The organism is Brevundimonas sp. UBA2503 (genome assembly GCF_002341485.1).
GTDB classification, from domain to species: Bacteria; Pseudomonadota; Alphaproteobacteria; order Caulobacterales; family Caulobacteraceae; genus Brevundimonas; species Brevundimonas halotolerans.
In genome coordinates this window covers 25,663-136,178 of the sequence record NZ_DDOD01000011.1, presented here as the reverse complement: position 1 = coordinate 136,178, position 110,516 = coordinate 25,663, and the positions used below count along the sequence as shown (strand labels likewise).

At 67.1% G+C, this 110,516-nt stretch carries 117 protein-coding genes and 1 pseudogene (1 of these 118 running past the window's edge); 60 read left to right on the top strand and 58 right to left on the bottom strand.

Going from position 1 to position 110,516, the window contains the following annotated elements; all coding sequences use genetic code 11:
* A protein-coding gene (locus B4K74_RS06170; protein WP_123288411.1) for a DUF2177 family protein crosses the window boundary here: on the bottom strand, positions 1–244 show its 5' portion. It extends 173 nt beyond the left edge of the window; the window shows 244 of its 417 coding nt (coding positions 1–244); it begins with the start codon at positions 242–244; its stop codon lies off the left edge, out of view.
* Between the two features lie 16 nt (positions 245–260).
* A complete protein-coding gene (locus B4K74_RS06165) occupies positions 261–1,304 on the bottom strand; it encodes an SAM-dependent methyltransferase (protein WP_286692202.1) in 1,044 nt (347 codons plus the stop codon).
* A gap of 174 nt (positions 1,305–1,478) precedes the next feature.
* Between B4K74_RS06165 and B4K74_RS06160 the strand changes: the two genes are divergently transcribed.
* The 5 genes from B4K74_RS06160 to B4K74_RS06140 all read left to right on the top strand — a co-directional run bounded on the left by B4K74_RS06160 (position 1,479) and on the right by B4K74_RS06140 (position 5,983).
* A complete protein-coding gene (locus B4K74_RS06160) occupies positions 1,479–2,849 on the top strand; it encodes an NAD(P)/FAD-dependent oxidoreductase (protein WP_286692201.1) in 1,371 nt (456 codons plus the stop codon).
* Positions 2,846–3,631: a DUF1365 domain-containing protein gene (locus tag B4K74_RS06155; RefSeq protein WP_286692200.1), complete on the top strand. Its 786-nt coding sequence runs from the start codon at positions 2,846–2,848 to the stop codon at positions 3,629–3,631. Before B4K74_RS06160 ends, B4K74_RS06155 begins: the two co-directional genes overlap by 4 nt.
* 90 nt (positions 3,632–3,721) lie before the next feature.
* Positions 3,722–4,426, top strand: a complete 705-nt coding sequence (locus B4K74_RS06150; protein ID WP_286692199.1) for a CoA transferase subunit A — start codon at positions 3,722–3,724, stop codon at positions 4,424–4,426.
* Entirely contained in the window at positions 4,426–5,085 is a 660-nt protein-coding gene (locus B4K74_RS06145) for a 3-oxoacid CoA-transferase subunit B (protein ID WP_286692198.1), read from the top strand. Before B4K74_RS06150 ends, B4K74_RS06145 begins: the two co-directional genes overlap by 1 nt.
* Before the next feature lie 43 nt (positions 5,086–5,128).
* Positions 5,129–5,983, top strand: a complete 855-nt coding sequence (locus B4K74_RS06140; RefSeq protein WP_286692197.1) for a toxic anion resistance protein — start codon at positions 5,129–5,131, stop codon at positions 5,981–5,983.
* Positions 5,984–6,027: 44 nt separating this feature from the next.
* Here the strand turns inward: B4K74_RS06140 and B4K74_RS06135 are convergent, their stop codons facing one another.
* The 6 genes from B4K74_RS06135 to flgK form a co-directional block, all read right to left on the bottom strand.
* Entirely contained in the window at positions 6,028–6,681 is a 654-nt protein-coding gene (locus B4K74_RS06135) for an ABC-type transport auxiliary lipoprotein family protein (protein ID WP_286692196.1), read from the bottom strand.
* Positions 6,678–7,616, bottom strand: a complete 939-nt coding sequence (locus B4K74_RS06130) for an MlaD family protein (protein ID WP_286692195.1) — start codon at positions 7,614–7,616, stop codon at positions 6,678–6,680. Before B4K74_RS06130 ends, B4K74_RS06135 begins: the two co-directional genes overlap by 4 nt.
* 14 nt (positions 7,617–7,630) lie before the next feature.
* Positions 7,631–8,404, bottom strand: a complete 774-nt coding sequence (locus tag B4K74_RS06125) for an ABC transporter ATP-binding protein (RefSeq protein WP_286692194.1) — start codon at positions 8,402–8,404, stop codon at positions 7,631–7,633.
* Positions 8,401–9,528: an ABC transporter permease gene (locus B4K74_RS06120; RefSeq protein ID WP_286692193.1), complete on the bottom strand. Its 1,128-nt coding sequence runs from the start codon at positions 9,526–9,528 to the stop codon at positions 8,401–8,403. Before B4K74_RS06120 ends, B4K74_RS06125 begins: the two co-directional genes overlap by 4 nt.
* A 130-nt stretch (positions 9,529–9,658) precedes the next feature.
* Positions 9,659–10,579: a flagellin gene (locus tag B4K74_RS06115; RefSeq protein ID WP_123288401.1), complete on the bottom strand. Its 921-nt coding sequence runs from the start codon at positions 10,577–10,579 to the stop codon at positions 9,659–9,661.
* Positions 10,579–12,696: a flagellar hook-associated protein FlgK gene (gene flgK, locus B4K74_RS06110; protein ID WP_286692192.1), complete on the bottom strand. Its 2,118-nt coding sequence runs from the start codon at positions 12,694–12,696 to the stop codon at positions 10,579–10,581. Before flgK ends, B4K74_RS06115 begins: the two co-directional genes overlap by 1 nt.
* A gap of 382 nt (positions 12,697–13,078) precedes the next feature.
* Here flgK and B4K74_RS06105 point away from each other — a divergent pair, with 382 nt between their 5' ends.
* The 5 genes from B4K74_RS06105 (at position 13,079) to mnmA (ending at position 18,575) form a co-directional block, all read left to right on the top strand.
* Positions 13,079–14,572 carry a flagellar hook-length control protein FliK gene (locus B4K74_RS06105; protein WP_286692191.1) on the top strand — a complete coding sequence of 498 codons (1,494 nt, stop codon included), beginning with the start codon at positions 13,079–13,081 and terminating at the stop codon, positions 14,570–14,572.
* A 4-nt stretch (positions 14,573–14,576) separates the two neighbouring features.
* On the top strand, positions 14,577–15,329 hold the full coding sequence (locus B4K74_RS06100) for a flagellar hook assembly protein FlgD (RefSeq protein WP_286692190.1): 753 nt from the start codon (positions 14,577–14,579) through the stop codon (positions 15,327–15,329).
* 12 nt (positions 15,330–15,341) lie between these two features.
* A complete protein-coding gene (flgE, locus tag B4K74_RS06095; RefSeq protein ID WP_286692189.1) occupies positions 15,342–16,796 on the top strand; it encodes a flagellar hook protein FlgE in 1,455 nt (484 codons plus the stop codon).
* A gap of 173 nt (positions 16,797–16,969) precedes the next feature.
* The gene (locus B4K74_RS06090; RefSeq protein ID WP_123288397.1) at positions 16,970–17,254 is read left to right on the top strand and encodes a DUF1153 domain-containing protein; all 285 of its coding nucleotides are present in this window, start codon (positions 16,970–16,972) and stop codon (positions 17,252–17,254) included.
* Between the two features lie 106 nt (positions 17,255–17,360).
* On the top strand, positions 17,361–18,575 hold the full coding sequence (gene mnmA / locus B4K74_RS06085) for a tRNA 2-thiouridine(34) synthase MnmA (protein WP_414630930.1): 1,215 nt from the start codon (positions 17,361–17,363) through the stop codon (positions 18,573–18,575).
* 28 nt (positions 18,576–18,603) lie between these two features.
* Here the strand turns inward: mnmA and B4K74_RS06080 are convergent, their stop codons facing one another.
* Positions 18,604–19,095, bottom strand: coding sequence for a winged helix-turn-helix transcriptional regulator (locus B4K74_RS06080; RefSeq protein ID WP_123288395.1), 492 nt, complete (start codon positions 19,093–19,095; stop codon positions 18,604–18,606).
* 103 nt (positions 19,096–19,198) lie between these two features.
* Between B4K74_RS06080 and B4K74_RS06075 the strand changes: the two genes are divergently transcribed.
* Positions 19,199–20,062, top strand: coding sequence for an acyl-CoA thioesterase (locus tag B4K74_RS06075; RefSeq protein ID WP_286692188.1), 864 nt, complete (start codon positions 19,199–19,201; stop codon positions 20,060–20,062).
* 83 nt (positions 20,063–20,145) lie between these two features.
* Complete coding sequence (locus tag B4K74_RS06070) at positions 20,146–21,336, top strand: thiolase family protein (protein ID WP_286692187.1); 1,191 nt, start codon at positions 20,146–20,148, stop codon at positions 21,334–21,336.
* 9 nt (positions 21,337–21,345) lie between these two features.
* Here B4K74_RS06070 and B4K74_RS06065 read toward each other — a convergent pair whose 3' ends face one another.
* Positions 21,346–21,984 carry a hypothetical protein gene (locus B4K74_RS06065; protein ID WP_286692186.1) on the bottom strand — a complete coding sequence of 213 codons (639 nt, stop codon included), beginning with the start codon at positions 21,982–21,984 and terminating at the stop codon, positions 21,346–21,348.
* A 226-nt stretch (positions 21,985–22,210) separates the two neighbouring features.
* Between B4K74_RS06065 and B4K74_RS06060 the strand changes: the two genes are divergently transcribed.
* Together B4K74_RS06060 and B4K74_RS06055 are read left to right on the top strand one after the other, a co-directional pair.
* Positions 22,211–23,077, top strand: a complete 867-nt coding sequence (locus B4K74_RS06060; RefSeq protein WP_286692185.1) for an alpha/beta hydrolase — start codon at positions 22,211–22,213, stop codon at positions 23,075–23,077.
* Positions 23,078–23,166: 89 nt separating this feature from the next.
* Positions 23,167–25,479 (top strand): M1 family metallopeptidase, encoded by a 2,313-nt coding sequence (locus B4K74_RS06055; RefSeq protein WP_286692184.1) that lies wholly within the window; start codon positions 23,167–23,169, stop codon positions 25,477–25,479.
* Positions 25,480–25,527: 48 nt separating this feature from the next.
* On the opposite strand, the gene B4K74_RS06050 is transcribed toward B4K74_RS06055, so the two are convergent.
* On the bottom strand, positions 25,528–25,767 hold the full coding sequence (locus tag B4K74_RS06050) for a helix-turn-helix domain-containing protein (RefSeq protein WP_286692183.1): 240 nt from the start codon (positions 25,765–25,767) through the stop codon (positions 25,528–25,530).
* Positions 25,768–26,268, bottom strand: coding sequence for a DUF2975 domain-containing protein (locus tag B4K74_RS06045; protein ID WP_286692182.1), 501 nt, complete (start codon positions 26,266–26,268; stop codon positions 25,768–25,770). It abuts the gene before it with no gap.
* Positions 26,269–26,354: 86 nt separating this feature from the next.
* On the opposite strand from B4K74_RS06045, the gene B4K74_RS06040 reads away from it, so the two are divergent.
* The 3 genes from B4K74_RS06040 (at position 26,355) to B4K74_RS06030 (ending at position 28,587) form a co-directional block, all read left to right on the top strand.
* A complete protein-coding gene (locus tag B4K74_RS06040; protein WP_286692181.1) occupies positions 26,355–27,284 on the top strand; it encodes an ABC transporter ATP-binding protein in 930 nt (309 codons plus the stop codon).
* Complete coding sequence (locus B4K74_RS06035) at positions 27,284–28,009, top strand: ABC transporter permease (RefSeq protein WP_286692180.1); 726 nt, start codon at positions 27,284–27,286, stop codon at positions 28,007–28,009. Before B4K74_RS06040 ends, B4K74_RS06035 begins: the two co-directional genes overlap by 1 nt.
* Positions 28,010–28,131: 122 nt before the next feature.
* On the top strand, positions 28,132–28,587 hold the full coding sequence (locus B4K74_RS06030; RefSeq protein ID WP_286692179.1) for a YkgJ family cysteine cluster protein: 456 nt from the start codon (positions 28,132–28,134) through the stop codon (positions 28,585–28,587).
* Here B4K74_RS06030 and B4K74_RS06025 read toward each other — a convergent pair.
* The 3 genes from B4K74_RS06025 to thiE form a co-directional block, all read right to left on the bottom strand.
* The gene (locus B4K74_RS06025; protein ID WP_164462030.1) at positions 28,584–29,246 is read right to left on the bottom strand and encodes a hypothetical protein; all 663 of its coding nucleotides are present in this window, start codon (positions 29,244–29,246) and stop codon (positions 28,584–28,586) included. The two genes, B4K74_RS06030 and B4K74_RS06025, sit on opposite strands and share 4 nt — an antisense overlap.
* A 54-nt stretch (positions 29,247–29,300) precedes the next feature.
* Positions 29,301–30,989, bottom strand: a complete 1,689-nt coding sequence (locus B4K74_RS06020) for a sensor histidine kinase (RefSeq protein WP_123288384.1) — start codon at positions 30,987–30,989, stop codon at positions 29,301–29,303.
* Between the two features lie 67 nt (positions 30,990–31,056).
* On the bottom strand, positions 31,057–31,707 hold the full coding sequence (gene thiE / locus B4K74_RS06015) for a thiamine phosphate synthase (RefSeq protein ID WP_123288383.1): 651 nt from the start codon (positions 31,705–31,707) through the stop codon (positions 31,057–31,059).
* 121 nt (positions 31,708–31,828) lie between these two features.
* Here thiE and B4K74_RS06010 point away from each other — a divergent pair, with 121 nt between their 5' ends.
* From B4K74_RS06010 to B4K74_RS05990, 5 genes are all read left to right on the top strand, one after another.
* Positions 31,829–32,014, top strand: coding sequence for a (2Fe-2S)-binding protein (locus B4K74_RS06010; RefSeq protein WP_123288382.1), 186 nt, complete (start codon positions 31,829–31,831; stop codon positions 32,012–32,014).
* 161 nt (positions 32,015–32,175) lie between these two features.
* The gene (bfr, locus tag B4K74_RS06005; protein WP_123288381.1) at positions 32,176–32,676 is read left to right on the top strand and encodes a bacterioferritin; all 501 of its coding nucleotides are present in this window, start codon (positions 32,176–32,178) and stop codon (positions 32,674–32,676) included.
* A gap of 54 nt (positions 32,677–32,730) precedes the next feature.
* Positions 32,731–33,234, top strand: a complete 504-nt coding sequence (locus B4K74_RS06000; protein WP_123288380.1) for a tryptophan-rich sensory protein — start codon at positions 32,731–32,733, stop codon at positions 33,232–33,234.
* Between the two features lie 99 nt (positions 33,235–33,333).
* Positions 33,334–33,900: an elongation factor P gene (gene efp, locus B4K74_RS05995; RefSeq protein WP_123288379.1), complete on the top strand. Its 567-nt coding sequence runs from the start codon at positions 33,334–33,336 to the stop codon at positions 33,898–33,900.
* Between the two features lie 93 nt (positions 33,901–33,993).
* Positions 33,994–34,800, top strand: coding sequence for an inositol monophosphatase family protein (locus B4K74_RS05990; protein WP_286692178.1), 807 nt, complete (start codon positions 33,994–33,996; stop codon positions 34,798–34,800).
* Positions 34,801–34,806: 6 nt separating this feature from the next.
* Here the strand turns inward: B4K74_RS05990 and B4K74_RS05985 are convergent, their stop codons facing one another.
* Complete coding sequence (locus B4K74_RS05985; RefSeq protein WP_286692177.1) at positions 34,807–36,669, bottom strand: ABC transporter transmembrane domain-containing protein; 1,863 nt, start codon at positions 36,667–36,669, stop codon at positions 34,807–34,809.
* Between the two features lie 135 nt (positions 36,670–36,804).
* Here B4K74_RS05985 and rpmE point away from each other — a divergent pair, with 135 nt between their 5' ends.
* Both rpmE and B4K74_RS05975 read left to right on the top strand, forming a co-directional pair.
* Complete coding sequence (gene rpmE, locus B4K74_RS05980; RefSeq protein ID WP_286692176.1) at positions 36,805–37,029, top strand: 50S ribosomal protein L31; 225 nt, start codon at positions 36,805–36,807, stop codon at positions 37,027–37,029.
* A 160-nt stretch (positions 37,030–37,189) separates the two neighbouring features.
* Positions 37,190–38,797: a L,D-transpeptidase family protein gene (locus tag B4K74_RS05975; RefSeq protein ID WP_286692175.1), complete on the top strand. Its 1,608-nt coding sequence runs from the start codon at positions 37,190–37,192 to the stop codon at positions 38,795–38,797.
* Between the two features lie 4 nt (positions 38,798–38,801).
* Here B4K74_RS05975 and B4K74_RS05970 read toward each other — a convergent pair whose 3' ends face one another.
* Both B4K74_RS05970 and B4K74_RS05965 read right to left on the bottom strand, forming a co-directional pair.
* The gene (locus B4K74_RS05970) at positions 38,802–39,353 is read right to left on the bottom strand and encodes a DUF1465 family protein (protein WP_286692174.1); all 552 of its coding nucleotides are present in this window, start codon (positions 39,351–39,353) and stop codon (positions 38,802–38,804) included.
* Between the two features lie 93 nt (positions 39,354–39,446).
* Positions 39,447–39,653, bottom strand: a complete 207-nt coding sequence (locus B4K74_RS05965) for a DUF1192 domain-containing protein (protein WP_286692173.1) — start codon at positions 39,651–39,653, stop codon at positions 39,447–39,449.
* A 74-nt stretch (positions 39,654–39,727) separates the two neighbouring features.
* Between B4K74_RS05965 and B4K74_RS05960 the strand changes: the two genes are divergently transcribed.
* Positions 39,728–40,702, top strand: coding sequence for an NAD(P)H-quinone oxidoreductase (locus B4K74_RS05960; protein ID WP_286692172.1), 975 nt, complete (start codon positions 39,728–39,730; stop codon positions 40,700–40,702).
* On the opposite strand, the gene B4K74_RS05955 is transcribed toward B4K74_RS05960, so the two are convergent.
* Positions 40,703–41,359, bottom strand: coding sequence for a beta/gamma crystallin-related protein (locus B4K74_RS05955; RefSeq protein WP_286692171.1), 657 nt, complete (start codon positions 41,357–41,359; stop codon positions 40,703–40,705). It abuts the gene before it with no gap.
* A gap of 212 nt (positions 41,360–41,571) precedes the next feature.
* On the opposite strand from B4K74_RS05955, the gene B4K74_RS05950 reads away from it, so the two are divergent.
* Positions 41,572–42,237, top strand: coding sequence for a DUF1013 domain-containing protein (locus B4K74_RS05950; RefSeq protein WP_123288372.1), 666 nt, complete (start codon positions 41,572–41,574; stop codon positions 42,235–42,237).
* Between the two features lie 73 nt (positions 42,238–42,310).
* Here B4K74_RS05950 and B4K74_RS05945 read toward each other — a convergent pair whose 3' ends face one another.
* On the bottom strand, positions 42,311–42,484 hold the full coding sequence (locus B4K74_RS05945) for a YdcH family protein (protein ID WP_286692170.1): 174 nt from the start codon (positions 42,482–42,484) through the stop codon (positions 42,311–42,313).
* 127 nt (positions 42,485–42,611) lie between these two features.
* On the opposite strand from B4K74_RS05945, the gene B4K74_RS05940 reads away from it, so the two are divergent.
* The 3 genes from B4K74_RS05940 to B4K74_RS05930 are packed head-to-tail and all read left to right on the top strand — an operon-like array spanning position 42,612 to position 43,941.
* Positions 42,612–43,211, top strand: coding sequence for a UbiX family flavin prenyltransferase (locus tag B4K74_RS05940; protein ID WP_286692169.1), 600 nt, complete (start codon positions 42,612–42,614; stop codon positions 43,209–43,211).
* On the top strand, positions 43,208–43,675 hold the full coding sequence (locus tag B4K74_RS05935) for a TIGR02444 family protein (protein WP_286692168.1): 468 nt from the start codon (positions 43,208–43,210) through the stop codon (positions 43,673–43,675). Before B4K74_RS05940 ends, B4K74_RS05935 begins: the two co-directional genes overlap by 4 nt.
* Before the next feature lie 44 nt (positions 43,676–43,719).
* Complete coding sequence (locus B4K74_RS05930; RefSeq protein ID WP_286692167.1) at positions 43,720–43,941, top strand: YdcH family protein; 222 nt, start codon at positions 43,720–43,722, stop codon at positions 43,939–43,941.
* 4 nt (positions 43,942–43,945) lie between these two features.
* Here the strand turns inward: B4K74_RS05930 and B4K74_RS05925 are convergent, their stop codons facing one another.
* Entirely contained in the window at positions 43,946–44,527 is a 582-nt protein-coding gene (locus B4K74_RS05925) for a GGDEF domain-containing protein (RefSeq protein ID WP_286692166.1), read from the bottom strand.
* Between the two features lie 171 nt (positions 44,528–44,698).
* On the opposite strand from B4K74_RS05925, the gene purE reads away from it, so the two are divergent.
* Together purE and B4K74_RS05915 are read left to right on the top strand one after the other, a co-directional pair.
* A complete protein-coding gene (gene purE, locus B4K74_RS05920) occupies positions 44,699–45,208 on the top strand; it encodes a 5-(carboxyamino)imidazole ribonucleotide mutase (RefSeq protein ID WP_286692268.1) in 510 nt (169 codons plus the stop codon).
* Positions 45,208–46,305, top strand: a complete 1,098-nt coding sequence (locus tag B4K74_RS05915) for a 5-(carboxyamino)imidazole ribonucleotide synthase (protein WP_286692165.1) — start codon at positions 45,208–45,210, stop codon at positions 46,303–46,305. Before purE ends, B4K74_RS05915 begins: the two co-directional genes overlap by 1 nt.
* On the opposite strand, the gene B4K74_RS05910 is transcribed toward B4K74_RS05915, so the two are convergent.
* Positions 46,302–46,970, bottom strand: coding sequence for a COQ9 family protein (locus B4K74_RS05910; protein ID WP_286692164.1), 669 nt, complete (start codon positions 46,968–46,970; stop codon positions 46,302–46,304). The genes B4K74_RS05915 and B4K74_RS05910 overlap by 4 nt on opposite strands.
* 207 nt (positions 46,971–47,177) lie before the next feature.
* On the opposite strand from B4K74_RS05910, the gene rpsU reads away from it, so the two are divergent.
* Positions 47,178–47,411, top strand: coding sequence for a 30S ribosomal protein S21 (gene rpsU, locus B4K74_RS05905; RefSeq protein ID WP_123288363.1), 234 nt, complete (start codon positions 47,178–47,180; stop codon positions 47,409–47,411).
* A 105-nt stretch (positions 47,412–47,516) separates the two neighbouring features.
* Here rpsU and B4K74_RS05900 read toward each other — a convergent pair whose 3' ends face one another.
* Entirely contained in the window at positions 47,517–48,929 is a 1,413-nt protein-coding gene (locus tag B4K74_RS05900) for an ABC transporter permease (protein ID WP_286692163.1), read from the bottom strand.
* Positions 48,926–49,888: an ABC transporter ATP-binding protein gene (locus tag B4K74_RS05895; protein WP_286692162.1), complete on the bottom strand. Its 963-nt coding sequence runs from the start codon at positions 49,886–49,888 to the stop codon at positions 48,926–48,928. Before B4K74_RS05895 ends, B4K74_RS05900 begins: the two co-directional genes overlap by 4 nt.
* 144 nt (positions 49,889–50,032) lie before the next feature.
* Between B4K74_RS05895 and B4K74_RS05890 the strand changes: the two genes are divergently transcribed.
* The gene (locus tag B4K74_RS05890) at positions 50,033–50,425 is read left to right on the top strand and encodes a hypothetical protein (RefSeq protein WP_164462029.1); all 393 of its coding nucleotides are present in this window, start codon (positions 50,033–50,035) and stop codon (positions 50,423–50,425) included.
* A 9-nt stretch (positions 50,426–50,434) separates the two neighbouring features.
* On the opposite strand, the gene B4K74_RS05885 is transcribed toward B4K74_RS05890, so the two are convergent.
* The 5 genes and pseudogenes from B4K74_RS05885 to B4K74_RS05870 form a co-directional block, all read right to left on the bottom strand.
* Positions 50,435–51,061 carry a M23 family metallopeptidase gene (locus B4K74_RS05885; RefSeq protein WP_286692161.1) on the bottom strand — a complete coding sequence of 209 codons (627 nt, stop codon included), beginning with the start codon at positions 51,059–51,061 and terminating at the stop codon, positions 50,435–50,437.
* A gap of 219 nt (positions 51,062–51,280) precedes the next feature.
* Entirely contained in the window at positions 51,281–53,104 is a 1,824-nt protein-coding gene (locus B4K74_RS05880) for an autotransporter domain-containing protein (RefSeq protein WP_286692160.1), read from the bottom strand.
* Positions 53,105–53,194: 90 nt separating this feature from the next.
* The gene (gene serA, locus B4K74_RS13455; protein ID WP_339784579.1) at positions 53,195–54,421 is read right to left on the bottom strand and encodes a phosphoglycerate dehydrogenase; all 1,227 of its coding nucleotides are present in this window, start codon (positions 54,419–54,421) and stop codon (positions 53,195–53,197) included.
* A gap of 135 nt (positions 54,422–54,556) precedes the next feature.
* Positions 54,557–55,087, bottom strand: a pseudogene (locus B4K74_RS13450) (HAD-IB family phosphatase); the annotation flags it as partial.
* Positions 55,088–55,126: 39 nt separating this feature from the next.
* Positions 55,127–56,491: an SDR family oxidoreductase gene (locus B4K74_RS05870; protein ID WP_286692158.1), complete on the bottom strand. Its 1,365-nt coding sequence runs from the start codon at positions 56,489–56,491 to the stop codon at positions 55,127–55,129.
* A 150-nt stretch (positions 56,492–56,641) separates the two neighbouring features.
* On the opposite strand from B4K74_RS05870, the gene B4K74_RS05865 reads away from it, so the two are divergent.
* Positions 56,642–57,544 carry an Hsp33 family molecular chaperone gene (locus tag B4K74_RS05865; protein ID WP_286692157.1) on the top strand — a complete coding sequence of 301 codons (903 nt, stop codon included), beginning with the start codon at positions 56,642–56,644 and terminating at the stop codon, positions 57,542–57,544.
* Here B4K74_RS05865 and B4K74_RS05860 read toward each other — a convergent pair.
* The 7 genes from B4K74_RS05860 to B4K74_RS05830 all read right to left on the bottom strand — a co-directional run bounded on the left by B4K74_RS05860 (position 57,514) and on the right by B4K74_RS05830 (position 64,537).
* Positions 57,514–57,939 (bottom strand): hypothetical protein, encoded by a 426-nt coding sequence (locus tag B4K74_RS05860; protein WP_286692156.1) that lies wholly within the window; start codon positions 57,937–57,939, stop codon positions 57,514–57,516. The two genes, B4K74_RS05865 and B4K74_RS05860, sit on opposite strands and share 31 nt — an antisense overlap.
* A gap of 3 nt (positions 57,940–57,942) precedes the next feature.
* The gene (gene phoB / locus B4K74_RS05855) at positions 57,943–58,632 is read right to left on the bottom strand and encodes a phosphate regulon transcriptional regulator PhoB (RefSeq protein WP_123288353.1); all 690 of its coding nucleotides are present in this window, start codon (positions 58,630–58,632) and stop codon (positions 57,943–57,945) included.
* Positions 58,633–58,649: 17 nt separating this feature from the next.
* Positions 58,650–59,390, bottom strand: a complete 741-nt coding sequence (gene phoU / locus B4K74_RS05850) for a phosphate signaling complex protein PhoU (RefSeq protein WP_286692155.1) — start codon at positions 59,388–59,390, stop codon at positions 58,650–58,652.
* Positions 59,391–59,400: 10 nt separating this feature from the next.
* The gene (pstB, locus tag B4K74_RS05845) at positions 59,401–60,288 is read right to left on the bottom strand and encodes a phosphate ABC transporter ATP-binding protein PstB (RefSeq protein WP_286692154.1); all 888 of its coding nucleotides are present in this window, start codon (positions 60,286–60,288) and stop codon (positions 59,401–59,403) included.
* A gap of 4 nt (positions 60,289–60,292) precedes the next feature.
* Entirely contained in the window at positions 60,293–61,582 is a 1,290-nt protein-coding gene (gene pstA, locus B4K74_RS05840; RefSeq protein WP_286692153.1) for a phosphate ABC transporter permease PstA, read from the bottom strand.
* Complete coding sequence (gene pstC / locus B4K74_RS05835) at positions 61,575–63,017, bottom strand: phosphate ABC transporter permease subunit PstC (RefSeq protein ID WP_286692152.1); 1,443 nt, start codon at positions 63,015–63,017, stop codon at positions 61,575–61,577. The genes pstA and pstC overlap by 8 nt, the downstream gene beginning before the upstream one ends.
* Positions 63,018–63,124: 107 nt before the next feature.
* The gene (locus tag B4K74_RS05830; RefSeq protein ID WP_286692151.1) at positions 63,125–64,537 is read right to left on the bottom strand and encodes a sensor histidine kinase; all 1,413 of its coding nucleotides are present in this window, start codon (positions 64,535–64,537) and stop codon (positions 63,125–63,127) included.
* A gap of 126 nt (positions 64,538–64,663) precedes the next feature.
* On the opposite strand from B4K74_RS05830, the gene B4K74_RS05825 reads away from it, so the two are divergent.
* On the top strand, positions 64,664–66,937 hold the full coding sequence (locus B4K74_RS05825; RefSeq protein WP_286692150.1) for an ATP-binding protein: 2,274 nt from the start codon (positions 64,664–64,666) through the stop codon (positions 66,935–66,937).
* Between the two features lies 1 nt (position 66,938).
* Here B4K74_RS05825 and purD read toward each other — a convergent pair whose 3' ends face one another.
* Positions 66,939–68,222 carry a phosphoribosylamine--glycine ligase gene (gene purD / locus B4K74_RS05820; protein ID WP_286692149.1) on the bottom strand — a complete coding sequence of 428 codons (1,284 nt, stop codon included), beginning with the start codon at positions 68,220–68,222 and terminating at the stop codon, positions 66,939–66,941.
* 82 nt (positions 68,223–68,304) lie between these two features.
* Here purD and xseA point away from each other — a divergent pair, with 82 nt between their 5' ends.
* The 4 genes from xseA (at position 68,305) to B4K74_RS05800 (ending at position 71,482) form a co-directional block, all read left to right on the top strand.
* On the top strand, positions 68,305–69,780 hold the full coding sequence (gene xseA, locus B4K74_RS05815; protein WP_286692148.1) for an exodeoxyribonuclease VII large subunit: 1,476 nt from the start codon (positions 68,305–68,307) through the stop codon (positions 69,778–69,780).
* Between the two features lie 38 nt (positions 69,781–69,818).
* Positions 69,819–70,046 (top strand): DUF2093 domain-containing protein, encoded by a 228-nt coding sequence (locus B4K74_RS05810; RefSeq protein WP_286692147.1) that lies wholly within the window; start codon positions 69,819–69,821, stop codon positions 70,044–70,046.
* Positions 70,043–70,873 carry a M23 family metallopeptidase gene (locus B4K74_RS05805; RefSeq protein WP_286692146.1) on the top strand — a complete coding sequence of 277 codons (831 nt, stop codon included), beginning with the start codon at positions 70,043–70,045 and terminating at the stop codon, positions 70,871–70,873. Before B4K74_RS05810 ends, B4K74_RS05805 begins: the two co-directional genes overlap by 4 nt.
* Positions 70,874–70,972: 99 nt before the next feature.
* The gene (locus B4K74_RS05800; protein ID WP_123287490.1) at positions 70,973–71,482 is read left to right on the top strand and encodes a response regulator; all 510 of its coding nucleotides are present in this window, start codon (positions 70,973–70,975) and stop codon (positions 71,480–71,482) included.
* Here B4K74_RS05800 and B4K74_RS05795 read toward each other — a convergent pair.
* Together B4K74_RS05795 and B4K74_RS05790 are read right to left on the bottom strand one after the other, a co-directional pair.
* Complete coding sequence (locus tag B4K74_RS05795; RefSeq protein ID WP_286692145.1) at positions 71,437–72,384, bottom strand: lysophospholipid acyltransferase family protein; 948 nt, start codon at positions 72,382–72,384, stop codon at positions 71,437–71,439. The genes B4K74_RS05800 and B4K74_RS05795 overlap by 46 nt on opposite strands.
* Positions 72,374–73,144, bottom strand: coding sequence for an SDR family NAD(P)-dependent oxidoreductase (locus B4K74_RS05790; RefSeq protein ID WP_286692144.1), 771 nt, complete (start codon positions 73,142–73,144; stop codon positions 72,374–72,376). The genes B4K74_RS05795 and B4K74_RS05790 overlap by 11 nt, the downstream gene beginning before the upstream one ends.
* 120 nt (positions 73,145–73,264) lie before the next feature.
* Between B4K74_RS05790 and B4K74_RS05785 the strand changes: the two genes are divergently transcribed.
* On the top strand, positions 73,265–74,539 hold the full coding sequence (locus B4K74_RS05785; RefSeq protein ID WP_286692143.1) for an EAL domain-containing protein: 1,275 nt from the start codon (positions 73,265–73,267) through the stop codon (positions 74,537–74,539).
* Here B4K74_RS05785 and B4K74_RS05780 read toward each other — a convergent pair.
* Together B4K74_RS05780 and B4K74_RS05775 are read right to left on the bottom strand one after the other, a co-directional pair.
* Entirely contained in the window at positions 74,536–74,754 is a 219-nt protein-coding gene (locus tag B4K74_RS05780; RefSeq protein WP_286692142.1) for a hypothetical protein, read from the bottom strand. The genes B4K74_RS05785 and B4K74_RS05780 overlap by 4 nt on opposite strands.
* 48 nt (positions 74,755–74,802) lie before the next feature.
* Positions 74,803–75,153, bottom strand: coding sequence for a glycine zipper 2TM domain-containing protein (locus B4K74_RS05775; RefSeq protein WP_286692141.1), 351 nt, complete (start codon positions 75,151–75,153; stop codon positions 74,803–74,805).
* A 142-nt stretch (positions 75,154–75,295) separates the two neighbouring features.
* Between B4K74_RS05775 and B4K74_RS05770 the strand changes: the two genes are divergently transcribed.
* The 4 genes from B4K74_RS05770 to ileS all read left to right on the top strand — a co-directional run bounded on the left by B4K74_RS05770 (position 75,296) and on the right by ileS (position 80,725).
* The gene (locus B4K74_RS05770) at positions 75,296–76,165 is read left to right on the top strand and encodes a TIGR01459 family HAD-type hydrolase (RefSeq protein WP_286692140.1); all 870 of its coding nucleotides are present in this window, start codon (positions 75,296–75,298) and stop codon (positions 76,163–76,165) included.
* A 38-nt stretch (positions 76,166–76,203) separates the two neighbouring features.
* Entirely contained in the window at positions 76,204–76,665 is a 462-nt protein-coding gene (locus B4K74_RS05765; RefSeq protein ID WP_123287505.1) for a MaoC family dehydratase, read from the top strand.
* 1 nt (position 76,666) lies between these two features.
* A complete protein-coding gene (locus B4K74_RS05760) occupies positions 76,667–77,641 on the top strand; it encodes a bifunctional riboflavin kinase/FAD synthetase (protein WP_286692139.1) in 975 nt (324 codons plus the stop codon).
* Positions 77,642–77,785: 144 nt separating this feature from the next.
* Positions 77,786–80,725, top strand: a complete 2,940-nt coding sequence (gene ileS, locus B4K74_RS05755; RefSeq protein WP_286692138.1) for an isoleucine--tRNA ligase — start codon at positions 77,786–77,788, stop codon at positions 80,723–80,725.
* A gap of 128 nt (positions 80,726–80,853) precedes the next feature.
* Here the strand turns inward: ileS and B4K74_RS05750 are convergent, their stop codons facing one another.
* From B4K74_RS05750 to B4K74_RS05735, 4 genes are read right to left on the bottom strand one after another with little or no spacing between them, the layout of a single operon-like run.
* On the bottom strand, positions 80,854–81,864 hold the full coding sequence (locus B4K74_RS05750) for a Kelch repeat-containing protein (RefSeq protein WP_286692137.1): 1,011 nt from the start codon (positions 81,862–81,864) through the stop codon (positions 80,854–80,856).
* A 3-nt stretch (positions 81,865–81,867) separates the two neighbouring features.
* The gene (gene rsmD / locus B4K74_RS05745; protein ID WP_286692136.1) at positions 81,868–82,437 is read right to left on the bottom strand and encodes a 16S rRNA (guanine(966)-N(2))-methyltransferase RsmD; all 570 of its coding nucleotides are present in this window, start codon (positions 82,435–82,437) and stop codon (positions 81,868–81,870) included.
* On the bottom strand, positions 82,434–83,126 hold the full coding sequence (locus B4K74_RS05740; RefSeq protein WP_286692135.1) for a lysophospholipid acyltransferase family protein: 693 nt from the start codon (positions 83,124–83,126) through the stop codon (positions 82,434–82,436). Before B4K74_RS05740 ends, rsmD begins: the two co-directional genes overlap by 4 nt.
* Positions 83,107–84,072: a phosphatidate cytidylyltransferase gene (locus B4K74_RS05735; protein ID WP_286692134.1), complete on the bottom strand. Its 966-nt coding sequence runs from the start codon at positions 84,070–84,072 to the stop codon at positions 83,107–83,109. Before B4K74_RS05735 ends, B4K74_RS05740 begins: the two co-directional genes overlap by 20 nt.
* 12 nt (positions 84,073–84,084) lie before the next feature.
* Between B4K74_RS05735 and B4K74_RS05730 the strand changes: the two genes are divergently transcribed.
* Positions 84,085–84,516 carry a hypothetical protein gene (locus B4K74_RS05730; protein ID WP_286692133.1) on the top strand — a complete coding sequence of 144 codons (432 nt, stop codon included), beginning with the start codon at positions 84,085–84,087 and terminating at the stop codon, positions 84,514–84,516.
* Entirely contained in the window at positions 84,513–85,184 is a 672-nt protein-coding gene (locus B4K74_RS05725) for a CDP-alcohol phosphatidyltransferase family protein (protein ID WP_286692132.1), read from the top strand. The genes B4K74_RS05730 and B4K74_RS05725 overlap by 4 nt, the downstream gene beginning before the upstream one ends.
* On the opposite strand, the gene B4K74_RS05720 is transcribed toward B4K74_RS05725, so the two are convergent.
* Complete coding sequence (locus tag B4K74_RS05720; protein WP_286692131.1) at positions 85,176–86,693, bottom strand: pseudouridine synthase; 1,518 nt, start codon at positions 86,691–86,693, stop codon at positions 85,176–85,178. The genes B4K74_RS05725 and B4K74_RS05720 overlap by 9 nt on opposite strands.
* Positions 86,694–86,705: 12 nt before the next feature.
* Here B4K74_RS05720 and tadA point away from each other — a divergent pair, with 12 nt between their 5' ends.
* Positions 86,706–87,200, top strand: a complete 495-nt coding sequence (gene tadA, locus B4K74_RS05715) for a tRNA adenosine(34) deaminase TadA (RefSeq protein ID WP_286692130.1) — start codon at positions 86,706–86,708, stop codon at positions 87,198–87,200.
* Positions 87,197–87,601: an MliC family protein gene (locus tag B4K74_RS05710; protein ID WP_286692129.1), complete on the top strand. Its 405-nt coding sequence runs from the start codon at positions 87,197–87,199 to the stop codon at positions 87,599–87,601. The genes tadA and B4K74_RS05710 overlap by 4 nt, the downstream gene beginning before the upstream one ends.
* On the opposite strand, the gene aroB is transcribed toward B4K74_RS05710, so the two are convergent.
* Both aroB and B4K74_RS05700 read right to left on the bottom strand, forming a co-directional pair.
* Entirely contained in the window at positions 87,598–88,701 is a 1,104-nt protein-coding gene (gene aroB / locus B4K74_RS05705) for a 3-dehydroquinate synthase (protein ID WP_286692128.1), read from the bottom strand. The two genes, B4K74_RS05710 and aroB, sit on opposite strands and share 4 nt — an antisense overlap.
* The gene (locus tag B4K74_RS05700; RefSeq protein ID WP_123287526.1) at positions 88,698–89,270 is read right to left on the bottom strand and encodes a shikimate kinase; all 573 of its coding nucleotides are present in this window, start codon (positions 89,268–89,270) and stop codon (positions 88,698–88,700) included. The genes aroB and B4K74_RS05700 overlap by 4 nt, the downstream gene beginning before the upstream one ends.
* Before the next feature lie 54 nt (positions 89,271–89,324).
* Between B4K74_RS05700 and B4K74_RS05695 the strand changes: the two genes are divergently transcribed.
* The 4 genes from B4K74_RS05695 (at position 89,325) to B4K74_RS05685 (ending at position 91,776) form a co-directional block, all read left to right on the top strand.
* Entirely contained in the window at positions 89,325–90,227 is a 903-nt protein-coding gene (locus tag B4K74_RS05695) for a tyrosine recombinase (RefSeq protein ID WP_286692127.1), read from the top strand.
* Between the two features lie 18 nt (positions 90,228–90,245).
* Positions 90,246–90,470 carry a DUF1902 domain-containing protein gene (locus tag B4K74_RS05690; protein ID WP_286692126.1) on the top strand — a complete coding sequence of 75 codons (225 nt, stop codon included), beginning with the start codon at positions 90,246–90,248 and terminating at the stop codon, positions 90,468–90,470.
* A gap of 80 nt (positions 90,471–90,550) precedes the next feature.
* Positions 90,551–90,742, top strand: a complete 192-nt coding sequence (locus tag B4K74_RS13490) for a type II toxin-antitoxin system HicA family toxin (RefSeq protein ID WP_123287532.1) — start codon at positions 90,551–90,553, stop codon at positions 90,740–90,742.
* Between the two features lie 83 nt (positions 90,743–90,825).
* Positions 90,826–91,776: an acetyl-CoA carboxylase carboxyltransferase subunit alpha gene (locus B4K74_RS05685; RefSeq protein WP_286692125.1), complete on the top strand. Its 951-nt coding sequence runs from the start codon at positions 90,826–90,828 to the stop codon at positions 91,774–91,776.
* On the opposite strand, the gene B4K74_RS05680 is transcribed toward B4K74_RS05685, so the two are convergent.
* The 5 genes from B4K74_RS05680 to B4K74_RS05660 all read right to left on the bottom strand — a co-directional run bounded on the left by B4K74_RS05680 (position 91,773) and on the right by B4K74_RS05660 (position 97,932).
* Positions 91,773–93,653: an ABCB family ABC transporter ATP-binding protein/permease gene (locus B4K74_RS05680; protein WP_286692124.1), complete on the bottom strand. Its 1,881-nt coding sequence runs from the start codon at positions 93,651–93,653 to the stop codon at positions 91,773–91,775. The genes B4K74_RS05685 and B4K74_RS05680 overlap by 4 nt on opposite strands.
* Positions 93,654–93,698: 45 nt before the next feature.
* On the bottom strand, positions 93,699–94,715 hold the full coding sequence (locus B4K74_RS05675) for a threonine aldolase family protein (RefSeq protein ID WP_286692123.1): 1,017 nt from the start codon (positions 94,713–94,715) through the stop codon (positions 93,699–93,701).
* Positions 94,715–95,653, bottom strand: a complete 939-nt coding sequence (locus B4K74_RS05670) for a mechanosensitive ion channel family protein (protein ID WP_286692122.1) — start codon at positions 95,651–95,653, stop codon at positions 94,715–94,717. The genes B4K74_RS05675 and B4K74_RS05670 overlap by 1 nt, the downstream gene beginning before the upstream one ends.
* A 69-nt stretch (positions 95,654–95,722) precedes the next feature.
* Entirely contained in the window at positions 95,723–97,531 is a 1,809-nt protein-coding gene (locus tag B4K74_RS05665) for an ATP-binding protein (RefSeq protein WP_286692121.1), read from the bottom strand.
* Between the two features lie 86 nt (positions 97,532–97,617).
* Positions 97,618–97,932 (bottom strand): BolA family protein, encoded by a 315-nt coding sequence (locus tag B4K74_RS05660; protein WP_123287747.1) that lies wholly within the window; start codon positions 97,930–97,932, stop codon positions 97,618–97,620.
* Positions 97,933–97,977: 45 nt separating this feature from the next.
* On the opposite strand from B4K74_RS05660, the gene B4K74_RS05655 reads away from it, so the two are divergent.
* Positions 97,978–98,634, top strand: coding sequence for a J domain-containing protein (locus B4K74_RS05655; RefSeq protein WP_286692120.1), 657 nt, complete (start codon positions 97,978–97,980; stop codon positions 98,632–98,634).
* 40 nt (positions 98,635–98,674) lie between these two features.
* On the top strand, positions 98,675–99,679 hold the full coding sequence (gene cobS / locus B4K74_RS05650) for a cobaltochelatase subunit CobS (protein WP_286692119.1): 1,005 nt from the start codon (positions 98,675–98,677) through the stop codon (positions 99,677–99,679).
* A gap of 3 nt (positions 99,680–99,682) precedes the next feature.
* Here the strand turns inward: cobS and B4K74_RS05645 are convergent, their stop codons facing one another.
* Together B4K74_RS05645 and B4K74_RS05640 are read right to left on the bottom strand one after the other, a co-directional pair.
* On the bottom strand, positions 99,683–101,287 hold the full coding sequence (locus B4K74_RS05645) for an AbgT family transporter (RefSeq protein ID WP_286692118.1): 1,605 nt from the start codon (positions 101,285–101,287) through the stop codon (positions 99,683–99,685).
* Positions 101,288–101,317: 30 nt separating this feature from the next.
* Positions 101,318–101,902, bottom strand: a complete 585-nt coding sequence (locus B4K74_RS05640) for a hypothetical protein (protein WP_286692117.1) — start codon at positions 101,900–101,902, stop codon at positions 101,318–101,320.
* Between the two features lie 138 nt (positions 101,903–102,040).
* Here B4K74_RS05640 and rpmG point away from each other — a divergent pair, with 138 nt between their 5' ends.
* Complete coding sequence (rpmG, locus tag B4K74_RS05635) at positions 102,041–102,208, top strand: 50S ribosomal protein L33 (protein ID WP_029417689.1); 168 nt, start codon at positions 102,041–102,043, stop codon at positions 102,206–102,208.
* 256 nt (positions 102,209–102,464) lie between these two features.
* Here rpmG and B4K74_RS05630 read toward each other — a convergent pair whose 3' ends face one another.
* Together B4K74_RS05630 and B4K74_RS05625 are read right to left on the bottom strand one after the other, a co-directional pair.
* Positions 102,465–103,829, bottom strand: a complete 1,365-nt coding sequence (locus B4K74_RS05630; RefSeq protein ID WP_286692116.1) for a PleD family two-component system response regulator — start codon at positions 103,827–103,829, stop codon at positions 102,465–102,467.
* Between the two features lie 4 nt (positions 103,830–103,833).
* Entirely contained in the window at positions 103,834–104,199 is a 366-nt protein-coding gene (locus tag B4K74_RS05625) for a response regulator (RefSeq protein WP_164461973.1), read from the bottom strand.
* Positions 104,200–104,319: 120 nt separating this feature from the next.
* Between B4K74_RS05625 and B4K74_RS05620 the strand changes: the two genes are divergently transcribed.
* The 5 genes from B4K74_RS05620 to B4K74_RS05600 all read left to right on the top strand — a co-directional run bounded on the left by B4K74_RS05620 (position 104,320) and on the right by B4K74_RS05600 (position 109,550).
* A complete protein-coding gene (locus B4K74_RS05620) occupies positions 104,320–105,567 on the top strand; it encodes a DNA polymerase IV (protein WP_286692115.1) in 1,248 nt (415 codons plus the stop codon).
* A 73-nt stretch (positions 105,568–105,640) separates the two neighbouring features.
* Entirely contained in the window at positions 105,641–106,099 is a 459-nt protein-coding gene (locus B4K74_RS05615) for a RidA family protein (RefSeq protein WP_123287557.1), read from the top strand.
* Positions 106,096–107,250: a GNAT family N-acetyltransferase gene (locus tag B4K74_RS05610; protein ID WP_286692114.1), complete on the top strand. Its 1,155-nt coding sequence runs from the start codon at positions 106,096–106,098 to the stop codon at positions 107,248–107,250. The genes B4K74_RS05615 and B4K74_RS05610 overlap by 4 nt, the downstream gene beginning before the upstream one ends.
* Before the next feature lie 103 nt (positions 107,251–107,353).
* The gene (locus B4K74_RS05605; RefSeq protein WP_286692113.1) at positions 107,354–108,886 is read left to right on the top strand and encodes an acyl-CoA carboxylase subunit beta; all 1,533 of its coding nucleotides are present in this window, start codon (positions 107,354–107,356) and stop codon (positions 108,884–108,886) included.
* Positions 108,887–108,896: 10 nt separating this feature from the next.
* A complete protein-coding gene (locus B4K74_RS05600) occupies positions 108,897–109,550 on the top strand; it encodes a DarT ssDNA thymidine ADP-ribosyltransferase family protein (RefSeq protein WP_286692112.1) in 654 nt (217 codons plus the stop codon).
* 16 nt (positions 109,551–109,566) lie between these two features.
* Here the strand turns inward: B4K74_RS05600 and B4K74_RS05595 are convergent, their stop codons facing one another.
* The gene (locus B4K74_RS05595) at positions 109,567–110,250 is read right to left on the bottom strand and encodes a hypothetical protein (RefSeq protein ID WP_286692111.1); all 684 of its coding nucleotides are present in this window, start codon (positions 110,248–110,250) and stop codon (positions 109,567–109,569) included.
* Positions 110,251–110,516 lie beyond the last annotated feature (266 nt).

Genomic DNA, 110,516 nt, shown 5'->3' with positions numbered 1-110,516 from the left:
CCGCGCCGTTCAGCGCCGCCCGCCCCAGTCCACCGTCCCGGAGCGCCGGCGAAATCGCGAAGAACACGATGCCGCCGATGTAGATCAGATAGAAGGCCACCGCCGCCTTCATGTCCGGCTTGTCCGCCAGGATCGGCCCCAGGATCGGCTTGTAGAGGCGGTTGGTCATGGTGGTCAGCCACACGGCATCGATCGCCGCAAACGCCAGACCCGCGCCCAGATAACCGGCCAGATATTTCAGCATGGTGCTCTCCCCTTGCTCAGCCCGCCACGGGCTTGAGGCGATAGTGGCTGACCGCCCAGGTGCGGCCTCCGTCATTTCCGAACAGGCCCGCCGTGGCCAGATAGAACCGCCGCCAGCGCCGCGTCCACAGGCGCGCATCCTCGCCATAGGTTTCCGCCATCAGCTCGGCCACGCGGTCGGCGTTCTGATCCATATTGGCCAGCCAGTGCCGCGCTGTCCGCGCATAGTGCTCGCCGTTCCAGGTCCATTCGTTTTCGACCTCGAAAAGGTCGGGGAACTGACGGATCAGGCCCCGGCTGGGCATCACCCCTCCGGTAAAGAAGTGCTGCGCGATAAAGTCCCCGTTGTCCGTGTGGTCAAAGCGGTAGGGCGCATCGCGGTGCGTAAAGATGTGGATGAACATCCGCCCGTCCGGCTTCAGCCAGCCGCGCGCCCGGGTCAGCAGGGCCTGCCAGTTGGCCATATGTTCGAACATCTCGATCGAAACGATCCGGTCCACCTGACCCACCAGATCGGCGGGGGCCTCGAAATCGTTCATGTCGCAGGTGATCACGGTCAGATTGCCGAGCCCGCGCGCGCGCGCCTGGGCCTCAATGTGACCCCGCTGGCCGTGGCTGTTCGACACCGCCACGATCCGCGCGTTCGGATAGTGCTCGGCCATCCACAGGCTGAGCGAGCCCCAGCCGCAGCCGAGCTCAAGAATTGTCTGGCCGTCCGCCAGCCCGGCGTGCTCGCAGCTTTCGGCCAGCGCCGCGACCTCGGCCTCGTCCAGCGTTTCATTGCCGGTTGGATACAGGCAGCAGGAATATTTCAGCCGCGCGCCCAGGCAGATTTCGAAGAACTCGGGGGGCAGTTCATAGTGCTGGTCATTGGCCGCATCGGTGTGCTCGGCAATCGGGCGTTCGGCCATCGACCGGGCAAAGGCGCCCTCATCGTGCGGCGCCTCGCGATCCAGCCGCTTTCGCGCTTCCGACACCAGACTGTCGATGGCCCAGCGGGTCACCGGATCGGGAAAGGGCGCATCCTGAAGCTGGCGGATGGCGGCGGTCGCTGGATTCATCAAGGGCCCCGTCGATAAAGCTTTGCTATGGCAACCAAACGCCGTCGCGGGCGTAATGGCTCCGCCGGAACGTGTCCGGTTTCCTACATTTACGACCCCAACCGGAGCCTGGATGACTCATCCGACCTGTACCCCGTCGCGTAACTGCCTCAAAGACGGCTTCAGGGAGAGAACATGAGCCCGCATCTGGTGAATTCGGACCCCGGTTCGACAGGCCCCGGTCAGAAGATCGCGGTGATCGGTTCGGGCATTGCGGGCCTGTCAGCCGCCTGGCTGCTGGCAAAGCGCCATCAGGTGACCCTCTATGAGGCCGACAGCCGCATCGGTGGCCACAGCCACACGGTCACCGTCGAGGATGCGGGCGAAACGACCGCCGTCGATACCGGCTTCATCGTCTATAATGAGACCAACTATCCCAATCTGAAGGCCTTGTTCGAGCATCTGTCGGTGCCGACGCAGCCCGCCTTCATGTCGTTTGCCGTGTCGATGGACGACGGCGCGCTCGAGTATTCCAGCCACGGCGTCAGCGCCCTGTTCGCCCAGAAGCGCAACTACGCCAGCCCCAAATTCTGGCGCATGATCGGCGACCTGCTGCGCTTTCAGAAACAGGCGCCGCGCGACCTTCCCGAACTGGAGCGCACCGGCGAGACTCTCGACGCCTACCTGACCCGGTCGGGCTATGGCCCCCTGTTCCGCGACGCCCATCTGCTGCCCCAGGCCGCCGCCATCTGGTCGTGCACCCTCAACCAGATGACCGACTATCCGGCGGCGGCGTTCGTTCGGTTCTACATGAACCACAACCTGCTCAAATATGACGTGCGACCCACGTGGCGCACGGTGACCGGCGGATCGCGCGAGTACGTCAGCCGCCTGCTGGCTGACTTTGGCGGTTCGGTCGTCACCAACGCCGGCATCCAGAGCGTCGTCCGCGGCCGCGACGGCGCGGCCCTGCGGTTTGCCGACGGGCGGTTCGAGCGCTTCGATGCCGTGGTTCTGGCCACCCATTCCGATCAGGCGCTGGCCCTGCTGGAGGCCCCGTCGGCCGAGGAGCGCCAGCTGCTGGGCGCCATCGGTTACCGGCCCAATCGCGCCGTCCTGCACCGCGACACCCGCCTGATGCCGAAACGCCGCAAGGCCTGGGCCGCCTGGACCCACGTCGGCTACTCCGCCCGCGCCGGCGAGGGCGGCGTCACCTACTGGATGAATGAGCTTCAGAGCCTCAAGGGCCCGCCGCTGTTCGTCAGTCTGAACCCGGCGCTTGAGCCCGCCGCTGACACCATCCTCGGCGAATGGGACTATGAGCACCCCGTCTTCAACGGCGCCGCCCTCGCGGCTCAGAAGGACCTGTGGAGCCTGCAAGGTCAGCGCAATGTCTGGTTCTGTGGCGCCTGGTTCGGGTCGGGCTTCCACGAGGATGGCATCCAGTCCGGTCTGGCCGTGGCCGAACAGCTGGGCGGAGTGCGCCGGCCCTGGTCGGTCGATAACGAGAGCGGACGCATCCACGTCGGACCGCATCCGGATGCCGCTCTGGAAAGGGCCGCGTGACGACACCGCCTGCCTTCGGTCTCTATGTCGGCGAGGTCACCCACCGGCGGGTGCGCCCCTTCCACCACCGGCTGGGCTACCGCGTCTATATGCTGCTGCTCGACCTCGACGCGGCCGAGGCCCGGCTGTCAGGCCTGAAATGGCTGCGGCCCGGGCGGTGGGGACTGATGCGCTGGAACGCCGGCGACTACGGCCGAAAGGGCGACACCCGCCCGCTGCGGGCCCAGATTGAGGATCAGCTTTCCGGCGCGGGCGTCGACCTGGACGGCGGACCGATCCGGCTGCTGACCATGCCGCGCATCCTCGGCTACGGCTTCAATCCGCTCAGCGTCTATTTCTGCTACCGCCCCGATGGCGCGCTGGCGGCGCTGGTCTATGAGGTCTCCAACACCTTCGGCGAGCGGCACAGCTATCTGATCGCCTGCCCCGAAGGCGAAGGGGGCGATAGTCGGCAAACCGCGCCCAAACGCTTCTTCGTCAGCCCGTTCATGGACATGGGCATGACCTATGACTTCATCGTCCGCCCGCCGGGGCAGGATATCTCGGTGACGGTGAACGTCCGGCGCCGCGATGAGCCGATCCTGACTGCGACCTTTGCCGGCCGTCACCGCCCGCTCGACGACCGCACTCTGGCCCGCGCCTTCTGGTCCCACCCGCTGCTGACGTGGAAGGTCATCGCCGCCATTCATTGGGAAGCCATCAAACTGCTGTTCAAGGGCGCCCGGTACCGCGTCCGTGGCGCTCCGCCGACCGATCCGGTAACGCACGGCACGACCCTGTGACCGCCCCCGGGGTTGCCCCTCGCGACCGGTCACACTAGAGACCGAACAGATACGCCCAATTTCATCAGGCGATGAAAATAAGAGGAAGCGATGAGGAAACTCTACCCTGACGCCAAGAGCGCTCTGGAAGGCCTGACGTTTGACGGCATGACCGTCATGGCTGGCGGCTTTGGCCTGTGCGGCATTCCCGAGCACCTGATCGCCGCCCTGCGCGATAGCGGCACCAAGGGCATGACCGTCATTTCCAACAATGCCGGCGTCGACGGCTTTGGACTCGGCCAGCTGCTGGAAACCCGCCAGATCAAGAAGATGATCAGCTCCTACGTCGGCGAGAACAAGGAGTTCGAACGTCAGTACCTGGCCGGTGAGCTGGAGCTGGAGTTCAATCCGCAGGGCACGCTGGCCGAGCGCATCCGTGCCGGCGGCGCGGGCATCCCCGCCTTCTTCGTCAAGACCGGCGTCGGCACCCTGGTCGCCGAGGGCAAGGAAGAGCGCGAGTTCAACGGCGAGCGCTACATCATGGAAAGGGGCCTGGTCGCCGACCTGTCGATCGTCAAGGCCTGGAAGGCCGACGGTCGCGGCAATCTGCAGTTCCGCAAGACCGCGCGCAACTTCAACCCGATGATGGCCACAGCCGGCAAGGTCACCGTCGTCGAGGTCGAGCACATCGTGCCGACAGGCACCTTCGACCCCGACCAGATCCACACACCCGGCATCTATGTCGACCGTATCATCCTGACCGTGCCTGAAAAGCGCATCGAACAGCGCACCGTCCGTGCCCGGGAGACCGCATAATGTCCCGTACCCGCGAACAACTCGCCGCCCGCGCCGCCCGCGAGCTTCAGGACGGCTTTTACGTCAACCTCGGCATCGGCATTCCGACGCTCGTCGCCAACTACATCCCGCACGGGATGGAGGTCACCCTGCAGTCCGAGAACGGCATGCTGGGGATGGGCCCCTTCCCCTATGAGGACGAGGTCGACGCCGACCTGATCAATGCCGGCAAGCAGACCATCACCGAGATCGCCGAGAGCAGCTATTTCAGCTCGGCCGACAGCTTTGCGATGATCCGCGGCGGCCACATCAACCTGTCGATCCTCGGCGCCATGGAGGTGGCCGAGAACGGCGACATCGCCAACTGGATGATCCCGGGCAAGCTGGTGAAGGGGATGGGCGGCGCCATGGACCTGGTGGCGGGCGTCAAGCGCGTGGTCGTGGTCATGGATCACGCCAACAAGCACGGCCAGTCCAAGGTGCTGAAAGCCTGCACCCTGCCGCTGACCGGCACGGGCGTGGTCAGCCGCATCATCACCGATCTGGCCGTGTTCGACGTCAAGCCGGACGGCACGGGGCTGGAGCTGATCGAACTGGCCGATGGCGTGACCCTGGAAGAGGTCGCGGCAAAGACCGAGGCGACCTGGACAATTTCCGAAAATCTGAAGTCACTGGCATAGTGCCTCCAATCGGCCGGAACAGGCCGAATTGGAGGGTGATGTGATGGCTGACGGTAGCGGGCGCTTTTTCGGTATTCCGGAGCCCGATCCTGATCGCGTACAGGCCATGCAGGCCGAGGTTCAGGCGGATGCCGCCGCCTATGGCGAGCGTTCACGCCAGTCTGTGCGCGACTGTCTGGACCGCGTGCTGGCCGAGGCGCGCACCGGTGACCTGACCGAGGCCAGCGCCCGTATCGACCATCTGATTGCCTGTATCGAGGGTCTGCGCCCCCGCGAGCTTGAGCCCCGGCGCGGGCTGGCGGGCCTGTTCGACAGCCGGAACGGGCGGCTGAAACGGTTTCGCTCGGCGTTTCAGGCCGCTGGCCGGACGGTCAGGGATACGCTTGCCGAGATCGAGGAGCGCCTGAAGGGGGTCGAAACCCGGGGCGCGTCGCTGAACGGAGCGCTCGATGCCCTGCGCGACGGCGTTCGCGAGATCCACGGCCACGTCCGGGTCGGGCTGGCCGCACTGACCCCGCCCCCGGTCGCTGCAGAAGGTGAGGAGACGCCCGCCGACCCGCATCAGGCCCTGCGTGGACGGATCGGCGACCTGGACACCCACCGGGCCTCGGGCGTTGCCGCCCTTCCCTGCGCGCGCGCCATCCAGAACGCCGATGCCTGGGCTGCGGACGCCGTCCGCCGCGCCGCACCGGCTCTGAACGCCTGGCAGGAAGACTGGACCGCGCGTCTGGGTCTGGATCGCAAGCGCCCGCGCAAGGTGCGCCCGGACATATCAGAGCTGGAGGCCCTGCGGGACCGGCTGCTGGCCACGCTTAACCGCATCAAGGCTGACGTCGCCCAGGCGCAGGACCGCCGCAAGGCCCAGGTTGCCCGGCTGGAAAGCCTGCGGAACGGCTAACCTGCGTCATCCTCGTCTTTACCCTAGAATGACATTGAAACGGGTCAGTCCGCGCTGGCGGCGCGGGCGGCATTGGCCTCGACCCAAGCGACGATCTGCCGGTTCAGATCCCCGGTAGCCGCATCATAGGCCGACACGATAGCGCCCAACCGGTTGTCCCTCGCAGGCTCGCTGACCGAGAAGATCTGCTCCGACACCACAGTGCGCTCTGGCATGGCCAGCAGGCGGGCCCGGGCCGAAATCACCACCGTCGGCACGGCTCCGGGCGCGGTATAGCGCGTCTCGAAGGTCGTGATGTCGACGTCGAGCCCGGCATCGGCACGGGTCAGCTCGCGCCCCCCGATCAGCCGCACCCCGGAGCGGTCCGAGGAAAACGCCATCTCCAGGCTCTGCGCATAAAGGTCCTCGGCGTCGGATACCCAGCGCGCGCCGGCCACATAGGCCGCTTCATTGCCGGTCACCGCCAGGATGCGCTGGCCCGATACGGCTTCGGGGAACTCGATCCGGCGCAGGGAGACCTGCACCGTCGCCATGCTGCGCTCGCCGACATAGCCGCTGTCCAGGGGGCCAAAGCGATACAGCTGCACAGGGTCAGGCGTCGACAGGAGGGCACAGCCGCCCATCGCCAGCGCCACGGCCACACTGGCTCCCAGACCGGTCAGGCCGCGACGCAGGGATGACATCGATGCGGGGATCATGGCTGAACCTCCAGTTCCTGGGACGGCGGTCGCGAGATGAACTCGCGGGGACTGCTGCGGACCTCATCGACGAGGCTTTCGAGCGAGCGGGTCGCGTCATCCAGCCCGCGAATGGCTTCTTCCAGCTGTGGCAGGCCACTGGCGGCAAAGTCGTTCACCGGACCCTCCAGATTGGCGATCAAGCGATTGGCGGCCTCGGCAGCCTGCACCGCCTGTTCCGCCGCATTGTTCAGATTGGCCACCGCTTCCTGACCGTCGGTCTCGACCAGCCGCCGGGCAGACACCCCCAGCGCCTGATATTCGGCCATGGCGGCATTGGCGCGGACAAGCGCCTGTTCCAGTTCGCCGAACATGCCCTTGCGGGCCTCAAGCTCGGTGCTCAGCGCCTCGATGTTGCGAACACTGACCGAAAAGGAGCGGATGTTTTCATCCGACAGCACCCGGTTGATGCGGTTCAGGGCGTCCACCGTCTGGGCCAGAACCGTGCCGGACCCGGACAGCAGTTCGGCGATCGGACTGGGCTGGCTCTGAATCACCGGCACGACATTATTCGGATACTGGGTCTTCAACAGGGCGCTGCCCTCGGTCCCGGCGGTGATCTGGATGTAGTTCAGGCCGGTGATGCCTTGCGGCTCCAGCTGGGCGCGCGACGTCACGCGCACCGGCGTGGTGGCGTCGATACGGATGCGGGCCACAACCTGGTCGCCTTTTTCCTGATCCAGACGCAGATCGGTCACCAGTCCGACCCGGATGCCGTTGAAGTGGACCTCTCCGCCTTCGGACAGGCCGCGCACCGGTCCATAGAATACGATATCATAGACGTCGTACTCCTCGTTGAACGACAGGCGTGCCAGCCAGATCGAAAAGATGATCAGGGCCACCGCCAGGGCGACCGTGGCGATCCCAACTGCTGCGTAATGGGCGTCTCTTTCCATGTCGGTGTGGCTCCTCAGCCGGTCCTGTGGGCAGCGCGCCCTCGCGGACCATGGAAATACTCATGGATCCAGGGATGATCCGAACGCTCGAGTTCGGAAACGGTCGCCTTGATCACGACGTGCTTGTCCGCCAGCACCGCGACCTTGTCGCAGATGGCATACAGGCTATCGAGATCATGCGTGATCATAAAGACGGTCAGACCCAGATCGTTCGCCAACGACCGGATCAATTCGTCGAAGGCCGCAGCCCCGATGGGGTCCAGACCTGCCGTCGGCTCGTCCAGAAACAGCAGCTCGGGATCCAGCGCCAGCGCCCGCGCCAGCCCCGCGCGCTTGCGCATGCCGCCCGACAGCTCGGCAGGCTTGAGGTGATGCGACTCGGGCCCCAGACCGACCAGGGCGATCTTCATCGCCGCGATCTCCTCGATCAGGGAGCGCGGCAATTCGGTATGTTCGACCAGCGGCGAGGCCACATTCTGCAAGACTGTCAGCGACGAGAACAGGGCACCCTGCTGAAACAGCACCCCCGTGCGCCGCTCGATGTCAGCCATGTCGGCCTTGGTCGCCTCGGCCATGTCATGGCCCAGCAGATGGACGCTGCCGCCGTCGGGCTCTTTCAGGCCAATGATGGTGTTCAGCAACACCGTCTTGCCGGTGCCCGATCCGCCGACGACGCCCAGGATTTCCCCGCGCGCGACGTCGAGGTCCAGATCCTCATGGATGACGCGCTCGCCAAACTGACTAAGCAGGCCCCGCACCTCGATAACCGTGTCCTTGTCCCCGGTCATATGTTCAGTTCCAGGAAAATCAGGGCGAACACGGCGTCGAGGAAGATGATGGCGAAGATGGCCTGCACCACGGCGGCCGTCACCCGGCGCCCGAGGGACTCGACATCGCCCGACACCGCCATGCCCTGACGACAGCCGATCGCCGCAACCACAATGGCGAACACCGGTGCCTTGATCAGGCCAACGAACAGGTGATTGCCGATGTCAGGGATGACGCTCATCCGTTGGACAAAGAAGGCCAGCCCGAGGTCCAGCTGGCTCCATGCGACCAGCGCGCCGCCGAACAGGCCCGCCAGCATGGCGATGAATGTCAGCAGGGGCAGCATGATGATCATGGCCGCCAGCCGGGGAATGACGAGCGCCTGGAACGGATTGACGCCCATGACCTGCATGGCGTCGATCTCCTGATTCATCTTCATCGCCCCGACCTCGGCCGCAAAGGACGAGGATGACCGCCCGGCCAGCAGGATGGCGGCGATGACCACCGCAAACTCACGCAGGACCGAGATGGCGATCAACTCGACCGCGAACACGTCGAAGCCGAACTGCTGCAACAGATCGGCGCCGATGAAGGCCACGACCGCACCGATGAAGAAGGCCGTGACGGCCACGATCGGAATGGCATCAAGGCCCGCGCGCTCAATCTGGCTGACCCAGGCCGGCCAGCGGATGCGCCCGGGGTGCTTCAGGGCCGAGCCTGTGGCTGTGATCAGCCGCCCGAGGAAGGCCATCGACAGAATGGCCTCGCCGCCGATGTCGTGCATGCCGCGGCCGACCTTGGCGAACCCTCGTGTAAGGGCCGAGGGGCGTTTGAGCGGGGCGGCTTCCTTACTTTCGACAGCATGGACGCGGTCATAGACACGTCCGACCTCGGGCCGTGCCGACCATGCCCCCTCGGGCAGCTCACCGTGCACGGCCTTGGACAGGATCAGCGCTCCAGTGGTGTCGAAGCGTCCGAGGTCGGTCAGGTCCAGACTCGCAACCGGCGTGCCGCCCAGCTCCTTGCGCAATCGCGGACCCAGTCGGCCTCTCAGCCGTGACAGGCCCGCAGCCGTCCAGTCGCCGACCAGACGCAGCCGAACGCCCTTGCCCTGACTGTCAATCTCGAAATCGGCGGTCGCCATGGCACCTTAACTAAATCGGATGCCGTGATTTGCCCATGCGGAAATCACCCTCGGCCCCTCCGGCGGCCTGAGCGCACCGGAACCTGTGTCAAATGCGCCGAACTGGTGCCGGTTGCCTGGAGCTTTGCCGTCAGCTCAGAAAATTCAGCAGTGAGACTTGCCGCAGCTGATTGATCACCTGGGCCGAGGCCTGAATGGCCACCTGCGACAGCTCCAGATCCGTCAGAGCCTGGGCCAGGTCGGCATCGGTCTTTTTCGACAGCATCTCGTCCAGCGAGACCTTCTGGGTGGTCTGGGCCGTCAGGATGGAGTCGACCCGGTTCTGCAGCGAACCGTTGCGCGCGCCAAAGTTGGTGACGGTCTCGCGGGCCTGATCCAGCCGGGTCAGCTGAGCCGTCAGGAAGTCACGGGTCGCATCATCCAGGCCGCCGTTCAAGGGCGTCGCTTCATGGAACAGCTGGATATCGCGGAAGATGTCAAAGCCTTCATGCCCGACCTCATTGGCCAGAAAGCCGGTCTCCATCAGCGTGCCCTCGTCGAGGCGTGACACCTGTTTCAGGGAGTCGTTGGCAAAGGCGTCCGAAGCGGCGGGCAGGTCCGCCAGATCGGCCATGGTCATGGCTGTGACAGGGGGCGTGGCGCTCTGGCTGCCGGCGAACAGATAGCGGTTTTGGTGGCGGCTGTTCAGCCCGTCCTGGGTGATCTGATAATGACCTTGCAACTCCAGCATCAGACCGTCGGTGCGACCGCTAGCAAGGGCGGCGGCGATAGCTTCGCGCGCCCCTGAAACGCCGTCCGCGATGCGGTTCAAGGCAAGCGCCTGGGTCTCCAGCCGCGATGCGACGGTCTCACCCGTGTCGATGAAGCCCTGGATACGGCTCTGGCTTGATTTCAGCGCCGTCAGGGTTTCCGAGCTCCGACCGAAGCCGGAAAGATCCGTAGCGACCTTCTGGGTCGAAACCCGCTCCTGCGCATCCTGCGCCCGGGTCTGGGCGGTCATCAGGTCAAGCAGGGCCGATTGGTAGTTGCCGAATGTGGATACGCGGTTCATCAGACCATCCCCAGCAAGGTGTCGTACAGTTCGCGCGCCGCCTGGATCAGTCGGGCCGAGGCGTTGAAGGCCTGCTGATAGGTGGTCATCAGCACCAGCTCTTCGTCAAGATTGACGCCCTCATGAGCACGCTGGCGGGCCGAGGCCTCGCCGTGCAAGGCCATGGCACTATCCCGCGCCGTCTTTGTCAGGGCCGCGCGCCCGCCGATGTCTCCGGCAAGTTCTGATGCATAGCGTGACACGGAAATCTGACCGCCCAGCGATTCCCCTGCGCTCTGGAAGGTCGCGTTGACCTGACCGGCATCGGCGAGGGCCAGGGCGCCGCGCCCGTCTCCGCTGGTCAGGCCTGTGGCGCCCACCGCTGCATTGAAGTCGAACTGGGCAAGGCCAAGCCGGGCCGGGCTCTGACGGATGTCGGTGCGCATTGTATAGCCGTCGGCCCGCGACGCCCGTACCCCGCCGCCGATTCCGAACAGTTCAGTGATCGACACGCCGGACGGAACCTGGGTCGTCCGGTCCTCAAGCACCGACAGGCGGGGTGCGGGGCTGGTATTGGCACTGAAGCTGAGGGTGCCGTCGGTTGCATTGAGAGTAAAGGCGCCGAACCGGCCTGCCCCCGTTGCCGGATTGTTCAGCGCCGCCACCAGGTCCGCAACGGTTCCACCGACCGGGATGGCCACGGTCACGTCCCGAATCTTGGCCCCGGTCTCGCCAGCAAACCGCAGGGTCAGCGTTTCACCCGCAGTGAAGCCGTGCGGGGACGTGCTGCTCAGGCCGGTCTGATACAGGGCGGGACGGTCTGTCGAGATCAGGTCGTTCAGACCAAAGAAGTGCGAGAACCCCCGCCCGATCTTCCGCGACGGGTTGGCCGGGTCGTCGGCGACCACCACCCCGTTGGTCCCCGTCGCCGACAGGCTCAGCACACCATCGACGAAGCTGGCCGTGGCCGCGCCGCCCAGCTCGGCATTCAGCGTCGCCAGAAATCCGGCCGGCGTGGTCGCGGTACCGTTGATGGTGATCGTTCCGCCGGAAAAGGCGATGTCGGCGCGGCTCTGGACCTGCCCGGAGGTATTGGTGACCGCGATCGCTGTAGTACCCGAAAAGCCGGCGACGGCGGTCTCAAGCGACTGGCCCACATTGCGCCCGGTCAGGCTTGTCGGGGCGGGAACGGACGAGTTGGCATTGTGCGCCCGGTTCAGCTCGTCCGCCACCCGGGTCAGCAGTTCCGCCAGCCGCTCGGCCGCCTGCGGGGCCTCGACGTCGCGCATGTCGACCAGGCCCTTGATCTCACCCGAGGTGATGCTCTCCAGCAGCGGGCGCTTCTCGCCGCGCGGCTCGGTCACCCAGATTTCGTTGAAGGCGGTCTCGGCGTTCACCGTGCCGGCTCGATTGTACGCCAGCGTCGCGTGCCCCTCGCCCGCCAGCAGCACTCCTGCACCCGTGCGGATCGACACACCCCCGACCGAACGCGCAGACACTCGCACATCCATCAACTCTGACAACTGACCGATCAGGGCCGCCTGGGCCGTCTCGGCGCCCGAGCCATCGCTGCCGACGGCGCTGGAGCGGGCGATCTCGATATTGAGCGCCTCGATCTGTTCCAGAAGTGTGTTGGCCTGGTCGACAGCGCTCTGGATGCGGCCATCGGCGTCCTCGCGAACCGCCTGGATCTGTCCGGCAATGCGATTGCCTTCGTCGAACAGGGCCTGGGCGCGGAACAGGGCCTCCTGCCGCCGGGGCGACGAGGCCGGGTCCTCGGCAGCGGCCGCGAACACCGAGAACGCCTGATCCACCTGCGCAAAAAAGCCGCCGTCGCCGCCTGGATCGCCGAACAGTCCCTGCATCCGGTCATACAGTTCATACCGCACCGACTGGCGCGCGGCGTCGGCCCCGGCATTGAAACTGGCCGCTTGCAGGAAGCGGTCGGTCGCCAGGCGGATGCGGGTGACCTCGACGCCCGAGCCCATACCCTGGCTGATCAGGGTCTCCTGCTCGGCGATCTTGCGCACATAGCCGGGCGTGTTGACGTTCGAAACATTGTCCGAGACGACACGCAGCTGAACCTGGGCCGCCGTCAATCCGCTGTTCGCGGTGTTCATGATGGAGGAAATGGACATCAGCGGGCCTCCTGACGGCGGTCACCCGGCAAGCTCTTCCCGCATGCCTGCGCAATTTGCCCGGCAGTTTCGGATGAGCTCAAAGCCAAGATGCTGTAATTTATAAGGTTCATTATCGGCGACCGTTCGTTCGTCCGACACCGGCGCAAGGGACGGGCCAGAGCGGACGGCCCGGACGATCGCTGCGGTCACCGGGCAATAAACGTCCATCCGCACGGCAATATTCGACCCGGCGCGGATCATTCGCAACGACATCTAGAAACACTAATGCTCTGGATTATTGTATTTTTTTGACAAACTGCCGAGTGGCCCGACCCTTGCGACCCGTCCCTCGATCCCGGTGCGTCCGGGTTCGACCTTATGGACGGAGGGGCTCAGCCCGATGCGCGCGGACAGCTTGTTCACACCCCTGCAGGGCGGGTCGGCCAGTGAGGCCGTCACCCGTTCGCCCGGGCGTGCGGGCGCCACAGCCGAGGGCATGGAAGCCTTTGCCGGACTGGTCAGCCAGGCGCAGGTCACCGAGGCAAAGGTCCGCCCGGCAACGTCGCGCCCTGAGCCAACCGCCCAAACCGACACAATGGGTGCACCCGAAGGCGAGGTCGCGGCCGACGATCGCGCTTCGGCAAAGTTGACCGGGCTCGAAGACGGCACCCGGCCGCACATCCTCCCGCACAATCCGCCCACCACAGGCAAGGAGGGCACGAGTCCTCAGATCCTGCCCCACAACCCGCCGGTCGTGGAGCTCGACGGCGGCAAGGAAGGCACGGGTCCGCAGGTTCTGCCAGGCGAGGACGGCAAGGTTCCCTCCGATGAGCACCCCCCGGTCCTGCCACACAACCCGCCTGTCTTCGGCGCCTCAGGCGGCAAGGAAGGCATGGGTCCGCAGGTCCTGCCCGGCGAAACGCCCACCCTGGGCAAGGGCAAGGGCGCGCAGGGGCCTCAGATCAACCCCGGCCCGCCGTCCGAACCGCCCGCCGTCGCCAAAGACGGGGAGGCAGAGGCGTCACCGGTTCCCAACAGCGCCACGTCACCAGGCACAGCCAGGGCCCTGTCCGACGGTCAGGCCGCAGCGCCTTTGGCCCCTGCCCTCGTCCGCCGTCTGCTGGCAACCCACGAGGCCCGAGACAGTGCCGCCGCTCGCGGGTCCGGCAGCACGAATGACCTGGGCTCACGCCTCAAGACCCGGCTGAACGGCGACGCTGCCCCGTCCGCTCTCCAGGCGACCGGGACCCCGGCTCCGACGGCGATCCAGTCGTCGCTCCAGGCCCTGACCATGGCCGCCGCAGGCCAGGCCGCTCAGACGGCGGCTGATCCCTCTCCGGCAGCTCTCCCGGCGGCCGGCGGCGAGGCTCCCACCCCTGTGCCCGGCGACGCCGCGACAGCGGACCCCTTCAAGGCAGCGCTTGCCTCTGTGGACCGAGGCCTCGGCCTGTCGACACTGTCCCGCGCGACGGTCGAGACCACCGCCCTGATCGCGGCCCAGATTCAGAACCGCCTCAACGGCCGCTCGACGCGTTTCGAAATGGCCCTGACCCCCGAAGGCCTCGGCCGTGTCGATGTCAGCATCGAGATCGACTCCGACGGGCACATGGCCGCGCGGCTGGCCTTCGACAATCCGGCAGCGGCCACCGAACTGCGCGGCCGGGCCGACGAACTGCGTCGCCAGCTGGAGCAGGCTGGCCTGCACCTCGACGGTGACGCCTTGCAGTTCACCGAGCGCGATCCCTCCTCCGCCGATCGCGGCTTCTCGGGCTTTGACCGGCGTGCCTTCGCCCGGGCGTCCGACCTGAATAACCAGGCGGACCAGCCCGCCCTCGAACCCGCCCCCTGGCAAACTCTTTCCCTGACGCGAGACCGCGTCGATCTGAAGGTCTGACCCCATGGTCGATGCCATCACCACCAATGACGCCGCCGGACGGATCGGCGCGGGCACCACCAGCCTGTTCAGCAATTTCGAGACCTTCCTCAGCCTGCTGACAGCTCAGCTGAGGAACCAGGACCCCCTGTCCCCGGTCGATTCCAACGAGTTCACCGGTCAGCTGACCCAGATGGCGGGCGTCGAGCAGCAACTTCTCACCAATGACCTGCTGACCAGCCTGCTCTCGGCCCAGCAGGGCACCGGCTTGACCACCGCCGCCACCTATATCGGCAAGGACGCGACCGCAGTCTGGTCGGCCACACGGATCGAGGATGGCCAGGCGTCGTGGAGCTATGAACTGGCCGGTGAGGCCTCCGAGGTCACCCTCCAGGTGCTGGACGGCAGAGGCAATGTCGTCTGGTCCGGCGAGGGCCCCGGAAAGTCTGACGGCGTTCATGGCTTCACCTGGAACGGCCAGACCACTGGCGGAGGCCAGGTCGCGGACGGTGGCGTCTACACCCTGAAGGTCGTGGCCAAGGATGGCGCTGGCGAAGCGGTCGACAACCAGGTCCTGATCCAGGGCCGCATCTCGGGCGTCGAGCTGTATGACGGCGAACCCTATCTGACGATCGGCAATTCGATCCTGCCGCTCAGCAGCGTCATCGCCTTGCAGCAGGCCAATGACGCCGCGACCACCCCCACTGATTCCACCGACGACGAGAGCCTGCTGGCCTCAGTCGCCTCGGCATTCAACCCCTTGAAATACCTGTCCTAAGGAGAGTATCCCATGAGCATCAACAGTGCCTTGCTGGCTGGCGTGTCGGGTCTGACGGCCAACTCAGCCGCCCTCGCCGCCATCTCCCAGAACATCGCCAATGTGAACACGGTCGGCTACAAGCGGACGACCAGCGAGTTCTCGACTGTCGTCAACAGTCAGAGCCAGGGCAGCGGCTATTCTGCTGGCGGCGTCCAGGGTTCGGCGCGTCACTTCACCAGCCAGAACGGCCAGCTGCAGCGCACCACCTCAACCACCGATCTGGGCATCGCCGGTCAAGGCTTCTTCGTCGTCACGGAGAAGCCCGAGAACCTGGAGGTCACAGACGCGCGCCTGTTCACCCGGGCCGGCGCCTTCCGGGTCGATAATCTGGGCTATCTGAAGAACACCGCCGGCCTGTATCTGCAGGGATGGCCGGTCGACGCCAATGGCGACATCGCCACCGATCCATCAGACCTGTCGCGCCTGCGGACCATCAACGTCGGCTCGGTCGGCGGCACGGCGGAAGCCACGACCCGCGTGCAGATGAACGCCAACCTGAAGTCCAGCCAGGCCATCTCGACCGAGGCGACCGACGCCGCCGCCGTCCCTCCCGGACCCACGGCCTATGATCCCCTGACCAATTCCATGGCTCTGTGGAATCCGGAAACCGGCACCGGGGTGAAGCCCGATTTCGAGGTCACGATCCCCGTCTCGGACTCGAAGGGCGGCCAGCGCACCATCGCCCTGTCCTTCCTGAAGAGCACAGTGCCGAACCAGTGGTACGCTGAAATTCGCGCTATCCCTGCGGACGATGTCGTCTCGGGTGCCGGTCTGGCCAACGGCCAGCTCAAGACCGGTCTGGTCGCCTTCACCCAGGACGGACGTCTTGACGTCGCTGCCATGGAGGCCCTGGGCGCCGATGCCCTGTTTGACGATCCCGCCAATGCCAATCTGAACTTCGGCTCTTCCAGCTCAGGCGCGCCTGCGGCCGGAGAGTTTGCCTGGGCACCCGACCTGGGCATCGACGAGCAGTCGCTGGCCTTCGACCTGACGGCGGCCGCCGGTGGCCTGACCCAGTACGACAGCGCCTCGGTCGTGCAGGCGACCATTACCAACGGCACGGCCTTCGGCAATCTCAGCGAGGTCAAGATCGACGAGCGCGGCTTCGTGACCGCCATCTTCGACAACGGCGTGACCCGCCAGATTGCCCAGGTGGCGCTGGCCACCTTCCCCAGCCCCGACAGCCTGACCGAGACAGCGGGGAATGCATATCGGGTCAGCCAGGGCTCGGGCACCTACAACCTCAAGGCCGCCGGATCGGGTGGCGCCGGCTTCATCGGCGCCTCACAGCTGGAAGCCTCGACCGTCGATCTGTCCGCCGAGTTCACAGGGCTGATCACCACCCAGCGGGCCTATTCCGCCTCATCCAAGATCATCACCACGGCCGACGAAATGCTGGCCGAGCTGATCAGCATCAAGCGCTGACGGGCATCAGGCGGAGGTCGCAAATGACGCGAAAAACAGCCCTTTCAGGCACCCGGAACGCGCCGTTTCAGCGGCGGCGCGTTAGCCGTTCCTTCACCACGACGCTTAAACGGCCTTTAGCGCCAGTTGCTTATGGTCAGGGTCAGTGATGGTGGTGAAAGAGGCATAAGCCCATGTTGCAAGAGCGACGAATGAACAAGGACGGCGAAGCCTATGTGGTTGGTCCCACAGGCACGCCGTTGACCCTGCGCGATCTGCCGCCGGTCAACACGGACCGCTGGGTGATCCGCCGCAAGGCCGAGGTCGTCGCTGCTGTGCGCGGCGGACTTCTCAGCCTCGATGACGCCCTCGCGCGCTATCGTCTGACCGCCGAAGAATTCCTGGCCTGGCAAAAAGCCATCGACAAATGGGGCATGCAGGGTCTGCGCACCACGCGAATCCAGCACTACCGCAACTAGGTCTTCCCTCCCCGAAGCCTGCCGATGGCCGCCTCTGTGACCGCAGGGGCGGCCTTCTGCATTGCTGAGCCTCGAAAAAGTCGGGCGGGCCCTCTATATGGCGCCCATGACCACGGTGATCACCCGCTCGCAGGATACCGCCTGCCCCATCCCCGCCATGGCGCCTGCCGATCTGGATGCGGCGATTGCCTCCGCGCGCGCGGCGGTCGGCCTGCCGGTCGGATCGCGCGTGGTGGCCGCCATGTCCGGCGGGGTCGACTCGACCGTGGTCGCGGCCCTGCTGCACAAGGCCGGCTATGACGTCGTCGGCGTCACGCTTCAGCTCTATGACCATGGCGCAGCGCTCAAGAAGAAGGGCGCCTGTTGCGCCGGGCAGGATATTCACGACGCCCGTCTGGCTGCCGACACCCTCGGCATCCCACACTATGTGCTCGACTATGAAAGCCGCTTCCGTGAGGCGGTGATCGATCAGTTCGCCGACAGCTATCTGGAAGGGCGCACGCCTGTGCCCTGCATCCGCTGCAACCAGACGGTCAAGTTCCGCGACCTGCTGGATGTCGCGCGTGACCTCGGCGCCGAGGCCATGGCCACCGGCCACTATGTCCGTCGCTCGGTCATCGATGGCCGGGTCCAGATGCGCAAGGCCATCGATCCGTCGCGCGACCAGTCCTATTTCCTGTTCGCCACCACCCGCGACCAGCTGGACTATCTGCGCTTTCCACTGGCCGATCTGGAAAAGCCCCAGGTGCGCGGTGTCGCGGCCGAACTGGGCCTGCGGATCGCCGCCAAGCCCGACAGCCAGGACATCTGTTTCGTCCCGTCCGGAGACTACCGCACCCTGATCGACCGCCTGCGCCCGCAAGGGCGTGAAGCGGGCGAAATCGTGCACATGGACGGCCGGGTACTAGGCACCCATGCGGGTATCACCGACTACACCATCGGCCAGCGGCGCGGGCTGAACGTCGCCGTGGGCGATCCCTTGTTCGTCGTCCGGCTTGAGCCCGAGATCCGCCGCGTGATCGTCGGTCCGCGGGAAGCCCTGCTGACCGGCGCGCTGACGCTCGAGGAAACCAACTGGCTGGGCGACGAGGCCGACTTTGCGGCCGCCGCTGCCACGGGCCGTGCCGTGCTGGCCCGCGTCCGCTCGACCCGCCCGCCCCTGCCCGCCCGGCTGTTCCGCGACGGCGACGCCATCGGCGTCAGCTTTGACGCGGGCGAAGAGGGCGTATCCCCCGGCCAGGCCTGCGCCCTCTACGACCCGGCCGACCCCGATCGTCTGCTGGGCGGCGGTTTCATCGCCTCGACGCGCGCGCTCGCCTGACCGCTCGCGGCCTGCCGGAAACTGACGATCAGGCCGCATCCTCGCGCGGCATGACATCGCCGACCGTCGGCCGGTTCTCGGCCCGGGTCAGGGCGATCTCGCGCGGTTTGACGATCTCGCTGCAGTGGTTGCAGGCGATGCGCGGATCCAGCGAATGGCCGCAGGTCTGGTGCACCATGTCGATGCCCGAGTCACAGTCGCCATAGACATGCTTGTTGCCCCAGGCGTGCAGGGTGACCAGCACCCCGTACAGATCCTTGCCCTTAGCCGTCAGCACATATTCGTTGCGCGGCGGGCGCTCGGAATAGGGGCGGACTTCCAGCACGCCGTGCTGCACCAGGGATTTCAGCCGCGCCGCCAGCACATTGCGCGCCAGCCCCAGCCGGTCCTGCCACTGCTCGAACCGGCTGACCCCTTGAAAAGCGTCGCGGATGACCAGCAGGGTCCACGGGTCACCGATCACCTCCAGCGTGGCAGCGATCGAGCAACTTTGTCTGGAGTAGTCAGCGGTGCGTCCCATGTCAGAAAGGTGACGTGGCGGCAGGCTGATTGCAAGTGGGTTGTCATTCTGGACCCTCCGCTTATGTTTGTTGGTCCGTCCTTTTTCGCAATGAACCCTTCGCATGACCTTCCCCATGCCGCGTCAGACACTTGATCAGGCCCTCACCCTGACGCCCGGCGACGGGCCGGACCGGACCGCTGATCTGACGGCGGACTTCTCCAACGCTCCGTTGGCCTGGCCTGCGGATAAGGGCGCGCCGTTCGGGGGCCTGATGGCGGCGCTCGCCGTCCGCGCCATGCGGGAAGGCCTGGACATCCAGCCACCCCTGATGACCCTGACGGTCCAGTATCTGGCCGCCGCCCGCTTTGCGCCGGTCACCTTCTCTCCGACACTTGAACGGGGCGGACGCTCGGTGGCCTATGCCTCCGTGCGTGCGGGCCAGCCCGGGCGCCCCGCTCTGACCGCCCTCGGCACCTTCGGCACCCTAGGGCATGGACCTGAGGTCCGGCCGCTCACTCCTTCGCCGACCCCGTTTGAGGATCTGGACCCGACGCCGGTCGATCCGCAGCTGGCCCCCTGGTTTACCCGCTATATCGAGCACCGGTTCGACGGAGGCGCCAAGATCGGTGGCGGCTCCCCCCTTTCGGACCCGACCCTGCGGCTGTGGATGCGGACCATCGACCATCGTCCGCTGGACGAGCTCAGCCTGTGCTTTCTGCTGGACGGTATCTTCCCGTCCTACATGACGGTTCTGCCTGTTCCGCCGGTGCCCTCGGCCAGTGTCGATCTGCGCTATGACCTGATCGAACCGGTGACGCCGGACACCTCACCCGAGGGCTGGGCGATTTTCCAATTCCGCACACGCGACGTTTCCGGCGGCTGGGCGTTGGATGACGGTATGGCCTTTGCGCCGGACGGTCGGCCTCTGGCGCTGGCCCGGCAAAGGCGCAAACTTTTCGGGCCGCGCCGCCCGGCCGAGGCCTGAGCGCAGGTGCAAACGGACTTGCGTTGCAGCGCACAAAAGCCGATCTAGCCTTCACCTTATCCGTATCCGAGGGACTGTTTTCCATGACCCAATCTAATGACCCCGTCGTCATCGTCGCCTTTGCCCGTACGCCGATGGGCGGCTTCCAGGGCGCGCTGAGCGGCGTCAAGGCGACCGATCTGGGCGCCACCGCCGTCAAGGCCGCGGTCGAGCGCGCGGGTGTCAGCGCTGACAAGATCGAGCAGATCTTCATGGGCTGCGTCCTGCCCGCCGGGCTGGGCCAGGCCCCGGCCCGTCAGGCCGCCATCGGCGCGGGCCTCGGCAAACATGTCGAGGCGACCACGGTCAACAAGATGTGCGGCTCGGGCATGCAGGCCGCCATGATGGCCCATGACGCCCTGATGGCAGGAACGGCCGATATCATCGTCGCGGGCGGCATGGAGTCGATGACCGGCGCCCCCTACGTCATGAACAAGCACCGCGGCGGCGCCCGCATCGGCCACGATGTGATCGTCGACACCATGTATATGGACGGCCTGGAAGACGCCTATACGCCCGGCAAGCTGATGGGCGCATTCGCCGAGGACACCGCCGGCCAGTACCAGTTCACCCGCGAACAGCAGGACGACTACGCCATCGAGTCCCTGCGTCGCGCCAATGCCGCCATCGAAAGCGGCGCCTTTGACGCCGAAATCACCCCCGTCGAGGTGACCAGCCGCAAGGGCACGGAAACCATCAGCACCGACGAACAGCCCGGCAAGGCCCGCCCGGAAAAGATCCCGACCCTGCGCCCGGCCTTCGCCAAGGACGGCACCATCACCGCCGCCAATGCCAGCTCGATCTCGGACGGAGCCGCCGCCCTGGTCATGACCCGCGAGAGCGTGGCCAAGGCCATGAACCTGCCGATCGTGGCCCGCGTCGTCGCCCATGCCGCCCATGCGCATGAGCCGGGCCTGTTCACCACCGCCCCCGTGCCCGCCATGCAAAAGGCCCTGAAAAAGGCCGGCTGGTCGGTCGACGACGTTGACCTCTGGGAGATCAACGAAGCCTTTGCCGTTGTGCCGATGATCGCCATGAAGGAAATGGGCATGAGCCGCGACAAGGTGAACGTCAACGGCGGCGCCTGCGCCCTGGGCCACCCCATCGGTGCCTCGGGCGCGCGCATCCTGGCGACCCTGCTGGGCGCGCTGGAAGCCCACGGCAAGACCAAGGGCGTGGCTTCGCTCTGCATCGGCGGCGGCGAAGCCGTGGCCATGGCGGTCGAGCGGGTCTGACCCCCCGCGTCAGTCGGACAGACAGACCTCGCAACTCTCGGGGCTGAACCGGGCGCTGCATTCGCGCCGGACGGCCTCTCCATGCTCGGCCAGCGCCTCTCGGTATATTCCACAGACCTCGGCGGCAAGCGGCACGGCCGGGGTCTGTGAAATCACTCGGCTGCCCTGCACGGCCGTAAAGCGGGCACCGTCTCCGTCCGCGCGCATTTCGACGGCGTCGTCGCCATTCCAGAGCTTCAGGGCCACGCCCTCTTCTGGATCGGCGACGAACAGGGCGGATTGTGACCGGCGGCTGTCCAGCGTCAGCCCGACATTGCCGGAGGGGGAGAAGGTGACATACCCCCCGCGTTCCTGACCGGTGTCGTCGTACAGCATGACACCGGCGACCTTTTCGCCGCCGCGGCCAATGCGCCGCCCGTCGATGATCGCATCGGGCAGGGCACCGCCGACCCTGACCCGCACCACGCCGTTCTCATCCACGACCGCCAGTTCGGAGACGGTCAACCTCTGCGGATCGGTGTTCATGGCAAAACCCGCTGTCAGCAGGGCCCCCAATCCCAGGATCGCAAGGCCCTGCAGTCGCGTCTGCCGCCGCAGACGTTGCAACAACGCCGCCATGTCCTGCGCGTTTTCAACGTCACCGTTCATCGTAAACCTCCCAAATACATCGAGGAGAGCATCGACACGAAATGCCGGTCGAATGAACTTAAATATCGGCAATATGATTGCAGGCATGTAATCTTCCGAGGCTCGTCCTCCATGAGTCTGCTTCGTGATGTCACTGCACCGTCGTTCCCTGCTTGCCATCACGCCCGGTCTGGTGGCCGCTGTGTCTTCCGGCAGGCTGTCGCACGCGTCCTCCCGCCCTGCCCCGATGGATGATATACACCTCTGGCCCGGCGCAGCTCCCGGCGGTGAGGGCGTCACCGTTACGCCTGAGGTGGTCGAGCGCTCGACCAATCCCGCATTTCACGACCGCATCGCAAAGCACACGCGCGATCCCCTGCTGACGGTCGTGCGGCCAGTACAGCCGAATGGCGTGTCGATGCTGCTGGTCCCCGGCGGAGGGTACCGCTGGGCCGTCGTCGACAAGGAGGGCATGGACTGCGCCCGCGTGTTCGCCGCCATGGGCTACACCTGTTACGTCCTTAGATACCGCTTACCTGCAGATGGTTGGGCGGCGGGACCGGATGCACCGCTGCAGGATGCCCAGCGCGCCCTGCGTCTGGTCCGGGCCCACGCCGCCGGCGAAGGCCACGCCCCGGATCGCACGGTCGTTCTGGGCGCCTCGGCCGGAGGGCATCTGGCCGGTCTGCTGGGCGCGCGTGCGGACGCCACCTATCCAGCCCTCGATGCAGCGGATCAGCATTTCCACCGGCCCGACGCCCTGATCCTGCTCTATCCGGTCGCCACGCTTGCCGACCCTTACGCCCACGCCGGATCGCGTCGCGAGCTGCTGGGTGAAACCCCCGCGCCCGATCAGATTTCGGCCTACAGTCTGGAGCAGATGGACTGGACAGGGGCCGCTCCGACTTTCCTGCTGCACGCGATGGACGACACGGCCGTGCCGGTCGAGAATTCCCTGATGCTGTCCGCCACCCTTCGGCAGGCCGCGGTCCCGGTCGAGGTCCATTTGTTCGAGGAAGGCGGCCATGGCTTTGGCATTCGCCTGATCGAGGGCCGACCCGCCGCCGTCTGGCCCGATCTGGTCCGGAGCTGGCTCGGCCGACGCGGACTCTGAACGGTCTGTAATGTTCTGCGGCTTGCGCCCGCCCCCCTGCCCGCTAAGGTTGCCGCGTCCTTGGGCCGGTAAATTTTGTGGGGTTTTTCATGCGTATCCGAATTCTGGTCGCGGCCTTGGCCGTGTCCACCCTTACGGCGGGGTCCGCCGTCGCCCAGGTCAGCGTCGGCGCGGTCGATCAGAGCCGCGGCACCTATGAGGACAAGTTCCGCCAGTTCGAGGGCGAGAGCTGGCCCAGCCCCAACGACTACCGTACGGCCTCGGGCGCGCCCGGCCATCGCTACTGGCAGCAGCAGGTCGACTACGTCATCGACGTGCGCCTCGACGAGGACGCCAAGGCCCTGACCGCCAGCCAGCGGATCACCTATCACAACAACTCGCCTGACACCCTGACCTACCTCTGGATCCTGCTGGACCAGCAGGACATGGCCGAAGGGTCGATGGCCACCATGGCCTCGCCCAGCTCGAGCTCGGACACCTATCAGTTCTTCGAGGCCCTGGGCTTTGAGCGCGGTCAGACCTGGGCCGGCGGCTTCCAGAACATCGTCGTCAAGGGCACCGACGGGCGCCCGCTGAACATCACCCAGGTCGATGCCCTGCTGCGCGTCGATCTGCCCCGCCCGCTGGCACCCGGCGAGCGGATCAGCTTCGACATGACCTATGCCATGCCGTTCGCCCAGACCATGGTGACCGGCGCCCGCAGCGGCTACGAATGCTTCCCGGGTTCGACCCCGGCTGGCAACTGCATCTTCCAGGCCGCCCAGTGGTTCCCGCGTCTGGCCGCCTATTCCGACTATGAAGGCTGGCACACCCTGCCCTTCCTCGGTTCGGGCGAGTTCCCGCTGGAGTTCGGCAACTATCAGGTGTCGATCACAGTTCCGGCCGACCACGTGGTGGCCGCCTCGGGCGAACTTCAGAACAGCCGCGACGTGCTGACCCGCGAGCAGCAGGCCCGCATGGAGCAGGCCCGGTCGGCCACCGACGCCCCCGTCTATGTCGTCACCCCCGACGAGGCCGTGGCCCGCGAACAGGGCCGCTCGACCGAATCCCGCACCTGGCGTTTCGAGGCCGAGAACGTCCGCGATTTCGCTTGGGCTGCCTCACGCGGTTTTGTCTGGGACGCCATGGCCGTCCGTCAGGATGAGCCGGGTGCTGAATATCCGACCGTCATGGCCATGTCCTTCTACACCAAGGAGGCGCGGCCCATGTGGGATACCTATTCCACGCGCGCCGTGGCCCACGCCATCGACGTCTATGGCTCCTTCACCTTCCCCTACCCCTATCCGACAGCCCAGTCGGTCAACGGGCCGGTGGGCGGGATGGAATACCCGATGATCACCTTCAACGGGGCCCGTCCGACGCGCGATGAGAATGGCAATGTCATCAACGGGGACGCGACCAAATACGCCCTCGTCGATGTGATCATCCACGAGATCGGCCACATCTGGTTCCCAATGATCATCAACAGCGACGAGCGCCAGTGGACCTGGATGGATGAGGGCATCAACACCTTCGTCGAATATCAGGCCACCAAGCTCTGGGATCCTGGCTTCCCGTCGCGGGGCGAGCCGCGCGACATCGTCCGCTTCATGACGTCGGACAACCAGGTCCCGCTGATGACCCGCTATGACACGGCGCTCAATGCCGGCAATGTCGGCTATCTGAAGCCCGGCACGGCTCTGGTCGTGCTGCGCGAGACGGTCATGGGCCGCGAGCTGTTTGACCGCGCCTTCCGCGAATACGCCGAGCGCTGGAAGTTCAAGCGTGCCACCCCCTACGACTTCTTCCGCACCATGGAAGAAAGCTCGGGCATGGACCTCGACTGGTTCTGGCGCGGCTGGTTCTATTCGACCGACCACGTCGACATCTCGCTCGAAAACGTGGTCCAGGCCCGTCTGGCCACGGATGAGGACGAGGAACAGTCTGAAGGTCCGCCGCCTCCCGGCGAGCCCGAGGTCGAAGTCGTCGAGCCGCCGGTGCCGCTGACCATCGCCAACAATGCCGGCATGCAGACGGTCATCGAGCGCAACCCGTCGATCGACGCCTATGACGACAGCGCCGACGGCGCCTATCCCCTGACGGACGAGCAACGCCGGGCCATTGGCCGCGGCGGTCGGCAGATGATCATGCCCCTGATCCAGGAAGCCCAGTCGTTCGACTCCAACGTCTACCGCTTCAGCTTCAAGAACGTCGGCGGCGTGGTGATGCCCATCATCCTGAAGCTGACCTTCGACGACGGCACCAGCGAAGTGGTCCGCATCCCGGCCGAGATCTGGCGCTACAACAGCCAGGAGGTCAGCTGGCAGTATGTGACCGACAAGACCCTGGTGCAGACCGAGGTCGATCCCAACTGGGAAACCGCCGACGCCGACCGCGCGAACAACTACTTCCCGCGTCGCTAGTCAGCACTGCCATCAAGGCCGGGGGCGCGTTCCGCAAGGGACGCGCCCTCAGTCGTTTTCGTCCGGCCCGTTCAGATCGGCGGGGTCGGCTTCATAGTCCAGCAGGTCAGCGGGGCGGCACCCCAGCGCCGCGCACAGCCGGGCGAGGGTGGAAAAGCGGATGCCCTTGACCTTGCCCGAGCGGAACAGGGACATCTGGGTCTCGCTCAGCCCCACTTCGGCCGCCAGATCACGGGCGGTGCGGCCGCGTTCGGCCAGAACGGCATCCAGGGTCACGCGAACGGGCATTCAGATCATCTCGTCCAGCTCGGCCTGCACATCGGCCGCCTGACCCAGTACCCGGCCCAGCAGGAACAGCGCGCCGCCGATCATGCCCAGCGTCATGCCGCTGACATCAAAATGCAGCCAGCCGCCCTGCCCGCCGTGGATGATCCGCGTCAGATTGGTGACCACAAACACACTCCAGACCCCGCCAATCCCCAGAGCCAGCCCGACATTGCGAAGCGCCAGCGCGAGCGTCGGCTGGATCAGTCGCCCCTTCGACAACTGCCCCAGCGCCCGCCCGATCATCCATACCGCCGCCAGGTAACAGACGGCCGGCATGACCCAGATCACCGAGCTGACGACATCCCGGGCGTAGGGGACGGCGTCGCCCCGCAGGCGCAGCCACAGGGGCGCGATCAGATGCATCAGCGCCAGCAGGCTGCCGACGCTGATCACCATGAACCGGGCCAGCAGCTGGAACTGGCGGCAACGCGCCCGAAACCGGGCCAGATCGTCGGAACTCATCGGGCTCTCCCTGTCTGAACTTTAATCTTGACTTAAATTTCCGTCGTCGACAACTTTATATAAGAGTTAAATCACGAGACGTCGACATGCTTGCTATTGAAACCCGCGACCTGCGTCGCCGCTTCGGCCCAACCCTGGCCGTGGATGGCGTATCCCTCTCGGTCCCCCGGGGCTGCGTCTATGGCTTCATGGGCCGAAACGGGGCGGGCAAGACCACCACGCTCAAGATGCTGCTGGGACTGGTCCGTCCTGATGCCGGCACGATCTACATCGCCGGGAGGGATGCGCTAGCCGACCGGCTGGGCGCCGCCCGCTGCGTGGGAGCCCTGCTGGAGGCGCATGGCTTTTACGCCCACCTGTCCGGTCGCGAGAATCTGGACCTGACGCGGTCACTGCTGGGGCTCAGGCGGTCCGAGCTGGACCGGGTGCTCGATATCGTCGGCCTGACCCCTGACGCCGGTCGCCGGGTCGGCGGCTATTCGCTGGGCATGCGCCAGCGATTGGGGATCGCCCGGGCCCTGCTGGGCAGTCCCGAAGTGCTGATCCTCGACGAGCCGACCAATGGCCTCGATCCCGACGGTATTGCCGACATGCGCGACTTTCTGCGGACCCTCCCTGCCCGCGCCAACGCCACTGTGCTGCTCTCCAGCCACCTGCTGGGCGAGGTGGAGCAGGTCGCCGACCGCGTCGGCATTATTCATCAGGGTCGGTTGGTGCTGCAGGACGATCTGGCGACCCTGCGCGCCGGTCAGGCTCCTCAACTACGGCTCGGCTGCGACGCCCCGGACCGGGCCCGCGCGCTGATTTTGAGCATGGGCCTCACGCCCGACCCGGACAGCGACCGGATCACCCTGGCCCCGGGCGCCGATGTCCGCGAGACCGCCCGCGCGCTGAACCGCGGCCTCGTGGAGGCCGGCATCGGCGTCCACGAACTGACCCCACAGGCCCGCTCGCTCGAGACCATCTACCGCGACATCACCGCCCTGACCCCGCCAGCTCAGAAGGAAGCCGCCTGATGCTCCGTGTCTTGACCGTCGAACTGCGTAAGCTCAACCGCTCGCTGGCCGCCGCCCTGGCCATCGCCGCGCCGGGCCTGATCGCTGTCTTTACCTTCTTCAACATCCTGCGGGGCAAGACCGCCCAACCCTGGGACATGTGGATGGTCAGCGCCGCCGGAATCTGGGCCTTCTTCATGCTGCCCATGAGCGTTACGGCCCTCACGGCCCTGATTGCCCATATGGAGCACGGTCCTCGCACCTGGGACCATCTGCGGGCCCTGCCCCTGACGCGCTGGACGCTCTATGCCGCCAAGATCCTCAGCGTTTTTCTGGTGCTGGCCGCAATGAGTGTCGGCGTCTTCGCCTTCACCTGGGCGGCCGTAAAGCTGGCCGTCGTGATCAAGCCCGAGTTGGCCCCGACGGGTGTCTTCGACGCCTCAGCCTACCTGACGGCTCTGGGTCGCATGTATCTCGCCGCCACCCTCGTCGTGGTGATCCAGCTCTGGATCGCGCTCCGCTGGTCCAGCTTTGTGCCCGGGCTGGTGGTCGGAATCGGCGGGACCTTCTTTGCCGTCGTCGCCACTGCCGCAAAGGTCGGCGTCTTCCTGCCCTGGCAGATGCCCGTCAATATGCTGGCGACCGAGGGCTGGCGCCTGCAGACCGCTCTGGGACTGGGCTTTGGCGGGGGTCTGGTCCTGCTGGCCCTTATGCTGTGGCACCTGTCGCTGCGCGAGGTGCTGTAGGTCGAAGTCCAGCAACCGCGCCAGTCCGCCCGCCGGTGCCATCATCAGGATCATGGCCGCCTCCCGAGTCGTAATTGATAGTCATTCTCAGGTTTGCGGATTCGCCCCCCTCATGGCAAGTCTTGAGGCGAATTCTGCTCCAAGGCCGCCCCCTGCCCGACCCCCTTGCCCGCTCCTGCGATGACTGCGGCCTGTGCTGCAAGCTGATGGGTGTGACCGCGCTGGACAAACCGGCGGGTCGTTGGTGCACCCATTTCAAAAAAGCCCAAGGGTGCCGCATCTATGACGACCGGCCTGCGGACTGCCGAATTTTCAACTGCCTGTGGCTGCTGACCGAGGCGCTCGATGCCGACTGGAAGCCGTCCGTCTGCGGCTTTGTCCTGCACAGCGAAGCCGGAGGGGGGCGGCTGATCGTCGAATGCGACCCGGCCCGCCCGCACGACTGGCGGCGCGCGCCCTATCAGGCCACGCTGGAACGGTGGGCCGGTCAGGGGCAGGAGGTTCTGGTCATGACGGGGCGCGCGGGTCTGCGGCTGCTGCCCGATGGCCAGACCCGACCGGTACGGCGTGCGGGTTAGCGCGGCTCGACCGTCTGGCCGATCGCATCGGCAAGCGCCCGATCCTCGTCACTGACGGCTGAGACCCAGACGTGCAGTTCGACGCCGTCGCGCAGCCGATACAGATGCTCCAGCGCCAGCGTCCGACCGTTCTCGGTGACAATGATCGACCGGCGGCCGGCCCGTTCGCGTTGCTCACCGCTGTAGATCGGGAACTGCGACTGTGGACCGACATAGATCATCAACAGACCACGGCCCTCGCGCCGGACCGAGAAGATGTCGAACTCGGGACCCGACCGTCCGGGATACAGGCCCGCGCCCTCCGGCATGGCGACCCGGAACGGCAGGACGAGGCGCTCGGACACGGTCAGGGCAACGGGCTCAGGCTCAGGCGGTGCAGTGGGCTCGGCAGCCTCGGCAGGGGCCTCCGCGGGTTCTGCCTCGGCCTCGACGACGACTGCCGGCTCTGTCTCGGGCGCGGCCTCGGCCTCAGCCTCTGGCTCAGGCTCCGGTGCTGGCGGGGTCGCGATGGCGACCGGCGGGCCGCTGTTAAGGTCGCGGGTAATGTCGTCGCCGTCCGCGTCCTGAGCGAGAACCGCAGCGGGGGCGAACACCAGACCTACAGCCAGTCCAAGGCCGACAAGGGCATGAGGGCGGGTGAGGAGATCGAGCGCGTTCATGGTCCGACCATCCCCCGACGCCACGCCGGGCGCAAGTCCGCACTTCTGTCGAGATCAGGCGGCCTGGAGTTCCACCCAGAAGGTTGCGCCCTGGCCCGGCTCGGACACTACGCCGATGTCACCGCGCTGCAGTTCGACCAGCCGCTTGGCCAGGGCCAGGCCGATGCCGTGCCCCTCAATTGCGGACCGTTCGAGACCCAGACGGTTGAAGGGCTCGAACAACTGCGCCTGTTTGTCGGCCGACAGACCGGGGCCGCGGTCGATGACCTCGATGCGAACGCCACCCGGGACACGACGGGCCTTCAGGATCACAACGCCGCCCGCGGCGCCATATTTCACGGCGTTGCTGGCCAGATTGCCGATCACCTGGGTCAGACGCTGGGAGTCCGCCAGCGCCACCATGCCGTCAACTGCACATTCCAGCTCGATCCGCACGCCTGCGGCTTCGGGCCGCAGCGCCGTCACGCGGGCCACATCGTCCAGCACACCGTGTACGTCGGTCGGGCGCAGGTCGACCTTGACCGCCCCGGATTCGGCGCGGGCTACGTCCAGCAGGTCATGGGCCAGGGCCTCGACCTGACGGGCGGTCTTGACCAGCATGTCGGCCATGTCCCGCTGGGTATCGGTCACCTCGCCGATCTGGCCGGATTTCCACAGTTCGCCGATGCCGATCACGCCTCCAACCGGGCTCTTGATCTCATGGGCCACATTGGCCAGCAGCCGCGACTTGGCCGCCGAGGCGCGCTCGGCCCGAACCTGACCGGCCTTGGCGCGATCTGCCAGAAGGTCCCGCTCTTCGAGAAGGGCGGCGACGAGCAGGATCGGCATGAAGCCCAGCAGCATCATGACCTGCGCCAGCACCGCCCTGCCGGCGATATCTGACCCGTGCATGGCAAAGGGTCCATGATCCAGCATGGCGCTTCCCACAGCGGTCAGGGTGACAATCAGCAGGCTGGTGGCTATGCCCAGGATCCTCAGTCGCACCGCGATCAAGATCAGCAAGGGGAACATGGCGAAGCTCATCGGCACCGTGGCGAACCAGAACACCGCCCAGGAGGCCATCGTCAGAAGGCCCAGCAGGATCAGCGTCTCGGCCAGCTTCCACGGTCGCCGCAGCACATTCATATGGGTGCGGGTCAGGGCGAGGCCAAACGTCCCAATGACGGCCAGTCCCAGCGCATGGCCGAACCACCAGGTCTGGAAGGACGCGGCGATATCCGCGCCGCTCATCGCGTAAAGACACAGCGAGGCGAACAGGGCCGCCGGAATCGGCGCCACGACCGCGGCACTCAGCAGGAACCGGGCGCATCCCTCGACCGTGCTCAGGTTCAGCCCCGGCGCAAACCGCCGCGCCAGCGTCACCGCCAGCACGATCTCCACCATATTGGCGACGGTGAACATGACCGACAGCAGCGGTGGATTGCCGACCAGAAACTCGCCGACCAGAATGCCCAGCGCGATCAATCCGCCGTACGCCAGGTCGTAGATCGGCCCGCGTGACGTTCTCAGCCAGACAACGGTCGCAAGGCCACCGGCCCCCCAAAGGGCCGCCACGAGACCTGCTGTTCGGGCAAAGGTGATCGACAGTACAATCAGCAACGCCACCCCGACCGCTGTCAGGATCGGCACCAGAGGCTGTGAAAACACAGGTTCGTGGACACGTTCTGTGACGGCGCGCGCGGCGCTCTTGTCGGAGGCCGCCTTCACAGGCTTAGAGATATCCAGCGCGGGGCTGACGGGCATTCGACTTGTCCACATGACACAAACAGCCCGTGATGCTTAATCGCTGCCCTTTAATATCCCCTGAAGCTCAACCGCGAAGAGCCGCGTTGAGGGCACGCACGGCCTCTGCCGGTCCGCCGGGGTGTGACCACACTGCGCCGCTGACCGCCACAAAGTCCGCCCCGGCCGCGGCCATGGCACCGGCGTTTGTCGCATTGAGCCCGCCGATCGCCACGCAGGGGATCTCCATCGTCTCCTGCCAGATCGTCAGCACATCCGGGCTGGCGGTGTGTTCGACCGCCTTGGTCGCCGTCGGGTAAAAGGCGCCAAAGGCCACATAGTCCGCCCCCGCCTCGGCCGCCTCCATGGCCAGATGGCGACTGTCGTGACAGGTCACCCCGATCATCGCGTCCGGTCCCAGCAGCCGCCGCGCCTCGGCCACCGACCCGTCCTGCTGCCCCAGGTGCACGCCGTCGCAACCCGTCACCTTCGCCAGATCGGCGCGGTCATTCAGAATCACCGCCACGTCGCGCGCCTGCGCCAGCGGGGCCAGCACCTCGACCGCGCGGCGCACCTCGGCGTCCGGCACATCCTTCAGCCGGATCTGCAACGCCGCCACATCCCCGCTCTCCAGCGCCTGTGCCAACTGCCCGGCAAAGGCCGTGAGGTCAGGAACGGCGGGCGGCGTTATCAGATACAGCCGACACGGCGGACGGGCGGGGACGGTGGTCTTGCTCATTCCCGGCAAGTGCGACGCCGCACCGCATTCGTCAACGTCGCATCGTGCGTGCGAACGATTTGCAGTCGCCGCGATTGGTGCTATAGCGAGGCGTTATCAACTAATCCGGCGTGTGCGCTCCGTGTACATCTGCAACTGCAACGGCCTGAGGCAGCGCGACGTCGCCCGTGCGATCGACTCGGGCGCGACCCGTCCCCGCGACGTCTTTGCCCACCATCAGTGCAGCGCCCAGTGCGCCAAATGCGTCTGTGAAATGCGCCAGATGATTCAGGAAACGCGCGAGTCTTGGGCCATGGCCGCCGAATAGCCGCTGGGCCTCTCGAGATCGACACGCAAAGTCGTTCTCATCTTACTGAAAACGCAGATTATTTTTGAGAGCCGCCGTTCGGTGTGCTAGGCTGTGGCTCTGCTTCAACGGCGGGCGATTCCCCACGCGTGGCCCCGCCCCGAATACGAAAGGCCTCGGCCATGAAGGGCGATCCCGCGATCATCCGCACCCTCAATGGGGTCCTGACCAACGAACTGACGGCGGTGAACCAGTATTTCCTGCATGCCCGCATGTTCGAAAGCTGGGGCCTGTCGCACCTCGGAAACGTCGTTTACGAGGAATCGATCGGCGAGATGAAGCACGCCGACATGCTGATCAAACGCATCCTGTTCCTCGACGGCCTGCCGAACCTGCAGGATCTGCATAAGCTCAAGGTGGGCGAGGACCCCATCGAATGCCTGGGCGCCGACCTGCAGCTTGAGCTCGACAGCCGCAAGGCGACCTCGGCCGCCGTCACCCAGTGCGAGGAAGCCCGCGACTACGTCAGCCGCGACCTGCTGATGCGCATCCTGTCGGATACCGAGGAGCACATCGACTTCCTCGAGAACCAGCACAAGCTGATCGAGCTCATGGGTGCCCAGAACTATCTGCAGTCGGCGATGAAAGAGATCGTCACCGACGGCGGCGCCACGGGCAACTGATCGGGAACAGACGGCGGTTCGACCCATTCCTCTCGTGTGGCTGGAGGAGACTGGATGTTCGATCTCGACGACGTACACGACAAGGCGACCAATCTTATCAACGCTCGTGACCGGGACGGTAGCCATGTGCTGCTCGGTCTCGGGCTGACGCTCGGCTTTGCGGTGGCCGCGACAGCCCTTGCTCACATATCGGTCAAACCACGCCCCACAGGCGGCACGGACCAGCCGGTGACCGAGCGGCCGCGCGGCTCGCTGGGCCTGATCCTGCCCGCCATGTTTTCGGCCACCACCCTGTCGGCATTGCGCGTCTGGAATGCCCCGGCCCGCCCCGAGCGCACCCGCGCCCTCGGCTTCTGGGCGGCGGCCCAGGCCCTCAACGCTGTGTGGATCGCCTTGCGTCCGACCAGTCGCGGGCTGCAGATCGCCGCAGCCATGTCGTCCGCCGGCATGGCGGCCGCCTTCGCCCACGAGGCCCGCCAGATGGACACCCGGGCCGGCAAGATGGCCTCTCCGCTCGGGTCCGGCGTCCGGCTGGCGAACCGCATCCAGCCCGACTGACGCAACATTCCGCCCGCTTGCCCTTTGACCGTCGCCCCTGTAGGGGTCGCGTCCAAATTTCACGCCTGCGCGCGCGCAGTCCAACCCCAGCGACATTCGATGAAAATCAACGGCAACACCATCAAGCCCGGCATGGTCCTGCAAGTGAACGGCGGCCTCTGGGTCGTGACCAAGGCCAGCCACGTCAAGCCGGGCAAGGGCGGCGCCTTCGCCAACGTCGAGGCCAAGAACCTCGAGACAGGCAACAAGCTGAACGAGCGCTTCCGGTCAGAAGACAAGGTCGAGCGCGTCACCCTGGAACAGAAGGATTTCTCCTATCTGTTCGACAACGGCGACAGCCTCGTCTTCATGGACGACGCGACCTACGAACAGATCGAACTGCAGAAGGACTGGGTCGGCGATGACCGCATCCCGTATCTGCAGGAAGGCATGAAGGTCGTCATCGAGATGCACGAGGAGCGCCCGATCGGCCTCTCCCTGCCGGACCAGGTCAATCTGGAAGTCGTCGAGACCGAGCCGACCGTGAAGGGCCAGACCGCCTCCTCGTCCTACAAGCCGGCCATCGCCAACAACGGCGTCCGCATCATGATTCCGCCCTATATGGGCGTCGGCGAAAAGATCGTGGTCGACACCACCACCGGCGAATACGTCCGCCGCGCGGATTGATCCGGGCGGTCCAGCCGGACCGCTCCCTTTTTTGAACTTCTCCGCATCTCCGGGCCGGAAGCCTTTCAGGACATGCGGACCAGGAGATTCCCCATGGCCCTCGCCTCTGCCCTTCTGCAAACCATGATCGACGCGGTCCGCAAGACCGCCCGGCCGATGCTGCGCGACTTTGGCGAGGTCGCCCAGCTGCAGGTCTCGCGCAAGGGGCCCGCCGATTTCGTCACCGCCGCCGACATCAAGGCCGAACAGACCCTGTTCGAGCTGCTGACCAAGGCGCGCCCCGGCTACGGCTTCCTCGGCGAGGAACGCGGCATGATCGAGGGCACGGACAAGTCGCACACCTGGATCGTCGACCCGATCGACGGCACCACCAATTTCGTCCACGCCATGCCCCACTTTGCCATCACCGTGGCGCTGGAGCGGCGCGCGCCCGATGGCACCGCCGAGATCGTCGCGGGCGTCACCTTCAACCCCGTGATGAACGAGCTGTTCTGGGCCGAAAAGGGCAAGGGTGCCTATCTGAATGACACGCGCATCCGCGTGACCGGCCGTCGCGACCTCAGCCAATGCCTGATCGGCACCGGCCTGCCCTTCATGGGCAAGACCGGCCACGCCCAGGCGATCAAGGACATCCACGCCATGGGCCAGCGGGTGGCCGGCATCCGCCGTCTGGGATCGGCAGCGCTGGACCTCGCCTGGGTGGCCGCCGGCCGCTACGACGCCTTCTGGGAGCGCAACCTTAAGCCCTGGGACGTGGCCGCGGGCCTGCTGTTCGTGACCGAAGCGGGCGGCATGGCCACCACCATCGACGGCGCCGGCAATGTCCATGACGGCCAGCAGATCCTGGTCGCCAACTCGGACCTGCACCCCCAGATCGCCGCCATCCTGCGCGCGACCTGATCGGGCTCAGTCGGCCCGGAACTGCAGCCGGGCCAGCCGGGCGTACAGCCCCCCCCGAGCGACCAGCTCGCCGTGGGTGCCGACCTCGACCACCCGCCCCTCGTCCATCACCACGATCCGGTCTGCGCGCAGCACGGTCGCCAGTCGGTGGGCGATCACCAGGGTCGTGCGCGCCTGCATGGCCTCGTCCAGCGCCACCTGCACCAAGCGCTCGTTCTCGGCATCCAGCGCACTGGTCGCCTCATCCAGCAACAGGATCGGCGCCTGCCGGATCAGCGCCCGGGCGATGGCGAGCCGCTGGCGCTGTCCGCCGGACAGGCTGCGCGCGCGCTCGCCCAGCGGGGTGTCGAACCCTTCGGGCAGGGCCTCGACAAAGGCCAGCGCCTGGGCCCGCTCGGCCACGTCGCGGACCTCGTCGACCCCGGCATCCTCGCGGCCAAAGCGGATGTTCTCGATGGCCGAGCCCGAGAACAGCGGCGCCTCCTGTGACACCCAGGCAAAGCGCGAGCGCAGGTCCACCGGATCGACCGTCGAGGCCTCGACCCCGTCGACCCGCACCTGACCGGACTGCGGATCATAAAAGCGCAGCAGCAGGCGAAACACCGTCGACTTGCCCGCCCCCGACGGCCCGACCAGGGCCACCGTCTCGCCCGGTCTCACCGACAGCGTGAAGTCCCTGAGCGCCGGCAGGTCCGGTCGTCCCGGATAGGCGAAATTGACATCCCGCATCTCGACCTCGCCCACCGGCAGTTCGGGCAGGGCCTTCGGGGCGGCGGGCGGGCAGATACCGGGCTGAGCCCGCATCAGCTCATCGATGCGCTGCATGGCCCCGGCGGCCTTTTGCACATCGCCCCAGCTCTCGCCCAGCGCGCCCACGGCGCCGGCCACAAACACCGACAGCAGCACGAACTGCAGCAGGGCGCCCGGCGTCATCCGCCCGGCGATCACATCCTGCGCGCCCAGCCACAGCACCAGCGTCACCCCGCCGAACATCAGGGTGATGATCATGGCCGTCATCCAGGCCCGCGCCCGGATTCGCTTCAGCGACACGCCAAAGGCCGCCTCGACCGCTTGGCCGAACCGGCCGATAGCCGAGGCCTCGCGGCCAAAGGCCTGCACCGTCTCGATGGCATCGACGCTCTCACCCGCGAACCCGACCGCCTCGGCGAACCGGTCCTGCGAATCGACGGTCAGCTTGCGCACCACCCGCCCGAACAGGAACAGCGGCACGATCAGCAGCGGCAGCACCAGCAGCACCAGCCCCATCAGCTTGGGACTGACCACGAACAGCAGGATCATCCCCCCGATCATGGTCAGCAGGTTGCGCAGCGCAAAGCTGATCGAGGTCGTCATCAGGGTGTCGATCAGTTGAATGTCGGTCGTCAGGCGCGACAGAACCTCGCCCGTCCGCATCCGCACGAAAAAGGCCGGGTCCAGGGTCAGCACCCGCCCGAACAGGGCCGTGCGCAGGTCGGCGATGATCCGCTCGCCCGTCCGCGTCACGAAATAATAGCGCACCGCCGAAGCCACCCCGAGGAACAGCGCATTCAGCCCCAGCAGCAGGAACCAGAAATTCAGCTGCGCCCCACCGGCCTCAAAGCCGTTGTCGATGGCCCCGCGCGAGGTCACCGTCAGGCCCAGCGAGGCCGCCGTCGACATCAGCAGCCAGAACACCGACAGCGCCGCATGCCCGCGGTGCTGGACGGCAAAGGGCCACAGGCGCAAAAGCGGGCGCACATCCTTTTGCCGGGTGCGGCGCTCGCCTGCCTCGCTCAGCCGCTCGCTGAGCTGTGCACCGGCGCCGGGGCGGCCAGAGGCCTCGGCATCCAGGTCGGGTGCGGCGCGGGAAGGCGGGGGTGTTTCGGTCATGGCCCGCGCCTCTTGCCCCGGAACGCTACCCGGTGTAAACGCCGCCCCTCTCCCGCCGGAGCTTCTGGCGGGTTTCCCATTTTGCGCACCGACGGTCGGCATCGTCACCGCGCCTGAACAGACCGGACCAACGCGATGAAAGCGGACACCCACCCCGACTATCACTTCATCACCGTGACGATGACGGATGGCACCTCCTACCAGACGCGATCGACCTACCAGAAGGAAGGCGCGACGCTGAACCTGGACATCGATCCGCTGACCCACCCGGCCTGGACCGGCGGCAATGCGCACCTGATGGACCGCGCTGGTCGTGTCTCGCGCTTCAACTCGAAATTCGGCGGCTTCATCAAGAAGTAGCCTGCGGTCTGCCCCCTTAGGGGGTGCGTCCCGGAAGCCACAGAGCGCCGTCCCTCGGGGGCGGCGCTTTCTGTTTGTCTGGAACGCCGATAAGCTGCGGTTGATTATAGGACAGCGAGGCCATTCCGGGCCCCGCGACAAGCTGGACGGCAAACGGATCATGATCACGCGTCGACAACTGGGTCTGGGTGCAGCCACCGCCGCCATCATGGGAGCGGCCCAGGCCGCCCATGCCCAGAACGCACCACAGGATCCGATGGGCCGGCCCCAGGGCGTTCCGCCGACCCGTGACCCGACCGCCGTCGCCTTCTACAACAGCTTCAACGACCAACTGGCCCGCCTGCCGCAAACCGAACAGCCCGATGTCCGGGTCTTCTATGAGATGAACGGCTGGAACCCGGTCTGGACCGCCCCGCGCCTCGACAATCTGCGCACTGCGGCCTCCAAGGCCGAGCGCCATGGCCTCGCCCAGTACGACTTCTTCGATTTCGAGGGCCTCGCCGCCGACCGCAGCATGGCGGAAATGCGCACCACGGCCGCCGCCCTGCGCTACGCCCGAGTGCTCAGCGAAGGCCGCATCCGCCCCGAGACGGTCGAGGACCTGTGGGAGATGCGCAAGAATCGCACCGATCTGCCGCTTGGCCTCTATCGGGCCCTTGCGTCCGAAGGCGTGGTCGAATGGTACGAGGGCCTCGCCCCGACCGACATCGGCTACAGCAATCTGTCGGCGGGCTATGTCCGCTATCGTCGCATGATTCGCGAGAACGGCGGCTGGCCGACGTTCCGCGTGGGCGCCAACATTGAGCCCGGCGACGTGGATCGCCGCGTGCCGCAACTGATCCAGCGGCTGATCGCCGAGGGCGACCTCAATGAGGCCGAAGGCATGCGCCTGCTGGCCATGGCCGACAATTTCTACGGCCCTGAGCTTCAGCAGGCCGTGCGCAGCTTCCAGGGCCGCCACGGCCTCGCGGTTGATGCCCGCATCGGATCGGGCACCCAGCAGTCCCTGTCGGCGTCTGCCGAGGATCGCGCCCGCCAGATTGCCCTCAACCTTGAGCGCCGCCGCTGGCTGGCCCGTGACGTTGATCCCGAGCGGATCGAGGTCAACACCGCTGCCGCCATCATGGTCTACTGGAAGGACGGCCGCCCGGTTCACTCCAACCGCGTGGTGGTGGGCACGGCCGCCAACCAGACCCCCAGCCTCGAAAAGCCCTTCGCCTCGGTCGTGGCCAACCCGCCCTGGTACGTTCCGGCCGGCATCGCCCGCAACGAGATCCTGCCCCGCGGCCCCGGCTATCTGGCCGCCAACGACATGTATATCTCGAACGGCACCGTCATCCAGCGGGCCGGTCCCCAGTCCGCGTTGGGCTATGTCAAGTTCGAGCTGCGCGACAGCTACGCCATCTTCCTGCACGACACCCCGTCCAAGGGAGCGTTCAACCTGGCCTACCGTCACCGCAGCCACGGCTGCGTGCGCGTCGAGGGCGCGGTCGAGTTCGCCCGTCTGCTGCTGTCCCCGGATCCCGCCAAGCTGGAAGAGTTCGACACCGCCCAGGCAAACCGGCGGACCACCCGGGTCACGACGGGCCGCGAAATCGGAGTGCGCCTGCTGTACTGGACGGCCTTCGTCGACGGTCAGGGCCGCGTGGCCTTCCGCGAGGATGTCTACAATCGCGACGAAAAGCTGGCCGATGCGCTCGGCATCGCCGTCTCCCTGCCCCGTCCGGTTCAGGACGGTCGCGTCGACGCCAACGACGTCGGGCCGTAGAGCGTCAGTTCGAGTTGTTGGGGCCCCCGAAGGCCGCTGACAGTCTGTCGAACTGACTCTGAACCGGGTTCGGCGTGTCCGCCGGCGGGGTTGCATCCACATACATACGCCGGTCCAGATAATGGATTCGGTCGTACAGCTTCTCGGCCCGCACCGCATATTCCACCAGCGCGATCGGCAGGTCCGCGGGCGGCGGCGTCTCACCCTCGACCTTGCGGGCCGCCAGCCGATAACGCGCCTCGCAGGCCGCGCTGGCCGCCATGTCGCCCTCGCGCACCGCGCGCTGCACCAGCAGCCACGAAGCGATCTGCATCAGGCGGGTGGTCAGGCGCATACTCTCGCCCGCATAGGCCAGGGCGCTGGAGCGCGACAGCAGCTTGGAGTCCCGCCGTCCCTCACCGTCCAGATAGGCGGCAGTCTCCTCGACCAACTCCATCCCCTCGCGAAAGGTGCGGTCGAACAGGTCGGAGGCGGCAAAATCGGTCACCACGGCGACGCGACCGTCCACGGCGGTGCCGGACGGAGCCAGATCGGGCGGGGACGTCTCTTCAGTCATCAACACTATTTACCTGTAGGTGAACCCTGTCGCCGCAGATGGAACCGCGTCGGCCCGGTTGCCTGCAACGGTCATGCCACGCCGCCCGTGCCGTTACGAGCCGAAGTTGAAAAGCGCCTCGGCCGCCGATTTGCGCGCCGACTTCGCCTCCATGGCTGCTTTCACGCGGGCAATCTCGACTTCAAGCAGGGCGATCCGGTCCCGGCACTCCTCGACCGAATAGAGATCCAGGTCCTCGCGCGCCAGCTGGCCCAGCAAGGCCCCGCGCTGCGGCCTCGGTTCGGCGTCGTCGATGATCATGCCCGCCTCCTTGGTTCACGGTCCTGTGGCCGCTATGTGAACGCCCGGACACGGATGATTGCAAGGGCGGCCCCATGAAACGCATCTCGATCAGCGGTGGCACGGGCCCCGCGACCGCCCTTTGGCTGGTCGAGTCCCCGGACCTTGAGCCCGGCCCCGGTCAGGTTCGCATCCGGGTGCGCGCCGCGGGTATCAACCGCCCCGATCTGCTGCAGCGCGAGGGCCGATATCCCCCGCCGCCCGGCGCGCCCGACACCCTCGGTCTTGAAGTGGCTGGCGAGATTGACCGGCTTGGCGACGGCGTGACCGACCGGGCTATCGGCGACCGGGTCTGCGCCCTGCTGGGCGGGGGCGGCTATGCGGACCAGGCGGTGGTCGATGCGCGGCATCTGTTCCCCCTCCCCGACGATCTGGACTTTGTGGCCGCCGCAGCCCTGCCCGAGACCCTGTCGACCGTCTTTGCCAATGTCTTCGAGGATGGACGGCTGCAGGCGGGTGAAACCCTGCTGATCCATGGTGCCACCAGCGGTATCGGCGTCACCGCCATCCGGCTGGCCAGGGCCGCCGGCGCCCGCGTCATCGCCACCTCGCGCGGCAAGACCAAGGCGGACGCCGCACGGGCGCTTGGCGCCGACCTCAGCCTCGATGCCGCAAGCGACGACCTTGAGGCCGCCATCCAACAGGCGGGCGGCGTCGATGTGATCCTCGACATGGTCGGAGCCGACTATGCCGCGCTGAACCAGTCGGTGCTCAAGCCCGGCGGGCGCTGGTGCGTGATCGCCACCCTCAGCGGCGCCCGGGTCGAAATCGACCTGATGCGGCTGATGCTGAAGCGGATCGTGCTGACCGGCTCAACGCTCCGCTCGCGTAGCGCGGACGAGAAGGCTCGCCTGATCGCGGCGGTCCGCCAGACGGCATGGCCCTGGGTCGAGAGCGGTCAGGTCAGGCCCCCAATCGAGGCGACCTTTCCTTTGGCAGATGCCGGTCTCGCCCACCTCCGGCTGGAGGCGGGCGAGCACATCGGCAAGATCGTGCTGGTGGTCGACTGACTACCAGCGGTCTCCCCGCCCCCCGCGACCCACGGGTCGCAGCGAGGAAATCCGGTCGTTCAAACCCCACGAGCTCAGGTTGCGGACGTCGCCCGTAAACCGCTGACAGTAGCCCCGGAAATAGGCATCGGTGCAGGCTTCCCACTCACCCCGGAAGCTCATCGAGCTGATCTGGTCGTTGAAGCCCGTGCGATCCAGATTCGCGATCTCGCCTCTGAAGCTGGTCGAGGGTCCACGGAAACTGGCATCCCGGTACACCGTGATCTCGGCCCGCCCACCCTGACCGCGATCCCAGCGGTCATCCCGGCGGTCGTCCCAGTCGTCCCTGCCGCCGCCACCCCCACGGTCCTCGAAGTCGCCGCGGTGCGGGCCACAAACCAGCCGGCCGTTGTTGTTGGAGATGTCGTAGGGACCGCAGCGATTCAGCTCGATCGACGTCCCGCGGATCCGGCCGCGTTCGTCACGACAATCTGCATAGAGGCGGCCGCGGTTCACATAGTCCCCGCTGCAGCTGCGCGCATAGCTTCCACGCGGGGATACGGCCTGCGGATCCTGATAGCTGCCACCCGGTGCCCGCTGCGGGTCCTGATCGGCGACGGGGGCGGGACCGCCCAATGCCAGGGCCGACATGGCGGCCACTCCTGCCAAACTCAACATGATCTCTCCTCCACACTTTCGATCGGGGCCAAACCCCCATGAGCCCACCGTGACGCTTCGCAGATGAACCTTGGCTGTATGAGCGCGCCATATGGCGTTTTCTTTTCAGCCGAATGCGCCTATACGGACAGTCTCCGCGCCCGGCCGAAAGGTCGGGCGCCGCTGTTTCCGGGCCCCGGCTTCCGGGCCCCTTCATGAACCGGAACGACGTCATGACCGACATTCTCATGCCCAAGGCCACAGCGGTCTGGCTGGTGGACAATTCCTCCCTGACCTTCGAGCAGATCGCCGACTTCTGTGGTCTGCACCCGCTGGAAGTGCGTGGCATCGCCGACGGTGATGTCGCCCGTGACATCCGTGGCGCCGACCCGCTGATCAACGGCCAGCTGACCCGCGACGAGCTGGACAAGGCCCAGGCCGACGAGTCCTATCGCATGAAGGCCGTGGTCAGCCGCCACGCAGAACTGCTCAAGCCGGCCAAGGCCCCGCCGCGCTATACGCCGGTCTCGCGCCGTCAGGACCGCCCCGACGCCATCATGTGGTTCGTCAAGAACCACCCCGAGGTGACCGACGCCCAGATCTCGAAACTGCTGGGCACCACCAAGGCCACCATCGAGACGGTGCGCAGTCGCACCCACTGGAACACCGCCAACATCAAGCCGGTCGATCCCGTCACCCTCGGTCTGGTCGGCCAGATCGTCCTCGACGAGGTGATCAAGAAGGCGGCCGACAAGAAGGCCAAGGACGACGCCAAGAAGGGCGGCGCCACTCTTCAGACCGGCGAAGCCCAGCCGGCGGCCGAACCGGCGTTCGAGCCCGATGCCCCCGAGGCCCGCAGCCAGCACACCGCCGAGTCGGTGTTCGGTTCGCGCGACTGACCCTGCCGATCACCCGATGCAAAAACGGCCCCGGAGCATCTCCGGGGCCGTTTTCATGATCTGGACAGCCTGACTATCCGCTCTGTCGCTCAAGGCCGGCAATCTGTTCCTTCAGCCTGAGTTTTCGGAGCTTCAGCGACTTGAGGTAGAGCGGATCGGTGGCCGGTTTGGTCGTTTCCTTCTGGATCGCAGTATCCAGATTGCGGTGACGGTTTCCCAGTTCGCGAATACGCGCCTCGATGGTCATGGCTTGCGCCTCCTTGTCTAAGGGACCAGTAGATTGAGCGCCCGGATGCCGACCGTGTGGAATCACGTTTCGGTGATTCGCGTAGCATCCGGACCAAAACAGGGTCGCTGCCAAAAGGGTCAAAGTTTTGAACTCTGCCGTATCCAGGGATGATCGCCCCCTGATCGTGGGCATCAGCGGCGCATCCGGCGTCATCTATGGCGTCCGCATGCTCGATGCGCTTCGGGATCTGGGCGTATTGTCGCACCTCGTGGTGTCGCGTGCTGCCCTGCTGACCCTGTCGCAGGAAACCGACCTGTCGCCCCAGGATCTGACGGACCGCGCCGATGTGGTGCACAAGGTCGCCGATGTCGGCGCCTCCATCGCCTCGGGCTCGTTCCGCACGCGCGGCATGGTCATCGCGCCCTGCTCGATCCGCAGCGCGGGCGAGATCGCCACCGGCATCACCTCGACCCTTCTGACCCGCGCCGCCGACGTCACGCTCAAGGAACGCCGCCGTCTGGTGCTGATGGTGCGCGAGACGCCCCTGCACCTCGGCCACCTGCGCACCCTGACCGTCCTGTCGGAAATGGGCGCCATCATCGCCCCGCCCCTGCCCGCCCTCTACGCCCGTCCCGACAGTCTGGATCAGGTGATCGACCAGAGCGTCGGCCGCGTGCTGGACCTGTTCGATCTGGACTGGTCGCCCGTCACCCGCTGGAGCGGCCTGAGCGGCCCCGCCTCATGACCCCCGGCTTCTGGGACTGGGCGCTTGAGGCCTACGGCCGCGATGGCGTGGCCGACGCCTGCGTCGATCTGCAGGACCGCCACGGCCAGTGCGTCCCCCTGCTCCTCTGGGCGGCCTGGATCGCGGCCCGGGACGAGTCGGCGTCGGAGGACACGCTTGAGGCCGCCTGCGACATCGCGCGCGCGTGGGACGAGACGACCCTCGACGCCCTGCGCGCCCTTCGCCGCAAGCTCAAGTCGCCCCACCCCGACATGGAGCCCGGCGCCCGTCTGGACGTCCGCCAGAAGACCATCGAGCTGGAGCGCCGCGCCGAACACCATCTGATGCAGGCGCTGGAGCATCTGCCGCGCGAGGCCGCCCCCGGCGCCGATACGCTCAAGACGCTGGTGGCCGTGACCCGCGCCTGGTCGCCGGTTACTCCCCGCAAGGAACTGCAGACCCTGACCGCGTGTCTTTCAGCCTGACCCCGGCTCGGCTATAGACAGGGAAATCAGGGGTACCGGGCGCAATGAACGACGACGCGAGTCTGACGGAAGAGGAACTGGCGCTTCACATCCAGCTCCGGGGCCTGCGTCGTGAGCACGCCGATCTGGACGCCGCGATCGAGGCGCTGGGCGCCATAGCCGTCCCCGACCAGCTGCGCATCGCCCGCCTCAAGCGTCAGAAGCTCGCCCTGCGCGACGAGATCGTGAAGATCGAGGCCCGCATCCTCCCCGACATCATCGCCTGACGCCTCAGCTGCGCCCCGGCTTGCGCAGCCACATGGCGGCGTCGGCCTCGGCCAGCCAGGTCTCGACATCCTCCTGACCGGTCCAGGCGCGCACGCCGAACGACCCGCCCAGCGGCACCGTCCGGCCCTCGTAGCGGAAGCCCTCGGTCTTCAGCGTCTCGGCCAGCCGCGCGGCCTTGTCGCGGCCTTCCTCAATGCCGGCATTCATCATCAGCAGGCCGAACTCGTCGCCGCCCAGACGCCCCACCGCATCCGACTCCCGCAGATTGTCGCGCATCAGCTCGGCCACCCGCACCAGCGCCGCATCGCCCGCCGCATGGCCATAGGTGTCATTGACGCCCTTGAAGCCGTCCAGATCCAGGTACAGCAGCACCGCCGGCACCTGATGGCGTTTGCAATAGGCCATGGCCCGGTGAAGCGCCGTCACGAACCCCCGCCGGTTCAGCGCCGGGGTCAGCACATCGTGGTCAGCGGCTGCCTCGGCCGCCTCAGCCCGCGCACGCAGGGCCTCGACCTCGGCGCGCAGCCGGGCCAGCTCGGCCTCAAGGGCGTCGGAATCCGGCAGCGGGGCAGGGGTCTGGGACACGGAAACGGCAAGACTCCAGAGGCGGCAGGGGGGCCAGCAAGGCCCGACTCAGGCGATCGCGCCCGCCCCGATGCTAACCTGCTTGGTTGCAGGCGCAACGCGGGTGCTGTAACCGGCCCCTTCCCGCCCGCACGGGCGCGCGTTTGAGGGACACCCATGGCCCCGTCCTCCATGGAACCGACACCTCCGGCAGGGGATGCCACGGCCCCCGTGGCCATCATCATGGGCAGCCGCTCGGACTGGCCGACGATGAAGGCCGCCACCGACAGCCTCGACCGTCTGGGCGTCGCCTGGTCGGCCCGGGTCGTGTCGGCCCACCGCACGCCCGATCGCATGGTCGCCTTCGCCCGCGAGGCCCGTGACAAGGGCATTCAGGTCATCATTGCCGGGGCCGGGGGCGCGGCCCACCTGCCCGGCATGGTCGCCTCCATGACCAGCCTGCCCGTGCTGGGCGTGCCGGTGCAGTCAAAGGCCCTGAGCGGGCTCGATTCCCTGCTCTCCATCGTGCAGATGCCCGGTGGCGTCCCGGTCGGCACCCTCGCCATCGGTGAGGCCGGTGCGAAGAACGCCGGCATCCTCGCCGCCCAGATCCTGGCCCTCAACGATCCCGTGCTGGCCGGTCGGCTGGACGCCTTCCGCGAGGCCCTGACCGAATCCGTGCCCGAAACCGTCGAGGACTGATGAGCGACGCGCCGTCTCCGGTTCCCCCCGCCCTCGCCCCCGGCTCGACCGTCGGCATTCTGGGTGGTGGCCAGCTGGGGCGGATGCTGTCCCAGGCCGCCTCGCGCCTCGGCTTCGATGTCGTCATCCTCGACCCCGAGGAAAACAGCCCCGCCGGACGCGTCTCGCGCGGCCAGATCGTCGCCGCCTATGACGACCCCACGGCCCTGAACGTCTTCGGCCGCGTCTGTGACGTGGTGACCTTCGAGTTCGAGAACGTCCCCGCCCGGTCGGTCGAACTGCTGGCCGAGGCCGGCGCCCGCGTCGCCCCCGGCCCCCGCGCCCTGGCCGTCGCCCAGGACCGCATTCTGGAAAAGACCTTCCTCAACGAAGCCGGCGCCCCGACCGTCGAGTTCGCCATGGTCGACGACCTGCCCTCACTCGAAACCGCCCTTCAGGTCATCCCCCTGCCCGCCCTGCTGAAAACCCGGCGTGAAGGCTATGACGGCAAGGGCCAGGTCTGGATCAAGTCCGTGAAGCAGGCGGCGGCGGCGTGGGCTTCCATCGGCGAGCGTCCTGCCGTGCTCGAGGCCCGGGCCCTGTTCGTCCGCGAGCTGTCGATCATCTGCGCGCGCGGCTGGGACGGCAAGACCGCCGTCTATCCGCTGGGCTGGAACACCCACAAGGGCGGCGTGCTCAAGACCACGGTCGCCCCGGCCGAAGTCGACTCAAAGACCGAGCGCCGCGCCCGCGCCATCGCCCGCGCCGTGCTGGAACAGCTGGACTATGTCGGTGTGCTGGGCATCGAGCTGTTCGACCTCGGCGAGAGCCGGCTGCTGGTCAATGAGATCGCGCCCCGCGTTCACAACACCGGCCACTGGACCCAGGACGGCTGCGTCTGCGACCAGTTCGAACAGCACATCCGCGCCATCACCGGCTGGCCGCTGGGCCCCACCGCCGCCCATGCCCATGTCGAGATGACCAATCTGCTCGGCGAAGACATCGACCAGTGGGAAAAGCTGGCCGGCAACTCCGACAGGCGCCTGCACCTCTACGGCAAGGGCGAGGCCCGCCCCGGCCGCAAGATGGCCCACGTCAACCGCGTGCGCCCGCTTTAGGCCTCAGCCTTCGGCCCGTACCGCATCCGGCTCAGCACCTCGGTCACCCTGCGCAGCGGGGCCTCGAAATCCTTGCCGGCCTTCCACTTCTCGAAGGTCATGACGTTGTCGATGCGGTCGGCGACAAAGGCCTCGGCCGCCTCGCGCCCGTCGAACCAGCGCATGGTCAGGGCCGGTACCAGAATGCCCGACAGGATCGTCCGCTTGGAATAGTGGTTCCAGTCCGTGGCGGTGTCCCCCGCCCAGACCCACAGCCGGTCGGCGGTCTCCCACGCCAGCTTCAGCCCCGACTCGGCATTGTGCGGCAGGGCCAGGAAGCCCGCGCATTTGCGACAGGCCTCAAGGTCCTCGGCCCCCGCCTCCATACGGGCAGAAACGCCCCGGGCGATGCGCTCGCGAATCTTAAGCGTGGCCGGATCGACCCCGGCCAGGGTGGCAAACGCGCGGTCGTCGTGCCGGCGGGACAGCAGGGCCGCCAGATCGCGCGCCCCGTGCGGCAGCAGCAGGTCCTGATCGCCTTCCGTCAGACCGGCCGCAGCACACGCCGCCCGGGCCATGGTGGCGTTCCAGCCCAGACGCGGCGCCAGCGCCACGGCATGGTCCAGTACGGCCTGTTCGGTCTCGCGGGCCCAGCGGTCGGGATCGGTCTCGTTTGAGGGTGACATATGGGCTATACTAGGCCTGCCGCATCGGGGTGACGAGCCCCCGTAAAACCCCGCGACGATCCGCGACACCGTTCTGGACAGCGCGGGCCGCATCGTGTATCCGGCTCGCCTTCACCCGAAGACCCTCCGGTTTGCGGGACACTGTGTTTTTGTCTGCCCGTCTCCCTTCAGAAAGGACGCGGCGGGCAGTCAAAAGGAGAGATACCCCTGGTTCAGATTTTTGTCCGCGACAACAACGTCGATCAGGCGCTCAAGGCCCTGAAGAAGAAGATGCAACGCGAAGGCAGCTTCCGTGAAATGAAGCGCCACGTGCACTACGAAAAGCCGTCGGAAAAGCGCGCCCGTCAAAAGGCCGAGGCCGTCCGTCGCGCCCGCAAGCTGGCCCGCAAGCGCGCCCAGCGCGAAGGCCTGCTGCCGATGCCCAAGCCGCGTCCCCGGTAAGACCCGGCGCTTCGCTGAAAACACAAAGGCCGCCCCGGGCAACCAGGGCGGCCTTTTTGCTGGGCAGTCCCCCTCCCCGTCACCGACGGGGAGGTGACGCCGGACTTACCGCCCCCCGCCCCGGATGGCACCGGCAAAGCTCTTCCAGCTCAGCTTGACGTCCGACAGGGCACCCGCACGGAACGCTCGCCCGGCGATCCACACCATCAGCAATGCCGTGGCAAACATACCCGCCATGGTCCCCGCGATCTCGAACATCGGCGGGTCCGAGGGCGCCCTCGCCGGCATCAGGAAGGGCGTGAAGAAGGGGACCCATGACATGATCTTGACCAGCGGCGCGTCAGGCGTGCGCAGCGCCAACTGGACCACGATGATCGGGATGACCAGAACCATCATGATCGGTCCCATCAAGGTCTGGGCGTCACGCGGCGTCTCACAGAAGGCTCCGATGGCCGCGAACAGCACCGCGTACATCAGATACCCGCCCACAGCGTAGGCCACGAAGTACCAGATCATGCCACCTTCCAGAAGGATCGAGCCGATGTCGCGGGCAGTCTCCGGGAAGCTGAACAACAGACCTGCCGACCCGATGCCTGCCCAGACCAGCAGCACCGTCACCGTGAGCATGGCTACGCCCAGAACCTTGCCGGTCAGGATTTCGGTCGCCGACGCCGAGGACAGCAGAACCTCGAGGATCTTGTTCGACTTCTCCTCCATCACGCTGTTGAGCAGGATCGAGGCCCCCGTAATGATCAGTGACCAAAGCAGGAAGGCTGATCCCAAGCCGATCAGGCCAGGCAGGCGATCCTTGAACGATACCTCTCCGCCACTCGCCGACTGGGGCGAAAAGGCCTTAACGTCCGGTCGGAACCGCTCGGTCTCAACCACGACCGATCCATCAATGCCTGCAGACTCGAAAACCTGACGCCGATTGGCAGCTTGCAGGGCGTCCCGGATGAAATCCTCCACGGTGTCATCGGTGGCCCGCCGGCTCCACACCCGGGCCGCAGGCTTGCCCTCCGCGTCGCGGGACAGGAAGACTACGGAATCGATCTGCGCGTCCTTGTCGACCTCGGCAGTCAGCAGGTCCCGGACGATCTCTTCCTGGGCCTCGCCCGACGCGGCCTGGGCCAGCTCAGACGGCGTATCGACGATACGCAGCCGCTGCCGGCTCAGGGCTTCGCTCAGCCCCCCGCCGCTCTGCTTCTCGGCCTGTTCAACCGCTTCCTTGGGCAGGCCGGTCGCCTTGACGGCCGCCTCCTGCGCCTCAGCTGCGCGGGCCGCTCGCCGCTCGGCGTCGGCGCGCAGGGCTTCCTGCACCGACCCCGCCAGTCCCTGTGCGGCCGGGCCTTCCTCGACCAGCACCACGGCGCGCACCGGCTCGCTGGTGCGCATCAGGATCGGGATGGCCCCACCCAGCACGGCAAACATCGGAAACGCCAGCAGCGACAGCCAGAAGCCGACGGTCATGGCGTAGGCGGCATATTCCCGCCGGGCGATCAGAAGGGTGCGACTCATCGGGCGGCCTCCAGGCTCTCGCGGCGAACGGTCTGGTCCTGATCCGGGTCATCCCCGGTCAGGCCGATAAAGGCGTCATGCAGGGTCGGCTCGCGCAGCTCAAAGCGGCGCACGTCCAGACCGTTCAGGAAGGCCGCCTTCAACGCCTCCTGTCCCCGCCCGCCCGGGGCCAGTTCGGCCTTCAGCACGTGCACGGGGCCGTCGCTGCGGACGGTCTCGACCGAAACCACGCCCGGCAGGGCCCTGGCCGCCTCAACGGCAATTTCACCCTCCAGCTCGAGGAACCGGCGGGTGGTGGCCTTGGCCTCGTCGACTGTGCCCTCGAACGCCTTCTGGCCCCGGGCCAGCAGCACCACCTTGTCGCACAGCCGCTCGGCGTGCTGCATGACGTGGGTCGAGAACAGGACCGTGGCGCCATCGGCGGCCAGCCCGCGGATCATCTCTTCCAGACCCTGCTGGTTGACCGGGTCGAGGCCCGAAAACGGCTCGTCGAGGATGACGAATTCCGGCTTGTGCACGACCGAGGCGATCAGCTGCACCTTCTGGGCCATGCCCTTCGACAGCTCTTTCATCTTCTTGGTCTGGGCGTGTTCCAGCCCCTGTTGCTTCAGCATCACCCGGGCGCGCTTGCGGCCCTCGCCCGTCGGCAGGCCCTTCAGCGCGCCGAAGAAGGCGATTGCATCGACTGGAGTCATCTTTTTGTAGAGGCCACGCTCTTCCGGCAGGAAACCGATCCGGTCCCGCACACTGCGGCCGTCGCCGGCGCCCAGAATACTGAGACTGCCCGAGGTCTGCGGCTGCAGGCCCAGAATCATCCGCAGGGTCGAGGTCTTGCCCGCCCCGTTCGGCCCCAGAAAGCCACAGATGCTGCCCTTGGGCACGGAAAAGCTCAGATCCTTGACGGCCTGAAACGCCCCATAGCGTTTGCTGATGTCGGTCAGGCTCAGTGCGGCGTCCATATGCGCCCCCTTTGGAAACTCTTGGTCGAAACGAGTCCTAGGGTATGTAAAGGGTGTTTGACAACACCCCCGGCGCCGAAAGCCCATCGGCTTTCATGAATTCCATGTCATGATCACCGCAGGAAGCAGGCTGGGGAGGCCTCAATGATCCGTAAGATTATGGGTGTCGTGGCCGGCGTCGTCGTAGCTATGGCCGTCACCATGGGCAGTCAGGCCGGTATCCACCTGCTGTATCCGCCGCCGCCGGGCGACTATATGGACCCGGCGGTACAGGCCGCCGCCATGGCCCAGGCGCCGGCGATCTCGCTGGTGCTGGTGGCGGTCGGCTATGGCCTGGCCGCGTTGATCGGCGGCCTGGTGGCCTGCATGATCGCACGCCGCCGGGGCTGGCCCAGCTGGATCATCGGCGGATTGCTGGTGCTGGGTACGGTGATGAACATCATTATGCTGCCCCACCCGATATGGTTCGGACCTCTGGCCATCGGCCTGATCGCGCTCGGCAGCTGGCTGGGCGGCAGAGCGACCCGCGCGAACTAAGGCTGACGGTTAGGACGCCTCGATCACCACCACTTCAAAGCTGCGGTCCAGAACGCGCGCCGGATTGATCGGCGTGCCGCCCCGGCGGACCTCGAAATGCAGGTGCGGCCCGGTCGAATAGCCGGTCGACCCGACCAGACCCAGCCGGTCCTCGCCCGTCACGGCCATGCCCGAGGCCACGTCCACGCGGCTCATATGGGCATACAGGGTCGTCATGCCGTTCGGGTGGGCCACTTCGACGAAGCGGCCATAGCCCTCGGGTTGATAGCCGGTGCGGACCACCACGCCCTCGGCGGCGGCAAAGATGCTGGTCCCGGTCGGGGCGGCCATGTCGACGCCGTTATGCGGACGCGCCGCGCCCTCGCCGCCCAGACGACGCATGCCGAAGCGCGAATTGATCGGATAGCCCTTCAGCGGAGCTTCAAACCGGATTTCGCGGGTCACAGGGCCAGCCGGCTCGGCTACGGCCACGACCGGCGGGGCCACCGGCCCCTTGTCCGTCACGCCCAGCGGATCGTCACCGGCAGGCACCGAGATCGGTGCCGCGGCCATGGCCAGCACGGCAACGGCGACAAGGCCAAGGGACTGACCGGATTGGGTGGCGAGGGTACGAAGTCGGGCGTCAAGGCGTCGCATCAGGCGGCGTCTCCGTTCTGGATCATGCAGCGGGTGGAACGGCAGCCCCGAGGGCCGTGACCGGTCACTGTCGAATGAGGGGGCCTTCTACCGTTCCCCTTGGACGAGAATGAGGCACCGGGCGCGTCAGGACGTCGCACCCGGGGAACCCTTCGGCCTGACGCAAAAAAGGGCGGAGCCGACCGGCCCCGCCCCTTCATCATGCATTGAACGCGTCGCCTAGTTCAGCGGCATCCGCAGGGTGATCCCGCCGACGAAGCTGTCGGCATGCTCGCCGTAACGACCCTTCAGGCCCAGGCCGACCATGGCCGGACCCCAGTCGACTTCAAGGCCCATCTGGGCCAGCAGCTGGCCACCCATCGGGTCCTCAATCGTGCGGTACAGCACCTGCGACGGGCTGCCGGCGATGCCGGTTCCGACCGGATCCGAGCTGTCGTCCAGGCTCTCGCGCCAGCCGCCCTCGACATAGAAGGTGACCCCCTCGATGGCGCTTTCGGCACGCAGGGTGACCTCACCGGTGATGCCTTCGACAGTGCGGTCTTCATAGACGTACTGGGCGGCGACGCCGTTCTCGATATAGCCGCTGACGTCGGTTGAGGCCCAGGTCACGGCCACGCGGGGCGACAGGGCGATACCGCCCATATCGAACCAGGTCCCGCCCTGCACCCGGACACCGCGGCTGTAGCCCTCGGTCTCGCCGGTGTGGACCACCGGGCCGACGCCCGTGCTGCGCAGAATGTCGTCATAGGTGTCGCGCGCCGCGCCCGCCGTGACGTTGGCGAACAGCGGGCCCGAGCGCCAGCCGACGAAGGCGTCGAACGAGAAATTCTCGCTGTCGAACCGGGTCGGTCCGGCAACGGTCTCGGCCTGGCGATAGCTGCCGGCAAAGCCCATGCGCCAGCCGTCGGAGATGCTGTGATCGATGGCCAGGCGGATACCCTGACCCTCGACCTTGGCCGCCGGGGCAAGACCACGCGAGTCGACGTCGGTGGTATCGCCCGTCAGGCTCACATCGACCGTGGTGCGGCCGGGTTCCCAGGCCGCCCAGCCCGACAGGGCTTCCGAGCCCAGGTCCAGCGAGTCCTCGCGCTGGCGCATCGACAGCTCACCCTGATGCGTTGTGGCCGCACCCCGATCGCCGTAATACAGATAGTCATTGGCCAGGCTGGCAATCGCCCGGTGGCCGGCCGCCGTCGGGTGCACCCCGTCCAGATAGAAATAGTCGTCCGGGTTGGAGCACAGCGTCAGCGCCACCTGGTTGAAACAGGGCTGGGTGACATTGGTCACGCCAAACGCCGTCGGGTTGCCGGCGATGGTGTCACCGATCTTGAACAGGTCCATCAGGATGATGTTGGTGCCGGGCCGGTTGGCCGCCACCGTGTTCAGGCCGGTCAGCAGGGCCCCGTTGAAAGTCGTCACGGCATAGTCGGCCAGCGGGGCGGCGGTCGTCCCCCCGAACTGCGGCGTCAGGCTCAGCTTCGGCAGGTTGCTGACCAGGATGGTGCCGGCGCCGGCTGCGGCCACACTGTCGACCAGCAGGTTGATGTCGGCGGCCGCCGACAGCGACACCGGCTGGATGGCGCCGGCCGGATTGATCGAGGCCCCGGCAGCGGGCAGGCCCTGGAAGATGTTGTTGGCGCCGCCCAGAATGCTGACCAGATCATTGGAATCAAACGTCCCGCCGCCGCCCAGATAAGCATTCAGCTGGGTCCGCATACCCGGCGGAAAGCCCGACAGGTCGGTGCGGGCACCGCCAAAGGCATAGTTGATGCTGCCGGCGTTCGAATCTCCGGCCGCGAACCGACCCAGGCTGAAGCCGAGCAGCTCGACGAAAACCGGCCCGGTCGAGAACCGGCCCTGGAAGTAGAAAGGCGCAGGCGGCTGGGTGCCACCGGACAACAGGAACAGGTTGCCGTTGTCGCTCAGGCTGTCGCCGAACACGACCAGACGGTCATAGCTCTGGGCGTTGGCGGCGCCCGCGAGGGCGGCACCCGCAGCAAGGGTCAGGGCCGCAGCGGCGGCGGTGCGCATGAAACGTGACATGATGAGATCCTCCCTCAGTCGTCAGTCGCGACTGTTGGCAACAGTGTGCGCGCGACAGCGACCCCAACGCAAGATGCCGCTGCGTAAGCTTCAGTAAAGAGCGCGAAACCGAAGCGTTCCGGGCACAGTCTTCAGCACGTCCAGCGCACCCGCTTGATAGTCGCGATCCACGTCGGTGATGACATAGCCCGTGCGACCATCGGTCTTCAGATGCTGACCCAGAATGTTCAGCCCGGCTTCGGACAGGGCCAGGTTCAGGGCGGCCAACACACCCGGCTGGTTCTGGTGGATATGCAGCAACCGATGCGTACCCTGCACGTCCGAGAGTTGCGCATTCGGCAGGTTGACACAGAAGGTCGTGTCCCCCCGGTTCAGATAGCCCAGCAGGCGCGAGGCTGCGAATGCCCCGATGGCCTCCTGGGCCTCCTCGGTCGAGCCGCCGACATGCGGGGTCAGGATGACATTGGCCAGACCGCGCAAGGGGCTGTCGAACGGGTCCTGATTGGTCCGGGGCTCCTCGGGAAAGACATCAATGGCCGCGCCGCCCAGTCGTCCGGCCCGAATGACCTCGGCCAGCGCGTCGATATCGACGACATGCCCGCGTGACAGATTGATCAGCACGGCCCCCGGCTTCATCCGCGCCAGTTCGCCCGCCCCTATCAACCGGTGATTCCCCGCGCGCCCGTCAACATGCAGGCTGACCACATCAGCCTCGGCCAGCAGGTCGTCCAGCGTGATCACGGGCCGCGCATTGCCCAGCGCCAGCCGCTCGGACAGGTCATGATAGATGACCCGCATGCCCAGCGCCTCGGCCAGCACCGACAGCTGCGAGCCGATGGCGCCATAGCCGACGATGCCCAGCGTCTTGCCGCGTAGCTCGCGCGAGCCCCGCGCGCTCTTGTTCCACCGGCCCTCATGCATCGCGGCAGACCGGTCGGCCACCCCGCGCATCAGCGTGATGACCAGCCCGATGGCCAGTTCGACCACCGACCGGGTGTTGGAATAGGGGGCGTTGAACACCGCAATGCCCCGGCGGCTGGCGGCCTCCAGATCGATATGATTGGTCCCGATGCAAAAGGCCCCGACCGCCATCAGCCGGTCCGCCGCGTCGATCACCCGCTCACTGACGGCCGTCTTCGACCGCAGCCCCAGCACATGCACGCCCTTCAGCCGTTCGATCAGCGCGTCCTCGTCCAGGGCTCCGGTCTCGCACTCGACCGAATATCCCGCGTCTTCCAGTGCCGCGACCGCCGCCGGGTGCACCGACTCCAGCAACAGCACCTTGATGCGGCTGCGGGGGTAGGACCACCGCCCGATCAGGCCCTCGGCATGCAGGACCTCGTCCAGCGACACGGCGACCGCGTCGGCGGCCTCGACCACGCGCGGGCGGCGCACCACCTCGCAAAAGGCATGGAACCGATCGGCCAGCCCGGCCAGACGCACCTCGGCATCCGTCCAACCGTCACCGATCATCACCACGGTGCCCGACAGGCCCAGCGCCCGGATGGCGGTCACCTTGCCGCCATCGGCGGACAGGGGATTGGCACGGTCCACCCCGGTCACCCGGCCCGTGTCGTCATAGGTCAGGTCATTGGCCAGCACCCGCGCATCCGGCACGCCCAGATGCCTTGCTACCGGTGCGATCACCTCGCGAAAACCGCCGGACACGATCACCACCCGCTCGGCATGGGCGCGCAGCGTCTCGACGTTGCGCGCCACCGACGGCGCCAGTCGCGCCACGGCCTGCTCCGCCAGCGCCAGCACATGGTCGCGGGTCAGCGGCAGCAGGGTCAGTCGACGGGTCAGGGCCTGGTCGAAGCTAAGAACGCCCGACATGGCCTGATCGGTCAGGGCCGCGATCTCGGCGCGGACCGCCCCGGCCTCGGGTGCTCCCTCCAGCGCCAGCTCGGCCAGCGCCTCAAGCGTCTCGAAGCCGACCAGCGTCGAATCGAAGTCGAAAATCAGTGTGGGCGCATCGGACATGGCCCGACCTTGACCCACCTTCGCAGTTGCAGCAACGCCTCAGTCGTCGTTTTGCCGGGCCTTGAGCGCCACTGCGGCCAGAACCCCCAGCAGGGCGACAGTAGCCGCCACGGCCCCGCCCTCCCTGGCGTGGTCCCGGGCATAGCCGCCGGCATCCGAGGCATAGCGCCGGGCGCGACCGCCCGCGTCTTCCAGACCTCGCCGCGCCCGTCCACCATAGCGGTCCAGCTCGGCCTGCAGGGCCTCCAGCCGTTCCTCCACGCCATCGGAGCGGAACCGCGCCAGCCACGGCATGTCGGGCATCGACGGCATCGAGGGCATCGAGGGCATGCGCCAGCGACGCGGATCGGCCTGCGTCTTCCAGCGCTCAAACCGCGTCGGCCCCGACTTCTGGTTCAGCAAGACATAGCCGACGCCGACCGCAACCAGCAGCGCCACCACCGCCCCCGCGATGCCCGGATGCTTGCGCACTTCGGCCAGGGTGCTGAACCGGCGCACCACCGGATAGTGCAACTCATCGGCCAGGCCGTCATTGGTCGGGTCGTACAGGCCGTCGTCCCAGGGGTGATAATCATGGCTCTTGTCGCGCATCATGGACGGAGCAAAGCGCGCAAAGATCGGCTCGGCAAGCCCCGGCAGCGCCGAATAGAAGGACGCGATCAGCCGCCCGCCCCCGCCGACCGTGATCTCGCGGATCGGATGGCTGGCGCAATACAGCACCGTATCGGCCACCACATGGGTGCCATAGACGGGCTGCGGGTTCTGCACCGCCTGCCCCGTCAGATTGCGGGCGTGGCGGTTATAGGGGGTGTCGATCGCCGCCGGCTTGACCAGGCTCAGCGACACCGGCGCCTTCTCTCGCAGCAGCTCGATGCGCAGCGAATTGGTGAAGCCCTTCACCGCATGTTTCGACGCGGCATAGATGCCCTGAAGCGGGATCGGCGCATCCGACAGGATCGAGCCGACATTGACGATGGCCCCGCCGCCCGGCCGCCCGCGCAGATGCTCGACCGCGATCAGCGAGCCGTTGACCACGCCCCAGTAGTTGGTCTCGAACAGGCGTCGCTGGTCCTCCAGCGTGGTCTCGCGGATCGGGCCAAAGATCGACACCCCGGCATTGTTCACCCAGGTGTCGAACCCGCCGAACAGACGCTGGCACTTGTCCGCCGCCTCGGCCAGGGCGTCATAATCCGCGACGTCCGCAACCGCCCATGCCGCGCGCCCCCCCTGGGCCTGGATATCCTCGCACAGGGTCTTCAGATCCTGCTCACCCCGCGCAATCAGGAACACACAGGCCCCGGCCCGCGCCGCCCGCCGCGCCGTCGTCAGCCCGACGCCCGATGTCGCGCCCGTAATGACGATCGCCTGATCCTTGAGGGGTTTCAGCTGGGGCTTTGCAGACATCAGACGCCTTCGTTCACAGTGGGGGCCGACAGAACAACGGCACAGGCCCCTCGCGGTTTCCGGCCATATCATAAGGCAAGGCTTGCAAGGGCTTAAATTGGTCGCCGCCACCCCCTATCTGTGCGCCTTCGCCTTTTACAGGAACGCCCCTTGACCGACGCCTCCCGCCTGCCCGACGACCGGGTTGCCGCCTTCCAGATCGACGGCCAGCCCGTGCGCGGCCGCATCGTCCGCATGGGTCCGGCCATCGACGCCGTGCTGTCGGCCCATGCCTATCCGGCCCCGGTTGCGGAACTGCTGGGCGAAGCCTGCGCGCTCGCCGCCCTGATCGGCTCGGCGCTCAAATTCGACGGGCGACTGATCGTTCAGGCCCAGGGCGACGGCCCGGTGCGCTACGTCGTCTGTGACTATGGCACCGAGGGCACCCTCCGCGGCTACTGCCGCTATGACGAGGGCGAACTGGCCGCCCTCACCGCCGATGACGCCCGCCCCGGCGCCCACCGCCTGCTGGGCAAGGGGGTCTTCGTCATGACCCTCGATCAGGGTCCGGACTTCGACCGCCATCAGGGCATCACCCCGATCGAGGGCGGCAGCCTGGCCCTGTGCGCCGAACACTATTTCGAGCAATCCGAACAGATCCCGACCGAGGTGCGCCTCGCCGTCGGCCACCTGACCGACGAGACGGGCAGCGGCTGGCGCGCCGGCGGCATGATGATCCAGCGACTCGCCGCCGACGCCACCCGGGGCGAGACCGAGGAGTCCTGGACCCGCGCCCGCGCCCTGTTCAACACCATCAGCGCCGACGAACTGATCGACCCCCAGGTCCCGTCCGAGACCCTGCTCTACCGCCTGTTCCACGAGGACGGCGTGCGCCTCGAGGCCGGCCAGTCGCTCGAAGCCCTGTGCCGCTGCTCGCCCGACCGCATCGCCACCGTCCTCGACAGCTTCACCGACGCCGAACGCGCCGAGATGGTCGAGCCCGACGGCAAAATCCGCGTCACCTGCGAATACTGCGCCACCGTCTATGCGCTGGAGGCGGGCACGGAGGTGTAGGCGGAGGCACGCCGTTCCACCTCCTCAACGGCTGCCCCCTGCCGCTGCATCTCGAAGGTCCCGGACCAATTGCCCAGGATGTGCCACCGCCCCCGGATGGTCTGGCCATCGGGGGTCAGCTCGCCGACATATTCGATGGTGACCCGCCCGCCGTCCGGAATTTTGGTGAAGGCCAGCGACAGCCCCGTCCGCTGCCCCTCCAGAACGGCGTGCAGGTCGGCGCCGACCGGGCTCCAGTAATCCCGCTCCGTGGTCTGGCCCGTAAAGTGGCTGCCGTGCTCGTCCAGTATCGCCAGAAAGCTGGTCGGCACGAAGTCGTCCGGGGCGCCGTCCGGGTAGAAAAAGACGCCCGCCCAGCGCCCGCTGAGGTCGAGCCGGTCGGACGGCCCCGACACGCCCTACCCGTCCAGATCCAGCGAATAGCCCGCCGAGCGCACGGTGCGGATCGGGTTGGCGGTGCCTTCGACGCTCAGGGCCTTGCGCAGGCGGCCGACGTGGACATCGACCGTGCGGGCCTCGACATAGACGTCCGAGCCCCAGACCGCGTCGAGCAGCTGTTCGCGGCTGAACACCCGGCCCGGGTGCTGCATGAAGTGGTCCAGCAGGCGGAACTCGGTCGGGCCCAGGTGGATTTCCTTGCCCGCCCGGCGCACCCGGTGGGCGACGCGGTCGATGACGATGTCGCCGTGGTTGATCCGGTCATCCGCCAGACCCGGACGGATGCGGCGCAGGACCGCCCGGATGCGGGCGATCAGCTCGGTCATCGAGAACGGCTTGGTCAGATAGTCGTCGGCGCCGGTGTCGAGGCCGCGCACACGGTCGGTCTCCTCGCCACGTGCCGTCAGCATGATGATCGGCAGGTTGCGGGTCTCGGGCCGTCCACGAATGCGGCGGCAGACCTCGATGCCCGACACCTTGGGCAGCATCCAGTCCAGCAGCACCAGATCGGGCAGGCGCTCGTCGATCTGGACCAGCCCCTCCTCGCCGTCACCGGCCACCACAACGCGATAGCCTTCCTTTTCCAGATTGTACTGAAGCAAGGTCGCCAGCGCGTCCTCGTCTTCCATCACAAGAACATAGGGCTGCACGATTCAGGTCTCCGGTCTCAGGTCTCTTGCGGGCGCAGGGGGTCGTCGGTCGCCATGACGTCTGAGTCCGACGGGGTCGGCGTCCAGCGCGGCCGCTCACCGATCATGTCGCCGCCGGTGATTTCATAGTGGATGGTCTCGGCGATATTGGTCGCGTGGTCGCCGATCCGCTCCAGATTCTTGGCCATGAACAACAGGTGCGTACAGGCCGTGATCGTGCGCGGGTCGCCCATCATATAGGTCAGCAGTTCGCGGAACAGGCTGTTGTAGTGCTCATCGACCTCGTCGTCCGAGGTCCAGACGCCCATCGCCCGATCCACGTCCGAGGCCGTATAGGCATCCAGCACATCGCGCAGCCGGTTCGATACCAGCTTGCCCATCCGTTCGATCGACCGGGTCAGGGGCAGCATGGGCTCGCCGTCGGCCAGGATCAGCGCCCGCTTTGAGATATTGCGCGCCAGGTCGCCCGTGCGTTCCAGATCGACCGCCAGCTTCATCGCCGACAGCGTCTTGCGCAGGTCCGAGGCAACCGGCTGGCGCAGGGCGATCAGGCGGATGGCCTTCTTCTCGATGTCGCTGTGCAGGGTATCGAGGCGGGCATCGCGCTCGACCACCGCCCGGGCCAGCGCCACATCCCGACGCGCCACCGACTCGATGGCGTCGGCAACCTGGGCCTCGGCCAGTCCGCCCATGCGGGCGACGATGGCCGTTAGCTGGTTCAGCTCGTCTCCATACGATTTGACGGTGTGCTGGTTCATTCGGGGTATCCTAGCCGAAACGGCCGGTGATGTAGTCGAGGGTGCGACGTTCGCGTGGATTGGTGAAGATCTCTTCGGTGTCGCCGGTCTCGATCAGCCGCCCCATGTGGAAGAAGGCGGTGCGTTGGCTGACACGCGCAGCCTGGGCCATCGAGTGGGTGACGATCACGATGCAATAGCGTTCGCGCAGCTCGTCGATCAGCTCCTCGATCTTGGCCGTGGCGATCGGGTCCAGCGCCGAGCAGGGCTCGTCCATCAGGATCACTTCGGGATTGACCGCAATCGCGCGGGCGATGACCAGACGTTGCTGCTGACCGCCCGACAGGCCGGTGCCTGGCGAATGCAGGCGGTCGGCGACCTCTTCCCACAGACCGGCGCGGCGCAGCGATTCCTCGACCACCTCGGCCAGCTCAGCCTTGGAGCGGGTCAGGCCATGGATGCGCGGACCATAGGCGACATTCTCGAAGATCGACTTCGGAAAGGGGTTGGGCTTCTGGAACACCATCCCGACCCGGGCGCGCAGCAGCACCGGGTCCAGCGAGCGGGCATTGATGTCCTCGCCGTCCATGTCGATCCGGCCCGTCACCTTGGCCCCGGCGATGGTGTCATTCATCCGGTTCATGGTGCGCAGGAAGGTCGACTTGCCGCAGCCCGACGGCCCGATCAGCGACGTCACCGTCTTGTCCGGAATGTCCAGGCTGATGTCGAACAGCGCCTGCTTTTCCCCATAGAAGACCGACACGTCGCGCGCGGAGATCTTGGTCGGGCCGACTGGAGCCGCCCCCTTGGGATCGGTCGCGGCCTGGGCGGCGGCGGCCAGTTCGGCAGGCACCTCGGCGGCAGGCGCGGATGCGCCGCCTTCCAGTCCGTCCTGCGAGCGATAGATCATCTGTTTCATGCGTTTACCACCGGCGCTCGAAATGACGCCGCAGCAGGATGGCGGCAGCGTTCATCACGATCATGAAGGCCAGGAGAACCATGATGGCCGCGGCGGTCCGTTCGTGGAACGAGCGCTCCGAGGCATTCTCCCAGATGTAGATAAGGGACGGCAGGGCACCGGTCGGCTCGGTGATCGAGCTGGCGATACCCGGGATAAAGCTGACCATGCCGATCAGCAGCAGGGGCGCGGTCTCGCCCAGCGCATGGGCCAGCGAAATGATCGCCCCGGTCATCACCCCGGGCAGGGCCAGCGGCAGCACATGCTGGAACACCGTCTGGGTGCGGCTGGCGCCCATGGCCAGCGCCGCCTCGCGGATCGACGGCGGCACTGCTTTCAGCGACGAGCGCGTGGCGATGATGATGGTCGGCAGGGCCATAAGCGCCAGCACCAGACCGCCGACCAGCGGCGACGAGCGCGGCAGGTGCATCCAGTTGATGAACAGCGCCAGACCCAGCAGGCCGTAAACGATCGACGGCACGGCGGCCAGATTGTTGATGTTCACCTCGATCAGGGCGCTCAGCCGGTTTCGCGGCGCGAACTCCTCCAGATAGACCGCCGCCGCCACGCCGATCGGCAGGGCGAGGAAGGCCGTGACCATAAGCATCAGGGCCGAGCCGATTACCGCGCCCAGCACGCCGGCCAGCTCAGGCTCGGTCGAATCACCGCTGGTGAACAGCCGGCTGTTGAAGTGGGCGCGGACGTTGCCATCGTCTTCCAGCTGGTCCAGCCAGCCGATCTGCTGGTTCGTCAGCCGCCGCTGCTCAGGGGGGGTGTCGATCGAGATTTCGTCCTTGAAATACAGGTCCGCCTCATCCGACACCGGCACGTCAAACGTCACCGTCTGACCGATCAGCGAGGGGTCTTCCGCCACCCGCCGGGCGATCTCGAACTTCAGCTCCGACGAGAACAGGCCGCGCATTTCGGCAGCCAGCGGTCCGGCTGCATCGCCCTCCAGTCCTCGCGACGCCAGCTGCTGCTGAGCCACCATCTGCTCGAAATTGGTGCCCTGCGGATAGGCGGGGTCGATCTCCGCCGGGTTCAGATAGACCGGCACCGAGACGTCATGGGCATAGAAGGCCGTATGCCCCTGATCGATAATCCGGCCCAGCAGCAGCGCCAGAAACGCCACGGCCACGGCAATGGCCAGAATCCCATACAGGCGGAACCGGGCCTCGCGGGCATAGCGCCGCTTCAGCCCGCCCCTCAGCCGGTCCAGACGGGTCGCCGTCATCGCGTCGCGGGTCTCAGTCATACTGCTGCCGATACGTCTGCACGATGCGCTGGGCCACGATGTTCAGCGCCAGGGTGACCAGGAACAGGGTCAGGCCCAGGCCAAAGGCCGCCAGCGTCTTGGTCGAGTTGAACTCCTGGTCGCCGGTCAGCAGGGTCACGATCTGCACCGTCACCGTGGTCACCGTATCCAGAGGATTGAGCGTCAGGCGCGCGGCAAGGCCCGCCGCCATGGTCACGATCATGGTCTCGCCGATGGCCCGCGACATGGCCAGCAGCAGGGCCCCGGCCACACCCGGCAGGGCGGCGGGCATCAGCACCCGCTTGACCGTCTCGGACTTGGTGGCCCCCATGGCATAGGACCCGTCCCGCAGCGACTGCGGCACGGCGTTCAGGATGTCATCGGACAGCGACGACACGAACGGGATCAGCATGATCCCCATAACCGCGCCGGCCACCAGCGCCATCTGGTTCTGGACCAGCATCAGATACTGGCCAAGGCCATCCAGTGGTCCACCGATCAGCCAGCTTCCGATGGTGTTGAAGAACTCGCGGAAGGCCGGGCCCACCGTCAGCGCAGCAAAGAAGCCGTAGACCACGGTCGGCACACCGGCCAGAATCTCCAGCACCGGCTTGATGATCGCCCGGCTGGCCGGTCCGGCGTATTCGGACAGATAGATGGCCGCGAACAGGCCGACGGGCGCGGCCACGGCCATAGCAATCAGCATGATCAGGAAGGTGCCCGCGAACAGCGGCAGGGCTCCGAATGCACCGGTCGATCCGACCTGGTCTGCACGGATGGCGGTCTGCGGGCTCCACTGGGTGCCGAACAGGAACTCGGGCAACGGCACCGCTGAGAAGAAGCGCGTCGCATCGATCAGCAGCGAGGCGATGATGCCGATGGTCGTCAGCACCGCAATCGCCGAACAGACCAGCAGCAGGCCGACGATCCAGCCCTCCACCCGGTTACGCGCCCTGAAATCCGGCCGGATCCGCATGAAGGCGATAATGCCCCCCATCAGCGCGACCAGGATGGCACCGACCGCTCCGGCCCAGTCCAGCGTCATCTCGATCCGGTCGGAACGCGCACCCTCGCTCGCCAGATGCTGCGCCAGCTCCGGCTCCCAGATCGCCTGGGCCGGCTGTCCCTCCGCGACCCGCGCGGCATCGGCGACAAAGGCATTCTTGCGGAAGGGCTCGAGGGTGGACACCGCCTCGGGCTGGCCGGTCTGGACCAGTTGCTGGGTGATCGGCCCCGACAGCAGCGACAGGGCCACCAGAACGAATACCGCCGGCGCCGCCACCCAGATCAGGGTATAGGCGCCATGCTGCGCAGGGCGCGAATGGGGGCGCTCCCGACCGGTCAGCAGGGCAGCACGGCGCGTGGCCCGCCGCTGGCCCAGCACAAAGGCCGCCGCTGCCAGCACGATCACAATCAGAAGGACGGTCAGGGTCATCAAGGTCCGCGATACGGGGAATCAGACCGCAATCCTGCAGTCATCAAAAGTGCGCGGACCCTGCCCGTGATTGGTCAGCGGATTACGACGGGTCCATGACAGTTCGGTTACACCGTCAGGGGTTCTGTCACAGCGCGGCGTTTCGATAGCGGAAAGAAGGCGGTAAAGGCCGCCCCCTCGCCCGGCAGACTTTCGACCAGCAGGCCTCCGCGGTGCCGGTTGACGATGTGTTTGACGATCGCCAGCCCCAGTCCGGTCCCCGGACGGTCCCCCCCGCTCTTCTGGCCTTCGACGCGATAGAATCGTTCTGTCAGGCGCGGCAGATGCTCCCGCGACAGGCCCGGCCCGTGGTCGCGCACTGTCACAGCAGCATAGGTCAGACCATCATCCCGGTCCGGCGTCAGCAGCGGCAGGCGCGCCGCGCCCGGCATCCGAGCGGCCGCCGCAGCAGCCGGGGTCAGCCCGCTGCGAATCTCGACCTCGATCCGGCCGTCGCGCGGCGAATATTTGATGGCATTGTCGATCAGGTTCTGGATCACCTGGACGATCTCGTCCCGCTCCCCCTTGATCCGCACCGCCTCGTCCGGTGAATCCACGACAATCTGCACCCCGTGGTCGCGCGTCAGCACGCTCAGCGCATCGACCACATCGGCGGTGGCCCGGCTCAGGTCCAGATGCCCCGACGGCGGCACATGTTCATTCAGCTCGATGCGGCTCAGCGACAACAGGTCGGCGACCAGACGCGTCATCCGCTCGGCCTGCGCCGCCATGATGTCGAGGAACCGGTCCCGCGCCGCCGAGTCCTCGCGCGCATGCCCCTTCAGCGTCTCGATAAAGCCGGACAGCGAGGCCAGTGGCGTCCGCAGTTCGTGGCTGGCATTGGCCAGGAAATCGACGCGCATCAACTCCATCCGCCGCACATCGGTCTCGTCGCGCAGCATCACCAGCGCCAGGGTCTGCGTGTCCGACCCCGGCAGTTGACGGGTCACCGCTCGCCAATGACGGGCCTGCACGCCGCCTGAATCGAAGTCGGTCTCGCGGCTGACGCCCCCGAACAGGGCCTCATCGACCGCCTCCAGCAGGCCGGGATCACGAAGGGCCGACACCAGGATCGCCCCCTCACGCGGAATACGCAGCAGGTCCCGCGCCGCCCGGTTGGCCAGCAGGATACGTCGACCGGCCATGTCGTCTGGCTCGCCGCCGCGCACGACCATCATGGGATCGGTGACCGTCTCGAACACCTCTTCCAGCAGGGCGGCCTGCCCCTCGGCGCGGGTGTCCGGACGGCTGTCGGCCACGGGTGCCGTTTCGGGCTGCCCGGGCACAGGCCGCTGGCGTGCCACCATCCAGGTGCTGATCGCCACCAACAGCGCCCCGGCAAGGAGGGGCGGCGCGTGTTCCGGATCATAGACCGCCAGCGCCAGCAGGATCAGGACGGCCAGCCCCCCTGATGCCCCTGCCGTCCACAACCGCGACCCGGGCGAAGGGACGACAGGAGAAGGATTCGAGGCGTCGGGCATGTCCTGTGATGCGCGTGAACTGTGAAATCCGCAAGACAGGCCCGAACCCCCGCCAATCAAGGCCAGGGTACGGAATCTTCACCTGTGTCCGCTAGCGTAGGGGGCAAACATGGGGATACCGCCTTCGTGAATGCCGTCCTGCTCTGTCTGACAACCCAGCACAACTGGCTGATGGTGGCGCTGGCCGCTGCGGTCTGTTTCGGGGGTCTGGTGACCGCCCTGTCGCTGTTCGACCGCGCGCGAAACTCCGGCGGACGTCTGCGTCTCGCCCTCGGTCTGGCGGCAGCCATGACCGGGGGACTCACCGCCTGGACCACCCACTTTACCGGCATGCTTGGCTATGACCCCGGCCTCGAGCTCCGCTACGACCTGGGCCTGACGGCAGCATCTTTCGGTATCGCCCTGATCGCCAGCGTCGGCACCACCCTGATCGGACTTCTGGGCCGGACTGTTCTGGCGCGGATGGTGGCGGGTATGTTCGGTATCGCCGGTGTCACGGCCATGCACTTTGTCGGCATGTCCGCCGTCCGGCTTCAGGGCTTTGTCAGCTGGGATCCGGCCGTGGTTGTGGCTGCTGTCGTCATCGGCACCCTGTTTGCCGCCGCCGCAGGCTGGGTTCATGCCCGGGGCGGCTGGAAAGGCATCCTCGGCGCCGCCCTGCTCGCCACCCTGGCGATCGCCTCCCTGCATTTCACGGCCATGGGCGCTGTCACGATCAACGCAAGTCCTGCGATCGCCCTTGACCCCTCAGCCTTCTCAGGCACCTTCGTGCTGACCGTGATCGCTGCAGCCATGGGCGTTCTGGGTCTGGCGGCCGCCGCGTCGATCGGCCTGACCTACTGGTCGCGGACCAGCGCCATCCGCCAGCTGCGCGAGGCCATCGACGCCATGCCCGATGGCCTGGGCTTCTACGATACCGAGGACAGGCTGGTGCTGTGGAACGCGCGCTATTCCGAGGTCAATCCCGAGCTCGCCACGCGGCTTGAGCGCGGCATGACCTTCCGCCAGATTCTCGAGATCGGCATCTCCGAGAACCTGTACCAGGAGGCTGTGGGCCGGGAGCAGGAATGGATCGATGAACGGATCGAAGCGCGTCGGGCCCTGTCGGTCACCCTTGAGCAGCGCATCGCCGGCGGACGCTGGTTGCGCGTGCAGGACCGGATGACGGCCGCAGGCGGCATCGTCACCGTGGTCAACGATATCACCGATCTCAAGCGCGATGCCGAAGCCCTGGCCGAGGCCCGCGACGCCGCCGAGGCCGCCAACGCCGCCAAGAGCCAGTTCCTGGCCAATATGAGCCACGAGATTCGCACGCCCCTGAACGGCGTGATCGGCGTCGCCCAGGCCCTGTCCCATACCGACCTCAGCGAAGACCAGCGCGACATGCTCAAGCTGATCGACGCCTCCGGTCGGACCCTGCAAATCCTGCTCAGCGACATCCTCGACCTCGCCCGCGTTGAATCCGGTCGCCTGCAGCTGAACGCCGAGGCAATGGATCTGCACCAGGCCGTCGAGGAAGCGGCACAGCTTTATGCCGAGACCGCCCGCGAGAAAGGCCTGCAATATATGGTCGAGATCGCCGAGGACTGTCCGCGCTGGATCGAAGGCGACATCGTCCGTCTGAAGCAGGTGCTGACCAATCTGGTCTCCAATGCCGTCAAATTCACCACCGAAGGCATGGTCCAATTGACCGTCGGCGTGGACCGCGACGCGACCGGCCGCGAGACGCTCCGTCTGGCCGTCGCGGACAGCGGCATCGGCTTTGACGCGGCCACACGCGACCGCCTGTTCAGCCGGTTCGAGCAGGCCGATGGCGGTATCACGCGGCAGTTCGGCGGATCTGGCCTCGGTCTCGCCATCTGCCGCCAGCTGGCGGAAATGATGGACGGCACCCTGGACTGCGAAAGCGAGCCCGGCGGCGGATCGTGCTTCACCCTCATGGTTCCATTGAAACGCTCTGCCACACCAGCAGCCGCAATGCCCGAGGCACCCGCCCCGGAAGGTCGCGCCGGACTCAGCGTTCTGGTCGCCGATGACCACCCGACCAACCGCAAGGTCGTCGAACTGATCCTGTCCCAGATCGACGCCCGTATGGTGCTGGTCGAGAACGGCCAACAGGCGCTCGACGCCTGTAGCGACGATCAGTTCGACATCATCCTGATGGACATGCAGATGCCGGTCATGGACGGCCTGACCGCGACCCGCGAAATCCGCGCCCTCGAGGCCCGCGAAGGCCGCCCGCGCACGCCGGTGGTCATGCTGACCGCCAATGCCCTGGCCGAACATGTGGCAGCCGCCCGGGCCGCCGGCGCCGACCTCCATCTGGCCAAGCCCTTCGACGCCGCCGAATTGATCGAAACCGTCCTGCAACTGCCCGACCAGCTCCGCCAGGCGGCCTGACCTACCCCTCGCGCGGCTCCAGCGCCCGCCAGCCGATGTCGGACCTGTAAAACCCGCCTGGCCAGTCGATCTTGCGCACGGCAGCATAGGCCCGCTCGCGCGCCTCGGCGATGTCGGCCCCGCGCGCGCAGACGTTCAGCACCCGCCCGCCCGACGCGACCAGACTGCCGTCTTCCCGCCGCCTGGTTCCAGCGTGGAACACCTGCACATGCGGGCCAAAGTCCTGATCGGCGCCGCGGATCACCGATCCGGTCAGCGGACTGTCCGGATAGCCCTTGGCCGCCATCACCACACTGATGACCACCCCGTCGTGGAACTCGGGCTCAGCCACGCGGCTCACATCCCCCCGCGCGCAGGCCAGCAGCAGCGGCACCACATCGCCCTTCAGCCGCATCATCAGCACCTGGCATTCCGGGTCGCCGAAGCGGGCGTTGAACTCGACGACGCGCGGCCCCTCGGCAGTGGCCATCAGCCCCACATACAGCACCCCGCGATAGGGATTTCCCTCCGCCGCCATGCCCGCCATGGTCGGCTTGACGATCCGGCTTTCGACCGCCTCGACCAGTTCAGGCGTGAACACCGGCGCCGGCGAATAGGCGCCCATGCCCCCGGTGTTCGGCCCCATATCTCCGTCAAAGGCGCGCTTGTGGTCCTGGGCTCCGCCGAACAAGCGCGCGGTCCTGCCGTCGCACAGGGCGAACAGCGAACCCTCCTCGCCCTCCATGAACTCCTCGATGACCACCCGGGCCCCGGCGCTTCCGAACCGGCCGCCCAGCATGCGCTCGATCTCGGCCTCGGCATCCTTGCGGTCCGGGCTGATCGCCACGCCCTTGCCCGCCGCCAGACCGTCGGCCTTGATCACATAGGGCGGCCTGAACACCTTCAGCGCCTCGCGCGCATCCTTCAGGGTCTCATAGACCCCGTAACCCGCCGTCGGAATGTCGTGGCGCTCCAGAAACTCCTTGGCAAAGGCCTTGGATGTCTCCAGCCGCGCGGCCCTTGCGGTCGGCCCGAAACAGGGGATGCCCACCGCATCCAGCCGGTCGGCCAGCCCGGCCTCCAGCGCCATCTCCGGCCCCACGACCACCAGATCGGCCTTGATCTCGCGCGCCAGCGCCGCCAGCGACTCGGCATCATCGGCCTTCACGTCCGCGCGCATCTCGCCCAGCTTCGCCATGCCCGGATTGCCCGGCGCCACCACCAGCCGGCGGCACAGGGGAGATTTGGCGATTTTCCAGGCCAGCGCATGCTCGCGCCCACCCGATCCGACGAGGAGGATATTCATGCCCGCGACATGACCGCCCGCGCCCGCCCGGTCAAGCGGGGCGTTGCCTGCAACCGTCCCGGGGGTCTAAGCCTGAACGCCCATGACCGACGATTCCTACGCCTTCGAAGGACCCGCCGCGGTCGCCCCTCCCCCCGGCGACAACAATCCGCCTGTCTCGATCTCCGAGCTGGCCTTCGCCCTCAAGCGCACGCTCGAGGACCGGTTCGGCCATGTCCGGCTGCGCGGCGAGATTTCCAAGGTCAATCGCCACGCCTCGGGCCACGTCTATCTGACGCTCAAGGACGACAAGGCCTCACTGGACGGTGTGGTGTGGAAGGGGCAGGTGCGCGGCCTGTCGATCCAGCCCGAGACCGGGCTTGAGGTCATCGTCACCGGCAAGATCACCAGCTATCCGGCGCGCTCCAGCTATCAGATCGTCATCGATAGCATGGAGGCCGCCGGCGCCGGCGCCCTGCTGGCCCAGCTGGAACGGCTGAAGGCGAAACTCCGCGACGAGGGCCTGTTCGAGCCGGGCCGCAAGGTCGCCCTGCCCGGCTACCCCCACGTCATCGGCGTCATCACCAGCCCGACCGGGGCGGTGATCCGAGACATCCTGCACCGGATCCGCGAGCGCTGGCCCTGCCATGTTCTGGTCTGGCCCGTGGTCGTCCAGGGCGAGGTCGCCGCCCGTCAGGTGGCCGCCGCCATCCGCGGGTTCGAGGCCCTGACGCCCGGCGGCCCCGTCCCCCGCCCCGATGTGCTGGTCGTGGCGCGTGGCGGCGGCTCGGTCGAGGACCTGTGGCCCTTCAACGATGAGGACCTGGCCCGCGCCATCGCGGCCTGCTCCATCCCGCTGGTCTCGGCCGTGGGCCATGAGACCGACACCACTCTGATCGACTTCGTCTCCGACCGGCGTGCGCCGACCCCGACGGGCGCGGCCGAGATCCTCACCCCCGTTCGGGCCGAGCTGGTCGCCACGCTCGCTGACCTTGAGCGCCGCCGCCTGCAGGGCGCCGCCCGCCTGATCGAGGATCGCCGCACCCGTCTGCGCGCCACCGCCCGGGGCCTGCCGAAACGGCCCGAGGACCTGCTGGGTCTGGCCCGTCAGCGGCTGGACCATGCCTCCAGCCGGCTCGGCTCGGCGCTGGGCCGCAATGTCGCCGTCCACCAGCACCGGCTGGCCGTGCTTCAGGGGCGTCTGGGCCGGGGCCTGCTGGATCGGGGGCTGGAGCGCCGCGCGACCCGGCTGGCCACCCTGTCCGAAAAGCTGTCCGTCCCGCCCCGCGCCCTCGACCGGGGCACCCAGTCGCTGATCACCCTGTCGCGGGCGCTGAACAGCCTCAACCCGCGCACGCCCAAGCCCGGCTTTGCACGGGTCGAGGCCGGGGACGGCCAGTGGCTGACCGCCGCCGGCCAGATCGCGCCGGGACAGGCGCTCGGCCTGGTCTTCGCCGACGGGCAGGTCGATGTTCGCGCCGAAGGCGGTACGGCCCCGGAACCCGCTCCCCCTCCCCCACCGGCCCAGAAAACGCGCCGTGTTGCGCCGCCGCCACCCGATCAGGGCGACCTGTTCTGACCGCTTCCGTAATTTCCGGCGCACGCTAGACTGGCGCCATGGACGTGAGGGGCGACAGGACCGGCCAGAGCCGGGTGGATGGGCAGGAAGCGCGGCTGCGCTATGCCGACGGCGATTTCGTCATCATGACCAGCGGGTCCTTTGTGCGCTGCGCCGTCAGCGGCCGCCCCATCCCGCTTCCGGCCCTGCGCTACTGGAGCGTCGCCCGTCAGGAAGCCTATTACGGCCCCGAAGAAGCCGTCCAGAACCTGGCCCCGCCGAAATGACGCTCGATCGCCGCGCCCTCCTCTCCGGCCTGGCGGTCTCCGGCATGATGGCCTCGGGCGCCCGGGCCCAGGACGACCCGTTCAACCTTCAGGGCCGGCCCGTTCAGGGCGGGCATCTGATCGGCCGCACCTGGCCCCGCGCCCTCGTCTTTCTGGACGGCGAGGCCCTGACCACCGCCTCGGCCGACGGCTGGTTCATCGTCGGCTTTGACCGCGACGCCCCACTCAGCCACCGGATCACCGCCCGCTCGGGCAGCCGCGAGCAGAGCACCGAAGTCACGCTCGCGCAGGGCCAGTTCCCCAGCCACAGCATCAGCGGCCTGCCGCCCTCCACTGTTGCGCCCCAGGACCCGGCCCTTCTGGCCCGCATTCGTGAACAGGCCGCCGTGAAGGCCGAGGCCTATGCCAGCCGCCTCGACGCCGACTATTTCCGCGAAGGCTTTTCCGCGCCGCTTGAGACCATGCGGGTCACCAGCGCCTGGGGCAGCCAGCGGATTCTCAACGGCACCCCGGCCCAGCCCCATTACGGCGTCGACCTCGGCGCCCCGACCGGCGCCCCCATCACCGCTCCCGCCGCCGGCCTTGTCACCCTGGCCGAGAGCGACTTCCACTATGAAGGCGGCCTGATCTTTATCGACCACGGTCAGGGATTGATCACCGCCTATCTGCACCAGTCCCGGGTCGAGGTCTCGGTCGGCCAGACCGTCTATCGTGGCCAGTTGATCGGCCGGGTCGGCGCGCGTGGCCGGGCGACCGGACCCCACCTGTGCTGGCGGATGAAATGGCGGGATCGCAACCTCGATCCCTCCCTGCTGCTGCGGGTCTGACGCAGAACACCGGGTTTCTCCCCTTGGACCCGGACCGCATTCATGACTAGGATGTAACAAATCAACGCCCCCGCGCGGGCCCAGCCTTCCTGTGTCTTCATGTCGTCCCTTCAGTCGATTCACATCCTCCTCGTGGACGACAACCAGCACATGCGTGCGATCACCTCGGCCATCCTTCAGTCTGCGGGCATCCGCAAGATTCGCGAGGTCGCGGACGGCTCGGCCGCGCTCGATGCCCTGCGCACCGATGTGTTCGACCTCGCCATCGTTGACTTCAACATGTTCCCGCTGGACGGCGTCGAGTTTACGCGCCTGGTCCGCAACAGCCCCGACAGCACCAACCCCTATCTGCCCATCATCATGATGACCGGCCACTCGGAAAAGAGCCGCGTAGTCGAGGCGCGTGACGCCGGCGTCACCGAGTTTGTGGTCAAGCCGATCACCGCCAAGGCGATTCTCGAGCGGATGAATGCGGTCATCTACAAACCGCGCCCGTTCGTGAAGACCGACGGCTATTTCGGCCCCGACCGCCGCCGGTCCGCCTCCAAGATCTTCAAGGGCCCCTACCGCCGCTCGACCGATGCGGGCCGGGACTCCAGCGACGCATAGACCCGGTCGGGCCAGCGTTTGTGCACCCAGAACCAGTCGACCGGGCTCTCGCGCACCCGCTCTTCGATAAAGCTCGTGATCGCCTGTACCCCGCGCGCGATATCCGCCTGCCGGTCGCCGGTCCGTTCCAGTTCGATGGGCTCATAGACCGTCACCCTGAACCGCACGCCCGGCAGCCTGACCGTCGACATCGGCTGCAGCACGGTTCCGAAACGCAGCGCCAGCCGGCTCGGCCCCGGGGCCGCATTGACCGGCTGGCCAAAGAAGGTCACCTCCGGCCCCTCCGAAAACTTCTGGTCGTTCATCAGGGCGACCGACTCGCCGCGCGCCATACCGGCCAGCAGTTCGCGCGCGCCATCCCCCCCCTTGGGCGCGAACAGTTTCACGCCATAGCGCGCCCGCGCCGCGATGATCTGGGCATCGACATAGGGGTTGTTGGCCGCGCGATAGGTGATCTGGCACGGCACCCCCGAGCCGGTGATGGTCGCCGCAAGCGTCTCGATATTGGCGAAATGGCCGCCCGCGAAGACCACCGGCTTGCCGCTGTCCCGAATGGCATGCAGCCGCTCCAGCCCGACGACCTCAATCCGGTTTTGCCTGACAAGCAGATCCATGACCGCCGTCTCGGCAAAGGCCCGTCCGGTCTGTTCCCACTGAGCCATCGCCAGCGCCTCGCGCTCGGCCTCCGGCATATCGGGAAAGGCGATCCGCAGATTGCGCATCACCGTCTTCTGCGTGCCCGTCTTCGGTCCCAGCGTCCGGAGCAGCCAGCCACCCAGCGCCGAGGCCCGCTCGACCCCCAGCATCCGCATCAGGCCGATAAAGGCGGCAAACCCCGCCGCCTCCACCCGCCAGATCAGGTCCTGGCGAAAGCTGACAGACTTTTCAGTCTCACCAGGCAATGGTGATCCCACCGTCCACCACCAGGGTCTGGCCGGTCATATAGGTCGAGGCCGGCGCGGCCAGATAGACGGCGGCCCCGGCGATCTCGTCCGGCTGGCCGATCCGGCGCAGCGGGGCCGGGTCGGTCGCCACCTTCAGGATCTCGGGGTTCTCCCACAGATACCGGGCAAAGTCGGTCTTGATCAGGCCCGGCGCGATACAGTTGACCCGCACATTGGACGGCCCCCATTCGACCGCCAGATTGCGCGCCAGCTGCATGTCAGCGGCCTTGGACACATTATAGGCCCCGATCAGGGCATTGCCGCGCAGGCCGCCGATCGACGAGACGATGATCACCGAGCCGTCCTTGCGCTCCAGCATGCCCGGCGCGACCATCTGGACCAGCCAGTGGTTCGAGACCACATTGTTCTGCAGGATCTTGTCGAACTGCTCGTCCGAAATGCCCGCCATCGGCCCGGCATAGGGGTTGGACGCAGCATTGCAGACCAGGATGTCGATCTTGCCCCAGGTGCCGATCGTCGTATCGACCAGCCGCTGCAGGTCTTCCTTCGAGGCGATGTTGCACGGCACGGCGATCGCCCGTCCCTCGCCGAAGCGTTCATTGATCTCGGCGGCCACCTCATCGCAGGGTCCGGCCTTGCGCGACGAGATGACGACATGGGCGCCATGCTCGGCCATCCGCTCGGCGATGGCCTTGCCGATCCCCCGCGACGAGCCCGTAATCACCGCCACCTTGCCGGTCAGGTCAAACAGTTCCATGTGCGCGTCACTCCTCAGGTTATCGCTGTCCACCGATTCTTTCTGAATAACCCTAGCCGCAGCGGGCCGATAGCCCGATACTGGATCGATTCCTTCGGGAACACCGGACAGACGGCCCTGATGCGCACGCTTACTCGTACCGCCCTGATCTTCAGCTACCTCTTCCTGTCCATGACGGTCGGGGCGCTCATCTGGCGTGGTGGTCTGGGCGCGGGTGCCGGTGTCGCCGCTGCCCTCGGCGCGCTGGGCGTGCTGGGCGTCATTCACCTCTACCTCACCGGCCACGGTCGCGAGCGTGCCCTCAAGGCCGAGATCGCCCAGGTTCGCGATGCCCACCGCCTGCTGGCCGATGCGCTGGAAACCACCCAGGGCGCCCTGACCGAACTGGCCCAGGCGATTGAATCCGGCGCCCTCAACCGCACCGACGAACTGACGGGCGAGGTCCGCATGCTCGAGGGCCTGATCCAGCAGATGAGCGCCAGCATCGACGAGCGCCTGTCCACCCCCGCCCCGGCCGCCACCGACACCTTCGAGGGCCGCCGTCAGGCCCAGTCCCACGCCCTGCTGCGCACTGTCCACGATGCCCTGACCGAGGGCCGCGTCGACCTCTATCTCCAGCCGGTCGTGACCCTGCCCCAGCGCCGCACCGTCTTCTACGAAAGCTTCACCCGCCTGCGCGACTCCACCGACCGCGTCATGATGCCGGCGGAATACCTCTCGGTCGCCGAGGGCGAGGGCCTGGTCCCCGCCATCGACAATCTGCTGCTGTTCCGCTGTGCCCAGATCGTGCGCCGCCTCGCGCGTCAGGACCGCAAGGTCGGCGTCTTCTGCAATGTCGCCCTGTCCTCGCTGGGCGATGAAACCTTCTTCCCCCAGTTCCTGCATTTCCTGAATGAAAACCGCGACCTGAATCAGTCGCTGATCTTCGAACTGGGTCAGGCCACCTTCGACGCGCGTGGCGCGGTCGAGGCCCGCAACATGGCCAAGCTGGCCGACCTCGGGTTCCGCTTCTCGATCGACAAGGTCCAGACGCTCGACCTCGACTTCGCCGACCTGCAGCGCTCCGACGTCCGCTTCGTCAAGGTCGCCGCCGACCTGCTGATCGAACAACTGCTCGACCTCGACGGTGGCTCGCCGCTGCCCAGCCTGCGCGACATCCAGGCCGCCGACTTCGCCGCCCTCACCCGCCGCTACGGCATCGAGGTGATCGCCGAAAAGTGCGAAAGCGAACGCCAGATCGTCGACATCCTCGAGCTCGACGTCTCCATGGGTCAAGGCCACCTGTTCGGCGAACCCCGCGCCATCAAGGAACAGGTCCTCGCCGAAACCGACCCCCCCGCCGACTTCCTCCGCTCCACGCTGCGCAGCGCGGAGCAACGGCGTCGGGTGGGTTAATCGACCGGGTCCGGCTCGGGCGTCGAGGTCGTCTCATCGGTGAGTTCGCTCGGGGGGACACCCTCGCGCACGACCTGCTCGTCGGCGGCCGTCTCGCTGATGTCGGGCGTGTCGGGCATGGCCTCAGAGATGTCATTGGTCTCTGTCTCGGAGCCGCAGGCCGCAAGGCTGGTGGCCAGAGCGGCGGCGGTCAGTAGCGTCGTGATCTTGTTCATAGATACCTCCTGTCCGGAATTAAACCGGTCAGGCCGCACCCCGTTCCATCACCAGCGCCGGTTGTCGTCCCGCCAGTAGACCCGCTCGCGGCCATAGCGATAGTCGTCGTTGTAGCCGCCAAAGCCATAGCCGCAGGGATCCTCCTCCTCCGACAGCTCGCGACCGATCAGGGCCCCGGCGATGGCGCCGATGGCGGCTCCTTCCTCGCGATTGCCCTCGCCGGCAACCGCCGCCCCCACGGCCGCACCCAGCGCTGCGCCTGCGCCCGTCGCCAGCTCGCGGTTGCGCGCATAGTCGCGCTCGCAGGCCGAGGCATAGTCGCCATACCCCGTCGTCGCGCACCCCTTCAGCATCAGCCCGCAGGCCGCCACCGTCGTCATCGTCACTATGGACCGCATGTCGTCTCTCCCTCTGACCCCCATGCTCGAACGCCGGGGCGAGGGGGCCGTTCCGGCGTTCGTGGGCCTTCTCCCCTTGCGGGAGAAGGACAGGGGTCGCACACCCTTCCCCCACCCCGCTCCCTCGGCTAACCACGGCGCCATGACCCTGCCCTCCCCCCTGCCCCGCCTGTCCGCCGTTGCGGACGACTATGACCTGCTGCTGTGTGACGTCTGGGGGGTGATCCATAACGGCCGCGAGAGCTGGCCCGGCCCGTGCGCCGCGCTTCAGGCCTTCCGCGATCAGGGCGGCACGGTCGTGCTGATCTCCAACTCGCCGCGGCCGGCCTCGGATGTGGTGGCCCAGCTGGACAGTCTCGGCGTGCCGCGCGCCGCCTGGGACGGCTTTGTCACCTCGGGCGATGCCACCCGGATGGAGCTGGCCAAGCGCGCCCCCGGCCCGGCGCTGATCATCGGCCCGCCGCGCGACGCCCCCCTCTATGCCGGCCTCGGCCTCGAGGTCACCGAGGACGTGGCCAGGGCCGCCTTCGTCTCGGTCACGGGCCCCCGCGACGACACCACCGAGACGCCCGAGGACTACCGCGCCGAGCTGTCGACCGCCGCCGCGCGCGGCATCGACCTGATCTGCGCCAACCCCGACCGCGTGGTCCAGCGCGGCGACACCCTGATCTATTGCGGCGGCTCGCTGGCCGACCTCTATGCGCAGCTGGGCGGCCCCGTGGTCATGGCCGGCAAGCCCTTTGCCCCCATCTATGAGCTGGCCCTGACCGAGGCCGGGCGGCACCCCCCGGGGCCCGTCGACCGGTCCCGCGTGCTGTGCATCGGCGACGGCGTCATCACCGATGTACTGGGGGCTGAGCAGCAAGACCTCGACTGTCTGTTCATCGCCCAGGGCATTCATGGCGATGCCGCGCGCGGCCCGGACGGCCTGCTGGATCCCGCCCTCGCCGGGGCCCTGCTGGTCGCGGAAGGCACCTCTGCCCGCTACGCCGCCCTGGACCTCGCCTGGTAAGGCTCGCCATTCCCTGATTCCGGCGTTAACACCGCCCCATGACACAGACGGTCCAGCAGCACCCCTCCGGGGGCTATATCTTCGAAGAGCTTTACGTCGGCATGACCGCCGAAAAGGCCGTCGAGGTCACCGAAGCCCGCATCCAGCAGTTCGCCGAGGCCTCCGACGATTTCAACCCGGTCCATATGGACGAGGCCTTTGCCTCAAAGACCGCCTATCGCGGCCGCATCGCCCACGGCCTGCTCAGCGCCTCCTTCGGCTCGGCCGTGGTCGGCATGATCCTGCCCGGCGCCGGCGCCATATTCCTCAGCCAGCGCACCAGCTTCCACAAGCCGGTCAAGATCGGCGACGTTGTGGTCGCTCGCATCAGCGTGGCTTCCATGGATGCCGAGACGGCCCGTGTCGTCCTGCGCTGCGAAGGTCTGGTCGGCGAGGATCTGGTCATGGACGGCGAGGCGACCGTCCGCGTCCCCCGTCGTCGCCGCCCCGCCAAGAGCTGACGTGTCCCTGACGGTCATCCCGGACTGGCGCGACCTTGCCCCTGCCGACACGGGGGCCGCCGTCGCCATCGGCGCCTTTGACGGCGTCCACCGGGGCCATCAGGCCGTCATCGACGCCGCCCGCGCGGTCGCCACAGCGCGCAGCCTGCCGCTGGGTGTCGTCAGCTTCGAGCCCCATCCCCGCCGCTGGTTCCAGCCCGAGGCCGCCCCCTTCCGCCTGATGTCGCCCGGCCAGATGGAGCGCGCCCTGGACGGCCTCGGCGTCGACCGCCTCTACCGCCTGCCCTTCGACGCCGACATGGCCGCCCTGAGCGATCAGGCCTTTGCGCTGGATGTGCTGGGCGGAGGTCTTGGGATCAAACACGCCGCCGTCGGCTTTGACTTCACCTTCGGCAAGGGCCGCTCCGGCTCGCCCGAGGCCCTCGCCCGCTATGGCGAAACCGCCGGCTTCACCGTCAGCCCGGTCGCCCGCGTCGACGACGCCCACGGCCTGAAACTGTCCTCCAGCGCCGTGCGCGAGGCCCTGCAGGCCGGAGACATGGCCCGCGCCACCGCCATCCTCGGCCGCCCCTTCGCCATCGAGGGCGAGGTCATCCATGGCGACAAGCGCGGCCGTACCATCGGCGTGCCGACCCTCAACATCGCGCTCGGCGACTATATGCGCCCGGCCTATGGCGTGTACGCCACCCGCACCCGTCTGGCCGACGGTCGCGTCATCGACGGCGTCGCCAGCCTCGGCGTCCGCCCCATGTATCTGCTGGAGCAGCCCCTGCTCGAGGTCTGGCTGTTCGACTTCGACGACGACCTCTACGGCCAGACGGTCGAGACCGATCTGGTCGCCTTCCTCCGCCCCGAGATGACCTTCGACGGCCTCGACGCCCTGAAGGTCCAGATCGAGGCCGATGCGGCTGCCGCCCGCGCCGCGCTGGCGGTTTCGGCTGGCGCATCGCCCGCCGCCTCTGCTAGACCGGCCTGACCATGACCGTCCGCGTGATCCGTGTGATTTCGATTAGCCGCCCGGCGTAGCGCCGCAGGCCTGACGCCTCGCGCACGCCGGGATGCCCCGCTCAAGCAGCGGAATCAAACTTCACGCGAACGATCAACGACACGAGACTGACCCATGGCCGACACCGGCGATACTGCTCCCACTGGCCGCGACTATCGCGACACCGTCTTCCTGCCCGAGACGCCCTTCCCCATGCGCGGCGGCCTGCCCAAGAAGGAGCCCGAGATCCTCGAGGCCTGGGGCGACCTCTACGCCCGCCTGCGCGCCGAGCGTCAGTCGCAGAACGCCCCCCTCTATGTGCTGCACGACGGCCCGCCCTATGCCAATGGCGACATCCACATCGGCCATGCGCTGAACAAGACGCTGAAGGACTTCGTGGTCCGCAGCCGCTTCCTGCTGGGCTTTGACGTCGACTATGTCCCCGGCTGGGACTGCCACGGCCTGCCGATCGAATGGAAGATCGAGGAACAGTTCCGCGCCAAAGGCCGCCGCAAGGAAGAGGTCTCCAAGGCCGAGTTCCGCGCGGCCTGCCGCACCTATGCCGAGGGCTGGATCGACGTCCAGCGCGAGCAGTTCAAGCGCCTCGGCGTCACCGCCGACTGGGCCAACCGCTATGCCACCATGGACTATGGCACCGAGGCCGCCATCGTCGCCGAGTTCCACAGGTTCAAGAATTCGGGCCAGCTGTACCGTGGCTCCAAACCCGTCATGTGGTCGCCGGTCGAGCGCACTGCGCTTGCCGAGGCGGAGATCGAGTATCACGACCATGTCTCGCCCACGATCTGGGTGAAATTCCCGGTCACCGGCGCCACCGACGACCACGACGACGACCTGCTGGCCTTCCGCCACGCCACGCCCGCGATCGTCATCTGGACGACCACGCCCTGGACCATCCCGGCCAACCGCGCCATCAGCTACGGCCCGGAGATCGCCTATGGCGTCTATGAGGTCACCGCCATGGAAGAGGGCCTCGAGTTCGAGCCCTGGGCCAAACCGGGCGACCGGCTGATCCTCGCCGACAAGCTGGCGGAAGAGGTTTTCAAGGCTGCGAAGATCGCCAGTACGACCCGCCTCGGCGACATCAATCCCTCGGGGCTGGAGTGCGCCCACCCGCTGGCCGCGCTCGACCCCGGCTATGGCTATGCCGTGCCCCTGCTGGCCGGCGACCACGTGACCGACGACGCCGGCACCGGCTTCGTCCACACCGCCCCCGGCCACGGTGCCGACGACTATGAGGTGTGGAAGGCCCACGGCCACAAGGAAGTGCCCGAGACGGTCGACGCCGACGGCGCCTACTATCCGCACGTGCCCCTGTTCGCCGGGCTCAAGGTGCTGGAGACCGAGGGCAAGAAGGACAAGATCGGCAAGTTCGGCGCCGCCAACAAGGTCGTCACCGAAAAGCTGATCGAGGCGGGCAATCTGCTGGCCCGCGGCCGGATGGAGCACTCCTATCCGCACAGCTGGCGGTCCAAGGCGCCGATCATCTTCCGCAACACCCCCCAGTGGTTCATCCGCATGGATCAACCGCTCAAGTCGGGTGAGACCCTGCGCGAGACCGCGCTCAAGGCCATCGACGCCACCACCTTCCACCCGGCAGCGGGCAAGAATCGCATCCGCTCCATGGTCGAGGATCGCCCCGACTGGCTGATCAGCCGCCAGCGCGCCTGGGGCACGCCTCTGGCCATGTTCGTCGACAAGCACACCGGCCAGCCCCTGCACGACGACGCCGTCGATGCGCGTATCCTCGCCGCCATCCAGGCCGGGGGCGCCGATGCCTGGTTCGAGACCCCCGATGCCGACTTCCTCGGCGTCCACGATCCCGACCAGTATGAAAAGGTCACCGACATCCTCGATGTCTGGTTCGACTCGGGCTGCACCCACGCCTTCACGCTCGAGCCGCGTACGCCCGAGCACGGCTATCAGGGCGACCGCCCCTCGCACTGGCCCGCCGACCTCTATCTGGAAGGCTCCGACCAGCACCGCGGCTGGTTCCAGTCCAACCTGCTGGAAGGCTGCGGCACCCGTGGCCGCGCGCCCTACAAGGCCGTCCTCACCCACGGCTTCACCCAGGACGAGCAGGGCAAGAAGATGTCCAAGTCGCTGGGCAACACCACCGACCCGGCGACCGTCATCAAGGAATCGGGCGCCGACATCCTGCGTCTGTGGGTGGCCCTGGTCGACTATGCCGAGGACCAGCGCATCGGCAAACAGATCCTCCAGACCACGGTCGAGGCCTATCGTAAGCTGCGCAATACCGTCCGCTATCTGCTGGGCGCGCTGGCCGACTTTGACGAGGCCGAGCGCCTGCCGCTGGACCAGATGCCGCCGCTGGAACGTTTCATCCTGCACCGGCTGTGGCAGCTGGATGGCCAGGTCCGCCAGGCCTATGACACCTATGATTTCCAGGACGTCGTCCGTCCGGTGATCGAATTCTGCTCGGGCGACCTGTCGGCCCTCTATTTCGACGTCCGCAAGGACAGCCTCTATTGCGACCGCCCCGACGCGATCCGCAGGCGGGCCGCCCGCACCGTCATGCACGAGGTCTTCCTGCGCCTCACCGCCTGGCTGGCCCCCCTGACCCCCTTCACCATGGAAGAGGCCTGGACGACCCGCTACCCCCCCCAGAGCGATGATGGCGCCGGCACCAACTGTGCCCGCATCATCCCCGACACCCCCGCCGAATGGCAGAACGACGCAGAGGCTGCGCGCTGGGACAAGGTCTGGACCGTGCTGGAAACCGTCAATGAAGCCCTCGAGGCCGCCCGCCGCGACAAGATCATCGGCGGCGCCCTCGACGCCTGGCCCACGGTGACCCTGCCGGCCGAGCTGATGACGGCCTTCGAGGGGCTGGATGCCGCAGAGGTGTTCCGCACCTCCGGCGCCGAACTGTCCTCAGGCGGCGACACCGTCACCGCCCGCATCAACACCGCCGACCACCCCAAATGCGCCCGCTCCTGGCGCCGCGTGCCCGACGTCGGCTCCGACCCCGACTACCCCGACCTCAGCGCCCGCGACGCCGACGCCGTCCGCTGGCTGGACGCCCGGAAGGGGTAATCTCCCTCCCCTCTCCCGGCGGGTCCCAACGGGAGAAGGGATAATATCGGCCACACCCCCACGTCCGCTGTGATCGCTGTGCCTTCGTTGTGTCCGCTGTGATGAACCTCTTACTTCCTTGAGATGCCCTAAAACTCGAACACCTCAACCACGCCCCCGGCCCGCCCGCCGCCGACCACCTCTCCCCCGGCAATGGCGTACAGACGATCTCCCACGACGGCCGCGGCCAGGCCGTGACGCGGGGTGATCATGTCCGGGCCCCGGCTCCAGGCGTCGGTTGCGGGGTCATAGATCCATGTCTCCGGAAACACCCCGCCGCCGCCCGGCGCAAACCATTCGCCTCCGGACGCCACCAGTTTGCCGCCGACCGCCCCCATGGCCAGACCGCCACCCACCTGCTGGCCGCTGTCGGAGACCGGAATCGGCGCCAGCGTGTCCCAGCGGTCGGCCACCGGATCATAGCGGTCCAGCCGGCCGGTGCCGCCACCCTGCACCGTGCGACCGCCCGCGATCCACAGGCACCCGTCCAGCACCGCCACCGCCGCGCTGTTCCGCGCCATCGGGGCGGGCGTCAGCGTCTCCCATCGGCCCGTCACCGGGTCCAGCGCCAGATGGGTGTCGACGTCACCCTGATCCGGCCAGTTGCCGTTGGCTTCGCCAATGGGCGAGCGCCCGGTGACCAGATGCACCCGCCCGGCCAGCAGCGCTCCGACCGCCTCGGCCTGCGGGCGTGGCAGCGGATCCAGCGAGCGCCAGCTGTCGCCCTCCAGCACCCAGGTCTCCAGACTATTGACCCATTCCCCCGCCTCGCCCCGGCGATAGCCGCCGATGGCCAGCATCCGCCCGGCGCCGTCGGCCACCATCATCGGGTGATGCCGGGGCTGGGGCAGCATCGGCCCCTCGGACCAGACCCCGGTCGCAGTCTCCAGCACAGCAACCCGCCGCTCGATGTGCAGGGGCTGGCCCTGACGCGAGACCAGCCCGCCGGCCGTGACGATACGGCTGCCGGTTGTCGCCGCATAGATCTCCTGCGCGGGCCAGGGCATGGCCGCAGCCGCACTCCAGCCGCCGCTTGCGACACGGCCGTTGCCCATCACGCCCAGCGCCGCACTGGCGGTCAGAAAACTGCGTCGATCCATGCCTCAAACCCCCTCGTGTCGCAGGAACAGCACCTGGGCCGCGCCATACGTCCGCTGATCCAGTCGCGCATAGCCGGGTGTTGCGATGTCCGGCTCGTTCGCCCCTCGTTCGAGCACCACGATCGCGCCGGGCGCCAGCCAATTCCCCTCGCGCAACCGGTCCAGCGTCTGCTCGCCCAACCCCTTCCCGTAGGGGGGGTCCAGAAACGCAAGGGAAAAGGCCTCGCCCGCCGAGCCGGGACGCACGCCCAGATCTGTCGCATCGCGGCGGTGCACCCGGGTCGCTCCCATCAAGCCATAAGCGTCGGCATTCTCGCGGATCGCGCCGCGCGCCGCATCCGACGTCTCGACGAACAGGCAAAAGGCCGCCCCCCGGCTCATCGCCTCAAAGCCCAGCGCGCCCGATCCGGCATAAAGGTCCATGACCCGTGCCCCCGTCAGCGGTTCTGACCAGGCCGCATGCTCCAACACATTGAAGATGGCCTGCCGCGCCCGGTCGCTGGTCGGGCGGGTCCCCTGGCCCTCCGGCGCGACGATGGCCCGGCCCTTGAGCCGTCCGGCGACGATCCTCATGCGTCCTCACTCCACTTTTGCGGCGGCGCCGCCTCGGCCAGGGCGTCCAGCCGCGTCTTCAGCTCGGCCATGAAGCCATGCTTGTCGCCTGTCCAGCGCACGGGCTCGCCGACCATGGCGGTGCAGTTCATCGGCACCGGCGTGATCGCCCCCTTGGGCAGGACCCGGCCCGCGCCCTGGATCCACACGGGTACGACCGGCACCTCGGGAAAGGCCTCGGCCAGCCGCGCCACCCCGGCCTTCAGCGGCGCCATCCGCCCGTCGCGGCTGCGCGTGCCCTCGGGGAAGACCAGAATGATCTCACCGCGCGCCAGCGCCTCGCGCGCCGGGGCCAGCACATCCTCGCCGCGCTTCACCGTGCGCGAGATCGGCGTGATCCCCACGACCCGCCGCGACATCCAGCTGACCACCGGATTGGCGAGGAAATAGTCGGCCGCCGCCACGGGCCTGACCTGATGCAGCGCCCCGATCGGGAACAGGCCCAGCAGGATGAAGGCGTCCATATGGCTGTTGTGATTGGCCGCCACGATCGCCGGACCGCGCCGGGGCAGGTGCTCGCGTCCCACCACATCCATGCCCGTCATGAACCGCACCAGCGGCCGCGCCACCAGCGTCAGGAACAGCGTCCGCCCCCAGCCGAACGGGCGCGCAGGCTCGGTGGGGGCAGGCTCAGTACCGGTCGAGCGCATAATAGGCCATCAGGTGGAAATAGAGCGGCGCGGTAAAGGTCAGGCTGTCGATCCGGTCCAGCACCCCGCCATGCCCGGGGATCAGGCGGCTGGTGTCCTTGACGCCCAGATCTCGCTTGACCGCGCTCATGGTCACGTCCCCGGCAAAGCCTGCGACCGGCAGCACCAGCGCCACGATCAATGCCTCGATCCGGTCAAGGCCGGTGAACACCGGGGCGAGGAACCAGAACAGTCCCGCGCTCAGGATCCAGCCGCCCAGGAACCCCTCCCACGTCTTGTTCGGGCTGACCTTCGGCACGATCTTGTGCCGCCCGAAGGCCTTGCCACAGATGTACTGCAGTACATCGTTGGCCTCTGTCACGAACAGCAGCAGGAACACCAGACCCGCCGCCCCCGCCGGAGCCTCGCTGTCGGGCAACCGCATCAGCAGGGGGATGGTGCCCAGCGTATAGACGCACACGATCACCGCCCAGGTCAGGGTTGCGACCGTCGCCAGATAGGCCCGCGTCTGCCCGGCCAGCGCCATCAGGAAGGGCACGGTCAGGAAGAACCACACCGGGATCGACACGACATAGATGCCGTACATATCCAGAACTACGAGTCCGAACGCCAGCGGCACCGTCAGATAGGCGAACAGGACGATCAACCGGTCCTCGCGGCGCAAGGGGGCCAGCGACAGGAACTCCCGCAGCGCGATGAACGCCACCAGCGCAAACAGCACCGTCACGGCGGGCCAGCCCAGCGCCAGCGCCGCCCCCGTCAGGGCCACCATCCCCCACCACGACCAGACCCGAAGCCGCAGCTCGGTCGCGTCGAACCCCGGCTTCAGGCGCGGCAGGGCCAGTACCAGCACCGAGGCCAGCGTCAGCACGGCCAGCACCGCCGCCAGCCCCATAGCCACGTGCGGATGCAGGCTGAAAGGCCCGGCTGTCAGCGGCGCCATCATGTGTCTAGTCTCATGCTGGAATCACACATCGGCCCGACCATGCCCCAGAACCGGCCCGCGCGGCAGACCTTCTCGACATCCCTGTTCCGGTCGACCGCCGTGCATTTGGCACTGGGCGGTCTGGCCATGGGCAGCTGGGCGGCCTTTGCCAATCGCGACCACCCCCTGCCGGACCTGCTGTTGGCCGCCCTCGTGCAGGGGGCGCTGTCGGCCCTGATCACCCTGATCATGAAGCGCGGGCTCGAGGCCGGCTTTCGCCGCCTGGACGGTCTGGCCGCCCGGCTGGTGCCGCCGCTGGTCAGCTGCCTGACCATCGCCGGGGTGCTGTTTTGCGCCCACACCCTCGCTGGCACGCCCGAGGTCTGGGCCACGCTGGCTGTGCCGTGGACCGTCTCGACCACCTATGCCTTCGTCTATGTGGCCAGCCTGCGGAGAGCGCCATGACCGACAACCGCCGCCCCCTGAAGTCGCGTGGCACGGGCTGGGCCACCGGCCTCGCCCGGCTTTGCGCCCGCATGGGTCTGTCGCCCGACACCATCTCGGCCCTCAGTGTGGTGTTCGCAGGCGTCGGGTTCTGGGCCTTCTGGATGTCGGCCACGGCAGAAGGCGCCGAGCGTGCTGGCTGGCTGTTTGCCGCCGGGGTGGCGATCCAGCTGCGCCTTTTGGCCAACCTTCTGGACGGCATGGTAGCGGTCGAACACGGACGCGGAGGCCCGCTCGGCCCGGTCTGGAACGAACTGCCGGACCGCATCGCCGACGCCCTGTTCCTCGTAGGCGCAGGCATGGCGCTCAGGGTCTATGACCCCGCCTTCGGCCCGATGCTGGGCTGGACCGCCGCCCTGCTGGCCGTGCTGACCGCCTATATCCGCGAGTTGGGCCGAGCCCTGGGTCAGGCTGCAGACTTCACCGGCCCGGGCGCCAAGCCGCACCGGATGGCCGCCCTGACGCTGGGCTGTCTGGTCGCCGCCGGACTGGCCCTGACGCTTTCGGACTACAGCTTCGCCGCCCTGTGGCTGGCGCTGGCCGTCATCGTGCTGCTGACCGCCGTGACCGTGGTGCGACGCACCCTGCGCCTTGCCGCCTGGCTGAAAGCTCGCGACGGATCAGCTTGAGCGTCTCGGACTGCCGCGCCCGCCGGCGGGCCCACCCGGGCGTCCACCGGGTTTGCCGCCTGAGCCACCGGGCTTGCCGGGCCCCCCGCGTCCAGGCGGGCCCGAGCGGGGACGTTCGCCGCCGGGACGGGCGCCTGCAGGCTTGCCGGACCGAGGCTTGTCATCGCGCGATTTGAAATCCCGGGCCGGGCGGTCGCCCGACTCCGACCGGGGCTTGTAGTCCCGCTTGGGGCCATCGCCGGTCGGGCGGGCACCATAGGCGCGCTTGGGCCGATCAGCATTCTCTGCGCCCGGAGCCCCGGCGCGCGGCTTGAAGTCTCGTTTGGGATGGCTGGTGCGGGGCGCGGCCTTGGCCCAGCCCTCCTTCTTCGGCGCCCGGCGTCCGGTCTCGGCCCGCTCGGCGGCCTCGGTCGTGGCGACGCCTGCGGCCCGCACCCGGCTGGGCTTGCGCGAGGGGTCCGACAGGGCCGAGCCCGACTTGCCGACCACCACAGGGCCGCGCGGGCGCCGTCCGGGGATGGGGGCGGGGGTCGACACCGTATTGCCCTGCGGCAGGTTCTCGGGGCGGATATGGTCGGCCAGCATTTCGCGGATCACCCGGGGGCCGATCTCCTCGACCGAGCCGACCGGCAGCGTGCCCAGCTGGAACGGTCCGTACGCCAGACGGATCAGCCGGTTGACCGTCAGTCCGACCGACTCCAGCACCTTGCGGACCTCGCGGTTCTTGCCCTCGGTGATTGACACGCTCAGCCACAGATTGGCCGGGGCGTGGCCGTCGTCGCCAGCCTTCTCCTTGGCCTTGTCGATGGTCGCCTCGATGGGCCCATAGTGGATGCCGTCGACGGTCGTACCGGTCTTCAGCGTATCCAGCTTCTCCTGGGTGATGCGCCCCCGGGCCCGCGCCCGGTACTGACGCACCAGCGCCGAAGTCGGCAGTTCCAGCGCCCGGCTCAGCTCGCCGTCATTGGTCAGCAGCAGCAGGCCCTCGGTGTTCAGGTCCAGACGTCCGACCGAGATCACCCGCGGCAGACCACTGGGCAGGGCGTCAAACACCGTCGGTCGTCCCGCCGGGTCCATATGCGAGGTCACCAGCCCGGCCGGCTTGTGATAGCGCCAGACGCGCGTCGCCTCGGCGGCGCCCACCGGCTTGCCGTTTACCGTGATCACGTCGTCGCGGGTCACCAGCGTCGCGGGCGTATCCAGAATCTTGCCGTTGACCGCCACCTGGCCCAGACCGATCAGCCGTTCGACCTCACGCCGGGACGCGATTCCGGCCCGGGCCAGCGCCTTGGCGATGCGCTCGGTGCGTTTGGGCGCGGGCTTGCCGCCGGCCTTGTCGTCGCGACCCCTGTCGCCCCCCGGCTTGTCGCCGCGCGGTCTGTCCCCCCGAGGCTTGTCACTCCGGGGCTTGTCGCGGTCGTACTTGCCCCCGGGTTTGCGGTCGGCGAAAGCGCCTCCCTCTTGACGCGGGCGGGGCTTCTTGTCGTTGTCTTTTGAATGGCGGTCCATGATGAGCGGTTCATGCGCATGGCATTGGCCCTGGCGCAAGCGGCGGCGGACGTGGACGAGGTCCCCGTCGGCGCAATTCTGGTTGATGAGACGACCGGAACCGTGCTCGCCGAGGGGTCGAACCGGCCCATTTCGACCTGTGATCCCACCGCCCATGCCGAGATCATCGCCCTGCGCGCGGGGGCCGAAAACCTCGGCAATTATCGCCTGACCGGCTTGACCCTCTACGTCACGCTCGAGCCCTGCCCCATGTGCGCCGGCGCGATCAGCCTTGCCCGCATCGGACGCGTCGTCTGGGCCGCCGATGACCCCAAGGGCGGTGGCGTGGTTCACGGCCCGCGCATCTTCGACCAGCCGACCTGTCACTGGCGCCCCGCGGTCGAGGGCGGGCTGCTGGCCGACGAGGCCGCCGGTCTGCTGAAACGATTCTTCCGGGCGCGGAGGGGAACGGCCAGGCCTCACAGCCGTTCCGACGCACAGTCGCCTGTGGAGGGGCAAAGCGAATGATACGAGCCCTGTTGATCTCTGCCGGACTGCTGGCGGCCCTCTCGGCCTGCGAGGAACCCACACCGGTGACCTCGGACGGAGATGCCGTCCAGCAACGCGCCGTCGAGGCCCAGACGGCTCGTCGCCGCACCGGTGCCGAGATTCAGGAGCGCATGCTGCATCGGGAAGTGCAGGCCTCCTACGTCTGCGTCGGCGGGGACCGACTCACGGTCGACTTCGACAATGCACGCGAGATGGCCACCGTTCGCAACTCAATGGGCCAGGCCTTCGACCTGCACCTCGAACGGGCCGAGACAGGCATCTGGTATCGCGCCAGCGGCAATGAGTTGCGCGGCGAAGGCACGACCGCCGTCTGGACCGTCGGGGACCGCGACCCCGTCGAATGCCGGGCGGTCGACTAGGACGCCCCCGCCTCGTTCAAAAAGGCGCGTACCCGACCCGCATCGACATCCCGGGCGACGAAGGCTTCACCGATACCTCGCGCCAGAACCAGCGTCAGACGTCCGCCCTCGGCCTTCTTGTCCTCGGTCATGCGGGCCAGCACCCCCTCGGCCTTGAACCCGGCCACGCTCGCCAGATCCGTCGGCAGGCCGGACCTCGCCACCACGTCAGCCACGCGCTCCACATCTGAAGGCGGGCACAGCCCCTCCCGCGCCGAGAAGCCAAACGCCAGCACACAGCCCAGCGCGACCGCCTCGCCATGGGTCAGCACATCCTCGTCAAAGCCCAGCTCGGCCTCCAGCGCATGGCCGAAGGTGTGACCGAGGTTCAGCAGGGCCCGGGCCCCCGCCTCCTTCTCGTCGGCCCCGACCACGGCGGCCTTGATCCGCACCGAGCGCTCGATGGCATCGGCCAGCGCATCGTCAGCCATCCCGACAGGGTCGCCGACCGCCGCCAGCTGGTCGAAATAGGCCGCGTCGCCCAGCAGGCCATGCTTCAGCATCTCCGCCCAGCCCGAGCGCAGCTGACGCAGCGGCAGGGTCTTGAGCACATCGGTGTCCGCCAGCACCCGGCGCGGCTGGTGAAACGCTCCGACCAGATTCTTGCCGCGCGGCGTGTCGATCGCCGTCTTGCCGCCCACCGAGGAATCCACCTGGGCCAGCAGGGTCGTGGGCACCTGAACAAAGTCTATGCCGCGCATGAACAGGGCGGCGGCCAAGCCCGCCAGATCCCCGATCACCCCCCCGCCCAGCGCGATCACCAGACTTGACCGGTCCAGCCCGTGCGCCATGAGGCCATCCAGCACATGCTCCAGCTGACCAAAGGACTTGCTGGCCTCGCCCGCCGGCACGACAACCGACCCGGCCCGGGCCCCCACCGCATCCAGCGCCTCGACCACGCCCGCGCCATACAAGCCAAAAACAGTCTCGTCCGACACGACGGCGACCGAGCGTCCGGGGCGCACCTCGGAGATCCCGGCGATTCCAGCCAGAAGCCCCGGTCCGATAACCACCTCATACGGCCGAAAGCCCTCGCCTGAGACCCCGACGATTCGGCTCATGACGCCTGTCCCTGATGGTAGGCGGCAAGCGCCTCGACGATGGTGTCGACCGACTGGGAATGGGCCCCCGTCCCCACATCGACTGTCACATCGGCAAAGGCGTAGATGGGATAGCGGACCTCGGCCATGCGCTTCAGTGTCTCCAGCGGGTCACGGCCGCGCAGCAGGGGCCGGGTATCGCGCCGCCGGACCCGCTCGGCCACCACCTGCAGGTCAGCGCGCATCCACACCGTCAGGGCCTTGTCCTTCAGCAGCGCCCGGGTCTCGGGGTTCATCACCGCCCCGCCGCCGGTCGCCAACACCATAGGCGGGCCCTCGACCAGCCGCTTCATGACCCGCGCCTCCCCGGCCCGGAACTCCTCCTCGCCATACAGGGAGAAGATGTCCGACACCGTCATCCCCGCCGCTTCCTCGATCTCGGTATCGCCATCGGCGAATGGCAGACCCAGCCGTCGGGCCAGCCGCCGTCCGACGGTCGACTTGCCCACCCCCATCAGCCCGATCAGGGCGATGGTGCGGTCGACGGTCACGGTCGAGGCAGGCTTGGCGTCAGAAGCGGCTGGGGTCATGATCCGTTCGACCTCTACACCATGGCGCGCAACGCGCCACAGCCAAGGCCGGATGTGACCCCCCAGATCGAAGCCTTTCTGGAGATGATGGCGGTCGAACGCGATGCCGCGCCCAATACCTTGGCCGCCTACGGGCGCGACCTCGCCGATGCCGAGGCAACCCTCGGCAAGACTGGTGGCCTGATGGGAGCCGATTCGCAGGCGGTAGAGGGGTGGTTCGCGGGCCTGTCGCAGTCTGGCCTGTCGGCAGCGACCGCGGCCCGGCGACGCTCGGCCGTGCGCCAATTCTACCGCTTTGCCCTGTCCGAGGGCTGGCGCAAGGACGACCCCTCCCGCCGTCTGGAGGCCCCGACGCGCGGCCGCCCCCTGCCGAAAGTGCTCAGCCGCGAGGAAATCGAACGCCTGTTCGAACGGCTGATGGAGCGCGACGGCGCCCCGGCCCTGCGCCTGCTGACCCTGGTCGAGCTGGCCTATGCCTCGGGCCTCAGGGTCTCTGAACTGCTGGCGCTCCGGGTCGAGCCCTTCCGCCGCGATCCCGACCATCTGATCGTCAGGGGCAAGGGCGGCAAGGAGCGGCTGGCCCCCATCGGCCCCGCCGCGCGCCGCGCGGTCCAGGCCTGGCTGGCCGTGCGCGATGCGGCCCGTAAGCCGAAGGCCCCCGACAGCGTCTGGCTGTTCCCCTCGACCGGCGCCTCGGGCCACCTGACCCCGCGCCGTTTCGCCCAGTTGCTGGAGCAGGCGGCCCTCGATGCCGGACTGGAGCGCGGCCGCGTGACCCCGCACGTGCTGCGCCATGCCTTTGCCACCCATCTGCTGGAAGGCGGCGCCGATCTGCGCGTCGTCCAGACCCTGCTGGGCCACGCCGACATCTCGACCACCCAGATCTACACTCACGTCGCCCGCGACCACCTGTCCCGCGTCGTCCGCGACAAGCATCCCTTGGCGCGCAAGCCATGACAGGGCATAGTCCTGTCCATGGCGCACTCATTCTATGTCAAGGCCAACTGGGACGCCGAGGCAGGCGTCTGGTACAGCGAGTCCGACATTCCGGGCCTCGTCCTGCAGACCGAAACCTTGGCCGAGTTTGAAGATCTGATCCGGCATTTCGCGCCGGACTTGCTCGCCTCGAACATGGACATTCACGAGCCGGTGACGATCCGTTTCGAGGCCGCGCGGCAGTTGGATCTGGCTGCGGCCTGAGCGGCGTTGCGCCGTTCCATCCACATCTATGATCGACCCAAGACCGGTGGAACACGTCCGCCCGGATTGAGGAACGGCTGATGGTTCAGGATTACTATCGCGATCTAACCCGGAAACTGCGTGACGCGGGCTACATCAGGGTTCCCGGGGGCAAGGGCAGCCACGAAAAATGGCGAAACGGCGAGGGACGTCAGGTCACTGTCCCTGGCAAACCGCTCAGACACATCGCCAACGCCATCCTGAAACAGGCCGGTCTGCCCAAGGCCTTCTGAACCCCGCTTGCTCCCCGGCGTTTGGGCCACTAGGTTCCGCCGCCTTCCCGGGACGAAATCTCCGCCCGCCGCAGGATGCCTTCATGGCCACCCACTATCTCGAGTTCGAAAAGCCGATTGCCGACCTCGAAGCCAAGATCGAGGAGCTGTCGCTGCTGTCCGAAACGGCGGGCTCGTTCGAGACCGAAGTCGCCGGTTTGACTCGCAAGGCCGAGGAACTGCGCCGCAAGATTTATGGCAAGCTGGACCCCTGGATGAAGACCCAGGTGGCCCGCCACCCCCAGCGTCCGCATCTGGTCGACTATATCGACGGTCTGTTCACCGACTTTGTCGAGCTGCACGGCGACCGTCAGTTCGGCGACGATCAGGCCATCATTGGCGGTCTCGCCCGCTTCCGCGACCGTCCCGTCCTGGTCATGGGCCAGGAGAAGGGCCACGACACCCAGACCCGCCTGACCCACAATTTCGGCATGGCCCGGCCCGAGGGCTATCGCAAGGCCGTGCGCCTGATGGATCTGGCCGAACAGTACAGCCTGCCCGTCCTGACCTTTGTCGACACCGCCGGGGCCTATCCGGGGCTGGGCGCCGAAGAGCGCGGTCAGGCCGAGGCCATCGCGCGCTCGACCGAGCGCTGCCTCACGTTGGGCGTCCCCTCCATTGCCACCGTCACCGGCGAGGGCGGCTCCGGCGGCGCCATCGCCATCGCCGCCGCCAGCCGCGTGCTGATGCTGGAGCATTCCATCTATTCGGTGATCTCGCCCGAAGGCGCCGCCGGAATCCTGTGGCGCGACGGCGCCCGGGCCCGTGACGCCGCCATGGCCATGAAGATCACCGGTCCCGACCTGATGGCGCTCAAGATCGTGGATCGCCTGATCCCCGAACCGGTCGGCGGGGCCCACAGCGACCGCGCCACCGCCATTGCCAACGTCGGCGACGTCCTGGCCGAAGAGCTGGAGGCGATGAAGGGCCTCTCGCCCGAAGACCTGCGCCGCAAACGCGCCGAACGCTTCTACGCCATCGGCCGCATGAGCTAGGCCTTCAGGGCCGAGCCCCGGGTCTGCTTGCGCCACAGGGTCGCGTACTCACCCCCCTGACGCGCCACCAGTTCAGTGTGCGTGCCGCGTTCGACCACGCGCCCGTCCTTCAGGACCAGGATCAGATCGGCGTCGGCCACGGTCGAAAGCCGGTGGGCGACGACGAGCGTTGACCGCCCGGCCCGGGCCTTCCTCAGCGTCTTCTGAATGGCCTGTTCCGTGCGGCTGTCCAGCGCGCTGGTCGCTTCGTCGAGGATCAGGATGCGCGGATCGGCCAGCAGGGCGCGGGCGATGCCGACGCGCTGGCGCTCCCCGCCCGACAGCTTCAGCCCCCGCTCGCCGACCTTGGTGTCCAGCCCGTTCGGGAGGGTGCGGATGAAGGTCGCCAGTTCCGCCGCCTCGGCCGCCTGCCAGATGTCTTCCTCGCTCGCCTCGGGCCGGGCGAAGGCGATGTTGGACCGGAGCGTATCGTTGAACAGGGCCACATCCTGCGGCACCAGCGACATGGCGCTGCGCAGCGAGGCCTGGGTCACGGCCGTCGCATCCTCGCCATCGATGGTCACCCTCCCGGTCTGGGGGTCCAGCAGCCTCAGGGCCAGCTTGACCACCGTCGACTTGCCCGCCCCCGACGGCCCGACGAGGGCCACGGTCTGACCGGGCTCCAGCGTGAAGCGCACATCCTCCAGCCCTGCGGCGCGGGCATCATGGCGGAAGCTGACATCCTCGAACGCCAGACAGCCGCCGCGCGCGTCCAGTGGCCGCACCAGATCATGAGCGTTCGGCGCGTCGGCCACCTGCGGCCGCTGGCGCGTGACCTTCAGCAGCTCTTCCATGTCGATGAAGCCCTGGCGGATCTCCCGATAGGCAAAACCCAGAATGTTCAGCGGGGCATAGAGGGAGATCAGGATCAGCACCGCCGCCATCACATCGCCCGGTCCCAGCCGCCCGGCGGCGGCCTCGAACCCTGCCATGACGGCCATGATGGCCAGACCCAGGTTCATGATCAGGGCCTGGATGCCATTCAGCATGGCCAGCGAGTTATTGGCCTTCAGCGCCGCCTGCACATAGGTGGTCAGGGCCTGATCATAGCGACTGGATGTCCGGGTCTCGGCCCCGAACGACTTGACCGTCTCATAGTTCAACAGGGCATCGACTGACAGGCCCGCCGCCTCGGAGTCGGCCGCATTCATCGCCCGGCGATGCTCGAGCCGCCAGCCGGCCATGCCAAAGGTCACGGCCGCATAGATGACTACCACCGCCACGGCCACGGCCGCGAACCGCCAGTCATAGCGCGCGCCCAGCACCCCGGCGGCCAGGATCAGCTCGATTCCCGTCGGTGCCAGGTTGAAGACGATGATGCGCAGCAGGAAATCAACGGCACGCGACCCCCGCTCCATGATCCGCGACAGGGCGCCCGACCGCTTGGTCTGGTGAAAATCCAGCGACAGCGACAGGGCGTGGGAAAAGGTGTCAGCGGCCATCTTGCGCTGGGCTGCGGCCCGCACCGGCGCGAACACCACATCCGACAGCTGCGGCGTCACCGAGGACAGGAACCGCACCCCGGCCCAGCCCAACGCAAAGGCGGCAAAGCCCCAGCCGACCGCGACGGCCGCGCCCTGCCCCGCCGCCAGTTCATTGACGGCAATGCCCAGCAGGACCGGTGCCGCCACGCCCAGCGCCTTGCCCAGCAGGGTCAGGGTCAGGGCCGCCGTGATCCTCAGCCGCAGCTGTGGCGCGCCCGACCGGCCGACCACGCCGAACAGATCGGCCAGCGCCTTCCATGTCGAGGGCGTATCCGCAGGCGTGTCCGCAACCGCGCCGTCCAGAGTCTTTGCCGCGGGGTCGACATTGCGCCCCCGCCCTCGTTCACCGCGCATCGCCATGGGCCCTATATGGCGCGCGCTGCGGGTTTGACAAAGCCGTCAGCCAATCCCGGCGATCGTCTCGACCAGTTCCTCGACGGCCTCGACCGTCGTCGCCCAGGAACAGACGAACCGCACCGACCCGTCATCGAACCGGTAGCAGGCCCAGCCCGCCTCATTCAGACGCTGGTGCGCCGCCGCCGGCATACGGACGAACACGGCATTGGCCTCGACCGGATGGGCCAGAACATGCGGCGAGCGCGTCACAATCCCCTCGGCCAGTTTCAGCGCCATGGCATTGGCGTGGGCGGCGTGGCTTTCCCAGGCGCCCGTCTCCAACAGGCCCAGCAGGGGTGCCGCCAGGAAACGGCCCTTGGACGCCATCTGCCCGGCCTGTTTCAGCCGGTTGTCGATCCGCCGGGCCAGCGAGGTGTCGAACATCACCAGCGCCTCACAGCACAGGGCTCCCGCCTTGGCCCCGCCCAGCACCAGAACATCGACACCCAGCCCGGCGATGGATTTCAGATCAAAGCCTGCCGCCACAGCATTGGCCAGCCGCGCCCCGTCCATGTGCACGCCATGCCCGCGCGCCTTGACCGGATCGATCAGGGCCTTCAGCTCGTCATGCGTATAGACGGTGCCGTATTCCGTGGCCTGGGTCAGCGACAGGGCCGCAGGCGGCTGGCGGTGGCCGACCTCGGTCTCGGCCAGATGCGCCGTCAGCGCACCGACGTCGATCTTGCCCGAAAACCCCGGCAGACCGATCAGGCCGACGCCCTGCCCGAAAAAGCCCGGCGCTCCGGTCTCATCCGTACAGACATGCGCCGCATGGTGCGCCAGCACGGCCTCGAACGGCCAGGCCAGCATCGACAGGGCCAGCGAATTGGCCGCCGTGCCCGAAAACACGAACCGCACCTCGGCCTCGGCATCCAGCCTTTGCCGGATCAGGTCCGCCGCGCGCGTGCTGACGACATCGGTGCCATAGGCACGCGCAAAGCCGTCATTGGCCTGCGTCAGGGCCGCCAGGGCCTCCGGCGCCATGCCCGCCGTGTTGTCGGAGCCGAAATCATAGCGCATCAGGAGTCGCTTTCCCGGTCGTCGCCCTTATCTGCGGTGACCATCACCAGACGTGCCAGGTCGGCGCCCTTGTGCGGCACCTCGACCTGATGCGGGAACGGAATCTCGATACCGGCCTCATCCAGCGCTTCCTTGCCAGCCTGCATCAGATCCGCCTGGGTCTGCCACCAGTCGCCGGAAAACACCCACGCGTGCAGGGTGATCTGGACCGCGCTGTCCAGCAGACCCGTCACGCCCGACCAGACGGGCGGGTCCTCCATCACGCTGTCATGCTGCCTCGCGACGGCCTCGAGGACCTCGCGGGCGGCCTTCAGGTCCTCGCCATAGCCCACGGTGAAATCGATCTCGACGCGGCGCCGGGTCTGACCCGAGAAATTCAGGATGCGGTCGCCCAGAACCAGCGAGTTCGGCACGACGATCTTGTGATTGCTGGCATTGCTGAGCTGCGTGGTGAACAGGTCCAGCTTCTGCACCGACGCCGTGACACCACCGATGTCGACCACATCCCCCACCCGATACGGCCGCAGGATCAGCAGCATGACCCCCGCCGCCACATTGGAAAGCGTGCCCTGCAACGCCAGACCAACGGCCAGCGAGGCGGCACCCAGAACGGCAATGATCGAGGTGGTCTGTACGCCCAGACGCTGCAGCACGGCGATCAGGCCCAGGATCAGCACCGACACGCGGACGATCTGCACCGCAAAGCTGAGAACCGTTGAGTCGTGGCGGAAGGCGCTGACCCGACCCAGCCCCTTGCGCGCCGCCGAGGCGGCCCAGCGCGAGGCGATCACCGTTGCGATCAGGATCAGGATCGCCAGCGTCAGATTGACGGCAAAATCGCCGACCAGTTGGGTCGCCTTGGCGACCAGGGCGGCATCAAGGGTCACGGCATCCCGGCTCGAGGCCAGGGTCGAGGCAAGAAGGCTGGTGTCAGTCATGCCCCGGGTCTAGCGCCCCGGAAAGGCTTGTGAACCCCCTGACCGGCAATTCTTTACGCAGTCAGCGGGTCAGGCGGCGGCCTGGACCGGAGCCTCTGTGCCCATCGTCGCCCGCAACGCCTCACGGCCCTCACCGACGAGAGCCATCATCTGGGCCAGGGCCGCAAAGTCGATGGGCTTGTTCAGATAGGCATCGGCCCCGGCCTCAAGCCCTGCGGCGTGATCCTCGCTGCGGGCCGAGGCCGACAGCACCACGATCGGCGTTCCGGCATTAATGCCGGCTCCGTCGCGGATGTGCCGGGTCGCCGTCAGGCCGTCCATGACCGGCATGTTGACGTCCATGATGATCAGATCGAACGGCTGTTCCGCACAGGCATCCAGCGCCAGCTGTCCGTTCTCGGCAGCGGTCGAGACATGTCCGGCTGAGCTCATCCAGGCTTCCAGGATCATGCGGTTGACCGGGTGATCCTCGACGATCAGCACCGACATCTGACGGCCGTCCTCGACCTCTGCAGTGATTTCCTCGACCGCTTTCGGGGCGGCCCACTCCACGACCTCGGCCTCAACCGCAAAGATGAAGGTCGACCCCTTGCCCAGCTCCGAGGTCACTGTGATGTCACCGCCCATGATATTGGCCATGCGCCGCGAAATCGTCAGGCCCAGGCCCGTCCCGCCGAACCGGCGCGTCGACGAGGCATCGACCTGGGTAAAGGGCTGGAACAGACGCTCGAGATCCGCGGCAGAAATCCCGGTGCCACTGTCGGTGACGGCGAACTCGAACGCCACCCGCCGGTCGGCCAGTCGCTTGCCCCTGACCGTATAGGCCACCGTGCCCGTGTCGGTGAACTTGACAGCATTCGACAGCAGATTGTGGATCACCTGACAGACACGCAGCGGGTCGCCCTTCACGGTCGCCGGGATGTCGCCTTCGTAGGTCGCCTCGAACATCAGGCCCTTGGCCTCGGCCTGGGCCTGGAACGGGCCGGTCACGCGACGATGCAGGTCCTCGACCGACACATCGACGATCTCGAAGGTCATTTTCCCGGCCTCGATCTTGGTCATGTCGAGGATGTCGTTCAGCAGGCTGAGCAGATTGTCGCCGGAGTTGCGGATGATCGACAGATATTCCCGCTGGGTATTCTCCAGGCGCGTCGCGCTCAGCAGCTGGGCCGCGCCGAGGACGCCGTTCATCGGCGTGCGCAGCTCGTGCGAGATGATTCCCAGGAAGTTGGACTTGGCGTCATTGGCGGCGTTGGCCTTGTCGCGGGCCGCTTCCAGCTCTTCGATCAGATGGGCCTGGTGGGCCTGAAACGCGCGAATTCGCTCCTCGCGCATCATGGTCATGGTCACCAGCACGAACAGGCCGGCCGCCGTGAAGGGCAGCACGGCAAGGAACGGCCAGAACAGCGGCGTGCCCCACTGGCTCACCGCAATAATCACAGCCACAGCGCCATAGGGCGAGGAAATCACAAGGGCCTGCCGGGGCGAACTGCGCAGCTGCGCGAACACCAGCACATAGCCGGAGACCAGCAGCGTCAGGGCCAGAGGCTGTCCGAACGGCGCGCCCGAGAACCAGGCCAGCAGCGGTGCGGCGGCCCAGGCGGCGGTCGTCACGGTCGCCACGGCGGGAAAAATCAGACCCCACCCGGTTCCGACCCGTTCGCTGATGCGCTTTTCAACCGCGCCGCGCGCGGCACCGGCGGCCAGCGTTCCGACGAACCACAGACCGGCCGTCATGGAGCCCAGGGTCGCGAGCAGTCCCAGCGCCCAGCTGGTGATGATCAGATAGCGCAGATACTGGGTCTGCAGGATGGCCCGCAGGGCTGCCGCAGCTTCCCCGGGCGCTGAATCCTGCCCTAATCCGTCTGTTTCGACCAAGGCGGGCCCCCTCCGCACCGTTCACTTCAGGGTGGACGCTACTGTGAAGTTTCTAAGACGAGGTGAATCTTTGTCCTGGTCGCGGATTACGACATGTTGGGACTCTTCTGCACCTCGTCCGGCGTCAGCGCCTTGACCGACAGGGCGTGCACCGGCCCGGCCATTTCCTCGCGCAGCAGGTCCAGCACCCGCCGCTGCCGCGCCACCCGGGTCAGGCCCTCAAAGGCTTCCGATACGATCATCAGGTTGAAATGGCTTTCGCCGCCGGGCCGGGCATCCATGCCGCCTTCATGGTGGTGGCCGGCGTGGCGCGCGCTGTCGTCGACCAGCTCAATCGCGTCCGGGGACAGCCCTGCCCCCAGCTTTTCGAGGATTCTTTGCGCAATCGGGCCGTGCGACATGCCATCTTCCTTGATGAGGACCAAATCAGCCCTACACTTCACAGGATGCCTTCCTCGTTTCAATACAAGCCGCGCTTCACGGACATCCGGGTCAAGCCCCCTCGCACCGACGAGGAGCGGGCGGCCGAGGCCGATGTCCTGCGCCTCAAGCCCGGCGAAAAGCCCTGCCAGTGGCCCGACTGCACGCGCGCGGCCACGGCCCGGGCGCCCAAGTCGCGGGAGCGCATCAACGACTTCTACGACTTCTGTCAGTCGCACGCCGCCGAATATAACAAGGGCTGGAACTTCTATGCCGGGATGAGCGAGGAGGACATCCGCGCCGCCCGCGAGAATGAGGCCATGACCGGGGGGCGTCCGACCTGGGAGATGAAGGCCGGCCGCCTGAACCGGGAATCTGCGGCCGCGTCAAAGGCCGGCACCACCGGCGGCACCTGGCGCGACAGCTTCGGCCTGTTCGGTCGCCGGGGCGAGACCGTGCCCGAGCAGCCGGGCGAGGACCGCCGCATCGGCCGGCTGGAGCGCGCCGCCCTGGCCGACCTCGATCTGGAGCCCGGCGTCGAGAAAAAGGCGATCAAGGCCCGCTACCACGAGCTGCTGAAGCGCTTTCACCCCGACCACAACAAGGGCGACCGCGGCGCCGAGGCCAAGCTGCAGCGCGTCATCAAGGCCTGGAAGACCCTGCAAAAGGCCGGTCTGGCCTGACGGGCTTCAACTCCCCCTCCGCATCCGCTAAGCGCACCCCATGACCTCTCCGCTCGACTCCTCGCCCGATCCTCTGCTGACGCTCGAACCGCACCGCAAGGCGACGGTCCGGGAGTTGTTCGGCATCGACGCCGACATGACCGTGCCGGTCTTCACCGAGCGTGACAGCCATGTCCCGGACATCGACGACGCCTATCGCTTCGACCCCCAGACGACGCTCGCGATCTGCGCGGGCTTTGCCTTTGACCGCCGTGTCATGGTTCAGGGCTATCACGGCACCGGCAAATCGACCCATATCGAACAGGTCGCCGCCCGCCTCAACTGGCCGCTGGTGCGCGTCAACCTCGACAGCCACGTCAGCCGGATCGATCTGGTCGGCAAGGACGCCATCGTCCTGAAGGACGGCAAACAGGTCACCGAATTCCGCGAGGGCATGCTGCCCTGGGCCATCCAGCGCCCGATCGCCCTGGTGTTCGACGAATACGACGCCGGCCGCCCCGATGTGATGTTCGTCATCCAGCGCGTGCTGGAGGCCCAGGGCCGCCTGACCCTGCTGGACCAGAACCGCGTCATCCGCCCCAACAAACATTTCCGCCTGTTCGCCACGACCAACACCATCGGCCTCGGCGACACCTCGGGCCTCTATCACGGCACCCAGCAGATCAATCAGGGCCAGATGGACCGCTGGAACATCGTCACCACGCTCAACTACCTCGACCACGACGTCGAGGCCGAGATCGTCGCCGCCAAGGTGCCCGAGTGGAACGACGCCGAGGCCAAACGCACCATCGCCGCCATGGTCCGCGTCGCCGACATGACCCGCAACGCCTTCATGAACGGCGATATCTCGACGGTCATGAGCCCCCGCACCGTCATCACCTGGGCCCAGAACGCCACCATCTTCGGCGGCGACATCGGCCTCGCCTTCCGCCTCACCTTTCTAAACAAATGCGACGAACTGGAACGGCCGACGATCGCCGAGTTCTACCAGCGCGCCTTCGGCGAAGACCTGCCTGAAGCCGCGACGCGGGTGAAGGTGGGGTAGGGCCTACCCCCCGTAATACGTCGGTGATCCCGGCCCCACCGGCAGGCCCAGGCCGAACACCCACAGGAAGAACAGCACCGTCCAGGCGATCGTGAAGAAGATCGAATACGGCAGCATCATCGCGATCATCGTGCCGATGCCGATGTCCTTGTTGTAGCGGGTCGCCCACGCCAGGATCAGGCCGAAATAGCTCATCATCGGGGTGATGATATTGGTCGTGGAATCCCCGATCCGGTAGGCGGTCTGGATCACCTCGGGCGAATAGCCGATCAGCATCAGCATGGGCACGAAGATCGGCGCCGTCATCGCCCACTGGGCCGAGGCCGAGCCGATCATCAGGTTCACGAAACAGCAGATCAGGATGAAGCCGATGAACACCGCCGGCCCGGTCAGCCCGCTCTCCTTGAGGAAGGTGGCGCCATTGACCGCCGTTATGGCCCCGAGGTTCGACCAGCCGAAGAAGGCCACGAACTGGGCGGCAAAGAAGACGATCACGACATACAGGCCCAACGTCGACACGGCCGAGGCCATGCCGTCGATCACATCGCGGTCGTTCTTCACCGTCCCGACCGTCCGCCCATAGGCAAAGCCGACCACGAGGAAGAACAGCAGGATCCAGGTGACAAAGCCGCTGAAGAAGGGCGAGCGGATGCGGTCCCCCGTCTCCGGGTCGCGCAACAGGCCCCAGTCGGGCACCAGGGTCAGCGCCATCACCGCCAGAACCCCCAGCACCGCCAGACCGGCGACCTTCAGCCCCTTCTTCTCCAGCGGCGTCAGGGCGTCCATCGACCCGCCCTTCAGGATCTCGGGATCGGCCTTGCTCGTGTCATAGGCGCCCAGCTTGGGCTCGACGATATAGATGCTGACCAGACCGCCGATGATCGTCACCAGAAACACGCTGATGAACATGAAGAAATAGCTGGCCGTCGCCGTCACCGCATAGGTCGGGTCGATCAGGCGCGCGGCCTCCTCGGTGATCCCGGCCAGCAGCGGATCGACCGTGCCGATCAGCAGATTGGCCGAATAGCCGCCGGACACCCCGGCAAAGGCCGCCGCCATACCCGCCAGCGGATGTCGCCCCAGCGAGTAATAGACCGCCCCGGCCAACGGGATCAGCACGACATAGCCCATCTCGGACGCCGTATTGGACAGCACCCCGGCAAAGACGATGGCGAACGTCACCACCTTGGGCGAAGCGCCCAGCACAATGCCGCGCACCGCCGCCGACAACAGGCCAGACCGCTCGGCCACGCCCACGCCCAGCATGGCCACCAGCACCACACCCAGTGGCGCAAAGCTGGTGAAATTGCCGACCAGTCCGGTGAAGATGCGCCGCAGACCGTCGGCGGTCATCAGGCTGACCGCGCGGATCATGCCGTCATCGGCACGGCCCGAAGCCCCCTCCGGCCTCGGATCCTCGACCGCCAGCCCCATCGCCCCGAACACGCCCGACAGCAGCACAATCCCCACCGCCAGCAGGAAGAACAGCGTCACCGGGTGCGGCAGGCAGTTGCCCAGCCACTCCACCCCGTCCAGAAACCGGGTGAACAGGTTGCGTTTGCCTGTGGGCGGGGCGCCGTTCGGCGTGGCCGGCGGGGTGTCGGTCATCGTTACCTCTCGGTCTTGAAGGAATGCGGCCTAGCGGGCGACCGGCTTCGTCAGGTCGAAGCTCACCCGCAGCAGGCGGTTCTCGCGGGCCAGCTCATAGACATAGGTCTCGCCCGGATTGACCTCGACCGCCCAGACATTGGTGGTCGAAACCGCTGCATTATTGGCGTTGAACAGGGCGATGGAGAAGCCATCCACCGGGAACTCCTGACGCGTCGCCGTGCCCGCATTCTCCGTATCCCCGCCGTACCAGTGCAGGGTGTGGGTCGTGCCATCCGGGTCGCGGTGATCGTGCTTCAGCGTCAGGCCACCGGGCGTGCGGGTGATCACCCAGGTGCGGCTGTGGTCGTCGCCGACATGGAAGGGAATGCGGATCTCGGTCGCGGAACAGTCGCGCACATGCATGACCAGCCGCTGGCTGCGGAAATCGGCATCGACCGGATCATCCGTGACAACCTTGCCCTCGAACGTCTGGCCACACAGCTCGGTCAGATTGGCAAAGAAGGCGTCCTGCGCGTCACCACCGCTCGCATACGGGCCGGAAGCACAGCCGGCCAACAGCATCAGGGACAGGGCGGCGGCGGGGGCGCTCAGGGCCATGGGCAGGGTTTTCATGGCCGATACCGTAGCCGCTCGGCCCCCGGGCACAAGAAAAACCGGCTGTGGCAATGTCGGCGTTGACTTGGGCGCGCGCCTGAGTATGTTCCGCGCCTCTCATTCCACGGCTTTCGCCGTCGCAAAGGTAATTGTCCGATGGCCAAACCGGCATCCATCAAGATCCGCCTCAACTCCACGGCGGACACCGGCTTCTTCTACGTCACCAAGAAGAACGCCCGCACCATGACCGAAAAAATGGTCGTCAAGAAGTACGACCCGGTCGTGAAGAAGCACGTCGAATTCAAGGAAGGCAAGATCAAGTAAGATCCTGCTTTAGACCCTCGTCATGCTCGGACAACGAGCGAAGCGAGGCCGATCCGAGTATTGGAACGCCCGGTCCGCAATGGCCGGGCGTTTTGCTGTGCTGGACGTCTCGCGAAGCGGCTTCTCCACAAAGAGCACCACGAACGCACAAAGGACACAACGGGACCGGTGTCCGCCCTCACCCTCGTTGTGCTCTTTGTGAAAGCCTTTGTGTTCGTTGTGATGAACCCCTTACGTGGCTTCACACAGCCCCGTCCTACGCTGCCCGCGCAATCACCCGGTTGCGACCCGCCGACTTGGCCTCATAGACCCCCTCGTCGGCGCGTTTCAGCAGGGCGTCGGGCGTGTCCTCACGGCCGGTGGTCGCGGCCACGCCGATCGAGATGGTGATCTGCAGGTGGGCGTCGCCGCCCATGACGGGGAACGGCGCCCCGGCCATGTCGGCGCGGATACGGTCGGCGATGCGGACGGCGTCTTCCAGCCGGGTGCCCGGCATGACCACGACAAACTCCTCGCCGCCCATCCGGCAGGGCAGGTCAACCGCCCGCACCTTGGTCGCCAGACGTACGGCGAACTCGCGCAGCACCTCGTCGCCCGCGTCGTGGCCAAAACCGTCGTTGACCGCCTTGAAGTGGTCGATGTCCATCATCAGCACGGCCACAGGCTCGCTGCCCTGATTGGTACGCCCCACCAGCGCCTGCAGCTGGCCGGCCATGTAGCGGCGGTTATGCAGGCCGGTCAGGGCATCGGTGACCGCCATCTCAAGGCTGTAGTCCAGCTTCTGGCGCAGGAAGTCGGCATAGCGTTTGCGCCGCACCTGGGTGCGGGCGCGGGCGGCCAGTTCCTCGACATCGATGGGCGTGGCCAGAATGTCGTTGGCGCCCAGCTCCAGCGCCTTGATCATGCGGGCGCGCTCATGCGGATCGACCACGGCCAGCACCGGCAGCGGGCGGGTGGACTCCAGCGAGCGGCTCTGGGCCACCAGCCTCAGTCCGTCGAACCCGCGCGAGGCCGTATTGGCGATCACCAAGTCAAACGGACCGCGCAGGGCGGCCAGCCCCTTCTCGATATCCGTCTCAACGGTCAGCCGGTGTTCGCCATCCAGCTGGCTGCGAATTCGCTCGACCTGACGCGGGTCGTCATCGATCAGCAGGATGCGTCCGCCCGTGGCCCGCAGCCGCCCCGCGGCATCGGTGTCGACACCCAGCCGACGACCGCTTTCCTCGCGCGAGCGCAGCTCGTCCATGATCGACTTCAGACGCGTCAGCGAGCGCATCCGCGCCAGCAGAACCACATCGTCGATCGGCTTGGTGACAAAGTCGTCGGCCCCGGCTTCCAGCCCCTTGATCCGCTCCTCGCGCCCGTCCAGTGCGGTGACCAGCACCACCGGAATATGCCGGGTCGCCGGATCGGCCTTCAGCCGACGGCAGGTCTCGAACCCGTCCATGTCGGGCATCATCACATCCAGCAGGATGATGTCGGGATGATGCTCGGCGGCCAGTTCCAGCGCCGCCTGACCACTGTTGCAGGTCAGGACGTCGTAATACTCCATCGTCAGCTTGGCTTCGAGAAGCCGGACGTTGGTTTCGATGTCGTCGACAACAAGGATGCGGGCGGGCATCGGTTCAGCCCATATGCTTCCGGACAACGTCCAGGAAATGCATCACCGAGATCGGCTTGGAGATATAAGCCTCGCAGCCGCCTTGGCGGATCCGTTCCTCGTCGCCCTTCATGGCAAAGGCCGTCACGGCCACCACCGGAATGTGCGACAGCTCCTCATCGTCCTTTAGCCATTTGGTCACTTCCAGGCCACTGATCTCGGGCAGCTGGATATCCATCAGGATCAGGTCGGGACGATGCTGGCGCGCCATGGCCATCGCCGTCAGCCCCTCGCGGGTCTGATAGGTCTGATAGCCCTGGGAATCGAGCAGGTCATGAAACAGCTTCATGTTCAGCTCGTTATCCTCCACGATGAGGACTTTCTTCGACATCATCACCGGTTCCTGCCGCCCCTTGCCACCGGCGGGGCTGTTGGTCGTCTTCTCCCTATCCACTCTGCCCGCCCAGTCTTAAGTTGACGTGAAGGGCCACCCCCGGCTCCGGTGCTTCCGATGACGTCCCTCTGCCGAGACTGTCTGTCGCGTTTCGACCGCCCGGAAACCCGCTGCCCGGCCTGCGGCTCGCCGCGCATGGTCACCCATGCCGAGCTGGACCGTCTGGTCATCGCCCACCTCGACTGCGACGCCTTCTATGCCTCGGTGGAAAAGCGTGACCGGCCCGAGCTGCGCGATGTGCCGGTGATCGTCGGCGGCGGCCATCGCGGGGTGGTCGCGACCGCCTGCTACGTCGCCCGCCAGTATGGCGTGGGCTCGGCCATGCCGATGTTCAAGGCGCTCAAGGCCTGCCCCGATGCCGTGGTGATCAAGCCGGACTTTGCGAAGTACAAGCATGAGAGCCGCCGGATCCTGGGGGCCCTCGCCAACCTCACCCCCCTGATCCAGACCCTGTCGCTGGACGAGGCCTGGGCCGATCTGTCCGGGACCGAGCGGCTGAACGGCGGCTCGCCCGCCTGGCAACTGGCCCGGCTGCAGAAATGGATCGAGGACGAGGTCGGCCTGACCGTCTCGATCGGGCTTGCCCCCAACCGCTTCCTCGCCAAGGTCGCCTCGGAAATGGACAAGCCGCGCGGCTTTTCCGTCATCGGGTCCGAGGCGCAGCAGCTGCTGGCCCCCCGCCCCGTCTCGATCCTGCCGGGCGTCGGGCCGATCTTCGGGCGCACCCTGCGGGCCGACAGCTTCGACACCATCGGACGGCTGGCCGAGGCCGATGTCCGCGATCTGGTCCAACGCTATGGCGACTGGGGCCTCAGGCTATCCGACCTGGCCCACGGTCGCGACAGCCGCCCGGTCGACCCCGAGCACGACCGCAAGGGCATGAGCGCCGAGACCACCTTTAACGTCGACCTGTCGAAGGCGACGGACCTCGAGGCCGAGCTCTGGCCCCTGTGCGAAAAGCTGGCGTCCAAGGCCCGGCGTGACGGCATCGCCGGGCGGGTGGTCACGCTCAAGCTGCGGCGCTCCGACTTCCGCATCCTGACCCGCAGGCGGACCCTGCCCGATCCGGTCCAGACCGCCCGCACCCTGTTTGCCGAGGGCCGGGCCCTGCTCACGCCCGAACTGGGCACGCCCTATCGCCTGATCGGCATCGGCATGGCCGATCTGGTCGATGCCGCCGACGTCGCCCCCGGCCTGTTCGCCGCCGACCGCACGCGTGAGCTCACCACCGAGACCACCATCGACCGGCTGCGCGACCGCTTTGGCCCGGGCGCGGTCATCTCGGGCCGGTCGCTGAAAAGCTGAGCGCGACATCGCGGACGGGGTGACGCCTCGCCCGCGCCGGGCTAAATGCCGCCAAAGACATCAGGAGACGACCATGACCTACGCCGCCCGCATCGCCGAACTGGGCCTCGACCTGCCCGAGCCCGCCAAGGCCGTCGCCAACTATGTGCCGTGGGTGCGCACCGGCAATCTGGTCCACATCTCGGGCCAGCTGTCGAATGATGCCTCGGGCGGCATCAAGGGCACGGTCGGCGTCGACGTTTCGCCCGAAGAGGCTGCCCGTGCCGCCCGCATGTGCGGCGTCAACCTGCTGGCCCAGATCAAGGACGCCCTCGGCGGCGACCTCGAGCGCGTCGTCCGCGTGGTCAAGCTGGGCGGCTTCGTCCAGGCCGGGCCCGACTTCATCGCCATTCCCGCCGTCATCAACGGCTGCTCGGACCTGATGGTCGAGGTGTTCGGCGACGCCGGTCGTCACGCCCGCTCGGCCGTCGGCGTCTATCGCCTGCCGCTGGGCTTCGCCGTCGAGGTGGACGCCATCGTCGAGGTGAAGTGACGGACGAAGGCTTTACCCTCCGCGTCCACGGCGCGGTCGCCGATGTCGGCCGGGACGCGTGGGAGCCCCTGGCCGCCCCCACAGGCGATCCTTTCATCGGCTATGACTTCCTCGACGCCTGCGAGGCCTCGGGCAGCGCCGCGCCCGATCAGGGCTGGGCCGGGCGGCATCTGGCGCTCGAGGACGGCCAGGGCCGCGTCCTCGGCCTGATGCCGCTCTGGCTGAAGGGGCACAGCAGCGGCGAATACGTCTTTGACCACGCCTGGGCCGAGGCGTGGGAGCGCGCGGGCGGGCGCTACTACCCCAAGCTGCTGGGCGCCGTGCCCTTCACCCCCGTCACCGGGCCGCGCTTCCTGATCCATCCCGAGGCCGATGCCGGCACCGTCCGTCAGGCCCTGATCCAGGGCGCCGAGGCCCTGTGTGCGCGCCTCGACCTGTCGTCGATCCACGTCAACTTCCCGACCGAAGTCGAGGGGGCCGAAATGGCCGCCGCCGGCTGGCTACCCCGCCTCGACCTGCAGTACGTCTTCACCGATCAGGGCTATGGTGATTTCGAGGGCTTCCTCGCCGCCCTGTCCTCCAATCGCCGCAAGACCATCCGGCGCGAGCGGCGCGAGGCGCAGGCCGGGCTCGACATCCGAATCCTGACCGGCCCCGACCTGACCGAGACCGTCTGGGACGCCTTCTTCGCCTTCTACCTCGACACCGGCAGTCGCAAATGGGGCCGCCCCTATCTGACCCGCGACTTCTTTGCGCGCATCGGCCGAACCATGGCCGACCGCATCGCCCTGATCATGGCCTACCGGGGCGAGACCCCCATCGCCGGCGCCCTCAACCTGATCGGCCGCGACGCCCTGTACGGCCGCCAGTGGGGCACGCTGGAGGACATCCCCTTCCTGCATTTCGAGCTCTGCTATTATCAGGCCATCGAATTCGCCCTGTCGCGCGGCCTCAAGCGCGTCGAGGCGGGGGCCCAGGGCCATCACAAGCTGGCGCGCGGCTATCTGCCCACCCCGGTCCGCTCGGCCCACCACATCCCCGACCCGGGCTTTCGCGACGCCATCGCCCGCTATCTGGACCACGAGCGCCCCGCCATCCTGGCCGAGATCAAGGCCCAGACCGAGGCCGAGTCCCCCTTCCGCAAGACCTGACCTCGCCCGGGCTGGCTAGTTCAGCATCCCTCCCCCTCAGGGGGAGGAATACTTGCCACCTCCGCCCACCCTCCTTAAGGCTCGGCGCTTCAAGGAGGCCCTCATGCAAGACATTCTCGACCAGCTGGAACAACGCCGCGCCGGGGCCAAGCTCGGCGGGGGCGAAGCCCGCATCGCCGCCCAGCACAAAAAGGGCAAGCTGACCGCGCGCGAACGCATCGAGGTTCTGCTGGACGAGGGCTCTTTCGAGGAAACCGACATGTTCGTCGAGCACCGCTCGCACGACTTCGGCATGCAGGATCAGCGCATCCCCGGCGACGGCGTGGTCACCGGCCGCGGCACCATCGGCGGTCGTCTGGTCTATGTCTTCTCCAAGGATTTCACCGTCTTCGGCGGCAGCCTGTCCGGCGCCCATGCGGCCAAGATCGTCAAGCTGCAGACCATGGCCCTGACCAATGGCGCGCCCATCATCGGCATCTTTGACGCCGGCGGTGCCCGCATCCAGGAAGGCGTCGAGAGCCTCGCCGGCTATGCCGACATCTTCCTGCAGAACACCCTGGCCAGCGGCGTCATCCCCCAGATCAGCGTCATCATGGGCCCCTGCGCCGGCGGCGACGTCTATTCCCCGGCCCTGACCGACTTCATCTTCATGGTGAAGGACACCTCCTACATGTACGTCACCGGCCCCGACGTCGTGAAGACCGTGACGAACGAGGTGGTCACCCACGAGGAGCTGGGCGGCGCCCGCGTCCATGCGGGCAAGTCGGGCGTCGCCGACGGCGCCTTCGAGAACGATCTGGAGGCCCTGGCCGAAGTCCGCCGCCTGATCGGCTTCCTGCCCCTGTCGAACCGCGAAAAGCCGCCGGTCCGCGACAGCTACGACGACCCCGACCGCGACGAGGCCAGCCTCGACACCCTGGTCCCGGCCAATCCGAACCAGCCCTATGACATCAAGGAGCTGATCCTGAAGACGGTCGACGAGGCCGAATTCTTCGAGATCGCCCCCGACTATGCCAAGAACATCGTCACCGGCTTTGGCCGCCTCGACGGCCAGACCATCGGCATCGTCGCCAACCAGCCCCAGGTGCTGGCCGGGGTTCTGGACATCGACTCCAGCCGCAAGGCCGCCCGCTTCGTCCGCTTCTGCGACGCCTTCGACATCCCCATCGTCACCTTCGTCGACGTGCCCGGCTTCATGCCCGGCACCCGTCAGGAATACGGCGGCCTGATCAAACACGGCGCCAAACTGCTGTTCGCCTACGCCGAGGCCACCGTGCCCAAACTGACTGTCATCACCCGCAAGGCCTACGGCGGCGCCTATGACGTGATGAGCTCCAAACACCTGCGCGGCGACGTCAACTACGCCTGGCCCAGCGCCGAGATCGCCGTCATGGGGGCGAAAGGGGCTGTCGAGATCATCTTCCGCAAGGAAGCCGGCGACCCCGAGGCCCTCGCCGCCCGCGAGGCCGAATACAAGGAACGCTTCGCCAACCCCTTCGTCGCCGCCAGCCGCGGCTACATCGACGACGTCATCATGCCCCACGGGACGCGGCGGAGACTGATCCGCGCCCTACGCACGCTGAAGAACAAGCAGCAGACGAACCCGTGGAAGAAGCACGATAATATTCCGTTGTAGGACTTGTCAGTTGACCCTACGGGACAAATACCGTGAAAAGATCGAGCAAGGCATCCTGTCGGTCGTCGAGCGACGGCAGATCGACTGCGTCCTTCACTTCACTCCACTCGAATTATTGCCCCTGATCCTCGCCTTTGGGATAAGGACACGTAGGGAATTGATGCACGCGGGTGCCGTGATCGGTTCCCGGTTGGACGGCGAAGATGACGCCGTCTCGGTATCGGTCACCTGCTACCGACCGGAGCTTTTCGATGCGAAGCGGCATAAGTCCGGGAACAAGGCGTGGCTGATCCTTGGCCTCAGCCCGGACGTTCTATGGCGCTATCGCTGTCGCTTCTACGGCCAGGGTGTGCCGACATCCTCCACGAAATACGAGAACCATAATCGTTACGGTGATTGGGCGCTGGAAAAGCTGTTTGACGACTATCCGGTCGGATTCCGCGCAAAGCATGGGCTGCCGCCGAGCTTTCCTACGCGCGCGGATGCCGAAGTTCAGGTGTTGAGTGCGATTAGCCCCGATTACATTACCGGCGCTTGGGTCGAGACAAGCGAGCATGAGCGGGCCGTCCGATATGTATTCGACGCGGCCGGCCGCCGAGAGTGTGAAGTGTTCGTCCGCCCATTCAAACCAAGAATCGCCAGCGGATTTTACGCTTGGGGCTGAACTTGCTTCATTAGCGTCAATACGAAGGGTGGAACGAACGATAGGGATCGGGCGCGTTGTCGTAGACGGTGATTGACGTGGGGCTGCACCCTTCAACGAATGCCACACTCCGCATCACAGAGCGGTAGTCGAACTCGTAGTTAAAACAGGGGTAAAATTCCCTCACTTCTTCGTCCATCGCACCCCCTCGGGAGACAATGTATTCCTCAACAAGTTTGTATGGGATGTCTGTGACATCGACGTTATTTTGCTGATTACGCTGTTTCGTTGCGGCTATCAGATAGAGCAAGATATTCTTGTCCGTCAGATTCTTTTCGTTGAACAAATCGACATTTAGCGCCGAGAGAGCAAAATCCGGCAGAAGTGCAATCTGCTCGACTTGCTTAAAGCCCGCCCGCTCAGCATGGGCCATGAATGTCAGTAAGTCTTCCCATGTCTCGTCTCCATCGAGCCATAAAGCGACCGCCACCGGACTGAAGCCGGATTTGGACACGAGCGGTCTGACTATATCCTTCACGCGAGCGGTCATCGCTTTGTCTTTCCAGTCCCACCAGCTTGGCTTGGAATACTTGCCTGCAAAGCGTTCGACGAAGGCATTGTTGTGAGCTTGCAGATACTTCATTTTGGCGGACTTGGCCGCGCCTTTTGACCAGATCACGAACGCGACCACGGCGATGATGATTATGATAACGATAGCCATACGAATCAGGACCGCTGTTAGCCAAGCTGGCGATTGTTCGACCTAACAAGGGGTGGGGTAAAAGTCAGATTGATTTTGAAAGCGGGACACATACCCATTTGAATCCTCTGACCCACCTCCTCTTCCTCTGTTCCCGCAACCGCCTGCGCTCGCCCACGGCGGAGCGGGTGTTTGCTTACTGGCCGGGCATTGAGACCGCCTCCGCCGGCCTTGCCCCCGATGCGGACGAGCCCCTGACGCGCTATTGTCATCCCCGAATTCGCGAA

Bases quoted from the DNA above. Each gene is read 5' to 3' on its own strand.
- B4K74_RS05660 (WP_123287747.1), bottom strand. From the start codon at position 97,932: ATGTCGCACGGCCCGATTGCGCAAAGAATCCTCGAAAAGCTGGGGGCA.
- B4K74_RS05770 (WP_286692140.1), top strand. From the start codon at position 75,296: ATGACCCTGCCCTCCCCCCTGCCCCGCCTGTCCGCCGTTGCGGACGAC.
- pstA (WP_286692153.1), bottom strand. From the start codon at position 61,582: ATGACTGAGACCCGCGACGCGATGACGGCGACCCGTCTGGACCGGCTG.
- B4K74_RS05620 (WP_286692115.1), top strand. From the start codon at position 104,320: ATGACGTCCCTCTGCCGAGACTGTCTGTCGCGTTTCGACCGCCCGGAA.
- B4K74_RS05810 (WP_286692147.1), top strand. From the start codon at position 69,819: ATGGACGTGAGGGGCGACAGGACCGGCCAGAGCCGGGTGGATGGGCAG.
- B4K74_RS06055 (WP_286692184.1), top strand. From the start codon at position 23,167: ATGCGTATCCGAATTCTGGTCGCGGCCTTGGCCGTGTCCACCCTTACG.
- B4K74_RS05725 (WP_286692132.1), top strand. From the start codon at position 84,513: ATGACCGACAACCGCCGCCCCCTGAAGTCGCGTGGCACGGGCTGGGCC.
- B4K74_RS05880 (WP_286692160.1), bottom strand. From the start codon at position 53,104: ATGTCACGTTTCATGCGCACCGCCGCCGCTGCGGCCCTGACCCTTGCT.
- pstC (WP_286692152.1), bottom strand. From the start codon at position 63,017: ATGACCCTGACCGTCCTTCTGATTGTGATCGTGCTGGCAGCGGCGGCC.
- purE (WP_286692268.1), top strand. From the start codon at position 44,699: ATGGAACCGACACCTCCGGCAGGGGATGCCACGGCCCCCGTGGCCATC.
- B4K74_RS05740 (WP_286692135.1), bottom strand. From the start codon at position 83,126: ATGCGCTCGACCGGTACTGAGCCTGCCCCCACCGAGCCTGCGCGCCCG.
- B4K74_RS06145 (WP_286692198.1), top strand. From the start codon at position 4,426: ATGTCCCGTACCCGCGAACAACTCGCCGCCCGCGCCGCCCGCGAGCTT.
- B4K74_RS05930 (WP_286692167.1), top strand. From the start codon at position 43,720: ATGAACGACGACGCGAGTCTGACGGAAGAGGAACTGGCGCTTCACATC.
- B4K74_RS05700 (WP_123287526.1), bottom strand. From the start codon at position 89,270: ATGACCCCAGCCGCTTCTGACGCCAAGCCTGCCTCGACCGTGACCGTC.
- B4K74_RS05790 (WP_286692144.1), bottom strand. From the start codon at position 73,144: ATGGAACTGTTTGACCTGACCGGCAAGGTGGCGGTGATTACGGGCTCG.
- B4K74_RS06160 (WP_286692201.1), top strand. From the start codon at position 1,479: ATGAGCCCGCATCTGGTGAATTCGGACCCCGGTTCGACAGGCCCCGGT.
- B4K74_RS05680 (WP_286692124.1), bottom strand. From the start codon at position 93,653: ATGCGCGGTGAACGAGGGCGGGGGCGCAATGTCGACCCCGCGGCAAAG.
- B4K74_RS06150 (WP_286692199.1), top strand. From the start codon at position 3,722: ATGAGGAAACTCTACCCTGACGCCAAGAGCGCTCTGGAAGGCCTGACG.
- B4K74_RS05805 (WP_286692146.1), top strand. From the start codon at position 70,043: ATGACGCTCGATCGCCGCGCCCTCCTCTCCGGCCTGGCGGTCTCCGGC.
- B4K74_RS05640 (WP_286692117.1), bottom strand. From the start codon at position 101,902: ATGAAAACCCTGCCCATGGCCCTGAGCGCCCCCGCCGCCGCCCTGTCC.
- B4K74_RS06125 (WP_286692194.1), bottom strand. From the start codon at position 8,404: ATGACCGGGGACAAGGACACGGTTATCGAGGTGCGGGGCCTGCTTAGT.
- aroB (WP_286692128.1), bottom strand. From the start codon at position 88,701: ATGAGCCGAATCGTCGGGGTCTCAGGCGAGGGCTTTCGGCCGTATGAG.
- thiE (WP_123288383.1), bottom strand. From the start codon at position 31,707: ATGAGCAAGACCACCGTCCCCGCCCGTCCGCCGTGTCGGCTGTATCTG.
- B4K74_RS05955 (WP_286692171.1), bottom strand. From the start codon at position 41,359: ATGTTGAGTTTGGCAGGAGTGGCCGCCATGTCGGCCCTGGCATTGGGC.
- B4K74_RS06045 (WP_286692182.1), bottom strand. From the start codon at position 26,268: ATGAGTTCCGACGATCTGGCCCGGTTTCGGGCGCGTTGCCGCCAGTTC.
- cobS (WP_286692119.1), top strand. From the start codon at position 98,675: ATGACCTCTCCGCTCGACTCCTCGCCCGATCCTCTGCTGACGCTCGAA.
- B4K74_RS05645 (WP_286692118.1), bottom strand. From the start codon at position 101,287: ATGACCGACACCCCGCCGGCCACGCCGAACGGCGCCCCGCCCACAGGC.
- mnmA (WP_414630930.1), top strand. From the start codon at position 17,361: ATGACCACGGTGATCACCCGCTCGCAGGATACCGCCTGCCCCATCCCC.
- B4K74_RS06080 (WP_123288395.1), bottom strand. From the start codon at position 19,095: ATGGGACGCACCGCTGACTACTCCAGACAAAGTTGCTCGATCGCTGCC.
- B4K74_RS05910 (WP_286692164.1), bottom strand. From the start codon at position 46,970: ATGTCACCCTCAAACGAGACCGATCCCGACCGCTGGGCCCGCGAGACC.
- B4K74_RS05785 (WP_286692143.1), top strand. From the start codon at position 73,265: ATGCGCACGCTTACTCGTACCGCCCTGATCTTCAGCTACCTCTTCCTG.
- B4K74_RS05935 (WP_286692168.1), top strand. From the start codon at position 43,208: ATGACCCCCGGCTTCTGGGACTGGGCGCTTGAGGCCTACGGCCGCGAT.
- B4K74_RS05970 (WP_286692174.1), bottom strand. From the start codon at position 39,353: ATGACTGAAGAGACGTCCCCGCCCGATCTGGCTCCGTCCGGCACCGCC.
- B4K74_RS05870 (WP_286692158.1), bottom strand. From the start codon at position 56,491: ATGTCTGCAAAGCCCCAGCTGAAACCCCTCAAGGATCAGGCGATCGTC.
- B4K74_RS05710 (WP_286692129.1), top strand. From the start codon at position 87,197: ATGATACGAGCCCTGTTGATCTCTGCCGGACTGCTGGCGGCCCTCTCG.
- B4K74_RS05975 (WP_286692175.1), top strand. From the start codon at position 37,190: ATGATCACGCGTCGACAACTGGGTCTGGGTGCAGCCACCGCCGCCATC.
- B4K74_RS05985 (WP_286692177.1), bottom strand. From the start codon at position 36,669: ATGACCGAAACACCCCCGCCTTCCCGCGCCGCACCCGACCTGGATGCC.
- B4K74_RS06000 (WP_123288380.1), top strand. From the start codon at position 32,731: ATGTTCGATCTCGACGACGTACACGACAAGGCGACCAATCTTATCAAC.
- B4K74_RS05990 (WP_286692178.1), top strand. From the start codon at position 33,994: ATGGCCCTCGCCTCTGCCCTTCTGCAAACCATGATCGACGCGGTCCGC.
- B4K74_RS05965 (WP_286692173.1), bottom strand. From the start codon at position 39,653: ATGATCATCGACGACGCCGAACCGAGGCCGCAGCGCGGGGCCTTGCTG.
- B4K74_RS05765 (WP_123287505.1), top strand. From the start codon at position 76,204: ATGACACAGACGGTCCAGCAGCACCCCTCCGGGGGCTATATCTTCGAA.
- B4K74_RS05720 (WP_286692131.1), bottom strand. From the start codon at position 86,693: ATGGACCGCCATTCAAAAGACAACGACAAGAAGCCCCGCCCGCGTCAA.
- B4K74_RS05630 (WP_286692116.1), bottom strand. From the start codon at position 103,829: ATGCCCGCCCGCATCCTTGTTGTCGACGACATCGAAACCAACGTCCGG.
- B4K74_RS06130 (WP_286692195.1), bottom strand. From the start codon at position 7,616: ATGGAAAGAGACGCCCATTACGCAGCAGTTGGGATCGCCACGGTCGCC.
- B4K74_RS05690 (WP_286692126.1), top strand. From the start codon at position 90,246: ATGGCGCACTCATTCTATGTCAAGGCCAACTGGGACGCCGAGGCAGGC.
- B4K74_RS05890 (WP_164462029.1), top strand. From the start codon at position 50,033: ATGATCCGTAAGATTATGGGTGTCGTGGCCGGCGTCGTCGTAGCTATG.
- xseA (WP_286692148.1), top strand. From the start codon at position 68,305: ATGACCGACGATTCCTACGCCTTCGAAGGACCCGCCGCGGTCGCCCCT.
- ileS (WP_286692138.1), top strand. From the start codon at position 77,786: ATGGCCGACACCGGCGATACTGCTCCCACTGGCCGCGACTATCGCGAC.
- rpmE (WP_286692176.1), top strand. From the start codon at position 36,805: ATGAAAGCGGACACCCACCCCGACTATCACTTCATCACCGTGACGATG.
- B4K74_RS05735 (WP_286692134.1), bottom strand. From the start codon at position 84,072: ATGATGGCGCCGCTGACAGCCGGGCCTTTCAGCCTGCATCCGCACGTG.
- rsmD (WP_286692136.1), bottom strand. From the start codon at position 82,437: ATGAGGATCGTCGCCGGACGGCTCAAGGGCCGGGCCATCGTCGCGCCG.
- B4K74_RS06165 (WP_286692202.1), bottom strand. From the start codon at position 1,304: ATGAATCCAGCGACCGCCGCCATCCGCCAGCTTCAGGATGCGCCCTTT.
- B4K74_RS05800 (WP_123287490.1), top strand. From the start codon at position 70,973: ATGTCGTCCCTTCAGTCGATTCACATCCTCCTCGTGGACGACAACCAG.
- B4K74_RS05830 (WP_286692151.1), bottom strand. From the start codon at position 64,537: ATGCCCGACGCCTCGAATCCTTCTCCTGTCGTCCCTTCGCCCGGGTCG.
- B4K74_RS06135 (WP_286692196.1), bottom strand. From the start codon at position 6,681: ATGATCCCCGCATCGATGTCATCCCTGCGTCGCGGCCTGACCGGTCTG.
- B4K74_RS05655 (WP_286692120.1), top strand. From the start codon at position 97,978: ATGCCTTCCTCGTTTCAATACAAGCCGCGCTTCACGGACATCCGGGTC.
- bfr (WP_123288381.1), top strand. From the start codon at position 32,176: ATGAAGGGCGATCCCGCGATCATCCGCACCCTCAATGGGGTCCTGACC.
- B4K74_RS06060 (WP_286692185.1), top strand. From the start codon at position 22,211: ATGGATGATATACACCTCTGGCCCGGCGCAGCTCCCGGCGGTGAGGGC.
- B4K74_RS05670 (WP_286692122.1), bottom strand. From the start codon at position 95,653: ATGACTGACACCAGCCTTCTTGCCTCGACCCTGGCCTCGAGCCGGGAT.
- B4K74_RS05750 (WP_286692137.1), bottom strand. From the start codon at position 81,864: ATGGATCGACGCAGTTTTCTGACCGCCAGTGCGGCGCTGGGCGTGATG.
- B4K74_RS05605 (WP_286692113.1), top strand. From the start codon at position 107,354: ATGCAAGACATTCTCGACCAGCTGGAACAACGCCGCGCCGGGGCCAAG.
- phoU (WP_286692155.1), bottom strand. From the start codon at position 59,390: ATGAACCAGCACACCGTCAAATCGTATGGAGACGAGCTGAACCAGCTA.
- B4K74_RS05675 (WP_286692123.1), bottom strand. From the start codon at position 94,715: ATGCGCTATGATTTCGGCTCCGACAACACGGCGGGCATGGCGCCGGAG.
- B4K74_RS06075 (WP_286692188.1), top strand. From the start codon at position 19,199: ATGACCTTCCCCATGCCGCGTCAGACACTTGATCAGGCCCTCACCCTG.
- purD (WP_286692149.1), bottom strand. From the start codon at position 68,222: ATGAATATCCTCCTCGTCGGATCGGGTGGGCGCGAGCATGCGCTGGCC.
- B4K74_RS05780 (WP_286692142.1), bottom strand. From the start codon at position 74,754: ATGAACAAGATCACGACGCTACTGACCGCCGCCGCTCTGGCCACCAGC.
- B4K74_RS05625 (WP_164461973.1), bottom strand. From the start codon at position 104,199: ATGTCGAAGAAAGTCCTCATCGTGGAGGATAACGAGCTGAACATGAAG.
- flgK (WP_286692192.1), bottom strand. From the start codon at position 12,696: ATGTCCATTTCCTCCATCATGAACACCGCGAACAGCGGATTGACGGCG.
- B4K74_RS06035 (WP_286692180.1), top strand. From the start codon at position 27,284: ATGCTCCGTGTCTTGACCGTCGAACTGCGTAAGCTCAACCGCTCGCTG.
- B4K74_RS06070 (WP_286692187.1), top strand. From the start codon at position 20,146: ATGACCCAATCTAATGACCCCGTCGTCATCGTCGCCTTTGCCCGTACG.
- B4K74_RS05730 (WP_286692133.1), top strand. From the start codon at position 84,085: ATGCTGGAATCACACATCGGCCCGACCATGCCCCAGAACCGGCCCGCG.
- B4K74_RS05915 (WP_286692165.1), top strand. From the start codon at position 45,208: ATGAGCGACGCGCCGTCTCCGGTTCCCCCCGCCCTCGCCCCCGGCTCG.
- B4K74_RS06140 (WP_286692197.1), top strand. From the start codon at position 5,129: ATGGCTGACGGTAGCGGGCGCTTTTTCGGTATTCCGGAGCCCGATCCT.
- B4K74_RS06025 (WP_164462030.1), bottom strand. From the start codon at position 29,246: ATGAACGCGCTCGATCTCCTCACCCGCCCTCATGCCCTTGTCGGCCTT.
- B4K74_RS05945 (WP_286692170.1), bottom strand. From the start codon at position 42,484: ATGACCATCGAGGCGCGTATTCGCGAACTGGGAAACCGTCACCGCAAT.
- B4K74_RS05685 (WP_286692125.1), top strand. From the start codon at position 90,826: ATGGCCACCCACTATCTCGAGTTCGAAAAGCCGATTGCCGACCTCGAA.
- B4K74_RS06065 (WP_286692186.1), bottom strand. From the start codon at position 21,984: ATGAACGGTGACGTTGAAAACGCGCAGGACATGGCGGCGTTGTTGCAA.
- B4K74_RS13490 (WP_123287532.1), top strand. From the start codon at position 90,551: ATGGTTCAGGATTACTATCGCGATCTAACCCGGAAACTGCGTGACGCG.
- B4K74_RS05615 (WP_123287557.1), top strand. From the start codon at position 105,641: ATGACCTACGCCGCCCGCATCGCCGAACTGGGCCTCGACCTGCCCGAG.
- B4K74_RS06020 (WP_123288384.1), bottom strand. From the start codon at position 30,989: ATGCCCGTCAGCCCCGCGCTGGATATCTCTAAGCCTGTGAAGGCGGCC.
- B4K74_RS06105 (WP_286692191.1), top strand. From the start codon at position 13,079: ATGCGCGCGGACAGCTTGTTCACACCCCTGCAGGGCGGGTCGGCCAGT.
- pstB (WP_286692154.1), bottom strand. From the start codon at position 60,288: ATGAAACAGATGATCTATCGCTCGCAGGACGGACTGGAAGGCGGCGCA.
- B4K74_RS05960 (WP_286692172.1), top strand. From the start codon at position 39,728: ATGAAACGCATCTCGATCAGCGGTGGCACGGGCCCCGCGACCGCCCTT.
- B4K74_RS05950 (WP_123288372.1), top strand. From the start codon at position 41,572: ATGACCGACATTCTCATGCCCAAGGCCACAGCGGTCTGGCTGGTGGAC.
- B4K74_RS06100 (WP_286692190.1), top strand. From the start codon at position 14,577: ATGGTCGATGCCATCACCACCAATGACGCCGCCGGACGGATCGGCGCG.
- tadA (WP_286692130.1), top strand. From the start codon at position 86,706: ATGCGCATGGCATTGGCCCTGGCGCAAGCGGCGGCGGACGTGGACGAG.
- efp (WP_123288379.1), top strand. From the start codon at position 33,334: ATGAAAATCAACGGCAACACCATCAAGCCCGGCATGGTCCTGCAAGTG.
- B4K74_RS05595 (WP_286692111.1), bottom strand. From the start codon at position 110,250: ATGGCTATCGTTATCATAATCATCATCGCCGTGGTCGCGTTCGTGATC.
- flgE (WP_286692189.1), top strand. From the start codon at position 15,342: ATGAGCATCAACAGTGCCTTGCTGGCTGGCGTGTCGGGTCTGACGGCC.
- B4K74_RS06115 (WP_123288401.1), bottom strand. From the start codon at position 10,579: ATGAACCGCGTATCCACATTCGGCAACTACCAATCGGCCCTGCTTGAC.
- rpmG (WP_029417689.1), top strand. From the start codon at position 102,041: ATGGCCAAACCGGCATCCATCAAGATCCGCCTCAACTCCACGGCGGAC.
- B4K74_RS06120 (WP_286692193.1), bottom strand. From the start codon at position 9,528: ATGGCGACCGCCGATTTCGAGATTGACAGTCAGGGCAAGGGCGTTCGG.
- B4K74_RS05885 (WP_286692161.1), bottom strand. From the start codon at position 51,061: ATGCGACGCCTTGACGCCCGACTTCGTACCCTCGCCACCCAATCCGGT.
- B4K74_RS06050 (WP_286692183.1), bottom strand. From the start codon at position 25,767: ATGCCCGTTCGCGTGACCCTGGATGCCGTTCTGGCCGAACGCGGCCGC.
- B4K74_RS05775 (WP_286692141.1), bottom strand. From the start codon at position 75,153: ATGCGGTCCATAGTGACGATGACGACGGTGGCGGCCTGCGGGCTGATG.
- B4K74_RS05895 (WP_286692162.1), bottom strand. From the start codon at position 49,888: ATGGACGCCGCACTGAGCCTGACCGACATCAGCAAACGCTATGGGGCG.
- B4K74_RS05900 (WP_286692163.1), bottom strand. From the start codon at position 48,929: ATGAGTCGCACCCTTCTGATCGCCCGGCGGGAATATGCCGCCTACGCC.
- B4K74_RS06090 (WP_123288397.1), top strand. From the start codon at position 16,970: ATGTTGCAAGAGCGACGAATGAACAAGGACGGCGAAGCCTATGTGGTT.
- B4K74_RS06040 (WP_286692181.1), top strand. From the start codon at position 26,355: ATGCTTGCTATTGAAACCCGCGACCTGCGTCGCCGCTTCGGCCCAACC.